The sequence below is a fragment of the Streptococcus sp. 5905 genome (assembly GCF_013276505.1).
Lineage (GTDB): Bacteria > Bacillota > Bacilli > Lactobacillales > Streptococcaceae > Streptococcus.
Genome location: NZ_VMLC01000003.1, coordinates 276,238 through 391,580 on the forward strand (window position 1 = coordinate 276,238; position 115,343 = coordinate 391,580).

The 115,343-nt window shown below is 40.5% G+C and carries 102 protein-coding genes, 3 tRNA genes and 1 riboswitch (1 of these 106 running past the window's edge); of the genes, 36 read left to right on the plus strand and 69 right to left on the minus strand.

All coding sequences use genetic code 11. The features are described from left to right. The 5 genes from HT680_RS06985 to HT680_RS07005 all read left to right on the plus strand — a co-directional run. On the plus strand, positions 1-2,390 hold a 2,390-nt coding region (locus tag HT680_RS06985), incomplete at its 5' end, for a DUF2971 domain-containing protein (protein ID WP_240146467.1). Between the two features lie 155 nt (positions 2,391-2,545). Next, a complete protein-coding gene (locus HT680_RS06990) occupies positions 2,546-2,872 on the plus strand; it encodes a PadR family transcriptional regulator (RefSeq protein WP_173259234.1) in 327 nt (108 codons plus the stop codon). Beyond that, on the plus strand, positions 2,859-3,452 hold the full coding sequence (locus HT680_RS06995; RefSeq protein WP_173259236.1) for a DUF1700 domain-containing protein: 594 nt from the start codon (positions 2,859-2,861) through the stop codon (positions 3,450-3,452). Before HT680_RS06990 ends, HT680_RS06995 begins: the two co-directional genes overlap by 14 nt. Further along, a complete protein-coding gene (locus HT680_RS07000; protein WP_173259238.1) occupies positions 3,445-4,374 on the plus strand; it encodes a DUF4097 family beta strand repeat-containing protein in 930 nt (309 codons plus the stop codon). The genes HT680_RS06995 and HT680_RS07000 overlap by 8 nt, the downstream gene beginning before the upstream one ends. Positions 4,375-4,436: 62 nt before the next feature. Next, positions 4,437-5,399 carry a stage II sporulation protein M gene (locus HT680_RS07005; RefSeq protein WP_173259241.1) on the plus strand — a complete coding sequence of 321 codons (963 nt, stop codon included), beginning with the start codon at positions 4,437-4,439 and terminating at the stop codon, positions 5,397-5,399. A gap of 62 nt (positions 5,400-5,461) precedes the next feature. Here the strand turns inward: HT680_RS07005 and HT680_RS07010 are convergent, their stop codons facing one another. From HT680_RS07010 to HT680_RS07065, 12 genes are all read right to left on the minus strand, one after another. Further along, positions 5,462-6,322, minus strand: coding sequence for a DUF4299 family protein (locus tag HT680_RS07010; protein ID WP_173259243.1), 861 nt, complete (start codon positions 6,320-6,322; stop codon positions 5,462-5,464). 120 nt (positions 6,323-6,442) lie between these two features. Continuing rightward, positions 6,443-7,429, minus strand: coding sequence for a rhodanese-related sulfurtransferase (locus tag HT680_RS07015; protein ID WP_038805892.1), 987 nt, complete (start codon positions 7,427-7,429; stop codon positions 6,443-6,445). Between the two features lie 131 nt (positions 7,430-7,560). Continuing rightward, positions 7,561-7,857 carry a bacteriocin immunity protein gene (locus HT680_RS07020; RefSeq protein WP_173259245.1) on the minus strand — a complete coding sequence of 99 codons (297 nt, stop codon included), beginning with the start codon at positions 7,855-7,857 and terminating at the stop codon, positions 7,561-7,563. A gap of 68 nt (positions 7,858-7,925) precedes the next feature. After that, entirely contained in the window at positions 7,926-8,615 is a 690-nt protein-coding gene (locus tag HT680_RS07025) for a CPBP family intramembrane glutamic endopeptidase (RefSeq protein ID WP_173259247.1), read from the minus strand. Between the two features lie 160 nt (positions 8,616-8,775). Beyond that, positions 8,776-10,260, minus strand: coding sequence for an ABC transporter substrate-binding protein (locus HT680_RS07030; protein ID WP_125416056.1), 1,485 nt, complete (start codon positions 10,258-10,260; stop codon positions 8,776-8,778). A gap of 109 nt (positions 10,261-10,369) precedes the next feature. Beyond that, the gene (locus HT680_RS07035; protein ID WP_000818344.1) at positions 10,370-11,293 is read right to left on the minus strand and encodes a carbohydrate ABC transporter permease; all 924 of its coding nucleotides are present in this window, start codon (positions 11,291-11,293) and stop codon (positions 10,370-10,372) included. Between the two features lie 13 nt (positions 11,294-11,306). Beyond that, positions 11,307-12,236 carry a sugar ABC transporter permease gene (locus tag HT680_RS07040; RefSeq protein ID WP_000714584.1) on the minus strand — a complete coding sequence of 310 codons (930 nt, stop codon included), beginning with the start codon at positions 12,234-12,236 and terminating at the stop codon, positions 11,307-11,309. A gap of 209 nt (positions 12,237-12,445) precedes the next feature. Further along, positions 12,446-13,561 (minus strand): DUF4767 domain-containing protein, encoded by a 1,116-nt coding sequence (locus HT680_RS07045; protein WP_173259249.1) that lies wholly within the window; start codon positions 13,559-13,561, stop codon positions 12,446-12,448. A 114-nt stretch (positions 13,562-13,675) separates the two neighbouring features. Beyond that, entirely contained in the window at positions 13,676-15,556 is a 1,881-nt protein-coding gene (locus tag HT680_RS07050; RefSeq protein ID WP_173259251.1) for a beta-N-acetylhexosaminidase, read from the minus strand. Further along, a complete protein-coding gene (locus HT680_RS07055; RefSeq protein WP_173259254.1) occupies positions 15,550-16,419 on the minus strand; it encodes an ROK family protein in 870 nt (289 codons plus the stop codon). The genes HT680_RS07050 and HT680_RS07055 overlap by 7 nt, the downstream gene beginning before the upstream one ends. A 98-nt stretch (positions 16,420-16,517) precedes the next feature. Further along, positions 16,518-19,163 carry an alpha-mannosidase gene (locus tag HT680_RS07060; RefSeq protein WP_173259257.1) on the minus strand — a complete coding sequence of 882 codons (2,646 nt, stop codon included), beginning with the start codon at positions 19,161-19,163 and terminating at the stop codon, positions 16,518-16,520. A 55-nt stretch (positions 19,164-19,218) separates the two neighbouring features. After that, positions 19,219-20,499: a glycoside hydrolase family 125 protein gene (locus HT680_RS07065; RefSeq protein WP_173259259.1), complete on the minus strand. Its 1,281-nt coding sequence runs from the start codon at positions 20,497-20,499 to the stop codon at positions 19,219-19,221. Between the two features lie 170 nt (positions 20,500-20,669). Here HT680_RS07065 and HT680_RS07070 point away from each other — a divergent pair, with 170 nt between their 5' ends. Continuing rightward, positions 20,670-22,757: a GH92 family glycosyl hydrolase gene (locus tag HT680_RS07070; protein ID WP_173259261.1), complete on the plus strand. Its 2,088-nt coding sequence runs from the start codon at positions 20,670-20,672 to the stop codon at positions 22,755-22,757. Positions 22,758-22,793: 36 nt separating this feature from the next. Here the strand turns inward: HT680_RS07070 and HT680_RS07075 are convergent, their stop codons facing one another. After that, entirely contained in the window at positions 22,794-24,473 is a 1,680-nt protein-coding gene (locus tag HT680_RS07075) for an alpha-L-fucosidase (protein ID WP_173259380.1), read from the minus strand. Between the two features lie 754 nt (positions 24,474-25,227). Between HT680_RS07075 and arcA the strand changes: the two genes are divergently transcribed. The 5 genes from arcA (at position 25,228) to HT680_RS07100 (ending at position 31,731) form a co-directional block, all read left to right on the plus strand. Next, positions 25,228-26,457 (plus strand): arginine deiminase, encoded by a 1,230-nt coding sequence (arcA, locus tag HT680_RS07080; protein ID WP_125416080.1) that lies wholly within the window; start codon positions 25,228-25,230, stop codon positions 26,455-26,457. Positions 26,458-26,513: 56 nt separating this feature from the next. Next, positions 26,514-27,530 carry an ornithine carbamoyltransferase gene (gene argF, locus HT680_RS07085; protein ID WP_000149840.1) on the plus strand — a complete coding sequence of 339 codons (1,017 nt, stop codon included), beginning with the start codon at positions 26,514-26,516 and terminating at the stop codon, positions 27,528-27,530. A 293-nt stretch (positions 27,531-27,823) separates the two neighbouring features. Then, positions 27,824-28,771: a carbamate kinase gene (gene arcC / locus HT680_RS07090; RefSeq protein ID WP_125399186.1), complete on the plus strand. Its 948-nt coding sequence runs from the start codon at positions 27,824-27,826 to the stop codon at positions 28,769-28,771. Positions 28,772-28,868: 97 nt separating this feature from the next. Further along, the gene (locus HT680_RS07095) at positions 28,869-30,380 is read left to right on the plus strand and encodes a YfcC family protein (RefSeq protein WP_125844617.1); all 1,512 of its coding nucleotides are present in this window, start codon (positions 28,869-28,871) and stop codon (positions 30,378-30,380) included. Positions 30,381-30,402: 22 nt separating this feature from the next. Then, entirely contained in the window at positions 30,403-31,731 is a 1,329-nt protein-coding gene (locus HT680_RS07100; protein ID WP_173259264.1) for a dipeptidase, read from the plus strand. 57 nt (positions 31,732-31,788) lie between these two features. Here HT680_RS07100 and HT680_RS07105 read toward each other — a convergent pair whose 3' ends face one another. The 13 genes from HT680_RS07105 to HT680_RS07165 all read right to left on the minus strand — a co-directional run bounded on the left by HT680_RS07105 (position 31,789) and on the right by HT680_RS07165 (position 45,835). Further along, positions 31,789-33,294, minus strand: coding sequence for a zinc ABC transporter substrate-binding protein AdcA (locus HT680_RS07105; RefSeq protein WP_173259266.1), 1,506 nt, complete (start codon positions 33,292-33,294; stop codon positions 31,789-31,791). A 9-nt stretch (positions 33,295-33,303) separates the two neighbouring features. Then, positions 33,304-34,110 carry a metal ABC transporter permease gene (locus HT680_RS07110; protein WP_000950023.1) on the minus strand — a complete coding sequence of 269 codons (807 nt, stop codon included), beginning with the start codon at positions 34,108-34,110 and terminating at the stop codon, positions 33,304-33,306. Further along, complete coding sequence (locus HT680_RS07115; protein WP_001269483.1) at positions 34,103-34,807, minus strand: metal ABC transporter ATP-binding protein; 705 nt, start codon at positions 34,805-34,807, stop codon at positions 34,103-34,105. Before HT680_RS07115 ends, HT680_RS07110 begins: the two co-directional genes overlap by 8 nt. Next, positions 34,807-35,247: a zinc-dependent transcriptional regulator AdcR gene (gene adcR, locus HT680_RS07120; protein ID WP_173259268.1), complete on the minus strand. Its 441-nt coding sequence runs from the start codon at positions 35,245-35,247 to the stop codon at positions 34,807-34,809. The genes HT680_RS07115 and adcR overlap by 1 nt, the downstream gene beginning before the upstream one ends. A gap of 140 nt (positions 35,248-35,387) precedes the next feature. Continuing rightward, on the minus strand, positions 35,388-36,656 hold the full coding sequence (gene dltD, locus HT680_RS07125) for a D-alanyl-lipoteichoic acid biosynthesis protein DltD (protein ID WP_173259270.1): 1,269 nt from the start codon (positions 36,654-36,656) through the stop codon (positions 35,388-35,390). After that, on the minus strand, positions 36,649-36,888 hold the full coding sequence (dltC, locus tag HT680_RS07130; protein WP_000351972.1) for a D-alanine--poly(phosphoribitol) ligase subunit DltC: 240 nt from the start codon (positions 36,886-36,888) through the stop codon (positions 36,649-36,651). Before dltC ends, dltD begins: the two co-directional genes overlap by 8 nt. 13 nt (positions 36,889-36,901) lie before the next feature. Further along, positions 36,902-38,146 (minus strand): D-alanyl-lipoteichoic acid biosynthesis protein DltB, encoded by a 1,245-nt coding sequence (dltB, locus tag HT680_RS07135; RefSeq protein WP_173259272.1) that lies wholly within the window; start codon positions 38,144-38,146, stop codon positions 36,902-36,904. Then, positions 38,143-39,693, minus strand: coding sequence for a D-alanine--poly(phosphoribitol) ligase subunit DltA (gene dltA, locus HT680_RS07140; RefSeq protein ID WP_173259274.1), 1,551 nt, complete (start codon positions 39,691-39,693; stop codon positions 38,143-38,145). The genes dltB and dltA overlap by 4 nt, the downstream gene beginning before the upstream one ends. A 20-nt stretch (positions 39,694-39,713) precedes the next feature. Then, complete coding sequence (locus HT680_RS07145) at positions 39,714-39,845, minus strand: teichoic acid D-Ala incorporation-associated protein DltX (RefSeq protein ID WP_025168981.1); 132 nt, start codon at positions 39,843-39,845, stop codon at positions 39,714-39,716. A gap of 231 nt (positions 39,846-40,076) precedes the next feature. Next, positions 40,077-40,781: an MIP/aquaporin family protein gene (locus HT680_RS07150; RefSeq protein WP_038804742.1), complete on the minus strand. Its 705-nt coding sequence runs from the start codon at positions 40,779-40,781 to the stop codon at positions 40,077-40,079. A 70-nt stretch (positions 40,782-40,851) separates the two neighbouring features. Beyond that, positions 40,852-42,678 carry a type 1 glycerol-3-phosphate oxidase gene (gene glpO / locus HT680_RS07155; RefSeq protein ID WP_173259276.1) on the minus strand — a complete coding sequence of 609 codons (1,827 nt, stop codon included), beginning with the start codon at positions 42,676-42,678 and terminating at the stop codon, positions 40,852-40,854. 63 nt (positions 42,679-42,741) lie between these two features. Further along, a complete protein-coding gene (gene glpK, locus HT680_RS07160; protein ID WP_173259278.1) occupies positions 42,742-44,250 on the minus strand; it encodes a glycerol kinase GlpK in 1,509 nt (502 codons plus the stop codon). A 157-nt stretch (positions 44,251-44,407) separates the two neighbouring features. Next, complete coding sequence (locus HT680_RS07165) at positions 44,408-45,835, minus strand: helix-turn-helix domain-containing protein (RefSeq protein WP_173259281.1); 1,428 nt, start codon at positions 45,833-45,835, stop codon at positions 44,408-44,410. 164 nt (positions 45,836-45,999) lie between these two features. Between HT680_RS07165 and hslO the strand changes: the two genes are divergently transcribed. Then, the gene (hslO, locus tag HT680_RS07170; RefSeq protein ID WP_173259283.1) at positions 46,000-46,872 is read left to right on the plus strand and encodes an Hsp33 family molecular chaperone HslO; all 873 of its coding nucleotides are present in this window, start codon (positions 46,000-46,002) and stop codon (positions 46,870-46,872) included. Then, on the plus strand, positions 46,859-47,839 hold the full coding sequence (gene dusB / locus HT680_RS07175; protein ID WP_038804747.1) for a tRNA dihydrouridine synthase DusB: 981 nt from the start codon (positions 46,859-46,861) through the stop codon (positions 47,837-47,839). Before hslO ends, dusB begins: the two co-directional genes overlap by 14 nt. 56 nt (positions 47,840-47,895) lie before the next feature. On the opposite strand, the gene HT680_RS07180 is transcribed toward dusB, so the two are convergent. Beyond that, positions 47,896-48,582 carry a YoaK family protein gene (locus tag HT680_RS07180; RefSeq protein ID WP_061418666.1) on the minus strand — a complete coding sequence of 229 codons (687 nt, stop codon included), beginning with the start codon at positions 48,580-48,582 and terminating at the stop codon, positions 47,896-47,898. Between the two features lie 126 nt (positions 48,583-48,708). After that, a complete protein-coding gene (locus tag HT680_RS07185) occupies positions 48,709-49,392 on the minus strand; it encodes a hypothetical protein (protein ID WP_173259285.1) in 684 nt (227 codons plus the stop codon). 256 nt (positions 49,393-49,648) lie between these two features. Between HT680_RS07185 and HT680_RS07190 the strand changes: the two genes are divergently transcribed. Continuing rightward, complete coding sequence (locus HT680_RS07190) at positions 49,649-49,879, plus strand: hypothetical protein (protein WP_173259287.1); 231 nt, start codon at positions 49,649-49,651, stop codon at positions 49,877-49,879. Between the two features lie 70 nt (positions 49,880-49,949). Here HT680_RS07190 and HT680_RS07195 read toward each other — a convergent pair whose 3' ends face one another. From HT680_RS07195 to HT680_RS07285, 19 genes are all read right to left on the minus strand, one after another. Then, entirely contained in the window at positions 49,950-50,723 is a 774-nt protein-coding gene (locus HT680_RS07195; protein ID WP_173259289.1) for an NUDIX hydrolase, read from the minus strand. Between the two features lies 1 nt (position 50,724). Continuing rightward, positions 50,725-51,504, minus strand: a complete 780-nt coding sequence (gene pnuC, locus HT680_RS07200; protein WP_173259292.1) for a nicotinamide riboside transporter PnuC — start codon at positions 51,502-51,504, stop codon at positions 50,725-50,727. Positions 51,505-51,513: 9 nt separating this feature from the next. Further along, a complete protein-coding gene (locus HT680_RS07205) occupies positions 51,514-52,572 on the minus strand; it encodes an AAA family ATPase (RefSeq protein WP_173259294.1) in 1,059 nt (352 codons plus the stop codon). 146 nt (positions 52,573-52,718) lie between these two features. Continuing rightward, positions 52,719-55,151 carry an ATP-dependent Clp protease ATP-binding subunit gene (locus tag HT680_RS07210; RefSeq protein WP_173259296.1) on the minus strand — a complete coding sequence of 811 codons (2,433 nt, stop codon included), beginning with the start codon at positions 55,149-55,151 and terminating at the stop codon, positions 52,719-52,721. Position 55,152: 1 nt separating this feature from the next. Next, positions 55,153-55,611, minus strand: a complete 459-nt coding sequence (locus HT680_RS07215; protein WP_173259298.1) for a CtsR family transcriptional regulator — start codon at positions 55,609-55,611, stop codon at positions 55,153-55,155. Between the two features lie 118 nt (positions 55,612-55,729). After that, a complete protein-coding gene (locus HT680_RS07220; protein WP_173259300.1) occupies positions 55,730-56,458 on the minus strand; it encodes an ABC transporter ATP-binding protein in 729 nt (242 codons plus the stop codon). Then, positions 56,458-57,465, minus strand: a complete 1,008-nt coding sequence (locus HT680_RS07225; protein ID WP_173259302.1) for an ABC transporter substrate-binding protein — start codon at positions 57,463-57,465, stop codon at positions 56,458-56,460. Before HT680_RS07225 ends, HT680_RS07220 begins: the two co-directional genes overlap by 1 nt. A 37-nt stretch (positions 57,466-57,502) precedes the next feature. Continuing rightward, positions 57,503-58,261 (minus strand): ABC transporter permease, encoded by a 759-nt coding sequence (locus tag HT680_RS07230; protein WP_173259304.1) that lies wholly within the window; start codon positions 58,259-58,261, stop codon positions 57,503-57,505. After that, on the minus strand, positions 58,224-58,514 hold the full coding sequence (locus tag HT680_RS07235; RefSeq protein ID WP_173259306.1) for a thiamine-binding protein: 291 nt from the start codon (positions 58,512-58,514) through the stop codon (positions 58,224-58,226). The genes HT680_RS07230 and HT680_RS07235 overlap by 38 nt, the downstream gene beginning before the upstream one ends. Before the next feature lie 73 nt (positions 58,515-58,587). Beyond that, a riboswitch (TPP riboswitch) is annotated at positions 58,588-58,690 on the minus strand. 103 nt (positions 58,691-58,793) lie between these two features. Then, positions 58,794-61,427, minus strand: a complete 2,634-nt coding sequence (gene polA / locus HT680_RS07240) for a DNA polymerase I (protein WP_173259308.1) — start codon at positions 61,425-61,427, stop codon at positions 58,794-58,796. An 84-nt stretch (positions 61,428-61,511) separates the two neighbouring features. Further along, positions 61,512-62,621 carry an SH3 domain-containing protein gene (locus tag HT680_RS07245; RefSeq protein WP_173259310.1) on the minus strand — a complete coding sequence of 370 codons (1,110 nt, stop codon included), beginning with the start codon at positions 62,619-62,621 and terminating at the stop codon, positions 61,512-61,514. A gap of 90 nt (positions 62,622-62,711) precedes the next feature. Continuing rightward, positions 62,712-62,987 carry a Veg family protein gene (locus tag HT680_RS07250; protein WP_001278166.1) on the minus strand — a complete coding sequence of 92 codons (276 nt, stop codon included), beginning with the start codon at positions 62,985-62,987 and terminating at the stop codon, positions 62,712-62,714. 1 nt (position 62,988) lies between these two features. Beyond that, positions 62,989-64,341 carry a replicative DNA helicase gene (dnaB, locus tag HT680_RS07255; protein ID WP_000852473.1) on the minus strand — a complete coding sequence of 451 codons (1,353 nt, stop codon included), beginning with the start codon at positions 64,339-64,341 and terminating at the stop codon, positions 62,989-62,991. 43 nt (positions 64,342-64,384) lie between these two features. Beyond that, a complete protein-coding gene (gene rplI, locus HT680_RS07260) occupies positions 64,385-64,837 on the minus strand; it encodes a 50S ribosomal protein L9 (protein ID WP_173259312.1) in 453 nt (150 codons plus the stop codon). Next, positions 64,834-66,807, minus strand: a complete 1,974-nt coding sequence (locus tag HT680_RS07265; protein WP_173259314.1) for a DHH family phosphoesterase — start codon at positions 66,805-66,807, stop codon at positions 64,834-64,836. The genes rplI and HT680_RS07265 overlap by 4 nt, the downstream gene beginning before the upstream one ends. A gap of 152 nt (positions 66,808-66,959) precedes the next feature. Next, positions 66,960-68,138: an acetyl-CoA C-acetyltransferase gene (locus tag HT680_RS07270; protein WP_173259382.1), complete on the minus strand. Its 1,179-nt coding sequence runs from the start codon at positions 68,136-68,138 to the stop codon at positions 66,960-66,962. 87 nt (positions 68,139-68,225) lie between these two features. Further along, positions 68,226-68,774, minus strand: a complete 549-nt coding sequence (raiA, locus tag HT680_RS07275) for a ribosome-associated translation inhibitor RaiA (protein ID WP_000599119.1) — start codon at positions 68,772-68,774, stop codon at positions 68,226-68,228. Between the two features lie 79 nt (positions 68,775-68,853). Continuing rightward, complete coding sequence (locus tag HT680_RS07280; protein ID WP_173259316.1) at positions 68,854-69,516, minus strand: ComF family protein; 663 nt, start codon at positions 69,514-69,516, stop codon at positions 68,854-68,856. Next, the gene (locus HT680_RS07285) at positions 69,513-70,811 is read right to left on the minus strand and encodes a DEAD/DEAH box helicase (RefSeq protein WP_173259318.1); all 1,299 of its coding nucleotides are present in this window, start codon (positions 70,809-70,811) and stop codon (positions 69,513-69,515) included. The genes HT680_RS07280 and HT680_RS07285 overlap by 4 nt, the downstream gene beginning before the upstream one ends. Positions 70,812-70,867: 56 nt before the next feature. Here HT680_RS07285 and HT680_RS07290 point away from each other — a divergent pair, with 56 nt between their 5' ends. Then, positions 70,868-71,503 (plus strand): YigZ family protein, encoded by a 636-nt coding sequence (locus tag HT680_RS07290; RefSeq protein WP_173259320.1) that lies wholly within the window; start codon positions 70,868-70,870, stop codon positions 71,501-71,503. 157 nt (positions 71,504-71,660) lie between these two features. Further along, on the plus strand, positions 71,661-72,587 hold the full coding sequence (cysK, locus tag HT680_RS07295; RefSeq protein WP_173259322.1) for a cysteine synthase A: 927 nt from the start codon (positions 71,661-71,663) through the stop codon (positions 72,585-72,587). A gap of 114 nt (positions 72,588-72,701) precedes the next feature. On the opposite strand, the gene tsf is transcribed toward cysK, so the two are convergent. The 12 genes from tsf to HT680_RS07355 form a co-directional block, all read right to left on the minus strand. Further along, positions 72,702-73,742: a translation elongation factor Ts gene (tsf, locus tag HT680_RS07300; protein WP_173259325.1), complete on the minus strand. Its 1,041-nt coding sequence runs from the start codon at positions 73,740-73,742 to the stop codon at positions 72,702-72,704. 78 nt (positions 73,743-73,820) lie between these two features. After that, positions 73,821-74,600, minus strand: a complete 780-nt coding sequence (gene rpsB / locus HT680_RS07305) for a 30S ribosomal protein S2 (RefSeq protein WP_000268475.1) — start codon at positions 74,598-74,600, stop codon at positions 73,821-73,823. A gap of 222 nt (positions 74,601-74,822) precedes the next feature. After that, entirely contained in the window at positions 74,823-76,028 is a 1,206-nt protein-coding gene (locus HT680_RS07310) for a CHAP domain-containing protein (RefSeq protein ID WP_173259327.1), read from the minus strand. 93 nt (positions 76,029-76,121) lie between these two features. Further along, on the minus strand, positions 76,122-76,616 hold the full coding sequence (gene mreD / locus HT680_RS07315; protein ID WP_001237918.1) for a rod shape-determining protein MreD: 495 nt from the start codon (positions 76,614-76,616) through the stop codon (positions 76,122-76,124). Between the two features lie 2 nt (positions 76,617-76,618). Next, on the minus strand, positions 76,619-77,434 hold the full coding sequence (mreC, locus tag HT680_RS07320) for a rod shape-determining protein MreC (RefSeq protein ID WP_001078966.1): 816 nt from the start codon (positions 77,432-77,434) through the stop codon (positions 76,619-76,621). Between the two features lie 59 nt (positions 77,435-77,493). Continuing rightward, positions 77,494-78,288, minus strand: a complete 795-nt coding sequence (locus tag HT680_RS07325; RefSeq protein ID WP_000377875.1) for an energy-coupling factor transporter transmembrane protein EcfT — start codon at positions 78,286-78,288, stop codon at positions 77,494-77,496. Beyond that, positions 78,281-79,120, minus strand: a complete 840-nt coding sequence (locus tag HT680_RS07330; RefSeq protein ID WP_000513214.1) for an energy-coupling factor transporter ATPase — start codon at positions 79,118-79,120, stop codon at positions 78,281-78,283. Before HT680_RS07330 ends, HT680_RS07325 begins: the two co-directional genes overlap by 8 nt. Then, positions 79,105-79,932, minus strand: coding sequence for an energy-coupling factor ABC transporter ATP-binding protein (locus tag HT680_RS07335; protein ID WP_000835734.1), 828 nt, complete (start codon positions 79,930-79,932; stop codon positions 79,105-79,107). Before HT680_RS07335 ends, HT680_RS07330 begins: the two co-directional genes overlap by 16 nt. Then, a complete protein-coding gene (pgsA, locus tag HT680_RS07340; protein ID WP_000712144.1) occupies positions 79,929-80,474 on the minus strand; it encodes a CDP-diacylglycerol--glycerol-3-phosphate 3-phosphatidyltransferase in 546 nt (181 codons plus the stop codon). The genes HT680_RS07335 and pgsA overlap by 4 nt, the downstream gene beginning before the upstream one ends. 10 nt (positions 80,475-80,484) lie before the next feature. Further along, positions 80,485-81,309, minus strand: a complete 825-nt coding sequence (rodZ, locus tag HT680_RS07345) for a cytoskeleton protein RodZ (RefSeq protein WP_173259329.1) — start codon at positions 81,307-81,309, stop codon at positions 80,485-80,487. A gap of 35 nt (positions 81,310-81,344) precedes the next feature. Then, entirely contained in the window at positions 81,345-82,628 is a 1,284-nt protein-coding gene (locus HT680_RS07350; RefSeq protein ID WP_173259331.1) for a pitrilysin family protein, read from the minus strand. Then, on the minus strand, positions 82,625-83,875 hold the full coding sequence (locus HT680_RS07355; protein WP_173259334.1) for a pitrilysin family protein: 1,251 nt from the start codon (positions 83,873-83,875) through the stop codon (positions 82,625-82,627). The genes HT680_RS07350 and HT680_RS07355 overlap by 4 nt, the downstream gene beginning before the upstream one ends. Positions 83,876-84,035: 160 nt before the next feature. Here HT680_RS07355 and yaaA point away from each other — a divergent pair, with 160 nt between their 5' ends. After that, positions 84,036-84,404: a S4 domain-containing protein YaaA gene (gene yaaA / locus HT680_RS07360; protein ID WP_000455878.1), complete on the plus strand. Its 369-nt coding sequence runs from the start codon at positions 84,036-84,038 to the stop codon at positions 84,402-84,404. 2 nt (positions 84,405-84,406) lie between these two features. Continuing rightward, positions 84,407-85,504, plus strand: coding sequence for a DNA replication/repair protein RecF (gene recF, locus HT680_RS07365; protein WP_173259336.1), 1,098 nt, complete (start codon positions 84,407-84,409; stop codon positions 85,502-85,504). A 49-nt stretch (positions 85,505-85,553) separates the two neighbouring features. On the opposite strand, the gene guaB is transcribed toward recF, so the two are convergent. Beyond that, positions 85,554-87,032: an IMP dehydrogenase gene (gene guaB / locus HT680_RS07370; protein ID WP_173259338.1), complete on the minus strand. Its 1,479-nt coding sequence runs from the start codon at positions 87,030-87,032 to the stop codon at positions 85,554-85,556. A 171-nt stretch (positions 87,033-87,203) separates the two neighbouring features. After that, on the minus strand, positions 87,204-88,229 hold the full coding sequence (gene trpS / locus HT680_RS07375) for a tryptophan--tRNA ligase (RefSeq protein ID WP_173259340.1): 1,026 nt from the start codon (positions 88,227-88,229) through the stop codon (positions 87,204-87,206). Between the two features lie 195 nt (positions 88,230-88,424). Between trpS and HT680_RS07380 the strand changes: the two genes are divergently transcribed. Both HT680_RS07380 and HT680_RS07385 read left to right on the plus strand, forming a co-directional pair. Continuing rightward, positions 88,425-90,047, plus strand: a complete 1,623-nt coding sequence (locus tag HT680_RS07380; protein WP_173259342.1) for an ATP-binding cassette domain-containing protein — start codon at positions 88,425-88,427, stop codon at positions 90,045-90,047. Positions 90,048-90,108: 61 nt separating this feature from the next. Next, positions 90,109-92,652 carry a YfhO family protein gene (locus tag HT680_RS07385; protein WP_173259344.1) on the plus strand — a complete coding sequence of 848 codons (2,544 nt, stop codon included), beginning with the start codon at positions 90,109-90,111 and terminating at the stop codon, positions 92,650-92,652. Positions 92,653-92,682: 30 nt separating this feature from the next. Here the strand turns inward: HT680_RS07385 and HT680_RS07390 are convergent, their stop codons facing one another. Continuing rightward, entirely contained in the window at positions 92,683-95,337 is a 2,655-nt protein-coding gene (locus HT680_RS07390; RefSeq protein WP_173259346.1) for a YhgE/Pip domain-containing protein, read from the minus strand. A gap of 128 nt (positions 95,338-95,465) precedes the next feature. Here HT680_RS07390 and HT680_RS07395 point away from each other — a divergent pair, with 128 nt between their 5' ends. Next, complete coding sequence (locus tag HT680_RS07395; protein ID WP_084974733.1) at positions 95,466-96,008, plus strand: TetR-like C-terminal domain-containing protein; 543 nt, start codon at positions 95,466-95,468, stop codon at positions 96,006-96,008. 38 nt (positions 96,009-96,046) lie between these two features. Here the strand turns inward: HT680_RS07395 and HT680_RS07400 are convergent. The 7 genes from HT680_RS07400 to rlmH form a co-directional block, all read right to left on the minus strand. Further along, positions 96,047-96,120: transfer RNA gene (locus tag HT680_RS07400), tRNA-Asn, on the minus strand. A 5-nt stretch (positions 96,121-96,125) separates the two neighbouring features. Further along, a tRNA-Glu gene (locus tag HT680_RS07405) sits at positions 96,126-96,197 on the minus strand. Positions 96,198-96,248: 51 nt separating this feature from the next. Continuing rightward, a complete protein-coding gene (gene comE, locus HT680_RS07410; protein WP_084974735.1) occupies positions 96,249-97,001 on the minus strand; it encodes a competence system response regulator transcription factor ComE in 753 nt (250 codons plus the stop codon). Next, the gene (gene comD / locus HT680_RS07415; RefSeq protein ID WP_173259348.1) at positions 96,998-98,335 is read right to left on the minus strand and encodes a competence system sensor histidine kinase ComD; all 1,338 of its coding nucleotides are present in this window, start codon (positions 98,333-98,335) and stop codon (positions 96,998-97,000) included. Before comD ends, comE begins: the two co-directional genes overlap by 4 nt. A gap of 11 nt (positions 98,336-98,346) precedes the next feature. Beyond that, complete coding sequence (gene comC / locus HT680_RS07420; RefSeq protein ID WP_173259350.1) at positions 98,347-98,475, minus strand: competence-stimulating peptide ComC; 129 nt, start codon at positions 98,473-98,475, stop codon at positions 98,347-98,349. Positions 98,476-98,641: 166 nt separating this feature from the next. After that, positions 98,642-98,715: transfer RNA gene (locus HT680_RS07425), tRNA-Arg, on the minus strand. 43 nt (positions 98,716-98,758) lie between these two features. Beyond that, positions 98,759-99,238, minus strand: a complete 480-nt coding sequence (gene rlmH, locus HT680_RS07430; protein WP_061453869.1) for a 23S rRNA (pseudouridine(1915)-N(3))-methyltransferase RlmH — start codon at positions 99,236-99,238, stop codon at positions 98,759-98,761. 183 nt (positions 99,239-99,421) lie between these two features. Between rlmH and HT680_RS07435 the strand changes: the two genes are divergently transcribed. The 15 genes from HT680_RS07435 to ftsH form a co-directional block, all read left to right on the plus strand. Beyond that, positions 99,422-100,612: a trypsin-like peptidase domain-containing protein gene (locus HT680_RS07435; RefSeq protein ID WP_125426168.1), complete on the plus strand. Its 1,191-nt coding sequence runs from the start codon at positions 99,422-99,424 to the stop codon at positions 100,610-100,612. Positions 100,613-100,669: 57 nt separating this feature from the next. Continuing rightward, a complete protein-coding gene (locus HT680_RS07440; protein ID WP_173259352.1) occupies positions 100,670-101,428 on the plus strand; it encodes a ParB/RepB/Spo0J family partition protein in 759 nt (252 codons plus the stop codon). A 222-nt stretch (positions 101,429-101,650) separates the two neighbouring features. Further along, positions 101,651-103,012 (plus strand): chromosomal replication initiator protein DnaA, encoded by a 1,362-nt coding sequence (gene dnaA, locus HT680_RS07445; protein WP_000660603.1) that lies wholly within the window; start codon positions 101,651-101,653, stop codon positions 103,010-103,012. 158 nt (positions 103,013-103,170) lie between these two features. Continuing rightward, positions 103,171-104,307: a DNA polymerase III subunit beta gene (gene dnaN / locus HT680_RS07450; protein WP_000581146.1), complete on the plus strand. Its 1,137-nt coding sequence runs from the start codon at positions 103,171-103,173 to the stop codon at positions 104,305-104,307. 64 nt (positions 104,308-104,371) lie between these two features. Then, the gene (locus HT680_RS07455; RefSeq protein ID WP_173259354.1) at positions 104,372-104,566 is read left to right on the plus strand and encodes a DUF951 family protein; all 195 of its coding nucleotides are present in this window, start codon (positions 104,372-104,374) and stop codon (positions 104,564-104,566) included. A gap of 84 nt (positions 104,567-104,650) precedes the next feature. Then, entirely contained in the window at positions 104,651-105,766 is a 1,116-nt protein-coding gene (gene ychF / locus HT680_RS07460) for a redox-regulated ATPase YchF (RefSeq protein WP_001218700.1), read from the plus strand. Positions 105,767-105,838: 72 nt separating this feature from the next. Beyond that, a complete protein-coding gene (pth, locus tag HT680_RS07465; protein ID WP_173259357.1) occupies positions 105,839-106,408 on the plus strand; it encodes an aminoacyl-tRNA hydrolase in 570 nt (189 codons plus the stop codon). After that, the gene (mfd, locus tag HT680_RS07470) at positions 106,409-109,912 is read left to right on the plus strand and encodes a transcription-repair coupling factor (protein ID WP_173259359.1); all 3,504 of its coding nucleotides are present in this window, start codon (positions 106,409-106,411) and stop codon (positions 109,910-109,912) included. A 57-nt stretch (positions 109,913-109,969) separates the two neighbouring features. Then, on the plus strand, positions 109,970-110,236 hold the full coding sequence (locus HT680_RS07475) for an RNA-binding S4 domain-containing protein (protein ID WP_001234975.1): 267 nt from the start codon (positions 109,970-109,972) through the stop codon (positions 110,234-110,236). Further along, a complete protein-coding gene (locus HT680_RS07480) occupies positions 110,229-110,597 on the plus strand; it encodes a septum formation initiator family protein (RefSeq protein ID WP_173259362.1) in 369 nt (122 codons plus the stop codon). The genes HT680_RS07475 and HT680_RS07480 overlap by 8 nt, the downstream gene beginning before the upstream one ends. 4 nt (positions 110,598-110,601) lie before the next feature. Then, complete coding sequence (locus tag HT680_RS09245) at positions 110,602-110,724, plus strand: SP_0009 family protein (RefSeq protein WP_275690366.1); 123 nt, start codon at positions 110,602-110,604, stop codon at positions 110,722-110,724. Then, a complete protein-coding gene (locus tag HT680_RS07485; RefSeq protein WP_173259364.1) occupies positions 110,717-111,988 on the plus strand; it encodes a serine hydrolase in 1,272 nt (423 codons plus the stop codon). The genes HT680_RS09245 and HT680_RS07485 overlap by 8 nt, the downstream gene beginning before the upstream one ends. Further along, positions 111,985-113,262, plus strand: a complete 1,278-nt coding sequence (gene tilS / locus HT680_RS07490; RefSeq protein WP_173259366.1) for a tRNA lysidine(34) synthetase TilS — start codon at positions 111,985-111,987, stop codon at positions 113,260-113,262. The genes HT680_RS07485 and tilS overlap by 4 nt, the downstream gene beginning before the upstream one ends. Positions 113,263-113,266: 4 nt before the next feature. Further along, positions 113,267-113,809, plus strand: coding sequence for a hypoxanthine phosphoribosyltransferase (gene hpt / locus HT680_RS07495; RefSeq protein ID WP_173259367.1), 543 nt, complete (start codon positions 113,267-113,269; stop codon positions 113,807-113,809). Between the two features lie 15 nt (positions 113,810-113,824). Further along, positions 113,825-115,343 carry the 5' portion of an ATP-dependent zinc metalloprotease FtsH gene (gene ftsH / locus HT680_RS07500; RefSeq protein ID WP_173259368.1) on the plus strand. 440 nt of this gene lie beyond the right edge of the window, so 1,519 of the gene's 1,959 nt are visible here — the first part of the coding sequence; the start codon lies at positions 113,825-113,827; its stop codon lies off the right edge, out of view.

Sequence of the window (115,343 nt, forward strand, 5' to 3'; positions counted from 1 at the left end):
CAGTTGAACAAGTAAATGTTGAAGAGAGGAAGAATACCGCTAATTTAGTCAAAAAAATTTTTGAGCAGTTTCAGCAGTCTGAAAACATTGTGTTACGATACGCTATGGCTTTAGTCAATTTATCAGCTAAACAAATAAATGTTGAAGAGAGAAAGAATACCTCTAATTTAGTCAAAGAAATTTTTGAGCAATTCAAGGATTCTGAAGACATTGCGTTACAATACGCTATGGTTTTATACAATCTTTCAAACAGGCAAACTGATAGCAAGGAACGTAAAGAAACCATATCAGAAATAGAAACTTTAACCCTAAAGTTTCAACATTCTGAAAACATTGCGTTACGATATGCTAGGGCTTTAGTCAATTTGTCAGCTGAACAAGGAAATGTAGAAGAACTAGGCGATACCGTTAATTCAGTCAAACAAATTTTTGAGCAGTTTCAGCAGTCTGAAGGCGTTGCGTTACAATATGCTAAAGCTTTAGTCAATTTGTCAGCTAAACAAGGAAATGTAGAAGAGAGAAAGAATACCGCTAATTTAGTCAAACAAATCTTTGGGCAGTTCAAGCAATCTGAAGACTTTGCGTTACAATACGCTATGGTTTTAGTGAATTTGTCAATCGAACAAGTAAATATAGAAGAACTAGGCGATACCGTTAATTCAGTCAAACAAATTTTTGAGCAGTTTAAACAGTCTGAAGACTTTGCGTTACGATATGCTAAGGCCTTAGTCAATTTGTCAGCTGAACAAGTAAATATAGAAGAACTAGGCGATACCGTTAATTCAGTCAAACAAATTTTTGAGCAGTTTAAACAGTCTGAAGGCGTTGCGTTACAATATGCTAAAGCTTTAGTCAATTTGTCAGCTAAACAAGGAAATGTAGAAGAGAGAAAGAATACCGCTAATTTAGTCAAACAAATCTTTGAGCAGTTCAAGCAATCTGAAGACATTGCATTACAATATGCTAAGGTTTTATTTAATCTAGCAAACCTTCAAAATGAAAGAGATAAAATAGACAATGCAGTTAAACAAACATTAGCTATCTTAACAAATCTCTCTAGCGTTGAAATATTTAAAATTGTAGTGGAAATATTAGAAAACAATCCTGATACTCCATTAGATACAAATGATACTCCATCCACTAGCATCACAAAGATTTTAGATAAACTATGTTTTTATTCCAATGATGATTTTGACAGAAAACTACTCATTCGGGCTTTAAATCTTGACCTTGTTATAAATACAAAATACGATATTTTAAAGGATTGGATAAAACACTATAAAGATGATGAAAATAAGCTCAATCAGTTAATAGATATCTATAGAATTGTTCAAGAAATCAAGTATCAACTTGGCTTGAAAGCAAAAGATAAAAATTCGAATCTTAAATTTGGTCATTATACCAAAGGAAAAACTCTCCAAAATTTATTAGATCAAGATACAGGAAAGACAGATGATACAAAGTTTTCCGTATCTGGAAAAACTCGTTTGTATAATGCCAATTATATGAACGACCCCGAAGAAGGTGTAGTTATCGAAGAAATATTGGAACCTAGCAAAGATGGGGAAAGAACATCCTACTTCGAAAAGCGAAATATTTTAGATCCTAGTCCATGGTTTTTAATGAGCTTCACCAGTAAAACAGATGACTTGACTATGTGGTCCCAATACGGCGATGATGCACAGGGTGTTTGTCTGGTACTTAAGGAAGATGATTTCTCAAGATTTACTTCTTTCAATGATGTTTCATGGCGTCGAGAAACTACATTCCTAGAGTTCATTAATAAGATTGATTTGTCTATGTCGGAATTAAGCAGTGATTTAAAAATCTCAGCAAACGAAGCCAAGAAAAAAGAGCAAACTTTTTCTGCTAGGATTGAAGAAATACAGCACCAACCTGAAAAAAAAGATAAGGTAGCTAAAGGGAATATTGATTATCTCTACCGAATAGCCTATGTCAATGATTCAGGTGGTGAGTTTAGCATAGAAAAAACGGAACTCTTCAACGACGATGAAATCAAAAAATTAGAAGAATTCTTGGAAGCTTTAAAGGAAAAAATAGATAAGGATTTGAACAAAGGAGATGATTTTTATAAAAAAGCAATTTCTGACTGTATAGAGGAGATTCGTTACTTGTTTAAATCTGTGGATTACAAGTATGAGGACGAACTTCGTATCTTACGCTATGCGAACCTAGATCCTAGCAATAAGGAAATCAAAATTGATAAAGAATCTGGAATTGGTAAACTTTATGTAGAACGGGAAAATCCAATTCAAATCGATGAAGTCATTTTCGGCCCTAAGTTTCCAAATCCTGAATACGTGACTCCTTTATTGAAACTTTTGGATAAGGAAATTAACTATAAGAAATCCACAATAAAATTTAGATAAAGACTGACAACATCCTCTAAACTTCTAGTTTTTACTAGGAGTTTTTTATATATAAAATTTTTACACATATTTCTTGACAGGGCTTTCAACTTGAGATACAATATATTTGAAAAGAGTATATATAAAATTTTTATATAATATAAAGGAGGTTTCCCATGTACTTCCCAACATCCTCTGCCTTGATCGAGTTTCTCATCTTGGCTGTACTGGAGCAGGGGGATTCTTATGGTTATGAGATTAGCCAAACCATTAAACTCATCGCCAATATCAAAGAATCTACGCTCTATCCCATTCTCAAAAAATTGGAAGCCAGTAGCTTTCTAACCACCTACTCTAGAGAGTTTCAGGGGCGTATGCGCAAATACTACTCCTTGACTAGTCGGGGCGTAGAGCAGCTCGTTACTCTAAAGGAAGAGTGGACGCTCTATACCGACACCGTCAACGGCATCATAGAAGGGAGTATCCGCCATGACAAGAACTGACTATCTGACTCAGTTAGAAACCTATCTCCATAAACTACCTGAAGCTGACCGCATCGAAGCTATGGACTACTTTAAGGAACTATTTGACGATGCAGGTCCAGAGGGCGAAGAAGAGCTCATCGCCAGTCTAGGAACTCCAAAAGAAGCAGCCCACGATGTCCTCTCTAACCTCCTCGACAAGAAAGTCAATGAAGCCCCTGCTCAAAAGAATGACCGTCAACTGCTACACATTGCCCTTCTTGCCTTACTAGCAGCCCCTATCGGCATTCCTGTTGGAATTGCAATTATCTTAACCATTATCGGGCTTTTTATCGCAGCTGCCTCCGTCATTCTAGCCTTCTTTACCGTCTCTGTGACGGGTATCCTGCTGGGCGGACTCTTTATCGTAGAAAGTTTTAGCATCCTAGTAGAAGCTAAATCTGCCTTTATCTTAATTTTCGGGGCTGGTTTGCTTGCTATCGGTGCTTCTTCTCTTGTTCTACTAGGCATCTCCTATGTAGCTCGTTTCTTTGGCCTCCTGATTGTCCGCTTGGTGCAATGGATTCTTAAAAAAGGAAAGAGAGGTGACAGACATGCGTAAATTGACGAAAGGATTTCTCATCTTTGGTGTGGTTTCCACTATCCTTGGTTTTATCATGATAGTTACAGGCGTTCAGTCCAATGGTATTCAAAGTTTGCTTGCCATGTCAAAAGACCCCGTCTATGACAATCGTGTCGAAGAAGTGACCTTTGGAAGTGAAGTGGAAAAACTTGATTTGACTCTTGAGGAGCACAGTCTGACTATCACAGAGTCTGTAGATGACAAGATCCATATCACCTATCATCCTTCGGTGTCTGGTCGTCACGATTTGACTACTGGTATGAGTGACAAAACACTGAGCGTCACTGACAAACAAGCCTCCCAACATCGTTTTCTCGGTTCAGGAATCGAAAGCCTACTTCGTATCGCCAGCAACTATTCTAATCGTTTTGACGAAGTCGTTCTCTCCCTACCCAAAGGAAGAAAGCTGCAAGCTATCACCGTCTCAGCCAATCGTGGACAAACTAATATTCGTCAAGCCAACCTTGAAAATGCAACCATCAAAACAAAAGGCTATCTCTTAAGACTAACAGAAAGTTCTATCAAGAACAGCACACTAACGGCACCTCATATCATCAATATCTTTGATACCGAATTGACAGATAGTCAGGTCAAGACGGAGGGAGCACACATCTATGCTGAAAATATCCAGGTTCGCGGCAAGGTTGCGCTAGAGGCCCATTCCACTCTACAACTCATTCTCTCCCAGAAAGAGACCGACCGTATCAATCTAGATATTTCTTCTCAGCATGGCGGTATCTATCGTAAACCCAAAGAAGAACATCGTGGACAAAAAGAGAATGAACTTGCCAACCCTTATAAAACGGAAAAAGCCGATGTCAAGGACCTACTCATTGCAAAAGCCAACCAAGATATCTACCTACCAAAAGAAGAGTACTCTTCTCCATCTAGAAACCATTGACAAAAACGCTTTCATCTGCTAGTCTAAAGATAGAAAACGACCATAAAAAAGGAGGTCCCACCATGACACAAGAATGGTTTGAAAGCGCCGATCTTGAAAAGAAATCAGCTCAGACGAAATCGGAAATCCAACCCGACCAACCAGAGACTTCGGAAACTGTGGAGACCGAACCACAAGCAAGTCAAGAAACACCTGTCTCACCTAAAGAGTCGGAAAGGCATGAGGAGGAAGATCCAGAAACGATAGAAGAAACCCAAAGCGAGGAACAGGGGGAAGGGAAAGCTGAAGAGGAACGCAACCAAGAAAACTCTGTAAAAGAGAAAAGCATCCTCAGCAAGGCTTTAGAGAGTCCCTATATCCCAGACATTGACCCCCGCAAAACTGCTCGATTCAAAGAAGAAATCGCACTATTTTGGACTTGGTTACTAGACGCTATCCAAGAACCAACCGCTAGCAAGACTAGGGACCAAAGGCATCGTTATAGTGTCTTTGCCCTACTCACCTTGCTGTCTTCGGTCAACCTTTTCTTTAGTATCTATCATGTCAAGCGCCTCTACTATGGCTATATGATTTCTATGGCTAATAGCTCTCCTAACCAGCTCCCACCTTTAGATCTCTTTGCTGGACTTTCTATCTTGGTCGCTAGCGCTTTATTTTACTTTTCCATCATTTTGGGAGGCTTTACTGTCCGACGTGTGCTGGATCAGGAGAGCGACTTTACATTCCAAGAAGCCTTTGATCGGTATAGCAGACTCTTTGCTATCCCGCTTGTCCTAACGGCTCTAGCAAGTTTCTTTGCACTCTTTGGCGGCTTGCGATTTGCTGGTATCCTCACTCTTCTAAGCATGGCCATCTTTGCCCTTGGCAATCTCTTTGTGATTAGCAAGCCAAGTAAGACCAGTAGCCTCGACCCATTTTATCGATTCCTGCTAGCTGTCTTACTTGATGGTGCCATTCTCTTGCCCTTCTTCATTGCAGAACTTGCGCTGACAGTGGACTACCTTCGCATCCTGACCTTCTTTTAACCAAAATCCCTGCCATTTGTTAATGACAGGGATTTTTATGCTTACTCTTTTTTGAACAATGGCTACTCGGTGCTTACCAATTCCTCAAAATCTTTTCCTAGAATGGGTTGAATTTCTAATTGATTAGCATCTAATTGCTGGTAAAATGCTTTTGGTAGTGACTCTAGGAATTTTTCATAATCCAAGCGAGCGATGGCTTCATAGTCTTCTGCTTTTGAACCATCGCCAGAAATCTTCACTAGGTCAATCTCCCAAACAAGCTCCTTGCCTGCCAGCTGCTCGGTATAAGGCACTGGTACAAAGGGTTCCTTTGGCAAAATCGTCTTGACTCCCTGAGCCAGGTGATAGATACCGTGCACCTTACCTTGAGCATCTGGGTAAAATTTCACACTGGCAAGGTAAGCATCAGAGCCTTGGACCTTCTTGACCAACTCTTCAAAACGTGCCAATCCATCCTCAGCCAAAAAGCTCTCGAGGTATTCCTTGTTGAGATAGATAGGGGCCAAGAGTCCTTGGCAATAGACTAGACGAGTCGCCTTATCAGCTAGATAATGCTTGACCGTTTGTCGGAAATAAGCTTCAAAGTCAAATCCTTCTAGCCCTTCTACCGCTTCCCCCAACTTGCCAGATAGGGCCTGGAGGAGAGTCTCTACAATCTCCCAGTCCGCTCTAGTAAGAAAATCTGGGATCACCACTTGATAACCTTTTCGACTATCCGCATAGTTGACCTTGAAGAGAAATTGCGACTGGCCTACAATCCCACACTCGATATACTCGAGACGGTTAAGAGGCTGACGGAGATAGACCGCATCATAACTGTGTGACTCCAAGTCCTCCACCAAGGACAAGATGGACTTGGCAGTCAAAATCTCCTGTTGTCCTAGAATGCTTTCTTTATTTGGGATAAAAAATGTTTTCGCCATAACTGGCCTCCTTTGAAATCGTTTACATATAGTATAACCTATTTTCCTGAAAGATACAGAAACAAACTTTAGATTTTTAGATAAAAAGCATAGAAAAACAGCCCCTGAAGGCTGTTTACTTTATACTGAGGCGACTTGATCCAAGCTTTCACCGATAGCTGCTAGGCGCTCAACAACTTCTGCTTGTGTCAATTCATTTTCTGAAACATAGCGGTTACGTGGGTGAACACGACACTCGTGTGAGCAGCCACGAAGGTACTTGTCTTCATTTTCTTCTGATGTTAGGATACGACGGTTACAGAAAGGATTTCCACAGTTGACATAGCGTTCACATGGTGTTCCATCAAACCAGTCTTTCCCTACGATGGTTGGGTTAACATGGTTGACATCGACTGCGATACGCTCGTCAAAGACGTACATTTTCCCATCCCAAAGCTCACCTTGAACTTCTGGATCTTTACCGTAAGTTGCGATACCGCCATGAAGCTGACCGACATCTTTGTAGCCTTCACGCACCATCCAGCCTGAGAATTTCTCACAGCGAACACCACCAGTACAGTAAACAACCACGCGCTTGTCCATGAATTTTTCCTTGTTGTCACGAACCCATTGTGGCAACTCACGGAAGTTGCGGATGTCTGGGCGAATAGCCCCACGGAAGTGCCCTAGGTCGTACTCATAATCATTACGTGTGTCAAGGACAACTGTATCTTCATCAAGAAGGGCTTCTTTGAACTCTTTTGGAGACAAGTAAGCACCTGTTGTTTCAAGTGGGTTAATGTCGTTATCAAAATCGTTGTCTTCCAAACCAAGGTGGACAATCTCTTTCTTGTAGCGAACAAACATCTTCTTAAAAGCTTGTTCACTTTCTTCGTCAATCTTGAACCAGAGGTCTTCCATGCCTGGAAGGCTGTGAACATAGTCCATGTATTTTTGAGTTGTTTCGTAATCACCTGAAACGGTTCCGTTGATTCCCTCGTCAGCGACTAGGATACGTCCTTTGAGGCCGATTGATTTACAGAAAGCCAAGTGATCCGCCGCAAATTGCTCTGCATTTTCAATTGGAGTATAGAGGTAGTAAAGTAAGACACGAATATCTTTTGCCATAAGATTTGTTCTCTTTTCTATTCTTAAATTTTCAGAATTTTTCATCTAACTATACTAGTATACCCACTTGGGAAAACGAATGCAATTTATTTGACTGGAAATTATATAGAGAGACCTGCCACTGCACTTCATCAGTACCCATACCGAATCGCAGATAATTCTCTCAATTTCTTGATTTGCTTAGCTTGACTTTCTGACAGAATCAGCTTATTGTCAATCAACACACGTGAGATGTCAACGTTCATTTGGCTCAGAATAAATGGAGTAGAGGTCCCATCATCCTCTAATCGTTTTTTATAAATCACTAACTGATTTTTCAAGGGAGTAAGTTGAGGCACATCCTTTATATCTTCCAATAGATAATCAATGATGGTCATCGCTTCACAACGCCTTTCTCTACCTCCAGCGAACCATTTTAATGGTGTCATTCTCATTTTCCTCCTGAAACTCGCTTATAAATTGAAAAACTATAATTCCTAACTCTCATGCTAATATTTTACCCAAACACCCTATGTAAAAAAGTCAGCAAAAATGGTAATGTCGCTACGATATTATTAATCACATGCACCGCATAGGAAGGATAAATGCTCTTAGTATAGCGGGTCAAACCAGCAAACATGATTCCAAATGTTGTAAAGACGAAGATATCTAACAGACTAGGCAGGCTTGAAAAATGAGGGAGAGCAAACAAAATGGACGGAAGAAGCAAATCAAGACCAAATCTCGAATCTTTAAAAAAGGCGTGTTGAAGTAATCCTCTATAGAGCAACTCTTCCATCAGTGGAACCAGAAAGAACAGGGTTATATAGATACCTAACTCGGCAAAGTTAGTCCCACTATAACCAATCAATACGGCCCAACCTTCAGCAGTTGACTGGACATGTTTAGCTGTTTGAATATTAAAAAATATATGAGCTACCGCTACTAGGGCTGTTAGGATTGAATACCAGAGCCATTTTTTTCTCGAAACGCGAAAGAGATAGCCATGGCCTGTCTTAACAAGAATCCCAATCATGACTCCACTAAATAGCAAGCTCAAGATATTTCGAATCCAGAAGAAATTTCCTATCTGAGAAGAAAATTGCCAATAGTTTTGGACGATAAGAGTCAGCTGAGAAAGACCAAATACGAAAAATAGGTAAGAGAAGACACCACTCATTTTAAAAAGAAGACGATACCTTTTCATGATAGACCTCCTGTAGATATATGTGTATCCCATCACCTAAACTCTCAGAATTGCTACTTTCATTTTTACATCCTAAAAATCACTACCTCCCCTAGAGAACTAAGGAAGGCAGTGATCACATTTTTAGGAATTAGGAATGAATACACGAAATCAATTGATCTTATGATTTTTTGTTTTTCAAGAATTCGTCGTATTGTTTTTGCATTTCGTTCAATACTTTTTCGTAGGCACCTTCAGATTTCAATTTTTCCATTAATTCTGGGATTGCTTTATCTGGGTCTACAGTACCAGTGTTGATAGCTGTATCGAATTGTTGCATTGTGTTAGAGATTGCTGAAATTTCAGATTTCACACTGTCAGTGTTAAAGATGAATCCAAGCGCTGGAGATTCTTTAGCTTCTGCCAATTGTTTCTTAGAATCTTCGATTTGTTGGTCTGTAACGTTTTCGTTGATGTAAAGGATCCAGTTGTTACCAGTGTTCCAACCTGACATGTGAGTGTTTCCTTTGTAAGCATCAAGGACGCGGACACGGTTTTCTTTACCTTCAACTTTTTCCCAGTTCTTGCCTTCTGGACCGTAAACAAGACCGTTCAAGAGTTCTGGGTTAGTGTTCAAGAGGTTCAACACTTCCATTGATTTTTCTTTGTTCTTAGAGTTGTTTGAGATGACAAAGTTAGCAACTTGTGTTGTTTGGTTTTTCTTGATAAAGTTAGTGATTGGTTTGATTTGGATATCTTTATTAGCAACACGTGAGAGCAAGCTGTTACCGTAGTCAGCTGGTCCTACTGTTTCTTCACGAACGAACCAAGTATCTTGTTGAAGGTCAAATGAAGTGTCGCTTGTTGCTACGTCTTTTGGAATGTATCCTGCTTCATAGAATTTGTGAAGAGTCTTCAAGTGTTCTTTGAAACGAGGTACTTCGTAACGGTTTACAATCTTAGTAGTGTCTCCTTCAAGGTCGATAACGAATGGAAGTCCGTTTGGTACTGGGTAGTCAAAGTTATCAGATGGGATGAAGTTCTTCGTAACCGCAAATGGTACTACGTCTGGAGCTTTTTCTTTGATTTGTTTCAAGACTGGTTCAAGTGTTTCGTATGAAGTGACACCTGAAATATCAATGCCATATTTGGCAAGAAGAGCGCCGTTAAAGGCAAAGTTTTGAGATGATGCAACGTTGGCTGCAACTGGAACAGCGTAAATCTTACCGTTTACAGTGTTCCCTTTGATGTAAGCTGGGTCAAGTGCTTTGTAAAGCTCTGCTCCTTCTTTCTTGTACAAATCAGTCAAGTCAGCGTAAGCACCTTTTTGAGCATTTACAACATAGTTATCTGCAAAAGCGATATCGTAGTTTTCACCTGATGATGTGATAACTGACATTTTCTTACCGTAGTCACCCCATCCAAGGTATTGGATATCCAATTTAGCACCAACTTTTTCTTCGATGATTTTGTTGGCATTTTCTAGCAATTCATCCAAGTTATCTGGTTTGTCACCAATTTGGTACATTTTAAGAACAGGTTTGTCACCTGAAGCTGAGTCAGCAGCTTTTTTGTTGTTACCTGAAAGGTTTCCACAAGCAGCAAGACTTGCAGCCAAAGCGACTACGCTAGCAGATGCAAAAGCATATTTTTTCCAGTTTTTCATGATAAAAACTCCTTTTTTTATTTTTAAAACTTATAAACGATTTAATGATTTGTAACTTCAGTCACTAAGATGAAGTTGGGAAGGGAGAAACGGTGTTTCTCAGCAAGTGCTATTCTTTCACACCACCGATAGTCAAACCTTTAACAAAGTAGCGTTGGAAGAATGGATACAAAATGGCAATCGGAAGGGTTGCAACCACAACCATGGCCATACGTCCTGTTTCTTTCGGTAGAGCAACCCCCAGTTGGCCAGATAGGCCGACTGCTTTTGCAATGTAGTCCATATTTTGCTGAATTTGCATGAGCAAATATTGCAATGGATACAAGTTATCACTCTTGATGTAAAGAAGGGCGTTGAACCAGTCGTTCCAGAAACCAAGAGCTGTCAAAAGCGTGATGGTTGCGATACCTGGAAGTGACAATGGTAAACAGATCTGGAAGAAGATCCGTGCTTCACTGGCACCATCGATACGAGCGGATTCGAGAATGGCTTCTGGAATGGTCTTCTTGAAGAAGGAACGCATCAAGATGATGTTGAATGGTGAGAGGAGCATTGGAACAATCAAGGCCCAAACCGTATCACCAAGTTGAAGCAAACGAGTCACCACGATATAGCCTGGTACCAAACCAGCATTGAACAACATACTAAGAAGGGCAAAGATTGTGAAGAATCTGCGGTACTTAAAGGTTGTACGTGAGATGGCGTAGGCATAGGTGGTTGTAATGAAGACGTTGGTCACTGTTCCGACTACGGTTACAAAAACTGAGATAAAGAGCGCTTGGAGGATCTTATCTTTAAACTGAGCTAGGAACTGGAATCCATCTACACCGAACTTCGAAGGGAAAAAGCTATATCCATACTGGAGGATGCTCTTTTCGTCTGTCACCGAAATGATGATAACGAAGATAAAGGGCAAGATACAAGAAAGAGCGATTAAACCAGAGATAATACTAAAGAAGATATCCGCTTTCTTGCTGAAGGAGTGAATGCCGACATTATCGATTTTTTCTTTTTTAATTTTCTTTTCTGCCATATTCTCCTCCTTTCTAGAACAAAGCTGAGTTTGGATCGACTCGTCTTGCAAGCAAGTTTGATAGGATAACCAGTATCAAACCGACTACGGATTGGTAGAGACCGGCTGCTGAAGCCATACCGATATCTGCTGTCTGAGTCAAACCATTAAAGACATATACGTCCAAAACGTTGGTTACATTGTAAAGCTGACCAGCATTGTGTGGGATTTGATAGAAGAGACCGAAGTCTGCACGGAAGATATTTCCGACTGCAAGGATAGTCAAAACTGTCACAAGTGGAGTCAACTGAGGAATGGTTACGTTGCGAATACGTTGCCACTTGCTAGCCCCGTCCACTGTTGCTGCTTCGTAGTAGGTTGGGTCAATTCCCATGATTGTCGCATAGTACATGACACTGCTATATCCAAAGCCTTTCCAAATTCCTAGGAAAAGGAGAAGATATGGCCAAATGCCTAAGTCAGCATAGAAGTTGACTTCCTTCATGCCAATGGATGTTAGGAAATGGTTGAAAACCCCTTTGTCAATGTTTAGGAAGGCATCTGTAAAGAAACTGATGATAACCCATGACAAGAAGTAAGGGAACAACATAGACGTTTGGAAAATCTTAACCATTCTCTTAGAGCGAAGCTCACTGAGGATAATGGCAATCCCTACTGATACAATCAAACCGATAAAGATGAAGCCGAGATTGTAAAGAACAGTATTTCGAGTGATGATAAAGGCATCTTTTGAACTAAACAAGAATCTGAAATTATCTAACCCGACCCATTTACTATTCACAATACTATCTATGAAACCATTACTGGTCATATGGTAGTCTTTAAAGGCGACCACATTCCCAAATACTGGAATGTAAAAGAATAGAATCAGCCAGAGAGCCCCTGGTAAAACCATCAAGAGAAAAATCCAGTTATCTCTCAAGGTCTTTGAAAACTTTTTCATAATTTCCTCCCTTTTTATTCCTAAAAACTGATTCTATCGAATTTTTAGGTTTGATAACGATTACATTATTAGTATACTCCTATTTGAAGGTCAGGTTAAACTACTAATTATAGAAAAAACTCCACAAATTATTTTATGTGGAGAAGTTTTTTATAAGAAATAGGTTTCACGAGAAACACTCTGCATATGATAAGTGTATTTCCGCTTTATTAATTGAAAACTTGTTCTAATATTGGGTGATGAAACTCGACAAAATGAACCTGGGCGTTTATGATAGCCCCTGATTCATTTTTATCAATCTCTGGTCTTCCTTCGGTGTGTAAAAGAGCAGGATTACCATCCTTGTAGCCAAAGAGAATCACCTCTGTCCCTGCTTCATTCACATAGCAAGCTAGGATATCGAACCGCCTAGAACCTGAACCTGCAATATAGCCATACCATTTAAAAGTATAATTCATCCCATCCACTTGCCCAAATTGCATTATCTGGTCTGGCACTGCAAGTCCATAGTAATTACCGTAGGTGGCCAAGTTAGTTGACTTAAATCTTTCACCTTTACTATCCGAATAGGATTCCATGGCTGTTTTTATCTTTTCTATTAAAGAACTATTATCTGTATCTGGCTCGCTCTCTGTAGTTACACTTGTTTTTAATAGAAATTCCTTAAAACGTTGCGCTAAATCTGTGTTTTCAGTCTCTTCAAAATTTGCAGTAGGGATAGTTTCCAGTGTCTTATCGGCATGCAAGACCTGTGCTTGCCCATCCTTCAGTGTAAATAGGTAGAAATGTTTGTCCTGATTGTCATAGTAGGCATCCAAAGCCAAGTAGTCATAAGCATTGTCACTCGATACTCCAAAAACATTCCATTTGACACTTTTCTGAGACACAGTTGTTGTTTCTAATTTTTTGATTAGTTCATTTTTTTCATCAAAGTTTCTATGCTCTAGTCTATGATAGGACTGCCCCATAGAAGAAGCCCAACTTGCAAACTCTTCCTCCCACTTTTCAGTATTGTATTGGATTAGCTTCTGAAAATCCAAGTAATTCTTCATAATCAAGGCTTGATCAGTCGGATTAGATAACTGGAGTTCTTCCATGGCTGCAACTGTGGCAGCCACAGGTGACTGAACACTTGTATCCTTGGATTCTTTTTCGTGCGAAAGAGCCTTTTGATAGGAATCTGCTAAATAGTGAAAATAGTTGGTTGTTTCCTTGGTTTGTTGCTCCCTTGGTATTGACGGACTAGTTGCTCCATCCTCTGTCATTTTATGGCAGGCAGATAAGACTAGCATGCTAGTAGCTAGGACTAGTAGTAGCTTTTTCATGGTCAGACCTCCAAACTATCTTTCTACCTTCATTATACTCCTTCCCTATCTCCAAATCAAAAAACATCTCCATGTATTTAAAAGGAGATGTTTAACTGTTTGTGATAAATGCCTTTAGGTCGTATAAATCGTCGATGCTGTCACAATGGTATGCCACTGGTTGGCTGTTGTGGCTGCAAAGTCCCTGTCTGCGTAGAAATCAGTAAATGGTAGAATTTCAACTTCTAGCTCGTCAATGCAGTCAATCTGACCTGCCAGATAAGCCTCAATGCGACTCTCTGCGCGCTTGATTCGTTGCAAGAGTCCGCCCATACGGATATCGACTGTATCCAAGCCAAAGACCTTGTTTTCTTTCAACCATTGACGGCTAAAGAGGGCATGGAAGTGTTCAATCTCGCTTCTGAGTTTTGGTAATTCTTGTCTGGCGATTTGCTGCAAGCTGACTTTGTTACCGACTTTATAAGTTTCACGAATGCGTCGTCCAACATCAACCTTACTACTTAAAATAGCATTCAACTGAGCCTGAGTTTCAAAGAGATAAGCGTAGATGCCTGCTTTGTCTTTAATTTCTGACAGAATCTCAGCAGCTTGGGCAAAGTGGGGCTTGTCCTGTTCAGGTGTCATGTGTCGATCAAGAATCGGACAGAGAACATCCTGATAAAAGACATAGCGGTTGGGATTGATCCCGCTGAGATTGCCTGGTAGGTCTGGCAAGAGGTTAGCTAGGTCAATCTGCATGAAGTCCTCAACTGATAGACCTGTATTGGTCTTGAAGTGAGCAGACAAACGGTCTAGGTTATCGCGGTAGCTAAGTTCTGCCCAGATTTGCAAGCTTGGCAGGATAGAAAATTGAGCTGTCTCACCACCATTGTCCCCCCAACCCGTCACGATGACTTCTTTTATCTGATTAACACGACAGGCTTTGTTGGCCTCGATAGCCACTAGACGGCTGAAATGGTTGTGAGGCGTAAAACCGATCCACTTCCAAGCTCCACCTGCAAAGGCAAGGTCATGGCTAATCTTGTGGTGGTTGCGGAAATTACGGTTGTATTTTTCCTCACTATCCTGATAATAATCCCAGTAAACCAAGGTTACACGGTCTTTGAGACGGTCTAGGTAGACACGAGTTTCCTCAGGAATTTCCACATCACGGTCGTACTGACCATCCGCTGACATGAGTTTGAAGAACATATCACTCCACATCTGGCAGTGGAAACCATACTTGTCAGCAATATCCAGCACGCGCTCCAAGTGTTGGCACATGAGGAGACTACGGTCCACAACACCGTTCAATATGAGGTAGCGTCCCAAACCAACCAAGTGGGCCTCGTCCATCCCGATATTGACCTTGCGAGTCTGCAGTTTTGACAGAGTGGCAAACATGCCATCAATCAAATCATAAACCTTTTCTTCGCCAATAAGGAGAATGTCCTCTACATCACGGAGTTCTTGCACTTCTTTGACACCCCATTTGACAAAAGCCGACAAGTGGGCCAAGGTCTGGATACAGGGCACAAAAGCCATGTCAAACTGCTGGGCGTAGGATTCGATTTCCTGCAACTCCTCAGCTGAATAGGCGCCACGGAAGTAACCAAAATATGGCTGCCCCTCAATCTGGTAGGTGTCTTCCATATAAAGCTCAAAGGTTGAGTAGCCCATGAGAGCCAAGACCTCAATCATCTGCTTGGCAGAAGCCACATTCAGCACCGCATTTCGAGAACAGTCTGCCATGTAGGCCAAATCTTCATAAGCCGCCTTCTCTTCAATCTCTACTTTGTCAGCTTCTGCTAGAGCTGTTGCTAGCACTGACAAGGCACGGTAAAGTTGGTGAGGTTTGCGATAGGTTAGTTGATAGTGTCCACCTTGACCTATAATCGAGATAGACGTTTGGTCAGACTGAGTGACAGCCACTTCCACATCTGGTAAAGAGATATGTTTTGTCAGCAAGTCGATTGCCTGAGTTTGTTTGGGACTAAGTCCTGTAAATCTTACCATTGGTTTTCCTCCTGTAGCCAGTTGACTAGGGCACCGTAAAGATTGGCATCTGCATGATAGGTGCAGGCCTGGATAACGGGTGCGACCGTGTATTCTTCGTAGGTCTCGACAAAGTTATCGACAGCCTTCTTGACACCTTGGATGAAGTCTGGATTTTGGCTGATAGAGCCCCCTAGACTAATGACATCTGGATCGATGAGATACTGGATATTGAGCAAGCCTTGCGCCAGATTACGATTCATGCGCTCAATCGCTTCTTGACAAAGAGCATTGCCTGCTGCGGCCTCTTGGTAAATCTTGCGACCGTCCCAGTCAGTCTGACCAGATTTTTCAATCACGTATCGCACCATATTGCCAGTTGACGCTAGTTGCGACCAGTTGTTAAGCTTTTCTGCTGGTTCAATGGTTGTCATGTAGCCAAATTCTCCTCCCAAGCCGTGGCGACCTCGGTGAAGCTTGCCATTGATAATCATGGCACCGCCGATTCCTGTCCCAATAACGACACAGGCTGCATTTTCAATCTCTGGGTGAGCCAGCAGTTCACTAAGTCCAACACAGTTGGCATCATTTTCTAGATGGATAGGTAGCTGATGATGAGCAAGGGCCTCATACCAAGAAAAGCCATGAATATAAGGTACGGCACTGATTCCCTCAATCACACCTGTTTCTTGATTGACCGCTCCTGGAACACTCATAGCGATCCCACTATAATCTTGCTCTGACAAGCGTTGGTCTAGCCAAGTTAGTAAATCTTCCAAACTTTCTGGTGTCGGAGTACTTGTCTTATCTAGTATTTTTCCATCAGGAGTTAGACTGGCAAACTTAATCCCTGTCCCTCCGATATCAATGGTTGCAATGGTCATTGTTCTTCCCATAAAAAGGGGCGAAGCAGTAGTTAGTACTTACTCTTTCGCCCCTCCTTTCTATCTCATAGTATTAGTTATCAAACACTTTAAAACTGTTAAATGTCTTCTTTTTTGATCAATTCTGTGCGAATTTCTTGTGGTGCTAAGAGTCCTGAATGAACTGAATATGGTCGTTCAAGCAAGTCCAAAATGGTTTGTTGGTGTTCTGATATACGCACATTTTCTTGACTCATATTGTAGTAACGGAGTACATATCCTTCTTCATTTTCAGCAACTTTAAAGGCTGTCGGGCAGACTTGTGGCAAGCTGAGCGCCGCATGGCTCAAGAGGCTGCCAGTCGCTGCCACACTTCCTTCTTGTTTAGCAACTTGAAGACCAGTGAATGGTGTTTGGAAGGCTTTGGCACGACGGAAGGCTGAGAAGCGTTCCCCTGCTTGGTGGCACTCAAGTGTAAACTCGACTTCAAACTCACGCAAGCACTGAGCCTCTGGTGTCGGGAAGTAACCCCAGTCACCTAACTCACCTGAGGCACGAAGAATGGTCACTGCAATGATGTCATCTCCAAGGATTTCATACTCATGCAATCCTTTATTTGCCACTGTCACTCCTTTTTCATCATCATAAAGGCTGACAAAGGCTTGTTGGTGTTGAGGGTTTTCAGGATTTTCCCATGAAGCTGCTGGTTTATTTGGTCTTGTCACCACCTCATAGATGCTTTCAGAGTCATTGCTTGGACGCGTGTTATGGGTCTTGACCAAGAGACGGATGCGGTGATCTTTGGCAGTGTTAGTAAAGCGAGTCTTAAAGCGAATTTGTGGATTGTCAACAAAGACGGTCATCTCTGTTTCAAGAAGAATGCTTGTCAATTCATCTGAGCGTCCAGCTTCACGCGTCATAAACTCGATGATGCCTCTTTGTTCCGCATCCAGTTTTTCGTCTGCACTTACTGGAATTGTCAATTCATGCTTGAGCAAAATCTTGGCAAAACGAGCTGTATTTTCCAAGACCTCATAGCCTTTCAGCTCGGCGTAGATAGGTTCTGTTCCTTTTGGTTGGAAATAGATGTACTCATTTCCGATGTCACCACGGTCTTCAAAGCGAACAACATCTTCATACGCTTCATGAGTTGTCTTGTCGTAGACTGTGATATTTTCATCCACACTGACCGTTACAAATGGTGTATCAATCACTCCATTTTGGTAAATACCGTCACGGTGTTCTTGTTCTCCTTCAAGCAATTGGAAGGTTGTCCAAGAAAGTGGTGCCAGATGAACAGGCACTGTCACGCGCACTTGTCGAGCGATACGAGCCTGACGGAACTTGTCTTTTGGCAAATCATACTCAAAATTAGCTCCCAGATCTTCGATTTTCGCTTCTACAGCATGCCCTTCCAAGTCTTCGACACGGTAGCTTGGCAAGGTCAAGGCTGCCATCTTCTTATAGCCTTCTGTTGGGTGCAATTCTTTGAAATCACAAGTCGCCACATCAATCACTGTGCTGACAGTGTCAACCTTGTCATGCAATCCTGTGTTGATGACGGTAAAGAGATGGTCGCTTTGCGCTTCGTGAGTTGCGATTTTGCCCTTCCACTCGTTGAGAAGGTTGGTCTTAACGAAATTTCCAACTTGGTTAACCTTGGCAAAACGTGTCTCCATCTCACGGTGAACCTCGTCCACGCTACAGCCACAGATACTGTCATGGGGCGCATTTTGTAGAAGGGCTTTCCAAGCATAGGTCAGCTGGTCCTTATGGTTGCGGCCGCCAGTGATGACAGTCAATGGTTCCACCACTTGTTCTAGCAGATTGCTATTTTCTTGGAAGGCTTGTTTGAGGTAAATCCGTGATGAAGAAGTGTTGGCAAGTGTGTACCAGCCATCTGTTTCCTGGCTCGTCAACTCACCCGTAACGGTAGATAGTTGCTCAGGTAGAGCACTTTCTACTGCATGGACATAGTCATCAAAGGAACTATGCACAAAGGTCACATCTGGGAAGAGTTCATTGGCCACACGAATGGCTTCACTCAGATTCCTCTGTACAGGCTGGTGGTCACATCCGTTCATCATCAACCACTGGTTGGTCGAAGCATAGTCACGCACGTCTGACAATTTTTGTTTCCAGAAGGCCAGGGCTTTATCCTTATCAACAGGGATTTCATTCCCGTTACTGTACCAGTTGGCAAAGAGGATACCGAGAACACGACTTCCGTCTGCACCCTGCCAGTACATTTCTGAAAACTGGGAAGTAAACTGCTCATCTTCGAGGACTTGGTTGTCAAATCCAATCGGCTTCACACCACGCCCAAAAGCTGCCACGTGAATACCTGATTTTTGAAGGATTTGGGGAGCTTGTCCCATATTTCCAAAGGTATCTGGGAAGTAACCAATCTGAGTTGATTTGCCCCATTTTGCGCATTCTGCTTGACCAATCAAGGTATTGCGGACGTTGGCTTCACTTGAAATCAAGTAATCATCCTGCAAGATGTAAAAGGGACCAATTTTGAGTTTGCCTTCGCCGATGTAACGTTGGACTTTGTCGCGATTTTCAGGGCGAATTTCCAAGTAGTCATCCAGGACAATGGTTTGGCCATCCAAGTGGAAACTCTTGAACTCAGGGTCATTTTCAAAGAGATCAAAAAGATTGTCAAACAATTCCACCAGCTGCATCCGGTGGCTTTCAAAAGGCAAGTACCACTCACGATCCCAGTGACTATGTGAGATAATATGTACAACAACATTTTCCATGAAGTAAAACCTCATTCTAACTTAAATTTTTATTTCTATCTAACTAAAGAACTGACTAGCGAATATCTAGATAATCCAAAACCAACTCACAAAACATCATATTGGCCCAAGAGAACCATTCACGTGAGTAGAGCGTTGGGTCATCCACGTGGAAGCTTTCGTGCATGACACCTGTACCACCATCGCAGGCAACCAGCTGATCGAGTAAGAATTTCTTCTCGGCCTTATCTCTTGTTGTCAATCCTTGGATAGACAGAGCAATGGGCCAGATATAGCGATAGAAGGTATGAGAACTTCCGAGACCACTAGCGTATTTCCCTTGATAGAAGTATGGATTTTCAGGGCTCAGAATGGTGCGACGAGTTGCTTGATACACTTCATCGTTGACATCGCAGTAACCCAGATAAGGCGCAGCCAACAAACTTGGTACATTTGGGTCATCCATGATGCTAGCATTTCCTAAACCATCCACTTCAAAGGCGTAAATCTTTTCACCCTTGCTGTTAGTGGTATAGGCGTAGTTTTCAATCCCTTCTTGGATTTCAGACTGGAGACGCTTAGCATCTGCGATAATACTCTCGCTATCAGCTATGTCTAGTTCTGCAAAGATTTCTTGGACATAACCCAAGACTACTACGGCAAACATATTGGACGGAATCAAATAGCTATACTGACAGCAGTCATCACTCGGACGAAAAGCTGACCAGGTCATACCTGTCACTGCAAAGTCAGGTCCAAAGCCATCATTTACCAGAGTATCTTCCTTGCGGTCTGTATCCCGAACAAAACGATAAGGTGAATTCTTGTGGTCTTGTTCTACCGTCCAAAGATGAAGAATTTCCTTAGTCGCTGCGACAAAAGTCTCATCAAACTGACTAGTCTCGCCAGTTTCTTTCCAAAGGAGATAAGCCAACTGCAAAGGATAGCAAAGCGAGTCCACCTCATACTTGCGTTCCCAAATCCAGCCGTTAAGGTCTGTGTGGTCAGTCTCATGGTGACCCTTCCAGTTCTCCTCAATGTTGAAGGAGTTGGCATAAGGATCCTTGAGCACCAAGGTCATCTGACGTTTAACCAAACCAGCAATGGTCTGACGCAAGAGAGGATCTCTTTTAGCCACATGAAGGTAAGGTCTGAGTTGGGCTGTCGAATCCCGAAGCCACATGGCAGGAATATCCCCAGTCAAGACAAAAGTTGAGCCATCTTCTAAGATTTCAACCGTATTGTCCAAGGTGTCTGTATAGCAACGCTCGAAGACATCCACCCACTCCGGATGGTCCTTGGCCCGCTCCGCTACTTCGTCTAGCCACTCTCTGACAATTTCTTTTGAATAAATCATCGTGCAGTTTCCTCTTTCAAACAAGTTTCATGTTCAGTATATAGTTTTTGAGACAGAAAATACATACACAAATGATAGTCATTTTTCTACAAAATTGCTTACTTTCGAACCCCGTATCTAAAGGCCTCATTTTTCTGATATAATGTAGAAAAACAGCTAAAGGAAAGACTATGAAACCACTACTTGAAACCATCGATACCCGCTTTGGTACTGCTAGCAAGCATGCCTTCTCTCGGGGAAATACTCTGCCTTACACAGGCGTTCCTTTTGGGATGAATTACTTTGTTCCCCAGACCAGTGACCAGGAGGGAGCTTGGTTTTTCGATCCGCATCTGCCCATCTTTCAGGGGATTCGATTAACCCACCAGCCCAGTCCTTGGATTGGGGACTACTCTTGGCTACTCCTGACACCTGTCACAGGCCAGCTTGGGGGAGACAGTCTCTTTCACCGCCAGTCTTCTTATGATATCGAAAAAGCCTCCTTCCAACCTCATTATCTGAAGATTTTCTCCCTGCGCTATCAGATTGAAACCCAACTGACACCGACTTGCTATGGCGCTTCTATTCGCTTAGAGCAAAAGCAAGGCAAAGCCCTCTCCCTCTATCTTCACGCAGCAGATGAACTGACAGTCAAGCAAGTAGATAAGCGAACTCTTTCCCTACGACAAGAAGGTAAAACAGAGACCAATAAAAGTCCGCTGATACTATTCACTGCCCTGCAAATGAACAAGGATATTCTTGCTGTCAGCCAAGAAGGTGGAGACTGGCGAATTGACTTAGCAAGCAGTCAGGCTGAAATCCAGCTAGCAACTTCTTTCATCTCTCCATCTCAAGCTCTGCTTAATCTACCTCAAAAGGACTTTGATAGCTGTAAAGCAAGTGCAAAAGCGGACTGGGAAAATCTCCTCCATCGTTTTGACGTTATCGAGACAGGAGAGGCTGACCGAACCTTCTTTGACCACTGCCTTTACAGACTCTTCCTCTTCCCGCAGACATTTTATGAGGTTGATGAATCAGGGCAAGCCATCCACATGGATCTGGCTACTGGTACTGTCAAGCCCGGTGTCCTCTTTAGCAACAATGGTTTCTGGGATACCTTCCGGACTACATTTCCCCTCTTTGCCCTTATCATACCGGAACACTATCGTCTCTTTTTAGAAGGCTTTCTCAATAGCTACCGCGATACTGGATTCCTTCCAAAATGGCTAGCTCCAGACGAACGGGGTATGATGCCTGGTACCCTTTTAGATGGCATTATCGCAGACAGCGCCTGCAAGGACATGGCCCCCGACCTAGAAAAAGAACTCCTTCAAGCCATGCTTGAAACAGCCACTAAGTCCGACCCTCTCGGCATCAATGGCCGCCACGGACTAGCCCAATACCAAGAGATTGGCTACCTCTCTACCGACTACCACGAAAGCGTCAGCCATACCCTAGACTATGCCTATAGTGATTTTTGTATCGCCAGCTGTGCCGAAAAGCTTGGTCAGAATGACATCGCGGAAACTTATAGAACTGCATCACAAAATTACCGCAATCTCTTTGACGCTGAGACAGGTTACATGCGAGCGCGAGACAGCCAAGGCAACTTCCGCCCCGACTTCTCTCCTTATAGTTGGGGACGCGACTACGCCGAATGCTCTGCCATTCAAGCGACTTTAGGCGTCCTCCACGACATCCCAGGCTTAATTCAGCTTATGGGCGGAAAAGAAGCATTTAGCAACTATCTTTTGAAAGCCTGTCAGGACGCTCCTCTCTTTGAAACCACCGGCTATGGTTACGAGATTCATGAAATGAGCGAGATGGCTACCGCTCCTTTTGGGCAAATCGCCATTTCCAACCAACCGAGCTTCCACATCCCTTATCTCTTCCGCTACAGTGACTACCCTGACTACACTGCTCTACTCATCAAGACCTTGCGTCAAAAAGCCTTTCACCCAAGCTGGGAAGCTTATCCTGGCGATGAGGACAATGGTAGTCTCTCTGCTTGGTACATCTGGTCAGCTCTTGGATTCTACCCGACCTGTCCGGGCAAACCAAGTTACGATCTCGGAATTCCTCTCTTTAACCATCTCCGTATCTACCTGGCTAAGGAAAATAAATGGCTGGATATCCATGCCGAGCAAAACTACAGCCATTTCAACTTTGTCAAAGAATGCCGATTGGACAAGACCATAGTATCTAGCATTCAACACCAAGACCTCTTGAAAGCTGAGCAACTGACCTTCACCCTCAGCTGGCTACCAAATCACTCATAACCAAAAGAACCTTTGCATCATGCAAAGGTTCTTCTTTTATGAAACTTGGACTTGAAGTTGATCAACAAGCTGACCCTCTACCGTCAAATTCAGATAAAAATCTAAGCTTTTATCTCCTGCAAAATACAAGGTTGGTATCGTTAGCTTTTTTTCAGTCTCGCCAACTTGAAACGCAAGGACTTGAGTCTCGTCCCGATAGGCGACACCATGCACACCCGTCCCTGGTTGAATCGAAATCTTAGCTTCCAAAGGACTGCTAGATTCTCTTCGCTTCACTGTGAAGTGGACATTTTCTCCCTTAGTCACAACTAGACTTTTTTCTGAGAACTCTAGTTGCTGAACAGCTTCTTTTCTCAATAAGGTAGGTGTTTTATAGAGTGAAATCTTAGTCAACAAAGGCAAAGCCTGTGCCTCTGTAATGGTCACACGTATCTTCTGCGCCTCAACGACTGATCCTCGTAAGAGACGTTTGTAGCCAACAGTATAACCAGATCCAAACTCCTGCCAGACACCATCCAACTCTACCTGAACATGGAAAGCAGCGATGCGTTGCCCCAGCTTCAAATCTTCCCTCAGCTCAATCACATCGAAAGTTTTAGGTGCCCCTAAATCGAGCTCTAATTGGATTGGCAACTCTGCACCACTTGCCCATAAACTAGTTTCCAGTCCATCTGTCAGATGATGACAGGCAAAGTCTGGTGATAGAGCTGGACCAGATACCTTGGCTCCCAAAGCCAAATCTTCTTTATAGAGCTCATCACGGTAGGCAGCAAATTCATAGAGACGCTGGATATCCTTTTCGTCAAAGAGGCCATCTTGGTTCGGTGGGATATTAAGCAAGAGTGGAGTTCCCCGCCCTACCGAGTGAATATAAATCTCGACCAACTCCTTGAGAGACTTGGAATCCTGATCCTCATGGTAAAACCAGCCTGACCGAAGGGAAACATCTGCCTCCCCGATTGAAAATAGCGTACCTGAGGGGTCTCCGTGCTGTAGATAATCTAATTCCGCCTCGGTCCCCAACTGGTCTGGCTTGACTTTTTGCCACAAGGGATCCCCTGCATAGCCTCGTTCATTTCCAATCCAGCGGATACTGGTCCCTTCAGTTGAGAAAATCAAACAATCGCCCTGCAAGTCACGAATGGTTTCAAACCAAGTTTCAAACTCATAGTTGACTTTCTGGGCCCCTTCGCCTCGAGCACCATCCATCCACACCTCAGCGAACTTCCCGGCATTACCATAGGCAGGATTTGACAAGATTTCCTTCAATTGAGCTAGATAGTAGGCATTGTAGTCCGCTTCTCGGTCCACATGATAGAGGGGACTATGGGCATCCCAAGGAGATAAATACACTCCCATATCCATGTCAAACTCTGTTGCAGCTTGAGAAACCTCGAGAAGCAAGTCCCCCTTTCCATCCCTCCAAGGGCTAGCCTTGACCGAATAATCTGTGTGGGCTGTCGGGTAGAGGACAAAGCCATCGTGATGCTTGATCACCAAAATCAGTTTTTTAAAACCTGTTTCTTTGAGTACCCGAACCCATTCACGCGCATCCAACTTGGTCGGGTTAAAACGCTTAGGATCCTCTTGCCCACTTCCCCATTCTTGGTCATAAAAGGTATTGGGGCCAAAATGGATAAAGGCAGCTAGTTCATCCTCTAAATAAGCTAGTTGGGCCTGACTTGGTAATGGCCCATGTGGTTTTATGTTCGTCATCATCTCGTATCTCTTTCTCTGATTATTTCTCTTGTTCACAAAGTTATCCACAGATTGTGGATAAGAAAACATGCCTAAAAACTAGCTTTTCTAGACTCCAGCTCTTTGACTTTGAACCTATCACCTTCAGCAAACTCTGCTCAAATCCCCACTGCACTAGGATTTCTACTAGAAAGCTGGCCAGTTACTAGTTGCCGGTACTATTATCAAGAACCCTCTAGGATATTAGCTGAATGTCCTGCTCTCCCTAGACTTATCCACAACTTGTGAATAAACCCTTCTTCCTAGTTGTTACCTCGTTGACTATAACAAAAAATCTAGGTACCGTCAATAATACAAGGCTGTCTTCCTAAATACTCGGAAAAGATTCTATAATTTGTACAATATACATTTTATGACATTCAAAAGAAAGGCTTTCAGATAGATTTCATATAATTTTCTAAACGACTTTCAATCACTGCTCCTCTCAATTCCTCGTCAGAACTGAATTAAAATCTGGACATTTCTTCTTAAAATGTGAAATTTAGCATAATTTTTTCAAAAAATATTATATTCTTTTTAGTAGAAGTTTATACATTTATTTCCTGTAATTCCTTTTGCCATCGTATAATAACATAAAATACTACTAAAACCTTGTTTTGTCCGAATTTTTAATCATTTTTTACTATTGACACGCCTCTGAGAATATGATATAACGTAAATGTAAGCGGTACCAAAAAGGTGCCATCGTAAAAATTTTTAAGGAGGAAAACACATGTCTTCACATCCAATTCAGGTATTCTCAGAAATTGGGAAACTGAAAAAAGTTATGTTGCACCGTCCAGGCAAAGAGTTGGAAAACTTGTTGCCGGACTATCTCGAAAGGCTTCTTTTTGATGACATTCCATTCTTGGAAGATGCTCAAAAAGAACATGACGCATTTGCTCAAGCTCTTCGTGATGAAGGAATTGAGGTCCTTTACCTAGAGCAATTGGCTGCTGAATCATTGACTTCTCCAGAAATCCGCGATCAATTTATCGAGGAATACTTAGACGAAGCCAACATCCGTGGTCGTCAAACCAAGGCGGCTATTCGTGAATTGCTTCACGGCATCAAGGACAACCAAGAATTGGTTGAAAAAACTATGGCAGGGGTTCAAAAAGTTGAATTGCCAGAAATTCCTGAAGAAGCAAAAGGCTTAACTGACTTGGTTGAGTCAGACTATCCATTTGCAATCGACCCAATGCCAAACCTCTACTTCACTCGCGACCCATTTGCAACCATTGGTAATGCCGTATCACTTAACCACATGTTTGCCGACACTCGTAACCGTGAAACACTTTACGGTAAGTACATCTTCAAATACCATCCAATCTATGGTGGAAAAGTCGAATTAGTCTACAACCGTGAAGAAGACACACGTATCGAAGGTGGAGATGAGCTCGTTCTTTCTAAAGACGTTCTCGCAGTGGGTATTTCTCAACGTACAGACGCAGCTTCGATTGAAAAACTCTTGGTGAACATCTTCAAGAAAAATGTTGGCTTCAAGAAAGTATTGGCATTTGAATTTGCTAACAACCGTAAATTCATGCACTTGGATACTGTCTTCACCATGGTTGACTATGACAAGTTCACAATTCACCCAGAAATCGAAGGCGATCTTCGTGTCTACTCTGTCACTTATGAAGATGAAAAACTCAAGATTGTTGAAGAAAAAGGTGACTTAGCTGAACTTCTTGCGAAGAACCTCGGCGTAGAAAAAGTTCATTTAATCCGTTGCGGTGGTGGCAATATCGTAGCAGCTGCGCGTGAACAATGGAATGATGGCTCCAACACTTTGACCATCGCACCTGGTGTAGTCGTCGTTTATGCCCGCAATACCATTACCAATAAGATCCTAGAAGAATACGGGCTTCGCTTAATTAAGATTCGCGGAAGCGAATTGGTTCGGGGACGTGGTGGACCTCGTTGTATGTCTATGCCATTTGAACGTGAAGAAGTATAGTCACTGTTCAACATTCGTCTATAAAAATGTAAAAAATAGAAAGAGGAAATAATAGAATGACACATTCAGTATTCCAAGGACGCAGCTTTTTAGCAGAAAAAGACTTTACTCGCGCAGAGTTAGAATACCTTATCGGTCTTTCCGCTCACTTGAAGGATTTGAAAAAACGCAATATCCAACACCACTACCTTGCTGGTAAAAATATCGCCCTCCTGTTTGAAAAAACTTCTACTCGTACACGTGCAGCCTTTACAACTGCAGCTATTGACCTTGGTGCTCATCCAGAATACCTCGGAGCAAATGACATTCAGTTAGGTAAAAAAGAATCTACTGAAGATACTGCAAAAGTTTTGGGTCGTATGTTTGACGGGATTGAATTCCGCGGCTTCAGCCAACGTATGGTTGAAGAATTGGCAGAATTCTCAGGTGTTCCAGTATGGAATGGTCTAACTGACGAATGGCACCCAACTCAAATGCTCGCTGACTACTTGACTGTTCAAGAAAACTTCGGCCGCTTGGAAGGCTTGACATTGGTATACTGTGGTGATGGACGTAACAACGTTGCCAACAGCTTGCTGGTAACAGGTGCTATCCTTGGTGTTAACGTTCACATCTTCTCACCAAAAGAACTCTTCCCAGAAAAAGAAATCGTTGAATTGGCTGAAGGATTTGCTAAAGAAAGTGGAGCACACATCCTCATCACTGAAGATGCAGACGAAGCTGTCAAAGGTGCAGATGTACTTTATACAGACGTTTGGGTATCTATGGGTGAAGAAGACAAATTCGCAGAACGCGTTGCACTTTTGAAACCTTACCAAGTCAATATGGACTTAGTGAAAAAAGCAAACAACGAAAACTTGATCTTCCTCCACTGTTTACCAGCATTCCACGACACTCACACTGTTTATGGTAAAGATGTTGCTGAGAAATTTGGCGTAGAAGAAATGGAAGTAACAGACGAAGTCTTCCGTAGCAAGTATGCTCGTCACTTTGACCAAGCAGAAAACCGTATGCACACTATCAAAGCTGTTATGGCTGCTACTCTTGGAAATCTCTACATTCCTAAAGTATAAAACTTACTCGTATACACAACACAGGGGTTGAGACGAAAGCTATGATAGCTTATCAGTTCTAGCGAAAGAAAGCAAGGATTCCGTTTGACAGATTTGCCACCTTACTCTTGTCATCTTCCTGCTTCCTAGTCTCATTCTGATAAACGTCGGCTGTGCGTTCAACCCCTTTTATTAGTAGTAATGACTAATTTGTCTTTCAAAAAGACGCTACCTCCACTTCATATTTTATCATCATACCTGCCTGTAGCTCTTGGAGTTCTGTCAGGTTTACCATATTAAAGGAAGGAGAGCTCATGTCTCATAGAAAAATCGTCGTTGCTTTAGGCGGAAATGCCATCCTCTCCACTGATCCATCTGCCCAAGCTCAACAAGCTGCTCTGGTAGAAACAGCTCGTCATCTGGTCAAGTTGATTCAAAACGGAGATGAACTGATCATCACTCACGGAAATGGTCCTCAGGTGGGTAATCTCTTGCTTCAACACTTGATGGCAGATTCGGAAAAAAACCCTGCCTTCCCCCTTGATTCTTTGGTTGCCATGACCGAGGGTAGTATCGGTTTTTGGCTACAATGTGCTCTTGATAACGCATTGCTCGATGTAGGGCTTGATAAAAATGTCGCTTCTGTTGTTACCCAAGTTATAGTAGACAAGGAAGACCCTGCCTTTATCAATCCAACCAAACCAATCGGTCCATTCTACTCAGAAGAGGATGCCAAAGCTGAGAGCGAAAAAACAGGAGCAACCTTCAAAGAAGATGCCGGTCGTGGCTGGCGTAAAGTGGTGGCTTCACCAAAACCAATCGACATTAAAGAAATCAACAGCATCCGCACCTTGCTCGATAATGGTCAAGTTGTCATCGCAGCAGGTGGAGGAGGTATCCCTGTTGTTAAAAATGAAAACGGTTACTTACGTGGGGTCGAAGCCGTTATCGACAAAGACTTTGCGTCTCAACGACTAGCAGAACTCGTCGAAGCTGACCTCTTTATCGTCCTTACTGGCGTAGACTATGTTTATGTCAACTACAATAAACCAGACCAAGAAAAACTTGAACACGTTACTGTCAGTCAACTAAAAGAATACATCAAACAAGGACAATTCGCACCGGGTAGCATGCTACCAAAAGTCGAAGCTGCTATCGATTTTGTAACCAACCGCCCAGAAGGCAAGGCTGTTATCACTTCCCTCAGCAATCTAGGCGCCTTGATCGAGTCCGAAAGCGGAACAATTATTGTTAAAGACTAGCCATTTTAACCCAAGTACAAGCTCTAACCAGGAGTACTCAGGTAAACCAACATCATTCGTTTTTATACTTTGTGGCATAGTTTAGGAGGAAAAACAAATGAGTGAAAAAACAAAAAAAAGGTTCCAAATGCCCTCATCTTACACTGTTTTGATCATTATTATTGCCATCATGGCAATCTTAACTTGGATCATTCCAGCAGGTAAGTATGACACGAACGAAGCAGGTGGCCTCATTGCAGGTACCTATCAAACTGTTGACTCTAATCCCCAAGGGATTTACGATATTCTAATGGCTCCGATTCGGGCGATGCTCGGTCACGAACCAACTAAAGCCGCTATTGACGTAGCCTTCTTCATCCTCATGGTTGGAGGATTTCTAGGTGTCGTCAATGCGACAGGCACATTAGATGTTGGTATTGCCTCTATTGTTAAGAAATACAAAGGACGCGAAAAAATGCTGATCCTCATCCTCATGCCCCTCTTTGCGCTTGGAGGTACAACTTATGGTATGGGTGAAGAAACCATGGCATTTTATCCACTCCTTGTTCCTGTTATGATGGCTGTTGGTTTTGATAGCATTACTGCCGTTGCCATCATTCTACTTGGTTCTCAAGTCGGCTGTCTTGCCTCTACTCTCAATCCTTTTGCTACTGTTATCGCTTCTGATACCGCAGGTGTATCATCTATGGACGGGGTTATCCTTCGTATCATCTTCTGGTTTGTTATGACAGGTATTAGTACTTACTTTGTCTACCGCTATGCAGAAAAGATTCAAAAGGATCCCACAAAATCACTTGTCTACTCTCAACGTGAAGAAGACCTTAAACACTTCAATGTCACTGATAACGAAAATGCTCCATCTGTCTTGAACAAGAAACAAAAACATGTTCTTGCCTTGTTCATCTTGACTTTCATCATCATGATCGCCAGCTTTATCCCTTGGGTAGACTTGCACATCACTCTATTTGAAGACTTCAAGAATTGGTTGATTGGTCTTCCTGTTATTGGTGGAGCTATCGGTTCATCTGCTCTACCATTCGGTAGCTGGTACTTCCCAGAAGGTGCGATGCTCTTTGCTGTGATGGGTATTCTTATTGGTGTTGTTTACGGTCTTAAGGAAAGCAAGATTATCTCTACCTTTATGGCTGGTGCAGCAGATCTTCTCACCGTAGCCTTGATTTGTGCAGTAGCTCGTGGTATCCAAGTTATCATGAACGACGGTATGATTACTGCAACTATTCTACACTGGGGTGAAGTCGGACTTCAAGGTCTCTCTTCTCAGGCCTTCATCGTTTTGACCTACCTCTTCTACCTTCCTATGTCATTCCTTATCCCATCTTCATCTGGACTTGCTAGTGCTACAATGGGAATCATGGCACCACTTGGTGAGTTCGTTAATGTAAAACCTAGTCTCATCATCACTGCCTATCAGTCTGCATCTGGTGTACTCAACCTTGTCGCTCCAACTTCTGGTATCGTTATGGGGGCTCTCGCGCTCGGCCGTATTAGTCTAGGAACTTGGTGGAAATTTGTTACTAAACTCATTGTCGTTATTGTCATTGTGAGCATACTTCTTCTTATCCTAGGTACCTTCCTACCATTCCTTTAGAACAAAGTGTGAGGTAAAACGAATGACCGTCTACATCACTGACTCCATTAAACGGAGCTTTATACAGAGTCTAAAGACCCTCATCTCCTACCCATCTGTCCTCCAAGAAGGGGAAAATGGGACACCTTTTGGACAAGCTATTCAAGACGTTCTAGAAAAGACGCTGGAAATCTGCCGTGAGCTTGGCTTTAAAACTTATATTGATCCCAAGGGCTATTATGGTTATGCAGAGGTTGGTGAGGGAGAACTCCTTGCCATCCTCTGCCACTTGGATGTTGTGCCTGCAGGAGATTTGTTAGATTGGCAATCTCCTCCATTTGAAGCAACTATCAGAGAAGGCAAACTCTATGGACGAGGGGCACAAGACGACAAAGGTCCTTCACTCGCAGCTCTCTACGCAGTGAAAAGCTTGCTTGACCAAGGCATCCAATTTAAGAAGCGCGTGCGTTTTATCTTTGGTACGGATGAAGAAACTCTTTGGAGATGTATGGCACGCTACAACGCCCTCGAAGAACAAGCCAGCATGGGATTTGCACCGGATTCGTCATTTCCTTTGACATACGCTGAAAAGGGGCTCCTTCAAGTCAAGCTTCATGGCCCCGGCTCTGATCTTCTCAAGCTCGATGTCGGAGGTGCCTTTAATGTCGTACCAGACAAGGCAAGTTACCAAGGTCCTCTTTATGAAGCGGTTTGTATAGGTTTGAAGGAAGCAAATTTTGATCACCAAACCACAGACCAAACCGTGACCGTACTTGGAGTACCTAAACACGCCAAAGATGCTAGTCAAGGTGTCAATGCAGTCATTCGACTTGCTAGTGTGCTCGCACCTCTCCAACCCCACCCTGCCCTCCATTTTCTAGCCGACAAAGCAGGGCAAGATGGTAGAGGGCTTGGAATCTTTGGAGAAGTTGCTGATGAACCGTCTGGTTCCCTTTCCTTTAATGTTGCAGGGTTGACCATCAATCCCGATCGCTCCGAAATTCGGATCGACATACGTATACCTGTGCTAGCAGATAAGGAGAAACTGGTGGCACAGCTCACTCAGTGCGCCAAAGACTACCAACTTGACTACCAAGAATTTGACTATCTAGCCCCCCTCTATGTTGCAAGAGATAGCCAACTTGTTACTACCCTTATGCAAGTCTACCAAGAAAAAACCGGAGATAAAACTCCTCCTCTCTCATCAGGTGGTGCTACCTTTGCCCGCACCATGCCAAACTGTGTAGCCTTTGGCGCTCTTTTCCCAGGAGCACAACAAACTGAACATCAGGCAAATGAAGCAGCTGTCCTAGACGATCTTTATCGCGCTATGGACATCTACGCAGAGGCGGTTTGCCGTCTCGCAACCTAACTGGATGATCGTTTCTACCCAAAAAATCCCGCAGATTTGCGGGATTTTTCTCTTGCATCAATGCGCCAACATTTCTTGGGCGATTTCTTGACCAGATAGGTTATCTGGGTAATAGGTTGGCCAGTTGTCCATCTCTTCAAAGAGAGCTTCTTGGCTGGTGCCTCCAAAGAAGATATGGAAATGTTCTGCCTTGACTGGGGCGATATTGTGGTCGCTAAACTGAACATACTTGAACTGTCCAGCATTCGCATCGGTCGCTTCAAAGAGGAAGCGCACGCCACGATTGCCTTTCTTATAAGTCAAGATTTTCTTGCCGACATACTTGTAGGTGAATTTCTTGCTTTGACCACCTTGAACAAATTCCATAGTGTTGTCCGTGATGTTGATCTTAGTCACATCTGTCTGATAGCCTTTTCTATAGTAGGCCTTGTACTCATCCTTGGTCATCTTACCAGTCAACTTAGCCTTGTAATCAAAGACTTGATCAAAAGTTCCATCTTCAAGGAAAGGATAAACTGACTGCCAGTTACCTGCATAGTCACTCAAGGTACGGTCTTTGACATCTGCATTCTCAAAGTAACCATTGTGAACTGTCTTGGTGTTTTCTTCCTTCTCTGGCTCGATTTCCGGTCCTTCTTGATCTGTTGTCTGCTTGAGAGCCTTGAGGTTTTTCTCCATGATAGAGATATAGTCCTCACCAGCCTTGGTTGCTTCTTCTGTCAGACTTTCTAGCGGATTGAGCACATCTAGTTTGACACCCGTTTCTTTGGAAAGGGTATTGGCAAGGGCTTGGGAGGCATTTTCTTCAAAGTAGATATAAGAAATCTTGTTTTTCTTGATATACTCTGTCAACTCTGCCAAACGTGCTGCTGATGGCTCTGCATCTGGTGAGAGACCTGAGATGGATACTTGCTTGAGACCGTAGTCCAAGGCAAGATAGTTAAAGGCTGCGTGTTGCGTTACGAAGCTCTTTTGTTTAGCTTGAGACAAGCCTTCTGTGTAGGCCTTGTCCAAGGCTTGCAATTTTTCAATATAGGCAGACGCATTCTTTTCAAAAGCCTCTTTTTTATCAGGATAATCTGCTGACAAACTATCACGGATATGCTCTACCAGTTTGATGGCGCGTGCTGGTGAGAGCCATACATGGGGATCGTAGTCATGATGGTGACCTTCACCCCCGTGATCATGACCTTCCTCTTCTTCCTCAGCTCCTGGTAAGAGCAGCATATTGCCTGTCGCCTTGATAGTCTTGACTTTTTTCTTATCCAAGGATTCTAGCAATTTGGGAACCCAAGTTTCCATATTTTCATTTTCATAGACAAAGGTATCTGCATCTTGGATTTTGGCAACTGCCTTGGCAGACGGTTCATACTCATGGGGTTCTGTACCAGCACCGATCAGAAGTTCTACATTAGCAGTATCTCCTGCGACTTGCTTGGTAAATTCGTAGACAGGGTAAAAGGTTGTCACGATATTTAGCTTCCCATCTGCCTGTTTTTGATTGGAACAAGCCACTAAAAACAGGGCACATAGACTAGCCAGTAGTAAGCTAATTTTTTTCATTTCATTCTCCTATTTGATAAAACGTTTCAGTAGACTGACTAACAAAAAGACAGCTACAAAGATAATGGTGATACTAGCGCTGGCAGGGGTTTCCGCGTAGTAGGAAATATAAAGTCCTGCCACCATTCCCAAAAAGCCAATCGCACTGGCTAGCAACATAACGGATTTAAAGTTTTTCCCCAGACGAAGGGCAATACTAGCTGGTAAGACCATAATGGTCGACACCAAAAGAGCTCCTGCTGCTGGAATCATAAGGGCAATAGCTACCCCTGTCACCATGTTAAAGAGGATAGACATAGTACGAACTGGCAAGCCATCCACAAAGGCCGTGTCCTCATCAAAAGTCAGGATATACATTGGTCGCAAGAATAAGAAAGTCAAGAGTAAAACGACCGCCGCAATGGCAAAGAGGAAAATCACCTGCTCCTGGCTAATGGTTACAATCGAACCAAAGAGATATTGGTCCAAACTCATGGAACTCGAACTTTTCCCCTTACTCATCACGATAAGAGACACTGCAAGCCCTGTAGACATGAGGATGGCAGTCCCGATTTCCATAAAGTTCTTATAGACTGTCCGGAGATACTCTAGAAAGACCGCAGCGATCAAGACAATAGCAATGGTTGAAATGGTTGGAGAAATCCCCAAAACCAGACCAAAGGCTACCCCTGATAGAGAAACGTGACTGAGTGTATCACTCATCAAACTCTGACGACGTAAGATAAGGAAGGTCCCAAGGACTGGAGAAAAGAGACTCATGGCAATGACAGCCAAGAAGGCTCGCTGCATGAAGTCATAAGATAACAAACTAAGCATGTTCCACCTCCTGGTCGCTTTCGTGAACGTTGAAACAACGCCATGGCGAGTCTTGATTGCGCACTAGATGGATATTGCGATCTGCGTAGTCCTTGACTTCCTCAGGGTCATGGGTAATCATCAAAACAGCCTTGCCATGATGATGAGCACTGTGGTGCATGAGTTCGTAAAATTCATTTTTGCTTCCAGCATCCATCCCTGTCGTCGGCTCATCCAAGACAAAGATATCTGGGTCAGAAGCAAACATCCGAGCAATCACTGCTCGTTGCTTTTGGCCTCCAGAGAGGGAGCCAATTCGTTTGTCACGGTGTTCCCACATACCAACTGAGTCTAGACTGGCCTTGATATGCTCCTCATCATGGGCATTCAAGCGACGGAACCAGCCCTTCCGTGGATAACGACCCGACTTGACAAATTCATAAACCGTACTCGGAAAACCAGCATTAAAACTGGCAATCTGCTGGGGAAGATAGGCTATCCTAAGTTTTTTCCCATGAGTATTTGTCTTTGAGATGGTTACCTTGCCAAATCTTGGCTGCAAGATGCCTAGACTCGCCTTGATGAGCGTTGTCTTGGCAGCCCCATTTTCACCAGTCAGGGTGACAAACTCCCCACTATCAACACTGTAGTTGATATGCTCGAGGACAGGTTCCTTGTCATAATAGAAAGACAAGTCCTCTACTGTAATATACCGCATTATTTGATTTCTCCTACTAAAGCAGTTAAAAACCGCTGGATGACTTCTTGTTCATTTGGAGTAAACTGATTTACTACTTGTTCATAGGCTGAGAGCGTGTGCTCATGGTGGTGGTGGTGTTCCGCCGCTACTGGTTGAGCCAAATCAGTCAACTGATAAAAAATCACGCGTGCATCCTTTGGATCTCTGGATGTCTCTAACATCCCCTCTTTTACCAAAGACTTGATAGCCTTGGTCACTGCCGCCTGACTGACATTGAGGCGACGGGCCAACTCCGAGTTGGTTAGGGATTCTTCTGATAAGAGCATGAGGATGTGTTCCTGAGTATTAGTTAAGGCAACGTCACTTGTGCAATGCCCGATCAGAATTTCATGCTGGTTCTCAGATCTCAAGATCACCTCGTTTAAAAAGTTATCGATTTCCTGTGCAACCTGTCTCATGTGTTACTCCTTCCCTAGCTATCTTTTTTGTAAAAAGCATAGATAGCCACCGATTCTTTACTGGTTAATTATATCACAAATCAAAAAAGAGTCAAGGGAGAACATGAGAGCACATTTCACACTTGAACTCTTTTGATTTGTTATTGAAAATCTTTGATATTTCCATCATAGGTCGCCCAGTCCTTACTAAAGAAACGGTCATTCATCTTATAGTCTGGAGCTGGTTTCGGATCCGTCAAGAAGGGATTCACAACCTTATCAAAAGCCAACCAGCCCAACCAACCTAAGTGGATAGTATCCTTGATAAAGTAAGGTTCTCCTCCGTTTTTTGAAAAGTCAGCAATGTTGGTAAAGCCTTGACTTTCTAGCTGGTAACGAATTTTCTCCACTGCATGTTGATACATTTCTTCACTGAGTTCTGTGTATTCCATCCATTTCTTGTTGACGGGCTGGATAACAAAGAGTACATTGACTTTTGATTTGGCAAATTGATTGAGAACCAGCTGCAAATCATTGTATTCAGAGGACTTTAGGAAGTTATAATTTTTTTGATACCCTTCCCATTTTTTTAAGTCTTTTTTGACTTCATACGTGTAGAAATGATTCTCCATCCCCATATCGTTATTGGTCGTATTTGCCTCTGCATCCTTACGGGCAATTTCTTCTAAAGTGTCATAGGAAAACTGATCAGGAAGATCTTTTAAATAGTTTTCTACATGTTCTTTGTACTTGAGTTTCCCCTGAATGGAAAATTGACCAAAAAGAGAGGACTGCTTTTCATTGAATCGTGCAAAGACGTTGATGATAAGTCGATCAGCATCTGACAAGTCCTCTCCTTTTGAAAGCTTTTGAAGGATGCCTTTCAATGCCACACTCGGGTTCTGCTTCAACAAACGCGTCGCAGCATGCTTAGCCGAGATGTCCCCAGATTGATTTTCCAAAAAAGCTGTCAACTGGTCGCTATTAAAGAATCTCTGAAACGCCGCTGGCTCGTAATCCGTCTCTGTAAACCACTGAGGAGAGATGACAAACACCGCCTGCTTTTCCTCGATTTCTGGCAGAATCTGCTGCAAACCGAAATATTGATTAAGCGAGGCCGCTCCTGCCTGACCCATAAAGTACGGGCGATAGGGACGATTGTATTTTTCTGCTAAAACAGCTGGATGGACACTATCAAATCGAATCCATTCACTTGACCCTAGAAAAGGGACAAAACGCATATTGGGATCCGTTAGCGCCCTCACTTTTTGACTTCTCTCTTTAAAACTTTCTCTACTGATGGAAGCTGCAGAGTACTTCTCCTCCGTCAGATTATGGCTTGTTGTACTTGGATAAAAAAAGATGAGTAGAAGAACCAAAAATCCAGCGATGAAGATGGGCCCAAAGATCAGCCACAAGCGTTTAAGCATTCTTTAACTCCGTGATACCTTCCACGATTTTATTAGCCGTATTCCAGTCATCACGACCGAACTCCGTCACTGGAACACGAATGTCAAAACGGTTTTCAATCTCAACAATCAATTCAACAGTTCCCATGCTATCCAAGACACCAGCATCAAAAAGATCTTCATCCATCATGTCAGAAACATCTTCCATAAACAACTCATCAATAATTTCAATAACTTCTGATTTGATATCCATTTTTTATATCCTTTTATTTTTTAAACCATAAATCATTCAAAAATCCAGAAAAGATTAAGAATGAAACCATCACGACATGGAAGGTGACAACCATGCCAAGCAACTGAATCCAGCGATTCTCAGGTAAGGAACCCTTTCCAGCTTTTTTCCGTTCTTTATTGAGTGCTTTTTTCTTACGAACCCAAGCGTCATTGATGACCAGCCCAATCCCATGAAAAAGTCCATAGGCGATGTAGTACCAGGTCACACCATGCCAAAATCCCATAATCAGCATATTGAGAATATAGGCTACACTTGAGGTCACATTGCGATTTTTAAAGACCTTCTTTCTGGTCAACACCATGACCATCCGCATAAAGACAAAGTCACGGAACCAGAAAGACAGACTCATGTGCCAGCGATTCCAAAACTCTTTTAAATCCCTTGATAAAAAGGGTTTGTTAAAGTTGATGGGACTATGAATCCCCATCAAGTTTGAAATTGCTAAGGCAAACATAGAATATCCCGCAAAGTCAAAGAAGAGCTCCAGACCAAAGGTGTACATGACCGCTAAAGCATAGAGGTTAAAGAAACCACCTGTCTGCAAGGCCAAATTTTTCAGCGGAGGCAATAATGTCTCTCCTAAAATATGAGCCAAGATAAACTTGTAAAGGAAGCCAAGCATAATATACTTGACAGCCTCTTCTAGCATATCCATCAGCTCACTCCTCTCAGGAATGGTTTCATAATTTTCATTGAAGCGTTTAAAACGATCAATGGGACCACTTGAGAAGGTCGGCATAAAGAGAAGAAAACGCAAGAATTGCCAGACCGTTACATCCTTGATGACACCATCTCTCAACTCAACGATGACCCCAACTGAACGAAAGGTCAAGTAAGAAATCCCTAAAAAGCCAAATAAAGATTGAGGTCCATGAATAGCGGGAGATACTTTCACAAAGACTATTGGCAATAGAGATAAAAAGCTAACTAGGTAAAATATCCACTTACTATCCCGTCGTTTCCTGTACCCTTTGTAGAAAAATACAAGCAGTACTTGCCAGATAACATAAAGGATAAGAGCGCTTATTTGATTCGTCTTTCCACCGACCAACATGGTGACGATAAAGAAAAGACTAACGAGCACCTCATACCAGGCAAAGCGTTTCTTGAAAAAGAGCCCGATAAATATCGGTAGGGTCGCAGCAATCACGTACAAAAAATAATAAAGATTGCCATAAGGTTCCAAATGAGGTAGCTGTTTGTAAAGCTCCATCATCTATTGTTTACCTCATTGATCAAGCCCTTGATGTCAATTTTACCATTAGGCGTTAGTGGCAAACTGTCTCGATAGAGAAACTTAGACGGCATCATATAGGACATCATGATATCTGCTAAATCTTCCTTGATAGCCTTGGTAATATCGATATCACGTTCAAACTGCTGACGGACACCGTCCTTTAGGATGACATAGGCCAGCAGATTTTGCACCTTATGGTCCTTGTTATAACGTGGAACAGCAACAGCCGACTCGATATAGCGAGACTTGTTGAGGTTTTGAGAAACATCTTCAAGCTCAATACGATAGCCATTAAACTTAATCTGGAAGTCCATCCGTCCACCATAGAGAAGCAAGCCCTCATCTGTCATGGTTCCCACATCTCCTGTGTGGTAGGCTGGAAGGCCTTCAAACTCAAAGAAGGCTTCTGCCGTTTTTTCAGGATTGTTCATATAGCCTTTTGAAACAGCTGGTCCAGAAACGATGATTTCTCCCTGCTCACCATTTGGCAGTTTCTTACCTTCCTCATCAATGATAAAGGTTGGAGAATCAGCCTTGGTATAGCCGATTGGCAGGCGTTTGAGAGTCGCCAACATCTCATCAGTGACGGCAACTGCTGACAAAGCCACTGTCGCTTCTGTTGGGCCGTAAGCATTGATGATACGGGCATTTGGGAAACGTTCGCGCAGTTTTTGAGCTGTTTTGACCGTTAATTCTTCACCATCAAAGTAGAAATGCGTGATTCCAGGCATTTTCTCGCTATTAAAGTCTTCTGACAACATGGCCATATCTGCAAAGGAAGGTGTTGAAGTCCAGATAGCGATGGGTAATGAAAAGATAGTTGCAAAGAGTTGCTTGAAGTCCTGTGTGATAGCAGACGGAAGCGCAAAAAGTGTACCACCTAGTGCCAATGTTGGTGCCCAGTACATGACAGATAGGTCAAAAGAATAAGGCGGTTGAGCCAGCATTTGTGGACGACTTGGCGTCGCAAATTCCTTGTCCGTAATCATCCAGTTGGTAAAGCTGAGAAGATTATCATGGGAAATCTGCACTCCCTTTGGCTTACCAGTCGTACCAGAAGTAAAGATGATGTAATAGTTATCATCGCCCTTGACTGGATGCGTGATCTCATAGCTAGTCCCTTGAGCAAAGGCTTCTTGAACCTGAGCTAGATTCAAAATCGGTGTAGAAACCTGCTCTAATGGAAAGTCTGAAATGGCAATAATCAAGCTTGGCTCTGCAACTTCTACAATAGCAGAAACTCGTTCCAAGGCCGAATGGCTGTCAATGGGAATATAGGCATGCCCCGACTTAGTCAGCGCTACAAAAGTAGCCAACATCTCATATTCCTGGCCACCATAGACGACAACAGGAGATTTTTCTGGCAAATTCAACTGATCAATGGCTGCAGCCAAACTATCCGAATCAGCCTTTAAATCGCCATAAGTGTGCTCTTGACCTAAAACATTGTAGACGGGATATGTTGGCTGTGTTTGAGCAAAGTGCTCAATCGTTTCGATCATATCTTTTATCGGTTTATTAGACACGGTTCATTTTCTCCTTCAAACTAGAACTCATTATAAATAAAGGTTCCTTGACTCTGACCAAGGTAACTAAAAAAATAAAGCAAACCAAGTAAGATTACAAAATATAGGACGGTCTGTCCCAAAAACATATACAATTTTCTGTGTTTTCCCATAGTTAGTGTGTTCAATTTTCTATGATTTTTCAAAAAAGCTATGCAACTATGCATTTACTATCTTATCTTCCTAACATTTTACCATTTTATCAACCTTTTTTTCAACTGTTTACCATAATTCAAAAGTTCGTTTTAGCTTATTTTAAGGCAAGTTAAAATATTAACGTCTTAGCTATCAAAAAAGAGCCTGAGACTTCCATCTCAAACTCTATTGCAAATAGCTCATTTATCTTAGAAAAGTGAAAATACGAGGACTGCTAGGGCCGCACCAATTATAGGTCCTACTACAGGGATCCAAGCATAAGACCAGTCCCCATCTCCCTTGTTTGGAATTGGAAGAAGGCTGTGCATGATGCGAGGACCAAGGTCACGCGCAGGGTTCAAGGCATAACCTGTTGTCCCACCTAGTGAAAGACCGATACCGACAATCAATGTTCCCACTGCAAAGGTCCCCAATCCTGCCTGAAGGTCATAGAGCCCCAAGGCAAAGATTGTCAAGAGCAAAACAAAGGTTCCAAGGATTTCGCTAACCAAGTTGGATACTGTGTTCTTGATTGCTGGTCCAGTACTAAAGGTCGCTAGGATATTCCCTGCATTTTCTTCCGCTTCATAGTGGGGTTTGAATTGCAACCAAACCAAAATTTGAGCCACCATCGCCCCTGCGAACTGGGCTAGGATATAAGGGAAAACAGAACCCCAAGAGAGCGTCCCTTTTAAGGCCATCGCAAACGTCACAGCTGGATTTAGGTGGGCTGGGCTGAGCGTACCAGATACAAAGGCCGCAACGGCTACAGCAATTCCCCATCCCATAGTGATGACAATCCATCCTGAATTGTTACTCTTGGTTTTGGGAAGAACCACACCTGCTACAACACCATTTCCTAGGAGGATAAGGATTAAAGTCCCCAAAAATTCTCCAAATAATTCTTTCATCATATCGTTGTCTCCATTTAAAAGAAGGAGAGAGGAAGCAAGGAATGCTTGCCTCCCTCTTTTCTAGTTTTTCTTAATTTTTCAATGCTGCTAGATCATTTTGAGCAAGAGCTGCTTCGACATCCGCACGGTAAGTTGCTTTTTCTTCATCAGACCAGTCATAGAATCGTCCCATTTCATCCAGAACTGGCTCCACAATGCTATCCAAACTATCACGCATAAAGAGCATGTGGTTGGTACGGCGAAGGAGGAAGTCAACTGGGCTCAGAGCCAACTCATTGCGCATTGCATAGTGAAGGGACAAGGTATCTGCCAAGCTGAGTCCTGGCGCTTGTTCCAAGCTGTGAGCAAGGGCAAAGACCTTCGGTGCATTGGAGCCGTAAAGATTTGCGAGATAGTGGGCTTCCTTGCTATCCAATCCACGTGACACTCCAAGTTGAGCAAAGGCTTCAATTTCAGAGTCCACATTTGCTGGATTCAATTCTCCACCTGAAACAGGGTATGTCTTAGAGTTGATCAGTTTAAAGCTACGGTCAAATTCTGCTTTAAGGATATCAACCACGCGCTCCATAGCTCCTTCAGCCATTTTACGGTAGTCTGTGATTTTACCACCAGCAAGGGTCAAAAGACCATTGTCATCACGATCCAAGCTCGAACCACGAGAAACTGCAGATGGGTCCAAATGTTTCTCAGAGGTGCTGCTTTCAAGCTTGCTGACAGCAGACTCAACATCTTCACGCGATTTTTCTTTAGAGAGATAAGCCTCGACAGTCGCAATCAAACTATTAAAGCTCTCATCGCTAATGGTTCCGTTATTTCCACCATTGTAGTCCGAAGCGCTATTGCCTGCTATCAATGGACGAAGACCTGCCCAGCTGCTTTCGATATCGTCAATCGTGATGTTGGCTTCTGGGAAGCGGTTGTTGACAATGCCAAGTAGATAATCTACATCTTCCTGCGTCACTTTTGGATGTTCCAAATCACCTGTGTAGTCTGTATCGGTTGTACCAAAGTAAGTCTTGTTTTCACGTGGGAGAACAAAGACCATACGGCCATCTCCCAAGCCTGTGTCAAAGTAAACTGGCTGTGAAACCTTGATCTTACTAGAGTCAACCACCAAGTGAACTCCCTTAGTTGGACGCATTTGTGAGAATTGCGTTCCCTTATTAGACAAATTACGTACCTTGTCACTCCAAGGACCTGTCGTGTTGATAACCAAACGAGCCTTGATTTCAAAGACTTGGTCTGTCAACAAATCACGAGCTACAACACCTGTAATCTTGCCACTTTCGTCAAAGAGGAAACCTTCTGCCTTAACGTGGTTGGCAATGAGGGCACCGTCTTGGTTGGCACGTTTGATATTTTCAATCACGAGACGCGCATCGTTATTACGGAAGTCAAGGTAAACTCCACCTCCTACCAAGCCTTCTTTCTTCAAGTTTGGCTGGCGTTCCAAGACTTCTTCTTTGCTCAAGACCTTGTTAGCAGCTGGCGTGTTGCTAACACCTGCCAAAAGGTCGTACAAGTCCATGGCTACTTTGAGACGGAAGAGGCTAAAGGTCGCTCCATCTTCATCGTAAACTGGCAAGAGCATTGGATCTGGTTTTGGAATATGTGGAGCGATTTGTTGAACCACCGCACGTTCAGAAACTGTATCTGATACCACTTCTACGTCGAATTGTTTGAGGTAACGCAGACCTCCGTGAACCAATTTTGTTGAACGGCTGGATGTTCCTTCTGCGAAGTCTTGCATTTCAATCAAACCTGTGTCAAGACCGCTGGCTGCAGCCTGCAAGGCTACACCAGCCCCTGTAATCCCTCCACCAATAATCAAGAGATCCAAGGTGCGTTCCTGCATTTTTTTAATTGACAATTCACGTGTTTTCTTTGAAAATTCCATATTTACACACTTTCTAACTGAGTCGTTTCATTCTTAAACTGATAATTGCATCAAGAAACCGTATTAGTCGTCGATTTCCGCAAAGACTTGCGTTGCTTTCACAGCCTTCTTCCAACCCTTGTAGAGTTGTTCCTTGCGAGATTCGTTCATAGATGGCTCAAAGAGTTCTCCTGTCTCATTCAAGAGTTTCAACTCATCCAAGTCCTTCCAGTAACCCACTGCCAAACCAGCTAGGAAGGCTGCCCCTAGAGCTGTTGTTTCCAAATTTTTGGCGCGTGCGATATCGATTCCCAAGATGTCAGCTTGGAACTGCATGAGGAAGTTGTTCATGGCTGCACCACCATCCACCTTCAAGACTTGGATAGCTGTCTGAGCATCCACTTGCATGGTGTCGATGATGTCACGCACTTGATAAGCGATAGATTGAAGAGTTGCCTTGATAAAGTCTTCTTTAGTTGTTCCACGAGTCAAGCCAAAGACAGAGCCTCGAGCGTTTTGGTTCCAGTAAGGTGCCCCTAGACCTGTAAAGGCTGGTACGACATAGACCTCGTCATTGTTGTGAGAATTGAGAGCATATTTTTCAGACTCTGGTGAGTTTTCTACCATGCGAAGACCATCACGAAGCCATTGAATGGCACTTCCAGCGATGAAGATAGAACCTTCCAAAGCATAGTAAACCTTGCCGTTAATACCATAACCAATCGTTGTCAAAAGGTTGTTTTCAGACAACTGCATCTCTTCACCAGTGTTCATGATGATGAAAGAACCAGTTCCATAGGTATTTTTAACCATACCAGGATCAAAAGCCAACTGACCAAAGAGGGCTGCTTGTTGGTCACCAGCCATACCAGAGATTGGTACTTCTCCACCGTAGAAATGGAATGGAGCAGTCTTGCCATAGATTTCAGAGTTAGAACGGACTTCTGGAAGCATGGCCTTAGGAATATTAAGGATTTCTAAAATCTCATCATCCCATTTAAGATCCTTGATGTTATAGAGCATGGTACGAGCTGCGTTTGAATAGTCGGTCACGTGAGCTGCGCCGTCAGTCAATTTCCAAACCAACCAAGTATCAATGGTACCAAAGAGCAATTCACCCTTTTCAGCTCGCTCTTGAGCGCCTTCTACATGGTCCAAAATCCAACGAACCTTGGTAGCAGAGAAGTAAGCATCGATGATCAAACCAGTCTTTTCATGGAATTTTTCCACATAGCCTTGACTTTTCAGTTGTTCAGCCAGAGGAGCAGTTTGGCGTGATTGCCAAACGATAGCATTATAGATAGGGAGCCCTGTTTTCTTATCCCAGACGACAGTTGTTTCACGTTGGTTGGTAATTCCGATTGCCTCGATTTGACTTGGTTTCACACCACTTTCGATGAAAGCACCCGCAATAACTGACTGAACAGAGTTCCAAATTTCATTTGCATTGTGCTCTACCCAACCTGCTTGAGGGAAAATCTGAGTGAACTCTTTTTGACTAGAGCTGACCTTTTCTCCTTTTTTGTTAAAAATGATGGCACGAGAACTAGTAGTTCCTTGGTCAATAGCCATGATGTATTTTTCTTGTGACATGTGCTGTCCTCCTGATAAAATCTTGAGGGGGGTTCCTCTTTACAGTAACTAGTATACAAAATAAAGCGCTTTCTTGTTTATCAATTTTTTTAAAATTTTAAAAAAAAGTGAGGAGATTGTGCGAATTTCACAAAAAAGACCTGAAAATTCAGGTCTTTTAGGCAAATAGCATCTGACGAATTGCTACCAAATCTTCCATATCCAAATCATTTTTCAAGTAGTAGATAGGTGTTTGTTCTTTCTTGGAAATTGGATTGTTTGTAATCAACAAATCATAATGACTAGAAGAGTCAAATGCTTCAATAGTAATGAAGCGATTGTACTCCAAATATCGTTTTAAAAGGGCCGACATTCTCGAAAAAACAAGGAAGCCTGCTGTTAGATCTAACCCTATTCTCAGATGTTGGCCACCATTTTCTGCCATATACTCGATCAACTGGAGCCATTCCCAGAGGATTTTTTTATCCAAATCGGTCCCCTGCTGAAAGGCTGGCAAGATATAAAAAATTCTCTCTGCAGTCCCTTTAAAATCATGTTCCATCAGCAAATAAGGATGGCGATTCTCTGTCTGGTATCTGTACTGATCTTGTAAAATATAGCCCTTATAGAGATAAACTTGACTACAAAGCTGGCTGAGTTCATAGGTGACATGGTCCTCTGTGTAGTCCCCCAGCAGCTCCTCCTTCTTCATTTCCTGGATCATTTGTGTCAGTAAAGCCACAAGTTCTCCCCCAAATCCAAGAATGTACTCCATGGTATGAAGGGGCAAAATGCGATGAGACAAGAGGAAAGAGAAGAAAATCATCATCTCCCCATCCTCAGTTCCTAGAGGAATGTGCTGCCCACCAAAAAAAGAAGAAGCCTTGCCAAGTAGACGAAGGTAGAAAATATTGTCAAAATAGCCCCGCATTTTTTCTTCTATAACCTGAAATTGACAAGCGTTAGCTCGAAGGCGTTGTTGACTGATGTGAGTCCAGAGAACCAAGTCTAATTTCTGACCCGAAGACAAGCTGGCACCGCAGATTTCTTCTAGGGTAGCAATATCCTGCTTTCTCTCAGCTTTCTGCATATGACTTTCCCACTTCTGACTGGACCAGACCTTGCGGAAAAGGCAGAAATAAAAGTAACGAATCTGATGCTCTGGACCTCGCCAACGACCATTTTGGATGGATAAGTCAAACTCTGACAAAATCTGATTTAGACTAGCTAAGTGACGACCAAGCGTGGCCTCGCTAATCATCAATTCTTGAGCCAACTGATGAGCTAGAAACTGTTGGTGATAAAGAAGGTAAACCAAAATTTGGTACTTAATGGCATTGTCTAGAAACAAGCTCCGAATCTCTCTCCCCTTGGTAGCTGTACCAATCGACAAACGCAGATTTTCATCTTCCAAGTGGATGGTCAGCTCCAACCCTCTTTCCAAGGCATTTTCGTTAATCAGAGAGATGTACTTGATTAGAGTCGCCTTTGAAAAACCTGTTTCTTCCATGGTTTCCTTGACTGTTGTCTGCGAATCTTGTAATAGAAAGGAAAGGACTAAAAATTGACCAGATTCGGCTTTTTCCATCAAATCACCTAAATACATTTGTTACCCCTTTCATTTTCTCCTTCAAGAATAGCATAAATCTTAGAAATGCGGAAATAATCTGTTTCTCATTTTATTTTAAAGCCGATTTCCTCGTCCTTATTCCACAGAAACAGCAAACACACGACTCCCCCTTTGGGCATTTTTATGCTAAAATAGTAGCTATGGATAAAATTATTAAAACAATATCAGAAAGCGGAGCCTTTCGTGCTTTCGTCCTTGATAGCACAGAAACCGTCCGCACTGCTCAGGAAAAACATCAAACTCAAGCCAGTTCAACTGTCGCACTTGGTCGTACCCTTATCGCTAGCCAAATTCTCGCAGCCAATGAAAAAGGAAATACCAAGCTAACGGTTAAAGTTCTTGGAACGAGCTCTTTCGGCGCTATCATCACGGTCGCAGATACCAAGGGCAACGTCAAAGGCTACGTGCAAAATCCAGGTGTTGACATCAGAAAGACTGCAACTGGTGAAGTCCTTGTCGGACCTTTTGTCGGAAATGGTCAATTTCTCGTTATCACTGACTACGGTACTGGAAATCCCTACAACTCCATGACTCCTCTCATCTCTGGGGAGATCGGTGAAGACTTGGCCTATTACCTGACTGAAAGCCAACAAACACCTTCAGCAGTCGGCCTCAATGTCCTTTTGGACGAGGAAGACAAGGTCAAGGTTGCAGGTGGTTTCCTAGTCCAAGTATTGCCAGGAGCCAAGGAAGAAGAGATTGCTCGCTTTGAGAAACGCATCCAAGAAATGCCAGCTATCTCGACACTTCTAGAAAGCGACGACCATATCGAAGCCCTTCTCAAGGCTATCTACGGCGACGAATCCTACAAACGCCTATCTGAAGAAGAAATCCGTTTCCAATGTGACTGCAGCAAAGATCGCTTTTTGAACACTCTTGCTAGCCTTCCAAATTCAGACCTGGAGGAAATGAAAGAGGAAGACCACGGGGCAGAAATCACTTGTCAATTCTGCCAAACAACTTATAACTTTGATGAAAATGACCTGGAGGAACTCATTCGTGACAAATCTTAATACACCTTTTATGATTGGCAATGTTGAGATTCCCAATCGTACTGTTTTAGCACCCATGGCTGGTGTCACCAACTCAGCCTTTCGTACCATCGCAAAAGAGCTCGGAGCTGGACTCGTTGTAATGGAAATGGTCTCTGACAAGGGAATCCAATACAACAACGAAAAAACCCTGCACATGCTTCATATCGATGAAGGCGAAAACCCTGTTTCTATCCAACTTTTTGGTAGCGATGAAGACAGTCTCGCACGCGCAGCAGAATTCATCCAAGAAAACACCAAGACCGATATCGTCGATATCAACATGGGCTGCCCAGTTAACAAAATCGTGAAGAACGAAGCTGGTGCTATGTGGCTCAAGGATCCAGATAAGATCTACTCTATTATCAACAAGGTCCAATCTGTCCTTGATATCCCCCTCACCGTCAAAATGCGCACAGGCTGGTCTGATTCATCCTTAGCCGTGGAGAATGCTCTCGCCGCTGAGGCTGCTGGTGTCTCTGCCCTCGCTATGCATGGACGTACTCGCGAACAAATGTACACTGGCCATGCTGACCTTGAGACCTTGCACGACGTAGCTCAAGCTTTGACCAAGATTCCATTTATCGCCAACGGTGACATCCGTACGGTTCAAGACGCTAAACAACGCATCGAAGAAGTCGGGGCTGATGCCGTTATGATTGGTCGCGCAGCCATGGGAAATCCCTACCTCTTCAACCAGATCAATCACTATTTTGAAACGGGAGAAATCCTTCCTGATTTGACCTTTGAGGATAAGATGAAAATCGCCTACGAACACTTAAAACGCTTGATTAGCCTCAAAGGAGAAAAAATTGCAGTCCGTGAATTCCGTGGCCTCGCTCCTCACTATCTTCGTGGTACATCTGGTGCAGCCAAACTTCGTGGAGCCATCTCCCAAGCTAGCACCCTGGCAGAGATTGAAGCCCTCTTACAACTAGACAAAGCATAGTCTCACATCTACAACTTACAAAAACGGCAAAGCTCAAAAATGAGTCTTGCCGTTTTTTATATGTTTTCATCTTGTAAATCTAATTGCTTCACTCTAGCTATATAGTAGGACATGATCAAAAACAAATTGAGACTGATAATCCAAACAGACCATTCATGAAGAAAATGCATCAATACAGCCAAGCTGATTGCCCCCACTATGAAACTTCCCACAACAATCCCATAATTTAAGGCTTGACGACGGTATTCTTGGATATTTCCTTCTCTTCTAGCAATGCGATACAAAGCGGTCAACATCTTTCGGTAATTTCCAGACGTCATAAAAATGACATAGGGATGATCTTCAATCAAACTACCCGTAAATGTTAGCATCATCATTCCTGTTCCAAAAGCAATGAAAGGGACTTCTAATAGAGGAAATCGTGAAAAGAAAGGCAAAATAAGGGTCCCGATAAATAAGGGGAGCAGCATCTTAACCCGCCAGTAGGCCGTTTTGCGGTATTCTTTCATGTGCAATGCAAACAGAAATCCTAGAGAAAAGAAAATAATTGAGCAGAATCGTAGCATCGTATTGATGACATTTGAGTCGTGCCAATCAGATATAAGTAGGAGAATATTCCCTGTCTGTGTCGCTACCAAACTATGGTATTGAATATGGCAAAACACATCCAAAGAACCACCTACAAACCCAAGAAATACTCCCATCAATCGTGTGTTTTGAGGTAAGATTAATTTATCCGCCATGTACTATCACTCGTTTTCCTTTGGTTTTTTTATTATACCACTTTCTCTTGGAGAAACTAAGTGAAAAACAGTTGGCTCACTCTTTTACAGCACGATTTCTAGTAAAAGTTAAAACACCAAATTTTATTATTGAATCACGGCAACGCTCGAAACTTTACCATCCGCACCTGTTGTAATTTGGATGATTTTTCCCCCACCGATTTTGGCATTATACTTACCATCATCAAGAGTGTAAGAGTAACCTCTGATAGAATAGTTTTCTTTCTTTCCATCTGCAGTTTCTACTGTGAATTGCCCCCCTGATGAAACCGTAATGGCTTCGCCATTCGCTCCCTTCCAGTTGCCCGCTGCAGCTGAGAAGTCACCATCCACCATGGTTAAAACTCCCTTGTAGCGTTTGTTGTGTTCTGCTTGCTTGTCTTGAAGTTTGCGGTCAGTTGTCGGATCATAGCTTGACTGGTTAGACTGGGCTTGAGAACCTTGTTGAGTTGACGGAGCCTGAGAAGGGGCTGGTTGACTAGGAGTTGCTTGTTCTTGTCTTGATTCAGGGGCTGGTTTCGCTTGTGATTGATCTGCTGTTGTAGAAGACTGGTCAGAAGATGCTTGAGCTTTTTCAGATGAAGCTGAGCTTGAAGATTTTTGAGTCTTGCTTTCTTTGCTAGAAGAAGCCGCCTTAGAACTTGATGATTGGCTTGTCTTGGCAGAGCTGCTGGTTTGAGTAGTTTCGTTTTTATTTCCACAAGCTCCCAGTAGCAAGGTAGAAGCCAATACAGTCGCTGCCATCAATTTGATATAGGTTTTCTTTTTCATTCTTCTACTCCTTTGTAACATTTTTGAAATATTAAGAAATCTTTTTGTAACATAATTGTAACATTAGACCTTGAATCTGTCAACTATTTAGAGAAACTATTTTAAAAATTGTTTTCTCTACTATTTCTATTCGTAATCGAAACGAAAAAATAGAAAAATTTCCTAGATTAGAGTCATTTTTTACATCTTACTTTTATAATCGCTTGCATTGTTCTAAAAAGGTCTACAATACTATTGAAATAGGAGGTAGATTCTTGTGACAAACAAGTATTTCAAGTATCTTCCTTGGTTGATTTTGGGAGCTATTGGTTCTTATCAAACAGCCACTTACTATTCGCGAACCGCATTTGATGTGTTTTATCTGACGATGATCTTTATGATTGTCTATATCGCCTTGTTATTTTTTCATGAGAATTATCTCAAGTATCGATACAAAGACTTCTTTACTCACATGTTGAGCAATTCTAAGAAAGATAGCCATTCATAAAAACAGTCGCAACAGAAAAGCAATCTAATTAAGGACAAACAAAGAGGTCGGGATTTTGGTCCCAACCTCTTTATTTCAATCGATAGGTTTTTCTTGGTTTCTTTTTAGGAACTCGTTTGAGTCCGACTTCTTCTACATATTCGCCATATTTTACGAGAAAGTTATTGCTGACGATTGGGCGACCTGGGTTGATGAGATTGACCAGTTCAGTTCCTTCGTAGACAGTGAACTCCTCCTCCAGCAGATAGAGAAAGGTTGGGTTCCAGTCGAGACGGCCTTGGATTCGTTTGATAGACTCTTGGATAATAGCATAATGGTCAAAGGCGAAGGCACTTTCCTCCAACTCTACTCCCTCTAAGAAGCACTTGCCTGTCTGAAAATCGACATCTACAAAAACCACATCCTTGGCATCGTCTCCTGCTTGAACAAGGTCTAATGCGCGACTAGGCAGATAAACCAAGTGGGCAATGGTCACCGTCCAGCCACGTGGATCACGACCGGGAGTCGAAACTGTCATCAATTGCTCGATTTTTTCTAAAGGAAGATCGAGATTGACTTCTTCTCTCACCTCGCGTTGACAGGCATGCGCAGCATCCTCTCCCTTATCCATAAAGCCTCCAACCAGAGCTAAACAGTTTTGATAAGGGTGGGCCTTGCGACGAATCAGCAGGAGCTTGATCTTTCCTTCGACAAAGCAGTAAGCCACCATATCTACTGTCACACTTGGTTTTTCATATTGAGGGAGTTCCTGTTTGTAGTACCAGTCTAAAAACTCCGCCTGACTGGCATGGATTTCATAATATTCTTTTTCCGTCATCTCTGCTGAAATCTTCGTGTCTACCATTTTAAGCCTCCTTTCGAACTGCCTTGGTCCATTGGTACCATCCCACTAGACTATTGAGTGTGTAAACCCAGTACATACCTTGGATGTGAATATTTTCACCCCACCAGAGGTAGATACTAAAGAGATTGGTGGCAATCCAGAAAATCCATTGCTCACGATAGAGACGTGTCATCAAAAGCTGACCAACACCATTGGTCGCATCGGTTACGCTATCACGGAAAGGGCGAGCACTATTGATACTTTGATAAGCCAAGCCCATGCCAATCCAGATAATAGCAGTCAAGACCAAGTACTTGAGCCAGTCAAGAACAGATAATTTCTTAGCTTCAAAGTGGGATTCTTCTGGTTTTCCTTGGTCATTGATACGATTGGACAACCAAGCATAGAGACCAATCGGCTGCATGACAAAGAAATAAACGGTCGTCAAGACTTCGCCATAAAAAGTCGCATTCATGGCCAAAATCAAATAGATAGCAGAGTTAATGGCCCCAAAGAGATAATTGCTTGCACGCCCTTCTGCTACCAAGATAACACAGACAATCCCAGTCCAAGATGCAAACAAGCTCAGCCAGTCATGACTTTCTGTATTTTGCGTGAATTCCAAGATCAGGGGAACACTTGACAAGGCGATAAGATATAACCACTGGAAAAGGCTACGACCGACAAAGAGATCTTTCCAGATCAGGCGCATGATTCCTACAAAACCGATCTTGCGAGCTTCGGCATGGACATTTTCAAAGTTTTCGATAAATTGTGTGATTTTTTCAGTTAGCTTTTTCATAATTTTCTCCTAATCTGCTTGGTAAATGGCATCGATAGCCACTTTTGCTGCTTCATAATTGCCTAGATAATCCTCCGTTAGATAAACTAGTGGAATGGTGGTTAAGTATCGCTCCCTCATCTGGTCCAAATGCTGGGAAAAACTGTAGCGAATGTGGTCTTCTGCCATGGTCATATCTCTAAATCCGTCATTGACATAGGAGCCAACAGGCTGCACAAAGAGAATCAAGTCCCATTTTTCCTTGGCCAAGATAGAGGCAAAGAGATTGTCAAAGGTTTCTCCTGATAAGTCCCCTTGGTCCTCTGTCTCCATGTAATAGTCATAGTAACCCTTGGTTACTAATGAATTGGTATCGGCTATCACTAGACCTCGATTGGCATTGCTGTCGATTAACTTTGAGGTCTGGTCATACTGCCCTAAAAGGAGATAGTAGTAATCCTTTGGAGTCAATTCATCGTCGCGGACATTGTTTTTGATCTGGTACTCACGCGCGTATTCCAGACTAACAGGCGCATCGTAATACCTTGCCAAATCCTTTGCTAGAGTGGTCTTCCCATTACTAGCACTTCCCATAATCAAGACTTTCTTTGTAAACTGACGTCGGAAGGGTTGAGCGATGTATTTCCAATATTTGCTTGGATTTTCTCGAATCATAGTCGCTGAGATACCAAACTTTCTTTCTTGCAAGACAGTGCCAAATCCACGTTTAGCTAGTTCTTGCTGGTATTCTTCTTCTCCCACAAAGAAAGTCAGTTCTTGCTGGGTTTCATCATAGGAAATCTCCGCTAACATCTGGTCCAACCACTCCTGCCAGCCCATAGGGTAACGGGGAAGATTGGTCTCATCCAGCTTGCAGACAGAGGTCAACTCGTCATCACGAAAAGCCTCTCGGATATAGCGAAATCGTTTTTGAAGACTTAAGCCTACCTGCTCCCCTCGGTCTCCCTCGTAGCCTGAAACGACTACCCAGACCTGGTCACACTGACGCTTCGCTCGCTGAATCAGATCGATATGCCCTTGATGGAGAGGGGCAAAGGTTCCAAATACCACTGCTGTTTTCTTTTTCATAAACGTTTTACCTTTTTATAGTTTTTAATATTTTTATTTTCTATGTTTTTATTATATACTATATTTTTGTTTTGTCAATAGTTTTTTATCATTTTTTATAAAAAGGCATCAAAAAAAGAATCAGGACTTCTCCTGATTCTCCATTTTTAAGCAATATCAAATTTTAACTGGCCTGCTTTGACACCAATCTTAAGTGTCTTGCCTGCTACTAGTTCTCCCTTGAGAAGGAGTTCTGCTAGCTTGTCTTCCACCTCTGTTTGCAGGGTTCTGCGAAGTGGGCGAGCTCCCATTTCTGGATTGTAACCGTGACTAGCTAGCAACTTCAGTGCCGAAGCTTGCAGTTTCAAGTCGATACCCTTCTCTGCTAGGCTAGCAATCAATGGTTTGACCATGATCTTGACAATTTCCTGCATGTGTTCGCTATCCAAGCTATGGAAGACCACCTTTTCATCAATACGGTTGATAAACTCTGGTCGATAAGTTTTTTTCAACTCTTCAAAGATGCGTTTTTCCATATTTTCCTGGTCAAAACGAATATCTTTGGCTCCAAAGCCGACCGTCTTGTCATCACGAAGGGCTGTCGCACCAAGGTTTGACGTCATGATGATAATGGTATTTGAAAAGTCAACCTTGCGTCCCTTACTATCTGTCAAGACACCGTCGTCCAGAACCTGCAAGAGGACATTAAAGATATCTGGGTGAGCTTTCTCTACCTCATCAAAGAGGAGAACGGAGTATGGTTTGTTGCGAACCTTCTCCGTCAACTCCCCACCTTCTTCGTAGCCCACATAGCCTGGAGGAGCTCCATTGAGACGACTAGCTGCGAATTTCTCCATATACTCACTCATATCAAAGCGGATAAGGGCTGATTCGTCGTCAAAGAGGACTTCTGCCAGAGCCTTTGCCAATTCGGTCTTACCAACTCCCGTCGGTCCTAGGAACATAAAGGAACCAATCGGACGCTTGTGACTGCGAATTCCTGACTGATTGCGGCGAATCGCACGGCTAATGCTTGAAACAGCTTGATCTTGGCCGATGACACGTTTGTGCAATTCAGCTTCCAAGTTCAGATATTTCTTGGCATCAGTCTGAGTCAGTTTTTGGACTGGAATCCCTGACAAGCGACTCAAGGTAGTCAAAATTTCAGATTCTGTTACCAAGTCTTTATAGACAGGGACTTCCTCTTCTTTTGCGATTAGCTGGGCAGCTTGTTTCCACTTGCCATCCATCAAAGCCTTGTCAGCTGGACTCAAACCGGATTCGTCTGTTTTCACATGCTTGGATTTGTTTTGCACTGTTGCTGCCGCTTCATCCAAAAGGTCGATAGCAGAGTCTGGTAAGTGACGACTAGTCAAGTAACGATGCGCCATCTTGACAGCTGTTTCAACGGCTTCATCTGTGATTTGCACACGGTGATGTTTCTCATAGGTCGCCTTCAAACCTTGCAAAATGGTCATGCTGTCAGCTAGACTTGGCTCTTCAATCGTCACTTTGGCAAAACGACGAGAAAGGGCAGCATCTTTTTCGATGTGTTTTTGATATTCTTCCTGAGTGGTGGCCCCAACTGTTCTCAAAGTTCCGCGAGCCAAGGCTGGTTTCAAGATATTAGCCGCATCTAGAGTCGAATCAATACCGCTACCAGAACCCATGATGGTGTGAAGTTCATCAATAAAGAGGATTACTTTGCCATCTTCCTCGATATCCTTGATGATATTGTTCATGCGCTCTTCAAAATCACCACGAAAACGTGTCCCTGCAACGACATTCATCAAATCAAGCTCTAACACGCGCATCTTGGCCATTTCCGCAGGTACATCCCCACTAGCAATACGCTGGGCAAGTCCAAGTGCCAAAGCTGTTTTTCCGACACCAGCATCTCCAACCAAGACCGGATTGTTCTTGGTCTTCCGACTCAAAATCTGAATCATACGTGAAATTTCCTTGTCTCGACCGATAACTGGCTCTAACTTGCCAGAGCGCGCTTGCTCCGTCAGGTCATGCGTGTAGTCCTCTAGGCCTCCACTTTGAGCTTGAGGCATACCCATCATATTGGCCATGGAATTTTGCTTGTCAGTTACTGTGCGATGGCGTTGACGTAAAGCCTTGAGGTCTTCTCTTGTCCATCCTGCACGTTCCTCTAAATTGCGACGAAGAGCAGCAATTCTGACCTGATCTTTCTGGTCTTCATAAGAAAAGCCTGCTCTCTCCAAGATGCGAGTCGCCAAGGCATTGCCATCATGCAAGATTGCATATAATACATGCTCTGTCCCTAGCACCTTTGCATGGACCACTGAGGCCACATACTCTGCTTCTGCAAAAAGAACCTCCAAACGATGGGAAAAGGGCAATTCCGTAAAGGTTTCATCTTGGCTATAGTCCGTTTCAGTCAGTTCCAAAGCGACCTCTTCTAAACGGTCCATTTCATAAGGATAATCATTTAGAGTGGCACCTGCTACACTGTAACTGTGATTGGACATGGCAATCAATAAATGCCAAGACTCTAGATATCGAGCTCCAAAATGGCCCGCAACCATGTAGGCACTTTCGATACATTCATTCAATGCTTTTGAATAGTTCATCTTACTTCTCTTTTCTATCTACCTCTTGTAATAGTTGTCGGAGCATATTGGCACGGACAACTGAGGATTCTTCCCCTAGGACACGATCTGTTGCTACTGAAGTCAGCAAGGTCATCTCCTGCTTGGTCAGCAAGTCCTGCTCCACCAAAAGCTGGAGAATATCCTCATAGATCTCCTGACTAACTCGCTCACCAATCGAGTAAAGCAAATCGCGGAGCATCTCATGATGATTTGAAAACTCAATCCGCCCGATGCGAATGTAGCCTCCACCACCACGCTTGCTCTCAACCAAGTAACCTCTGCTTTCAGTAAAACGTGTCTTGATGACATAGTTGATCTGACTAGGCACAACCTGAAAGGTATCCGCCAGCTGACTCCGCTGCAATTCCACGATACCAGACTGGTCTAAAATTGCCTTGATATAGGCTTCGATATGATCTGATGTATTTTTAAATCTCATAGTAAATCAAACTCCTTCTTTGAACCTTGACTATCTTTGACTATTATACCGAAATTTTTGATTTTTTTAAAGGAAAAGGGAGCAAGTAAAGAATAATCTTCACCGACTCCCTATTTTTCTACTTATCTAATCCTAATTCTGCTAATATTTTTCGTTTGTAGGCAATCTTTTGAACTTCCTTGTCCTCAGTCTGAGACCAATCTAGTTTGACTTCAGAGACGATCTGTCCAGGCCGATTTTTTAGGATATAGATGCGATCACTGAGATTGAGGGCCTCCTCGATACTGTGGGTAATAATCAATGTCGTCAGCTGCAACTGTTTGTGAATCTCCAGATACCAAGCGTGAAGTTCCATCTTGGTCATCTCATCCAAGGCACTAAAGGCCTCGTCCAAGAGAAAGAGCTTGTGCCCGAAGAGGTAGGTGCGGAGCAAGGCCACACGCTGACGCATCCCTCCGCTGAGTTCATGAGGATACTTATCCCGTACAGCTGTCAGCTGGAAGGTCGCAAGGATTTCATCCGCTCGAGCAATAGCTTCTGCCTTATCGACCTTTTGGATCAAGAGGGGCAGGATGATATTGCCAAGCACCGTCTTGTGCTCCAAGAGCAGATCCTTTTGCAACATATAACTCACGCGCCCCTTGGGATTTTCCTCGCCATCAAGGACAATTCTTCCCGACTGGACCTCTAAAATTCCAGCGATTAGATTAAAGAGGGTAGTCTTTCCAACACCACTGGGACCTAGGATAGAGACCACTTCACCTGAAGTCACCTGCAGGTTGATATCCTCTAAAATCTTTTCATCATCGTAGGCATAGCTTACATGTTCTAGTCTAATTTCTGTCATTATTTTACAAATTCGTTAGTGAAGCCTTTGTCAGTCAAGTCTTCTTTTAGGATGCCATTTTCTTTATCCCATTTGTAGAAAGCATTCCAGCGTTCTGCATCAAATTGTCCCCATTTTCCCTTATCACTTGCGTATTCTTTTGACAAGTATTTTTGCGATTCGATGACAAAGTCACGTTTTTCCTTGAGTTCAGGGGCATTTTTGATGAGGATATCTGCAGCTTCTTCTGGGTGTTCCATAGCGTATTGGTAGCCTTTTTTGATAGCTTGGATGACTTTACGAGCTTCTTCTTTGTTGTTTTTGAGGTAGTCGTTGTTAGCGATGATGACTGGTGAGTAGTAGTCAAACTCTTTTACGTAGTTTTTCAAGTACATGAAGTTAGCATCTACGCCTTGAGATTTAGCAAGGATACCGTCCCAACCGTAGTAGATCCAAGCAGTGTCAAAGACACCATTGGCAATCGGTGTAATCGAGTTTGAGTCGTTGTTTGGTACTTTTTCGACCTTCTCAAAGTCCCCACCTTGTGATTCTACCAAGGTTTTCAACATAGCAAGTTCCGTTGGGTCATTCCAAGTTCCGTATTTCTTCCCGACCAAGTCTTTTGGACTGGTGACATTGTCAGATTTACGTGAGATGATTCCTGATGTATTGTGTTCAACGATAGCGGCAACGGCAGTAATTCCTGCTCCTTTTTCCAACTTCTTAGCCATGTAGTCTTGGAAATAGATAGCAAATGGTGCCTTACCATTGATCACCAAATCAGAAGAACTTTCTTCTGGTGGCAATTTCAAATCAACATCCACTCCAGCTTCTTTGAAATAACCTTTTTCCTTTGCTACATAAAGCCCTGTGTGGTTGGTATTTGGCGTCCAGTCTAGGATAAAGTCAATTTTCTTGAGTTCTGCTTCTTTGTTGTTCTTAGAAGCAGTTCCTTGACCACAAGCTACAAGCACAACAGCTACAAGAGCTGTTACAATCGTTAAAAACACTTTCCATGTTTTCTTCATTTTCATTTCCTCTTTTCTTTTTCAAAAACGCTCTATTTTAAGTACGTTTCCATTTAATCACATATTTTTCACTAATATCGACCAGCTTCATACCCAGAAGACTGATAAGCGACACCAGAATAATAATGGCAAACATGGTATCATACTGAAACAGTTTTTTAGACTGAATCATGTAGACACCAAGACCTTCAAAACCTCCCAACCACTCAGATACCACAGTTGTGATAAAGGCGTAGGAGACACTGACCCTCAGACCTGCATAAAAGTAGGGCAGGCTGACCGGGATTTTAAAATGCCATAGGATTTGCCAAGGCTTGGCCCGCATCAGACTAAACAAGGTCAGCATATCCTTGTCACAATGTCTAAAACCGTCCAAAATACTGACAATGATCGGGAAGGTTGTCGTCAGGATAATCAAGACAATCTTGGGCAAAATCCCATAGCCCAGCCACAAGACCAAGATAGGGGCTATCGCAATGGTCGGAATGGTCTGGACGACCACCATCATAGGATAGATGAGGTCATTGAGCCAAGCTAGACTATCCATGAGCACAGCCATGAGACAGGCAATCAGGACACCCAGAACTAGACCTAGTAAAGCCACTCTCAAGGTCGCCCAGCTATGGTGCCAGAGAAACTCTCTGTCACGAACAAAGGACTGGAGAATCTCAAGAGGAGTTGGCAGGATAAACTTGGGTAAAAGTTTGAATATTCCCGCTAACTGCCAGACCGACAAGACTCCGAGAAATCCCAAAAGACTAATCTGTCGTCTCATCATACTTTTCAAGTTTCTCATCAATACTTAAAATCTCTCCTACATTTATTTTGACATTGGCAAAGACATTATCTGCCTCCTGCCCGGCCACTTCAAGCGCTTCTTTGAGAATGCGCATGAGCTCATCAAACTCTCCTTCCAAAACCGTTTCAAAGGGTGTCACCACCATGGTCACGGACTTAGCTTGCAGATAAGCAATCACTTGATCGATAATAGCGATTCGATCAATCCCCTGTGATAGGGGCAAGACTTGCAAGGCAATGCTTGCTTTCATAAAAACCTCCTCTTCTCAGGTTTCCTTTTGACAAAAAGAAAAACCTTTACCATATATACGGAAAAGGTGCAGAATTCGACTAAGTATCCTTCCCTACGCTGGCATTACCCAGATCAGGTGCGGTCGAAGTTTAACACTTCCTCTCAGACTGTACACAGACTCCCGTATCTTATATGGAGATATAGTAACGCAAATACAAGGAAAAGTCAAGGAAACTGTTTACAGAAAACCATGAAAAAGAATTTGAAGCCAATTGCTCCAAACTCTTTCTTAACTTTCTTATTTAGCCTCGTACCAGGTTGCTCCTTCATTTTCATCTGCAATGAGGGGAACACTGAGCTGGATGGCTTCTTCCATGGTTTGTTTCACTAGAGCTTTAACGGCTGCTAGTTCTGATTTCGGAACCTCAAGGACGATTTCATCGTGCACTTGCAAGAGCATCTTGGTCTGATAGCCACCTTCAACTAGAGCTTTGTCTAGCTGAATCATAGCAATTTTGAGAATATCCGCCGCCGATCCCTGGATAGGGGAGTTAATGGCTGTCCGCTCCGCAAAACCACGAATGTTAAAGTTGCGCGAATTGATATCTGGTAGCTCTCGACGACGCTTGAAGAGGGTCTCTACATATCCCTTATCACGTGCCTCACGTACCACTTCTTCCATATAGTTTTTAATCCCAGGAAAACGTTCAAAATAGGTATCAATGTAGGCTTTGGCCTTCTTACGACTAATACCAAGATTGTTTGCCAAGCCAAAATCTGAAATCCCGTAAACCACTCCAAAGTTGACAGCCTTGGCATTGCGACGGTCGTTTGGAGTCACATCCTCAGGACGTTCAATTCCAAAGACACGCATGGCTGTCGAGGTATGGATATCAGCTCCCTCTTGGAAGGCTTTGATTAAGTGCTCATCCTTAGAGATATGCGCCAAAACTCGCAACTCAATCTGTGAATAGTCCGAACTGAGTAGTACACTATCCTCCCACTCTGGCACAAAAGCCTTACGAATGAGGCGGCCTTGTTCCAAACGCACAGGGATATTTTGGAGGTTTGGATCCACACTAGACAAACGCCCGGTCTGGGTCAAATCCTGCACATAGCGCGTGTGAATCTTGCCATCATCTAAAATCCAGTCCTGTAAACCGACCACATAGGTAGATTGAATCTTAGCAATCTGACGGTAGTCTAGGATTTTCTTCACGATCGGCGCAATAGGAGCTAGACGCTCTAGCACATCCACGGCTGTTGAGTAACCTGTCTTGGTTTTCTTGGTGTATTCTAGAGGAAGACCGAGCTTTTCAAAGAGAAGCGCGCCCAACTGTTTAGGCGAGTTGATATTAAACTCCTCACCAGCCAGTTCATAAATCTCCTGAGTTAGCTTTTCAATGACAAGTTCATTTTCAGCCTGCATCTCAAGCAAGGTCTCTTTCTTGACCGTAATTCCAGCGATTTCCATCTTGGCAAGGACAAAGGCCAGAGGCTGCTCCATGTCATAGAGGAGATCTAACTGTCCATGTTCACTGAGTTTTTCAAATAAAATAGGTTCGGTCTCAACCAATACAGCAACCTTGCGAGCCAAATGCTCCAAGAATCTCTCTCTCTCAGGGATGGTTTTCTTGACCCCCTTACCGTAGAAGGTCTCATCATCGATCATGTAAGTTTGACCATAAAGACTCGCAATGGTTGAAATTTCATTATTCTCGACAGTAGAGAGAAGGTACTTGGCCAAACGGCTGTCAAAAGCAGGGGCCTGCAAATCCACACCAAAACGATGCAAGAGAACTTTAGCCTTCTTAAAGTCATAAACTCTCAGAGGTGTTTTTTCTAGAAATTCCTTGAGAATCGGCTCCTGCAAGAGCTCAAGTTTATCTGTAGCATAAAGTTTATCCCCACAAGACCATGCAAAACCAACCAAGTCATCTGTATGGTAATTCTCACCAAAAAGCTCAAAGTGGAAGATAGAGTCAGCACTCAGCATGTCTTGGCTGACGTGGTCAACGATAGTGAAATCCAAACTTTCAGGCGCATCCGTTGATGAAACATTTAAAGCTTGCTTGAGCTGTTTGAAGCCCATCTCATCGTAGAATTTTCCGAGATTTTCCACATCTGGACCACTATAGCGCAAATCATCAAGGCCAATCTCAATTGGTGCCTGAGTCTCAATAGTCGCCAAGGTTTTAGACAGGAAGGCTTGTTCCTTATCGTTGATGAGATTTTCCTTCATCTTAGATGCCTTCATCCCATCGATATTTTCATAAATTCCCTCAAGCGAACCGTGTTCTAGCAAGAGCTTGATACCCGTCTTTTCACCAATCTTAGTAACACCAGGGATATTATCAGACTTATCCCCCATAAGAGCCTTAAGATCAATAAACTGAGCTGGGGTAATGCCCATCTTTTCCATAAGGTAATCTGGTGTAAAGGCCTCAAACTCAGCCACACCTTTCTTGGAAATCTCGACCACCGTATGCTCGTCCGTCAACTGGATCAAATCCTTATCTCCGCTAACGATTGTCACATCAAAAAAATCCTTCTCAGCCAAACGACCTAAGGTCCCGATGATATCATCCGCTTCATACTGGGGCAACTCATAATGGCGAATCCCAAGATGGTCTAACAACTCACGAATGAAGGGAAATTGCTCACGAAACTCATCTGGAGTTTTAGCACGGCCACCCTTGTAGTCTGCATACATCTCTGTTCGAAAAGTCGTCTTACCTGCATCAAAGGCTACCAAAACATGACTGGGCTCAACCCGCTCTAAGACATGATTCAACATGAGTTGAAAGCCATAGATTGCATTGGTATGAAGACCATTAGCATTTTTAAACCTATCCAGCTGCTGATAGAGCGCGAAAAAAGCTCGAAAGGCAACAGAAGATCCATCAATTAATAATAATTTTTTCTTGTCCATACACCCATTATAAAGGAAAGAGGGGAAAAATACCATAGGAAAGAATAGGCAAATGGTAGTGAAGTCCTCTTTTTTATATTCTTTCTAGATTCTAGCTCCATTACTATCCACTCGATAGCCATCCACAGTGGTATTCACTGCTAAAGCCCCTGAAGCATTGACGTAGTAATACTTTCCTCCTACTTGGAACCACTGACTAGACTTCATAGCCCCTGAACTCTCCAAATAATACCATGTTCCATTTTCCTTGAGCCATCCTGTCTGCATCTCCCCTGATGTCTTTAGATAGTACCAATGCGAGCCATCCTTTACCCAACCTGTTGACATAGTCCCGTTTTCTTTGAAGTGATACCAACTGCCATTTATTTTCTTCCAACCAGTTGCGAGTTTCCCATTCTCACGGTAATTCCAAATACCGTTTTGCTTCTTCCAACCATTCTCCACCGGTTCTGTTTCCATATACTGGACGTATCTCCTCATTCCACTATAGGACAGGTAACTAAGCCACTTATAACCGTCCTTTTCTACGATTTGATCGTAGCTAACATTTTCACCAGGATAGTAGTAGTCGATAACTTGCGCTGTACTTGACGGCTGGTTTCGAATGGCAGACTTTTGAGTAAACGTGTGAGTCCCACTAGACGCCAACCCTGACCTGATAGGATTTCCAGTTCTACCACCATTCCCTACCAAGTCCTTAAAATGGATAAAGCCTGTCATAGAGCTAGCTTTTACGCTGCGACGATTGTATTTCTCCCTAACTCCATAGTTATACTCTTCAATCTCAATCGTATCCCCTGATACATTTGATACCCAGGCCACATGCCCATAATAACCTTCTGTCGACCAAGAAATTGAACCAATTTCAGGTTTGCTATCCACACGGTAGCCTTCTCGCCTTGCACGATGTCCCCATTCATTTGCATTTCCATAAGCAGGCGGGATCTCAAAGCCATTCACACTACTCAAACGAAAGGCCGCAAAAGACGTACACTGGCGAGAATACATCCGCCACTGATCGATTTCAACACTACCATTTTTGTAGTGAAGCGGGTAGTCATCTCCACGCGCTACACTATCGGCCTGAACCGATTCCCCACCAAACAAAAAAGCACTCGTAACCAACAATGTAGCCAATCCTACACCCAACTGCGTATATCTACTCTTCTTAACTCCTGATTTTAAAAACGTCATTCATTCTCCTTATATAATATAAATTTCCGAGGTTACCCTCCTTTATACTATTCGGGAAAAAAGAAAAAAGTGAGCAAAACCCACTTCATTTTAGGATTCTTGGTCTAGATAGCGAATCAAATTCTTCTCTGTCAAGATATCTGAGTAGGTAAAGGATTCAACATAGACATTGGCTTGTTTGTCTCCTTCAACATCCCCAAATTCAACGATAAATAGAGATGGATAAACCTCAATTAGTTTACCCAATCTATTTTTTTGGCGCTTACGGCCATTCTCCAAAGTCATTTCAACGACTTGTCCCTCATGCGCCTTGATTTCTTCTTTGATTTTTTTCATCTTGGCTACATCTGTAAATGCATCTGACATCTTATGCCTCCCTCTTTGAGATACTTGAAAATTTATTGTATTCTTTTTGGAAAATCAATTCCACCGTTCCACGAGCTCCACTACGGTTTTTCTCGATGATAACCTCTACCTTGTTATTTGGAATTCCTTCCTCTTCTTCACCCGCACGATCGTAGTAGTCGTCACGGTATAGAAAGGCTACGATATCTGCATCCTGCTCGATAGAACCCGATTCACGAATATCAGACAAGACTGGTCTCTTATCCTGACGCTGTTCCACTCCACGAGATAACTGACTAAGAGCAATGACTGGAACTTTCAATTCCTTAGCTAGAATTTTCAACTGACGAGAAATTTCAGAAACTTCTTGTTGGCGGTTCTCACGACCAGTCCCTGTAATAAGCTGTAGGTAGTCGATCAAAATCAAGCCTAGATTGCCTGTTTCTTGAGCCAGTTTGCGTGAGCGCGAACGAATTTCCGTGATTCGAATCCCTGGTGTATCATCGATATAGATACTCGCGTTGGCCAGATTCCCTTGGGCAATGGTATACTTTTGCCATTCCTCATCAGTCAATTGACCCGTACGGATAGAATGGGACTCCACCAAGCCTTCGGCCGCCAACATACGATCTACTAGACTTTCCGCACCCATTTCCAGTGAAAAGATAGCTACAGTCTTGTCCAACTTAGTCCCGATGTTCTGAGCAATGTTCAAGGCAAAGGCTGTTTTACCGACCGCAGGACGAGCTGCGATAATAATCAGTTCCTCCTCATGGAGACCTGTCGTCATATGGTCCAAATCACGGTAGCCCGTTGCAATACCAGTGATATCCGTTGTTTGTTGTGACCGAACTTCTAGGTTCCCAAAGTTGATATTTAGAATATCACGGATGTTCTTGAAACCACTACGATTGGCATTTTCGCTAACATCAATGAGTCCCTTTTCAGCTTGAGCAATGATTTCATCTACAGGCTTAGAAGCCTCATAGGCTTGGTTGACAGAGTCTGTCAACTTGGAAATCAAGCGACGTAGCATAGCCTTTTCTGCAACGATTTTAGCATAATACTCCGCGTTAGCTGAAGTTGGTACAGAGTTGACAATTTCAACAAGATAGGACAAGCCACCAATATTTTGGAGATCCCCTTGGCTATCCAAAATCGTTCGAACTGTCGTCGCATCAATCGCCTCTCCACGATCCGACAAGTCTACCATCGCTTGGAAAATCAACCGATGAGCATACTTAAAGAAGTCTCGAGAATCAATGTATTCTCGGACAAAAACGAGCTTGCTCTCATCTATAAAAATAGCCCCCAAAACAGATTGTTCGGCCAAAATATCCTGAGGTTGAACTCGCAGTTCCTCTACTTCTGCCATCCGACTTTCCTTCCTTTTACAATCTTGTCAATAAGTTGTAAACTTAACCTTCTTTTACACGAAGATTGATGACGCTTGTAACATCTTGGTAGATTTTCACTGGTACATCAATCAAACCTACTGCTCGAATTGGTGCCTTTACTTGAATATGACGCTTGTCAATATTAATTCCAAATTGCTTTTGCAGTTCTTCTGCAATCTTCTTATTGGTGATTGAGCCAAAGGTACGGCCATCTGGTCCAACCTTTTCAACAAACTCTACAACCGTTTCTTCTGCTTCAAGCTTGGCTTTGATTTCTCTTGCCTCTGCTAACATCTCTGCATGAGCCTTTTCCTCTGATTTTTGTTTTCCACGCAATTCACCGATTGCCTGAGCAGTCGCTTCCTTGGCCAAATTCTTTTTAATCAGGAAGTTTTGAGCATAGCCAGTTGGCACTTCCTTGATTTCGCCTTTTTTCCCTTTTCCTTTGACATCTGCTAAAAAGATTACTTTCATTCTTCTTTCTCCTTTTCCTTTAGTTCATCCAAAATAAGTTGAGTCAATTTTTCTCCAACTTCTGATAGACTCATATCCTTAATCTGCGCAGCAGCTAGGTTAAAGTGACCACCACCGCCCAGTTCTTCCATAATCCGTTGCACATTGATTTTACTACGGCTTCGAGCCGAGATAGAGATGAATCCTTGTGTATTTTTTGCCAGAACGAAACTAGCCTCAATGCCAGACATGGCCAACATAGCATCGGCAGCCTTACTGATAACAACTGTGTCATAAGTGGTTGTGTCCTTAGCTTGGGCGATCAAGATATCTGAACCTAGCTTACGACCTTGTAAAATGAGTTCATTTACCTCACGGTACTCTTCAAAATCTGTCGCAGCAATTTCCTGGATAGCAATACTATCACTTCCACGTGTTCGGAGGTAGCTAGCCACATCAAAAGTTCGACTCGTCACTCGAGATGTAAAATTCTTGGTGTCCAGCATCATACCAGCCATCAAAACACTGGCCTGCATACGACTCAAACGATTCTTCTTAGAATTTTGGAACTGAATCAATTCTGTGACCAACTCACTGGCACTACTTGCCCCACTTTCGATATAGGTGATGACTGCATTCTCTGGAAAATCCTGATCACGTCTATGATGGTCAATGACAATGGTTTGAGTGAACAGTTCGTAAAAATCTTTCGACAAGGTCAAAGCCGTCTTGGAATGATCCACTAAAATCAGCAAAGAGCGCTTGGTGACCAATCTCATCGCATCAGCCAGAGGCAAGAGCTTAGTGACACCCTCTTTTTCCAAGAAGTTGACGGCGCGCTCAATGTCTGGCGACATTTGTTCTGCATCGTAGACTGCATAACTGTCTTCTGTAATATTGCTTGCAAACAACTGCATGCCAACTGCAGAACCTAAAGCGTCCATATCCAGATTCTTGTGCCCGACTACAAAGACTTGGTCTACACTTCTAATTTTATCTGAAATAGCTGTCATCATTGCTCTGGTACGTGTTCTTGTTCTCTTAACAGAGGCTGCGGAACCACCACCAAAGTAGACTGGGTTCTTGGTTTCATCATTTTCCTTGACAACCACCTGGTCCCCACCACGAACCTCAGCTAAGTTCAAGTTTCTTAAAGCAACTTTCCCTATCTCATCATGATTTCCATCACCATAAGAAAAGCCCATGCTCAAGGTCAATGGCAGCTGTCTCTGTTTTGCCTCTTCACGAAAGGCATCAATCACAGAGAATTTATCATTCATCAAGCCCTCAAGAACTGTGTAATCAGTAAATAAATAAAAGCGGTCCATCCCCACACGCCGAGAAAACATAGCATACTTACTAGCAAATTCTGAAACAAAATTTGCCACAAAGCTATTGATATGACTAATATCGGAGTCGGAGGTTGCATCTTCTAGATCATCGTAGTTGTCTACCGAGATAACCCCAATCACTGGTCGACTGGTGACCAATTCGACAGTTGCTTCGTATTCCCCTGAAACGTCAAAGAAATACAGGACACCTGAGGCCTTATCCATATGAACAGCATATCGTGTTTCGCCCAAGGTAGCATAAGAACCAGGGTTCCCCACAGAAGCCTTGATAATGGTTTGAATCAAGTCAACATCAATTTCGCCTTCTTCAGTCGTCAAAATCAACTCAGCATAAGGATTAAACCATTCGACTTCGCCACTAGATAAGTCTAATTTCAGAACACCAACTGGCATTTGATCGAGCAACGTGTTCAAGCTATCTTCCGCTTGGTGATTTACATATTGGATTTGTTCAATTTCGCTCTTTTCATACTGTTTTTTTTGCCAAACGAATAAAAGCAGATAAAGAAGTACAAATAAAAACAAGGCACTGATTGTTACAACATTATTTTGTGAAAAAATAATCAGCATTGTTAAGGTTCCGAAAGTTGCAATCCCTAGTAGAACCGCAGAAATCGGGGTTAAATTATTTTTTTTCATTCTAAACCTCTTGCGCATTATTATATCACAAATGCCCTTAAAAAGCGACCTTTAAAAAGTGGTAAGCCTCCTTTTCCTTATTGATTTTTTTATGGTTTTAATGCAAAAAGGAGAATAAGCTCATTATCCTCCTGCACTAAGATTACTACCATCTAACGTTCAACGATGAGGGCTGTTCCCATCCCTCCCCCGATACAGAGAGTTGCTAAACCAGTTTTAGCATCACGTTTCATCATCTCATGTACCAGAGTCACTAAGATACGACAGCCTGAAGCTCCAATTGGGTGACCGAGAGCAATCGCGCCACCATTGACATTGACAATATCTGTGTTGAAGCCTAGAGTTTTACCGACTGCACAAGTCTGGGCAGCAAAAGCTTCATTTGACTCGATCAAGTCGAGATCATCAACTGTCAAATTACCTTTTTCAAGAGCCTTGCGAGTTGCATAAATCGGCCCACATCCCATCATCTTAGGATCCAAACCTGCACTTGCATACGAACGAATGCGGACAATCACTGGCAATCCTAATTCTTCAGCTTTTTCAGCACTCATGATTAGGACTGCTGCTGCCCCATCATTGATGCCTGAGGCATTTCCCGCTGTAACAGAACCGTCTTTTTTGAAAACAGGACCTAGCTTAGACAAGCTCTCCAAGCTGGCATCTTTTCTAGGAAATTCATCTGTATCAAAGACAATAGGATCACCTTTGCGTTGAGGAATGACCACTGGAACAATCTCTTTCTTAAAGCGTCCAGATTCTATAGCCGCCACTGCTCGTTTTTGTGATTCCAAAGCAAGAGCATCTTGTTCATCTCGGCTAATACCATATTCTTCAGCCACATTCTCAGCTGTAATCCCCATATGGTATTCGTTAAAAGCATCAGACAAACCGTCCTTAATCATGGTGTCTACCACTTTCGAATCGCCCATACGGCCACCCCAACGGAAACTTGGCAAAACATATGGTGCCTGACTCATGTTTTCTGCGCCACCAGCTACGATAATATCTGCATCGCCACATCGAATCGCTTGAGCAGCCAACTGCACTGCCTTCAACCCAGAACCACAAACCTTATTGATGGTAAAGGCTGGTGTAAACTCAGAAAGTCCCGCATGAATGCTCATTTGGCGAGCCACATTTTGTCCTAAACCAGCGCCAAGGACATTCCCCATAATCACTTCGTCTACTTGCTCTGGTTTAATATTGGCTTTTTCCAAAGCACTCTTAATTACCAAAGATCCCAAATCAACAGCTGAAACATTCTTCAAGCTTCCTCCAAAGGAGCCTATAGGAGTCCGCACTGCCGAAACAATCACCACGTCTCTCATAACTACCTCCATTTATACCTCTTATAATGGTGCAATACAAAAGTGGTTTACAATTGTGTAAACCACTTTTACATAGTTGTCAAGATCTTATGATTCCTTAACTTCTAGCAAACCAACTTCACCATCTTCGCGGCGATACAAAACATTTGTTGTTTGATCTTCTACATCTACATAGATAAAGAAATCATGTCCCAACAAGTCCATTTGAAGAAGAGCTTCTTCCAAATCCATTGGTTTTAAATCAATTTGTTTTGAACGAACCACTTTTGGCTGCACAACATTTGCATCTTCAACTAGAGCATCTGTAAAGAGTTGGCTTGTTGCAACCTTATTTTTATTCTTGCGTTCGATTTTTGTTTTATTTTTTCGAATCTGGCGTTCAATTTTATCTGTTACAAGATCGATAGAACCATACATATCTTGAGAAATATCTTCTGCACGAAGGGTAATTGATCCAAGTGGAATTGTTACTTCAACTTTTGCTGTTTTTTCACGGTAAACTTTCAAGTTGACACGTGCATCCAACTCTTGTTCAGGTTGAAAATATTTTTCGATCTTTTCGAGTTTAGAAACTACATAATTGCGAATTGCTTCTGTTACTTCTAGGTTTTCACCACGGATACTATATTTAATCATATAAGTACCTTCTTTCTAAACATTTTTATTTTTCTAACTATATTATAACGCTTTCATTTTCATTTTGCAAATTTTTTCCTTATCTTACAAGAGAAAAAGTTTTGACTTCCAAAACACCTGCCTCTTCAAAAAGTCGCTTCACACGATTGATAGTCGCCCCTGTCGTATAGATGTCATCAATAACCAAAATCTTCTTAGGAAGAGGGGCTTCCGTTTTAATATAAAAGGGAATTTCAGTAGCTAATCGTTCTGAGCGATTCTTAGAAGAACTAGCCTTCTCTTCTCTTTTCCCTAGTAAATCTTGAAAGGAAAATCCTGCTGCCTCAACCAAACCTTCAACCTGATTAAATCCCCTCTCAAGCAATCTTTCAGGACTTAGGGGAATTACCACAAATTCATAGTCTCTATACTTTTTCAACTCATCCGCAAGTACAGGAGTAAAAACCTTTCTAAGCAGAAAATCCCCATCAAACTTATATCGACTAAAGAAGTCTTTCATAGCTTGATTATAGGTGAAGATTGCTTTATGATCAACTTGAATCCCATCTTCACACCAAAGTTTACAATCTTGACACGTGGTTGACAACCCTCTTTTCATGCAGTTTGGACAATGATCCTCACATATCTTCTCAAAAGTAGAATCACAAGCTGAGCAAAGATAGTTGTGCTCATTCTTAAACAGTAAGAGGTGACTAAATGTCAAGTCACTCTTTATTGACTTGCCACATAATAAACAATTCATAATCCCGCCTCCTTGTTCATCTGCTTGATTTCCTTGATTGCCTTTTTGATCGAAGTATTTAATCCATCATGAAAGAAGAGCAACTCACCAGTTGGTCTGTCCATACTACGCCCAACTCGCCCTCCAATCTGAATCAAGCTAGACTTGGTAAAGAGACGATGATTAGCTTCTACAACGAAAACATCCACACAAGGGAAGGTAACTCCACGCTCTAAAATTGTCGTACTGATAAGTATCGTCAACTCTCCATCTCGAAAAGCTTGCACCTGCTCTAATCGATTTTCTGTGACAGAGGAAACAAAGCCGATATTTTCATTTGGAAACTGTTCCTGCAATATTTCTTTTAGTTTCTCGCCTTTTTTAATTTCTGATGCAAAGATTAACAATGGATAACCTGTTCTTCTCTGCTTCTCAATGGAGCTCTTTAACTTAGGTGACAACTGACTCTTATCTAAATAACGATTAAAATCCGATAACCAAACTGGCTTTGGAATAATCAATGGATTTCCATGAAATCGTCTTGGCAAGCTTAATCGTTTTAATTCTCCAGTGCGAACCTTCTTATCTAACTCATCTGTAGATGTCGCTGTTAAAAAGATTCTCAGACCATCCTCCTTTACACATTGGTTTACAGCGTAGTAAAGCATAGAGTTGTCAACATAAGGAAAGGCATCTACTTCATCTACTATCAACAAATCAAAGGCATGATAGAATTTTAATAACTGATGCGTCGTTGCAACCACTAAGGGAGTCCGAAAATAGGGCTCTGATTCGCCATGAAGTAGTGCTATCTCACAAGCAAAGTCATTCTGCAGGCGCCTATACAGTTCCAAACAAACGTCTATGCGAGGGCTGGCCAAACATACTGCACCACCACCATCAATCACTTTGGCCACAACTTGATAAATCATTTCTGTCTTTCCAGCACCTGTCACAGCATGAACTAAGGTAGGTTCTCTCCTTTCAACTGCTCGAATCAATCCCTCTGACACCTTCTCCTGAAAAGGGGTTAACTGGCCACGCCATTTGAGAACATCTTGTTTCGGAAAATCCTCCTGTGGAAAATAGTATAAAGCTTGATCACTCCTAACTCGCTTCATCAGCAAGCACTCCCTACAATAGTAAGCGTCAATAGGCAAATACCATTCTTCTAGAATGCTACTATTACACCGTTGACAGAAAAGTTTTCCCTTCTCTTTTCTCATTGCTGGCAGTTTCACGGCCATCTGACATTCTTCTTTAGTTAATTCTTTCTCAGTAAACAAGCGACCGAGATAATTTGGATTTACTTTCATACTTCTTTATTCGTAAAAATCTAGCGCTTTAGGTGTTTTTTTAGTACAATTAAATCATGGAATTTAGAACAATTAAAGAGGACGGGCAAGTCCAAGAAGAAATCAAAAAATCCCGCTTTATCTGTCATGCAAAGCGTATCTATAGTGAAGAAGAGGCGCGTGATTTCATCACTGCCATCAAAAAAGAACACTACAAAGCTACCCATAACTGCTCAGCTTTTATTGTAGGGGAACGAAGTGAAATCAAGCGTACGAGTGATGATGGTGAGCCTAGTGGTACTGCTGGAGTCCCTATGCTCGGTGTCTTAGAAAATCATAATCTTACTAATGTCTGCGTAGTGGTTACTCGCTACTTTGGGGGAATTAAGTTAGGCGCTGGCGGTTTGATTCGCGCTTATGCAGGTAGTGTGGCCTTGGCTGTCAAAGAAATTGGCATTATTGAAATCAAAGAGCAGGCTGGTATAGCCATTCAGATGTCCTACGCTCAATACCAAGAGTACAGTAACTTCCTTAAAGAACATAATCTCATGGAGCTGGATACAAACTTTACAGATCAAGTTGATACAATGATTTATGTTGATAAGGAAGAGAAAGAAAATATCAAAGCTGCTCTTGTGGAGTTTTTTAATGGAAAAATCACTTTAACTGATCAAGGTTTACGAGAAGTTGAAGTTCCTGTAAACTTAGTGTAAATAAAAAAATATAGATCGTACCTACTAAATTTATTCGCAGATTCACAGCTTAGATGCTTGATATAAAAAAATCCTATCACTTCGATAGGATTTCTATATTTTACAAATAGCTTAGGGCGCGTTATACTAGTATCATCTTATACAAAGAGGTATATCTATGACTATTTATAATAATATCACTGAACTTATTGGACAAACACCGATTGTTAAACTCAACAACATTGTTCCAGAGGGTGTTGCAGACGTCTATGTTAAACTAGAAGCCTTTAACCCAGGATCCTCAGTCAAAGACCGTATTGCTCTTAGCATGATTGAAAAAGCGGAACAAGATGGTATTCTAAAACCGGGTGCTACCATTATTGAAGCAACGAGTGGAAACACTGGTATCGGTCTTTCATGGGTTGGTGCCGCTAAAGGATATAAAGTTGTTATCGTCATGCCTGAAACGATGAGCGTGGAACGACGCAAGATTATCCAAGCCTATGGTGCTGAACTCGTCCTCACTCCTGGTAGCGAAGGAATGAAAGGGGCTATTGCCAAAGCTCAGGAAATCGCTGCTGAACGTGACGGCTTCCTTCCACTCCAATTTAATAATCCAGCTAATCCAGAAGTACACGAAAGAACAACAGGAGCTGAAATACTGGCTGCTTTTGGTTCTGATGGACTAGATGCTTTTGTGGGTGGTGTTGGTACTGGTGGAACGATTTCAGGTGTTTCTCATGCACTAAAAGCTGTCAATCCAAACATTCAAGTTTTTGCGGTTGAAGCTGATGAGTCTGCTATCTTATCTGGTGAAAAACCTGGACCTCACAAAATTCAAGGTATCTCAGCTGGATTTATTCCTGATACACTTGATACAAAGTCCTATGATGGTATCGTCCGCGTAACGTCAGATGATGCACTCACACTTGGCCGTGAGATTGGTGGAAAAGAAGGCTTCCTTGTTGGGATTTCCTCAGCTGCAGCAATTTATGGAGCAATTGAAGTTGCCAAAAAATTAGGTACAGGTAAGAAAGTCCTTGCTTTAGCACCAGATAACGGCGAACGTTATTTGTCTACAGCACTCTATGAATTTGAAGTGTAGTCTCCTAAATGCACTTAGCCCTTATTATAGGGCTTTTTCTTTGTTCAATTTAAAGAAACCCCTAAGTCCTCGACAACAACAGAAAAAGGAAGCAAATTGCTTCCTCTTTTATCATTAGTTATTCAAGGCTGCTGCCATTGTAGCTGCAACTTCAGCTTCGAAGTCGTTCGCAGCTTTCTCAATACCTTCACCAACTTCAAAGCGAGCGAACTCAACTACTGAAGCGTTAACTGAAGCAAGGTATGCTTCAACTGTCTTGCTGTCGTCCATGATGTAAACTTGCGCAAGAAGTGTGTAAGCTTGGTCAACTTTAGTGTTGTCAAGCATGAAGCGATCCATTTTACCTGGAATGATTTTGTCCCAGATTTTTTCTGGTTTGCCTTCTGCAGCCAATTCAGCTTTGATATCAGCTTCAGCTTGAGCAATTACTTCATCAGTCAATTGAGCTTTTGATCCATACTTCAAGTGTGGAAGAGCTGGTTTACCAACCATTGCACGGCTTTCGTTATCTTGGTCGATTACGTGGTTCAATTGTGCCAACTCATCTTTAACGAATTGAGCGTCCAATTCTTTGTATGAAAGAACTGTTGGTTTCATCGCTGCGATGTGCATTGAGATTTGTTTAGCAAGAGCTTCGTCTCCACCTTCGATAACTGAGATAACACCGATACGGCCACCGTTGTGTTGGTAAGCTCCAAAGTGTTGTGCATCTGTTTTTTCAATCAAAGCAAAACGACGGAATGAGATTTTTTCTCCGATAGTTGCTGTTGCAGATACATATGCAGCTTCAAGAGTTTCACCTGAAGGCATTGTCAAAGCAAGAGCTTCTTCGTTGTTAGCTGGTTTTCCTTCAGCGATTACTTTCGCAGTAGCATTTACCAAGTCAACAAATTGAGCATTTTTCGCAACGAAGTCAGTTTCAGCATTTACTTCAACTACGGCTGCAACGTTACCGTTAACAAATACGCCAGTCAAACCTTCTGCTGCAACGCGGTCAGCTTTCTTAGCTGCTTTCGCCATACCTTTTTCACGAAGCAATTCAATCGCTTTTTCGATGTCGCCTTCTGTTTCTACAAGCGCTTTTTTAGCGTCCATAACACCGGCACCAGATTTTTCACGCAACTCTTTTACAAGTTTAGCTGTAATTTCTGCCATTTTGATTCTCCTATATTTTTTAAAAATAGGAGAGCCGGGCTACGCCCCGCCCTCCTAGGTAATTACTATTTATATGAATTAAGCGTTGTCGCCTTCTACAACTTCAACGATTTCTTCGATTGAGTCTGCTTGAGCTTCTGAAGCTGCAAATTCTGCTTCAACTGCTGCTGCGTCCTCTCCTTGACGTCCTTCGATGATAGCGTCAGCCAATTTAGCTGTGATCAATTTAACAGCGCGGATAGCGTCATCGTTAGCTGGGATGATTACATCGATATCGTCTGGATCGGTGTTTGTGTCAACCATCGCTACAACTGGGATACCCAATTTTTTAGCTTCTTTAACAGCGATTTGCTCTTTATGTGGGTCAACTACGTACATTACATCTGGGATACGAGGCATGTCTTCGATACCACCCAAGAATTTTTCAAGACGTGCACGTTGTTTGTTGAGAAGTGCAACTTCTTTCTTAGGAAGAACATCAAAGATTCCTTCTTCTTCCATACGTTTAATTTCTTTCAAACGAGCGATACGTTTTTGGATTGTTCCCCAGTTAGTAAGAGTTCCACCCAACCAACGGTGGTTGATGTAGTATTGACCTGAACGTTCTGCTTCTTCTTTAACAGCGTCAGCAGCTTGTTTCTTAGTACCAACGAACAATACAACTGCATCGTTTGCAGCTGCATCACGCATGAAGTCGTATGCTTGGTCAGCGTATTTTACAGTTTGTTGCAAGTCGATAACGTGGATTCCGTTACGCTCAGTGAAGATGTACTTAGCCATCTTAGGGTTCCAGCGACGAGTTTGGTGACCAAAGTGTACACCAGCCTCAAGAAGTTGTTTCATTGAAATTACTGCCATGAGTATTTCTCCTTTTTGTTTTTTCCTCTTCTCGATTTCAACTTGCAAAACGACCCGAGAGCAACAGTTTCACAATTCATCAAGAATGAGTATTATCGTTTACACGACAAGTTTCATTCTACCATATTTTATCAACATTTTCAAGTGATTTTGCTAGTTTTTAGTCTAACTTAAAACTAAAAAATGAAAAGAGACTCAAATCGAGCCTCTTTATTTGGTTCATTAGTTTGGATAGATGTATGTTACGTAACCTTCAGAAGTTGTAGTTGGGTTGAACCATCCACGTTTGTTTCCGATTGTACGATCTCCACCGTAGTTTGATTCTGATACTTGAATACGAGTTGATGATGAAACTGCTGTAACAACCGCTACGTGTCCATAACCACCATCATTCCAACATGCAATCGCACCAACTTGTGGAGTCGAACCTGTACGGAATCCTGCTGCAGCTGCACTTGTTGCCCACTGAGCTCCGTTGCCCCAGTAATCTCCAGCCCAAGGTGCCAATGTTTTAGCTCCCCAAGTACATTCACCAGTTGGATAACTTGAAGCATTTGAGCTGTAAGTTGGACGTTGTCTAGCAGGCGCTGGCGCAGGTGCTGGAGTGTAGCTTGAATCCTCATCATCAGATGTTGATGTCGCTTGTACTTGAGCTGAGAAGCTTGTATTTCCTGAAGCAACTACTGATTGTTGTTGGCTTGTTTGACGAGCTTTGTAAGCTGCTTCTGCTTCAGCTGCTGCTTTCGCTTCTGCTTCTGCAGTTGCTTTTTGTTCTAGCAAACTAGCTTTTTCACCTTCTGCAGTAGCTTTCTCAGCAGCAAGGTTCAACTCTGCAACCTTCAGCTCAGCTTGCTTAGTTGTCAATGCCTGCGCATCATCAGCCAGTTTTTGTTGGTTAGCAATAACTGTATTGATTGCTTCATTATTGGCTACTTGTTTATCAGAAATTGCTTTTTTATCAGCCTTTTGTTGCTCCAACATTTTGTTGTTAGCTGATACAATCTCGCTCATTGCAGCAACACGCGAAATGGCTTCTGTGATTGATTTTGAGTTTACAATTGTATTAATGTAGCTAGTCGCAGCTCCATTTGTTTGTGCGCTACGTGCTTGTTTTTCTAAAGAAGCATTACGAGCCACGATATTTTTAGAAAGCTCTGTAATTTCTCCTTCAAGTTTTTTAGATTCAGCTTGTAATTTTTCGTTTTCGGCTTGCAAGCTTGCTTGCTCTGCTTGAATTGTTGAAACTTGACCTTGGATTTGATCCACTTGCTTTTGAGCTTCTTGCTGTTGCGCTGTCAAATCACTAATCTTACTATCTTGAGCAGCAATTTTTTCATCAGTTGTTTCTGCACGAACAGTTGTCAATACTGCCGTTTGTGAGACCAATACTGTACTTAACAAAAGTGACGCTAAGATTTTTTTCTTCATATTCTGTCGATACTCCTTCTATTTGAGACATTACTAGTATACCAAAAAAAGACATAATAAATATTACGCCTTTGTTACATTTATATTTCTTTCTTATAGATAAATCTTTTCAAAAATAAATTGAAAAATGACAATCCATAAGAAGTTCAGAATCATTGATGGGACAAGGCTATAGACGATGAATACCGGCATGGAATCTACAGTCAGTCCTACGGCAAGAGCCAAAAGATAGCTCCCCATATCAAACAGAAAACTGATCACAATAATGGTCAACATCCTTGTCCAACGATTTGTCAAAATCACGCTGTTAAACTTGTGGAGCGAAGCACCTATCAAGATAAACAAAAGCGTGGCAATTCCAATCAAGTGGAAAAAATAGATATCATAAACCAAACCCACTATAAAACAATAGGCTAGGTAGAGATATTCCGATACTTCGATTGTCTCAAATAAGAGAAACAAAAACAGAAAATGACTGGCTAAATGAAAGTGGGGGAAAAAGGATCCCACCAGTTGTCCAATATGAGCATCAATTAGCACAACAAAAGGGAGTAAAAAGAAAATACCAATTTGTTTTAACAATCTCATTGCTAATTCCCCACTAACTCTACCACATGAAGATCTTTGATATCAGCACTTAACTTTACAGTTACCTCTCGTGTTAGATAGTCACTGCTGTGCGTTGTACCAACAATTTCTCCAACAGGAATATCTTTGACATTAAAGTTTCCTAGCCCACCTGTAGTCACCTTGTCTCCAGCACTGATGTCACTATTACTATTTAATTGACTGATTTTAAGCAGTTCAGATTCCTTGTCATAACCAACGATAATTCCGTAAATTTCAGTAGAACCATGTTGGATTTTAACAGAGATCTTATCCGTGTTTTCAGCGTTGGTTAAAAGATTGACAGTTGTTGAATGATCTTCCACCTTTGAAACACTACCAACCAAGCCCCCGTTTGCAATGGCCAACATATTTTCAGAAGCTCCTTTTAAACTTCCTACATCAATTGTTAACTCTTGCTTCCAAGATACTGGAGCACGCATAATCACATCTGCTGCTAGGGTTTTTGTAGCCTGTAATTTTGACTTCATCTCTAGCAACTGACGTAGTTGTTCATTTTCTGTTTTTAAACGTTCTGATTGATTAGACTCCACCTCTAATTGATAGAGTTGTTTTTTTAGACTCTCGTTTTCATTGTAAGTCTGCGTCAAATGGCCCAAATCCGATTTGAAAGCATCAAACCACTGAAAAGGTTTTTGAACAATTCTATCTACTAAGGAAATCCCATCTCCTAGTTTCGTCACAATAGCGCTTGAATAGGTTGTTACCAATAGTACAGAAACTGCCAGAACTGTGACAAAAACGATGATTAGATATTTTGATTTTTTAAAACGGTTCATATTCCTACCTTTTTACTAAAGATCTACTACTGTGATTTTTTATCAATCTTACGAATCCACTAAGATTTTAAGAAAAATAAGAGACATCCCAGCACCAGAATCACAAGAATCGCCAGTGTATCCTTTTGACTCCATCTCAATTGTCTATACTGACTTCTACCCTTTCCTCCCTGATAACCACGCGCTTCCATGGCTATTGCCAATGAATCTGCACGCTTTAAGCTCGTAGCAAAAAGAGGAATTAAAATCGGAATCATAGCCTTTACTTTTTGAACGATGCTACCTTCGCCAAAGTCAACTCCACGGGCTTTTTGAGCATTCATAATCCTCGTTGTGTCATCCATCAAGGTTGGAACAAAACGCAAACTCATTGATAACATGAGACCAATTTCATGAACGGGAACTTTCACGCGTTTCAGCGGTGCTAAAAGAGCTTCAACTGCAGCTGCCAGACTCAAAGGCATGGTCGTTAAGGTTAGCAAAGTTGAAAAGAAAATAATCAACACAAAACGACAGAAAATGATTCCAGCTTGTTGCAACGCATAATCCGTTATTCTTATAAAAGAAAACTCAAATAGGACATTTCCACTTGAAATGAAAAAGAGCTGAAAAAGAGTTGTAAAAGCAATCAGGAAGAACATGGATTTTAATCCCTGAATGAAAAATGAGAGGGAGACGCCCGACAAAGCGATAAATATACCTGTCGCTACAAACAGAATGAGATTAGCGAGGGGATTATTGGCCCAAAATACAATCAAAATCAGCAGGATCATGGCAAGCAATTTACTACGTGGATCCAAGCGATGAATGATGGAATCCCCTGGTATATAACGTCCTAAAATCATACTATCCATTTAGCGACTCCTTAAACTCCTCTATCTTGATTGGCAGTTTTTTAAAAGCTATACCTCTATCTGCCAAACGTTTGCAAAAGGCTGTGATTTTAGGCACACCTAACTGCACATTTTCCATAAAGGCTACATCTTGGAAAACTTCGCTCGGTTTACCACTTTTGACTAAGCTCCCCTTTTCCATAACGTAAACCTGATCAGCATACTCAGCTACATCATCCATCAAATGCGTTACCAGAACAATTGTCATTCCAGAAAGGTGAAGTTTTTTAAACAGGGTCATCAATTCTTTTCTGCCCAGAGGATCTAGCCCTGCTGTCGGCTCATCCAAAACCAAGACAGTTGGCTCCATGGCTAGCATACCCGCTATAGCCACACGTCTCATCTGGCCACCCGAAAGTTCAAAAGGACTGCGCTCAAAGAGTGACTCATCGATGCCTACCAAGGCTAACTTTTCACGCGCAATTTTCTTGGCCTCTTCCTCAGAAACTCCAAAATTTTGCGGTCCAAATGCAACATCTTTCAAAACAGTCTCTTCAAAAATCTGATTTTCAGCAAATTGAAACACTAGACCAACCTGCTTTCGAATCTGGCGAATTTCTTTATTTGTTGATGTAGGGGTAATGACGGTATCGAGAACTCGAACAGAACCCTTACTTGGTAGCAATAGGCCATTTAAAAGCTGTAAAATCGTTGACTTCCCACTACCCGTGTGTCCTACTAAAGCTGTATAGGAATTATCCTCAATCGTCAAAGAAACATCAGTCAAGGCTGATGAAGATAGGGGTGTCCCCTCTTGATAGGTAAAGCTCACATTTTCTAGAGTAATTCCCATAACTTGTCCTCTAGCTCTCCTTCTGTCAAATATCCATCCGGCAACTGATAACCAGTCTCTCTCAAAGATTCTCTCAATTGATTAGTAAAAGGCTCATCTAACCCTATCTGGTCAAGGTCATCCCGAGAAAAAAGTTCTCTTGGGTTGCTGGTTGACTCCACTTGGCCTTTTTTCATGACCAAGACACGATCACTCATCGCAACTTCTTCCAAATCGTGCGTAATGGAGACGACTGTCATCTGGTGGTATTTTCGAATCTCTTGAACTGTCTGAATCAGTTCTCTGCGTCCCTCAGGATCCAACATACTTGTAGCCTCGTCCAGAATCAAAATAGCTGGTCTCAAGGCAACAACTCCTGCAATAGCCACCCGTTGTTTTTGTCCACCAGACAAACGAGCTGGTTCTCTCTTCTTAAAGTCCAGCATACCTACCAACTCCAAAGATTCAGCCACTCTCTTTTTCATTTCTTCACGAGGAAGTCCCTGATTTTCTAGGCCAAAGGCAACATCATCTTCAACAGTCGCCCCTACAAATTGGTTATCTGGATTTTGAAAAACCATACCAATTTGACGACGCAAGTCCCAAACATTCTCAGAGGACAGCAATTGGCCATCTATCCAGATTTCCCCAGACTCTGCTTCAAGCAAGCCATCAATCAAACGGATAGTTGTCGATTTCCCACTCCCATTATGGCCTACAATCGAAAGCCATTCTCCCCGTTTCACGTGAAACGAGACATTATTAACATCATAATAATCTTGGTCTTCCTTATAACGAAAAGACAGATCTTTTACTTCAATAATTGATTTCATTTCGAACCAAATGTCCCTTTGAATACATGAGCGCTACCCTTGAAATAATCATAACCAGAGTAGATAGTGAAAAACAAAGCGATATAAAGCAACAGTTGCCCAATTAAATTCCAATGTAAGAGCAAAAAGATAATGGCAAACATTTGACTAAAGGTCTTAATTTTCCCTGGCATCGCTGCTGCTAGAACTGTCCCTCCCGTCTCAACAAGCAACAAACGCAAGCCTGTCACCGCAAGTTCACGACAGATGATAATAGCAACAACCCAAGCTGGAGCCATACCTAACTCAATCAACATGATAAAAGCTGACATAACCAACAGCTTATCGGCCATCGGATCTGCAAACTTTCCAAAGTTGCTGACTACATTCCATTTTCGAGCAAGATAGCCATCGAGATAATCCGTTATACTAGCAACTGCAAAGATGATTGCTGCCAGCAGGTGACTGCCTTGTGAATGGCCAAAAGTCAAAATAAGAATAAAGAGAGGTATAAAGAGAATTCTACCAATTGTTAATACATTAGGGATTTGTTCTTTTTTCATTGTTTCTTCCTTAGTCTGTAGTGAATGTAAGTGTTACAGTTCCAGTCTGAGTTGTCAGCTTCGAGGTGTCGATCGTTTGATTGTCCACAGTTAAAGTAACTCCCTTCACTACACCCAAAGTAATAGTCACAGGTTCTTTCGTCGAAACTGTTGTTTTTGCGTTTCTATTGTCTGATGACAAGGTCACACCACCTTCCAGCTCGCTTCCTGAAACACTAACCCAGCTAGTTACATCCGAAACTGCCAGCTGAACCGTAGCTGTTTCCTTACTCGTTTTATAGCGAGCTTCAATGCGGTTTCCTTCGCCTGACACTGTAATAGTTGATTCCGTAGTAGAAGATGGGCTAGACGTCTGACTACTAGAAGATGAACTAGATGAGGTTGTGGAACTAGTTGAGCTAACGACACTATAATTAGGCGAAGAAGGACGCGTTGGTTGAGTCTGGATATAATTCCAAACATAATAAGTCACAAAAATTAAAATCGACAAAGCAAATAGAACGAAATAAAACAAGGGGAGATAAGACGTTTTTTTCTTATTTGATCGTCTGCGACCAGACAAGTCTTCTTCATCGACATCTACCTCTTCATAAGTGATCATACTACCTGAATCATAGGCATCCAAAATAATTCGTTCATCCAATTCAACTGCCCAAGCATATTTTCTCAAAAAAGAACGAGCGTAGAAGGTACTAGGGAGTTGATCAAAATCATCTGCCTCCATAGCTTCTAATAAATTCATCTGAATATCAGTTTTTGTCTGCAGTTCTTCTATACTCAATCCCTGATTAATTCTGGCTAAACGCAGAACCTCACCAATTGTTTTTTTTCTCATACTTAGCATTCCTTCTTTCTAGGGTTACTTATCTTTTAAGCTGGAAAAATTGTAAAATCAACTAGATCACCATCATCTATCAAACGATGACCTGCTTCAAGAACATCGTCTAAAGTAATTTCTTGTAAAATTTTTGGTAAATCCAAAATAGTTTCTCCTCTGTCGACTGGTTCATACTGTGTCGCAATAAACTCCAAGGAGTTCATACTACTGAAAAATTCCCCAAACATCTCACTCTTGACAAGATCGAGATGTTCCTCTGTAAGATCTGAATCTTTCGTAAAGTTGCGAATAGCCTTTCGAAATTGATGCGACAACGAAACAGGTTCTTTCGTTTCCATCGTCAACATCACAAAATGAAAGTGGCTATTCACTTCTACCTCTAAGGACAGCGAGGCATCCAACTTCCCTGTCTCATATAACTTTTGAAATCGCTCAGAAGTCCAACCAAACATCATCGTAAACAATAATTTTAGCAAAACATTATAACGATAGCAATCTTCTTCTGCCACCTCACCTGCTCCCCTAATTCCAACAGCAAGTTTTGGTGAAGAGACTTCCATCCGAAGGCTATCTGTTTCTTTGACAGCTTGTAAAGTAAGCTTCTCCTTCCTTACTACCATGTCTTCCAAGTTTCTAAGTTTCTTTTGTGAAAAATACTTCTCAACCGTATCTACATCAAAATTGCCAACTAAAAACAAAGACATATTGACAGGTTTGTAAAAGGCTGTAAAGTTATCTTTTAAGTCATTTAGCTGGATATTGTTAATTGACTTTTCACTTCCAACAATATCTGCTGCCAGAGGAGTATTGGGATAAAGATTTGCTAATGTTGCAAAAAACAGACGCGAATCTGGATCGTCTTGGTACATCTCACGTTCTTGTTGAATGATTTCCCGCTCTCGATCAACTGACTGTTCTGTAAAATGAGCAACTGTTACCAACTCCTCAAGCAAATCCAAATTTTCTGATAAATGATCTATTGTTGAAAACAAATAGCTCGTCTTTGTAAAACTTGTAAAAGCATTGCTATCAGCTCCCAAGCGTGTAAAAGACTCCATAATATCTTCAGCATTTTCTCTCTCAAACAGTTTGTGTTCAAGAAAATGTGCAATTCCAGCTGGATAACACTGTAAACCTTTTTTAGATAGTGTAAAGCTTGTGTCTACTGATCCAAATCGAACTGTTATAACTCCGTAAACTTCATTAAATTGTTTCTTAGGAAGGAGAGAAACTATCAATCCATTTGATAGACGAGTCTGATAGACCGTCTCCTTTACAGCAGGATAGTATTTTTCTTCAAAGATAACTGATGTCATTCTATTCCTTCCATAAAGTATATTGCTTGTAACCGAACACTATTTGCTGCTTTGCAGATAGCTTCTTTATCAACTTGATTTAATTTTTCAATCCAATTGTCAAAATCTGATGTAGATTTCCCCAACAAACTATTCAAGTAAACTCGCTCGATTAGTGAGCTCTGACTATCTTGCGCAAGCAACAAGGTTCTGCGAATCATCTCCTTGGTCTGTTCAATCTCCAAATCTGTAAAATTACCTTTTTTTAGTTCAAGTAATTGATGATTCATCAATTTTCTGGCTTGATTGCGCTTTTCCCGATCAATGCCAGCATACATCCTCAATTGACCACTAAATAAATCCAATTGACTGGAGATAGTGTAGGCTAGACCAGTATTTTCCCGAACATTTGTAAAAAGCTTAGAATGAGCAAAACCACCTAATAGACCATTCATTACTACCATGGCCAAATGATGCTTGTCTCCATAGCTCGTAGAACAATGGTAAGCCAATTCCAAAACGGATTGGCCCACATTCTTACGAACCATTCCTTCCCGAAGGACATTTGAATATGGTTGTTGGTACTGAGGCGTGACATCGATTTGACGCCCTGTAAAGGAGAATGATCTCAACCACTCCTCCACTTCAACTTCATTAAAATCACCCAAGAAAAAGAAATCAATCCGATCTTTGTTGAGAGCATCTTGAAAGCAAGTGTAGCTACTTCCCGGAGACTCATTTGAAATGCGATTTCGTAAATCACTATATCTCAATTGAAGACGTTCATCATGAAAGAACAAGTTATCCAATTCCTTATGAGCAAAATAAAATGAATCATCCATATCAGTAGCTAAACTAGCCAATAACTGTTTTCTTTCAATTTCAAATAAGGCTGGCTCAAAAGCACCATCTTGAGCTAAGGGGGCAAATAAAGTCTGTCTCACCAGTTCAAAAATTTGAGAAGTCAAGACATTCTTTTTACTTAAAAAATCATCCCTCACATAGGTAAATGTTAGGTCAAGAATATGTACCTGTCCCCTACGATAAGCACTCGTAGAAATATCTGTTCCATATAAACTTGCCAAGTATCTGCGAAAAGCTTGAGATGTTGGGTGAGCTTTATTGGCAGTTTCCAACATACTTGCACTTAACATGCGTCCTGCTATTGTCTCAAGAGATAAGGGAGCAGTAAAACGAATAGTGATTTTATTTGTTTTAAACTTTTTGGATTGAACAAAATGTGCTGAAATTCCAGACACCAACTCCATACCTTACCTCCTTACATATAGAGTTCTATTATATCACGAAAATCAAAATTTTTCTTGTTCTCTTTATAGCTTTCAAAAGTAAAATCGTTTTCATTTTGAGTGACTTTCCTTCAGTTATTTCAGGGAAAATATGGTATAATACCTTAGATTGAGGTGAATTATGGAATACAAATTATTTGAAGAATTTATTACGCTCCAAGCTCTCCTAAAAGAGCTTGGAATTATACAAAGCGGCGGTGCTATCAAATCCTTTCTAATAGAGCATCAAGTTTACTTTAATGGTGAATTAGAAAGTAGACGTGGGAAAAAAATCCGTATTGGAGATACGATTGACATCCCTGATTTAAAAATTGACATCACCTTGACACAACCAAGTTTAAAAGAGCAAGAAGAATACCAAGCAGATAAGATTGAAAAAGAGCGGATTGCTAAACTTGTCAAAGAGATGAACAAGGGTGTAAAGAAAGAAAAACAAAAAACTACTTCATCACCTAAAGCCAAACAAGCTCCACGTTTTCCAGGAAGATAACTATGTGGCTTCAACATTTAACAATTAAGACCTTTCGAAATTACAAAGAGGCAAAAATTGATTTTAATCCAAAATTAAACGTCTTTTTAGGCCAAAATGCGCAAGGAAAGACCAATATTCTAGAAGCAATCTATTTCTTAGCTTTGACACGTAGTCATCGTACTCGGACAGATAAAAATCTCATTCATTTTGATGAAGAGCAACTTCATCTTTCTGGCTTGCTACAGAAAAAAACAGGTTCTATACCTCTAGAAATTGATTTAACACCAAAAGGGCGTGTGACTAAAGTCAATCACTTAAAACAAGCTCGCCTCTCAGACTATATCGGACATATGAATGTGGTTCTCTTCGCACCTGAAGATCTCCAGTTAATTAAAGGAGCGCCCTCCGTTCGTCGAAAGTTTATAGATATAGAACTGGGACAAATTAAACTAATCTACTTGTCAGACTTGTCAAACTACAATCATATACTAAAGCAGAGAAATACCTACCTAAAATCCAGCCAAAAGATTGATGAAACATTTCTGTCAGTCTTAGATGATCAGTTAGTAGAGTATGGTTGTCGCGTTATAAAGCATCGGATAAAATTCATTAAAGACTTAGAGAAATTTGGTCAAAAAAAACACTTAGAAATTTCAAATCAATTAGAAGAGTTGTCAATATCTTATCAATCATCTATCAACTTCAATGATGAAGAACAGCTAACAAGTTCTTTTAAAATTGCTTTGGAGAAAAGCAGATCAAGAGATTTGTTCAAAAAGAATACTGGTGTCGGCCCTCATCGAGATGACATTACTTTCTATATCAATGGTATAGATGCTAGTTTTGGAAGTCAAGGTCAACATCGTAGTCTTGTACTCTCTATAAAATTAGCAGAAATAGAGTTAATGGAAAGTATTACTAAAGAATCTCCAATATTACTACTTGACGATGTTATGAGCGAACTTGACAACACTAGACAACTAAAATTATTAGAAACGATTTCACAATCTATCCAAACCTTTATCACAACAACAAGTTTAGACCACTTGCAAAATTTGCCAGAAAATCTTAGTATCTTCAATATCCAAAATGGTAAAGTATCTGTAAACCCATATTGACAACTTTGTAAACAAAAAGAACTCCTGAAATTCAGGAGTTCTTTTCTTCTTACATAGAGTAGTTTGGCGCCTCATTAGTGATTTGTACATCATGAGGATGGCTTTCTTTCAAACCTGCACCCGACATTTCAATAAATTGAGCGTTGTCATGCAATTCTTTAAGGTTAGCTGCACCACAGTAACCCATACCAGAGCGAATACCACCAATCATTTGGAAGACAATATCAGCTGCTGCGCCTTTATAGGCTACGCGACCTTCAATTCCTTCTGGAACAAGTTTGTTCGCTTCATTGACAGAACCTTGGAAGTAACGATCACTTGAACCTTTCTTCATTGCAGCGATTGATCCCATACCACGGTAAGTCTTAAACTTACGTCCTTGGAAGATTTCAGTTTCACCTGGTGCTTCGTCTGTTCCAGCAAACATTGATCCAAGCATAACTGCATTTCCACCTGCAGCAAGGGCTTTTACAATATCTCCAGAATACTTGATTCCACCATCAGCAATAATCGTTTTTCCATATTCGCGCGCAACTGCTGCTGCATCATAGATTGCTGTCACTTGTGGGACACCCACTCCTGCAATCACACGAGTGGTACAGATAGAACCTGGTCCGATACCGACTTTAACAACATCTACACCTGCATCATAAAGAGCACGCGCACCTTCTGCAGTGGCAATATTACCCGCAATCAAAGTGCGGTCTGGGAAGTGAGCACGAATTTCAGCAATTTTACGTAGAACACCAGCAGAGTGACCATGGGCAGTATCAATAACAATTGCATCAGCTCCTGCTTCAAAAAGAGCCTCTGCACGTTCAAATGTATCTGAAGTAACACCTACAGCACCTGCAACTAAGAGACGACCAAACTCATCTTTAGCAGCATTTGGAAACTCAATCACTTTTTCAATATCTTTGATAGTAATCAAGCCAGAAAGACGACCTTCTTCGTCTACCAAAGGAAGTTTTTCAATACGGTGTTCTTGAAGAATGCTTTCAGCTGTTGCAAGATCTGTACCCACAGGAGCAGTAACAAGATTTTCACTGGTCATGTGGTTTGAGATTGGCTGATTGTAATCTGAAATAAAGCGAAGATCTCGGTTTGTCAAAATACCAACCAATTTACGATTTTCAAGTGTTTCCACAACTGGAATACCACTGATACGGTAGCGTCCCATCAGTTCGTCCGCTTCAGCAATAGTGTGTTCTGGAGTCAAGAAGAATGGATCAATAATAACACCATTTTCAGAACGTTTTACCTTGCGAACTTCATCTGCCTGTTGCGCAATAGACATATTTTTATGGATTACTCCAAGACCACCTGCACGAGCAATAGCAATGGCCATTTGACTTTCTGTGACTGTATCCATCGCGGCTGTTATAATTGGGATATTTAAAGTCAGATTATCTGCCAATTTTGTTGTTAAATCTGCATCATTAGGCAACACATGACTTTCTGCTGGAATGAGCAATACATCATCAAAGGTAAAACCTTTTTTCAAAAATTTAGTATCCCAATTAGACATTGAAGTTTCCTCTTTTCTTTCTTTTCTTTCTTTTTGAGCTTGACTCTTTTTGTATTGTATCTATCATACCATTCTATGAAAATTTGTCAATTATATTTATAACAGAAAACATAAAAAAACTATCCCTGTGATTCTATGGAAGAGATAGTTTTACGATTCATATTTTATCTATTATTTAAAATAATTTAGTCCCATTGCTCCCTTAACTTCAGATAGAGTTTGCCCTGCAACCTCACGAGCTTTTTCACTACCTTTTTGAAGCATATTGTACACTTCACCCATATCCTTAGCAAATTCGATACGGCGCTCACGAATAGGACCAAGTTCGCGTTCGAGTATTTCAAGTAGATAACGTTTCGTCTTCACATCACCAAGACCACCACGTTGATAATGTTCTTTCATATCCGCAATGTCTTGAGCATCTTCAGGACGACCAAAAACATCTAGATAATGGAAAACCATATTTCCTTCAATCTTACCTGGATCCTCGACTCGAATATGGTCTGGATCAGTATACATGCTCATGACTTTTTTACGCAAGGTATCCGCATCATCGGCTAGATAAATACCATTATTAAGGGATTTAGACATCTTGGCATTTCCATCTAAACCAGGCAAACGTCCTGCTCTCTCATTTTCTGGATAAATACCTTCCGGTTCCACCAAGACATCACAGTTATATGCGTTGTTAAAAGAACGAACAATCTCACGAGTCTGTTCAATCATTGGTTTTTGGTCTGTTCCTACAGGAACATAATTGGCCTTGAAAGCTGTGATATCAGCTGCTTGCGCAATTGGATAAACCAAAAATCCTGTCGGAATACTTTCTCCAAATCCTTTCTGAGCAATCTCTGTTTTCACTGTAGGATTGCGCTCTAAACGTGCTAGTGACACCAAATTCATATAGTACATAGACAGTTCAGCTAACTCTGGAATCTGACTTTGAATAAAAATGGTTGATTTACTTGGATCCAATCCAACTGCTAGATAATCTAAGGCAACATTCCCAATCGATTCTACAATCGTTTGAAGGTCTTTGGCGTGATCTGTCAAGGCTTGTTGGTCCGCCAAAAAAACAAACATGTCATACTTGTCTTCTTCCTGCAGCAATACTCTATTTTTAAGACTCCCAACATAATGTCCAATATGCAGTTTTCCTGTTGGGCGATCTCCTGTTAAAATAATGGGTTTCGTCATTCTTTTCTCCTTCGAAATGGTCTCTTCAATTATAGCATTTTTTTGTTAAAATAACAGAAAATTATTTAAATCAAATAACTAACTCGTTGTAAATAAACCTGTAAAATTAATTGACACAAAATTGACAGATAAAAATTTGAATATTTCTCTCTTTTCTAGTAGAATAAATGTATTACATATTATAGGAGAAAAACATTGCTTACAGTATCTGATGTTTCACTACGTTTTAGTGATCGCAAACTTTTTGATGATGTCAATATCAAATTTACAGAAGGAAATACATACGGATTAATTGGTGCTAATGGTGCTGGGAAGTCTACATTCTTAAAAATCTTAGCTGGTGATATCGAGCCTACAACTGGTCACATCTCTCTTGGTCCAGATGAACGTCTCTCTGTTCTCCGTCAAAATCATTTTGACTATGAAGATGAGCGAGTTATTGATGTCGTCATTATGGGAAATGAAAAACTTTACAACATCATGAAAGAAAAAGACGCCATTTACATGAAGGAAGATTTTTCAGATGAAGATGGTGTTCGTGCAGCCGAACTTGAAGGTGAATTTGCTGAACTTGGAGGTTGGGAAGCAGAAAGTGAAGCATCTCAATTACTTCAAAACCTAAATATTCCAGAAGAATTGCACTACCAAAACATGAGCGAATTGGCCAATGGTGAAAAAGTGAAGGTTCTCCTTGCCAAAGCACTTTTTGGCAAACCAGATGTTCTTCTCTTGGACGAGCCGACCAACGGGTTGGACATCCAATCTATTACTTGGCTAGAAGACTTCTTGATTGACTTTGATAACACCGTTATCGTTGTATCCCATGACCGTCACTTCTTAAACAAAGTATGTACTCACATGGCCGACCTTGACTTTGGAAAAATCAAACTCTATGTCGGAAACTATGACTTCTGGAAGGAATCTTCTGAGCTTGCGGCTAAATTGCTAGCAGACCGTAATGCCAAGGCAGAAGAAAAAATTAAGCAATTGCAAGAATTCGTTGCTCGATTCTCTGCCAACGCTTCTAAGTCAAGACAGGCAACGTCTCGTAAAAAAATGCTTGACAAGATTGAATTAGAAGAGATTGTTCCATCTAGTCGTAAATATCCATTTATCAACTTTAAAGCAGAACGTGAGATTGGTAATGATCTCTTGACAGTTGAAAATCTTTCTGTCAAGATTGACGGTGAAACTATTCTTGACAACATCAGCTTTATCTTACGTCCAGGTGATAAGACTGCTCTTATCGGACAAAATGATATCCAAACTACTGCATTAATTCGTGCAATCATGGGTGACATCGACTATGAAGGAACTGTCAAGTGGGGAGTTACTACTAGCCGTTCTTACTTGCCAAAAGATAACTCGGCTGATTTTGCAGGAGGAGAGTCAATCCTTGACTGGTTGCGTCAATTTGCAAGTAAAGAAGAAGATGACAATACTTTCCTACGTGGTTTCCTTGGTCGTATGCTCTTCTCTGGAGATGAGGTTAACAAACCTGTAAACGTCTTGTCAGGGGGAGAAAAAGTGCGTGTCATGCTTTCAAAACTCATGCTCTTGAAATCAAATGTCCTTGTACTTGATGATCCAACAAATCACTTGGATTTGGAATCTATCTCAAGCTTGAACGATGGATTGAAAAACTTTAAAGAATCAATCATCTTTGCCAGTCATGACCACGAGTTTATCCAAACTTTGGCAAACCATATTATTGTTTTGTCTAAGAATGGCGTCATTGATCGTATCGATGAAACCTACGATGAATTCCTAGAAAATGCAGAAGTACAAGCAAAAGTCAAAGACCTTTGGAAAGACTAAATAAGACTTCAAAACTCAGTTGGGGTAACCAACTGAGTTTTCTATCATTCTACGAGGTAACATGAAATCATTTTTTAAAACATATTGGACCTATTTTATTTCTTTCATCATTCCTGTAGTGATTATGTCTGGAGTATACCTATCTCAAGGTATCTACTGGAATAGCGATACATCCCCACTATTAGGAGACGGTTTCCATCAATACGTTATTTTTGATGTAGCTTTACGAAATATTCTACATGGAAATGGCAGTTTGTTTTACACCTTTACAAGTGGCCTCGGATTGAATTTCTATGCTCTATCTAGTTATTACTTAGGTAGCTTTCTCTCACCCCTGGTTTACTTTTTTAATCTGTCGAATATGCCAGATGCTGTCTATTTCACAACTCTTTTAAAATTTGGATTGATTGGTCTGTCAACCTTCTTTAGTTTAAATAAATTATTTCAATCTATCCCTCAGCCTTTAAAACTGGCCTTATCAACTTCCTATGCTTTAATGAGCTTCACTGTCAGTCAGTTAGAGATTAAAACCTGGCTGGATGTTTTCATCTTGATTCCTTTAATTATAACTGGTTTACACCTACTTATAACACAAAAGAAGCGCCTACTATACTTTACAAGCTTGTCAATCTTATTTATTCAAAACTATTATTTTGGATATATGACAGCATTGTTTCTTATTTTCTGGTATCTCTGCCAAATTTCATGGGACTTTAAAACTCGAAAATCATCTTTTCTTGATTTTGTTGTTACCTCCTTTTTAGCAGGAATGGCTAGTTTGATTATGACTCTTCCCACTCTGTTTGACTTACAGACACATGGGGAAAAATTAACTGAAGTTACAAAGTTTCAAACTGAAAGTAGCTGGTATCTTGATCTCTTTGCTAAACAATTCATTGGATCTTTTGATACAACTAAGTATGGAGCTATACCAATGATTTTTGTTGGATTGCTTCCCTTTATTTTAACCATTCTATTTTTCACAATAAAATCCATAAGGTTTCACGTGAAACTTACCTATGCAATTTTCTTTACTTTTTTAATAACAAGTTTTTACATAGAAGCACTTGATTTGTTTTGGCAAGGGATGCATACCCCAAATATGTTTTTGCATCGCTATGCTTGGATTTTTTCCACTCTGTTAATTTATACTGCAGCAGAAGTACTAAATCGCTTGAAAGAACTGAAGCTCTGGAATCTATTTGTCTCACTTTTTCTTGTACTAACAGGATTTCTGGCTACTGTCTATTTTAAATCACATTATTCTTTTTTAACTGATTTGAATATCCTACTCACTCTTGAATTTCTTCTAGTTTATGCTCTTTTACTTCTTGCAGTCATTAGAAAATTTATCTCTGTAAATCTATTTGCAATTCTTTTGTCTTTATTTATAACAGCTGAGATAAGCTTAAATGCTTCCTCTCAAATGGAAGGAATAGCTAAAGAATGGGCCTTTGCTTCTCGTAGCGCCTATAATAGAGATATCACTGCTATGGAATCCATTCTAAACCAAATTGACAATCCATTTACACGTACTGAAAAACTGCAAATTCAGACTGGGAATGACAGTATGAAATTTAACTACAATGGAATCTCTCAATTTTCGTCTGTACGAAATCGTTCAGCTAGCACTAGTTTGGACAAACTGGGATTCAAATCCTCTGGAACCAACCTCAATCTCCGTTATGCAAATAATAGTCTTTTAGCAGATAGTTTATTTGGAATCCAGTACAATATTTCTGAAAATTCACTTGATAAGTATGGCTTTCAAGAGATTTATCAAAAGGACCATTTAACCTTATATAAAAATCAACTCTCTTTACCCATTGCCTTTGCCACTCAATCTATTTACACAGATGTAAATTTTAACAATCACACTCTAGACAATCAGGCTCTATTTATAAACCAGCTTGCTAATCTCAACTTAAATTACTTCTCTCAAATAGCATATGATAAAACAGATACTTCAGATGGTTTAACGAGCATCACAGGTTCTGCGAATGAAGATGCAAAGATTGATTATCAAATTGAGGTTCCTCAAAATAGTCAAGTCTATCTCTCTTTTTCAAATCTTCATTTTACAAACGATAAGCAAAAGAAAGTTGACATCATTGTCAACGGTGAAAAAAAGACTTTTACAACTGACAATGCTTTTAATTTCTTTAATTTAGGTTATACTGAAGAACAAAAAACTTTCGATATCAGTGTTAGTTTCCCTGGAAATTCTCAGGTATCATTTGAATCTCCAACCTTCTATCGTTTAGATACTCAGGCTCTTACTGAAGCAATCCAAAAAATTAAAGAACAACCTGTAGAAGTATCCACCTCTAAAAATAAAGTCTTTGCTACATATGAAGTCAAACAGGATGCCTCTATTTTCTTCACCATTCCTTATGACAAAGGTTGGTCTGCATACCAGGATGGGAAAAAACTTGAAATCAAGCAGGCTCAAACTGGTTTTATGAAAGTTGATGTTCCAAAAGGAAAAGGTACCATTACACTTTCCTTTATCCCCAATGGTTTTGTTATTGGAGCAGTCTGCTCAGTAACTGCCCTTCTTCTTTTTGGGATCTATAATCACAGACGAAATTTATCTAAGACATAAAAAGATTGACCAATTCCTTGGTCAATCTTTTTAATTTTCTTCCATTTTCTTAGGTTGATAAGCTAGCATACCCAAAGCAGTAAAGAAAGCTAGTGTTATAATAAGGAAAATCACTTGGTGATGAATATTTCCTGTCATAGAGATTGTTTGTCGTAAACCTGATACAGAGTAACTCATTGGTAACCAAGGATTGACACCCTTAAAGAAATCATTTGTCAAAGCAAGTGGATAGGTCCCTGCACTTGATGCTAACTGTAATAAAAGTAAAATAAGAGAGAAGAAAGCTCCTATAGGGCTATTCCAAGTTGTTAAAGCTGTCACCATAGACATGAAAGCTAAACTTGTGATGATAATTAGAATCAAGGTCCTCATCTCATGGTTCGCAGTCAATCCAATAAGATGGACACCTCCATAAACTAAAATACCTGCTAAGACAGCTATAATCCCATTTATTTCAGAGCGAGATTTCAACCAAGCCCAACGACTCTCTGGATGACGTCCAGAAGGCAACTTAGCAAAAATCATATTGGTAGATATAGCAGCAACAAAAAGAGCAACTGATATCATATAAGGAGCCATGGCAATCCCATTTACAGGAACTTGGTCATTATCTGTTTTTGAGAGAAGTAGAGGTTCAGATAATGTTTCTGCATTTTTAGATTCTGTTGAAGCTGATTTGAGTTGATTATTAGCATTGCCTAATCCTTGTCCTAATGAATCAACTCCTGCCTGTAAATCTTCAAGACTAGAGGTTAAGGTTGTTCCACCATCTGCTAGTTTTCCAGCACCATCTGCAATCTTCATAGCACCACTTCCTAGTTGAGATGCTGCAGAAAGTAACTGTGTTGATTTTTCTGTTAATTGACCAGAGCCAAATTGTAATGTAGTAATACCTGCTATCAGCTCTGGACTCTTATTATTCAATTGAGCAGAACCAGATGACAAACTTTCTATACCTGATACTAATTCTGGAGCTTTTCCAGCTAACGCATCTACTCCATCTGTCAAGGTTGATGTGTTTTCTGTCAACTTACTTGATCCAGAAACTAATTGATCTAAACTAGTTATTAAACTTGCATTCTTTTCACTTAGTTTATTAGCACCTATAGAAATAGTATCCAGTCCCTTAGTGTAGTTTAAAACTCCTTTTTCAATTGACTGACTTCCAGGAACTAACTGATTGTCTACAGTAGTTTGTAATTTTGTAAATCCATTTGACAATGTTGTCAAGGAGCTAGATGCTGAAGGTAAGAGTTGATTTGCTTTCGTCTGCACATCAGATAGATTAGATACTTGTTGTTCTGAATTCTCTATACTTTCTTTCAATCCTCCTACTGTCGTTAAAATTGTTTTTGCTGACTCAATAGTAGAATTAGAATTTTTAGAAATAGCTTCTGTCAGTTCTTTCTTTTGTTCCTCTGTAAGAGATTGATAAGTAGCTGTTGATTGGAGGTTAGCAATAGTTTTCTCTTGTTCTGTCTGACTTTTGGTCACAATATCCTGAGCAAGAGTTGTTAGATTTGGCAAAGCTTCTGACAATGTACTTTTCAGCTGAGTATTATCTGATATTGTAAGAGCTTGTAGTGTTTTATTTAGTTCTCCTAGACTAGTTGCCAATTGATTTATTTCTTCATTTTGTTGAGATGAGGACTCTAATTGACTTGAAATTTCTTTAATACCAGTATTTAATTGCTCCATTCCATCTCTTAGTGTATCTGATTGATTGGATAATTGACTTGTTCCGTTAGAAAGTTCTTTCACACTACTTGTATAAGCATTTAAACCAACTGAAAATTGATTGAGACCTGTATCCAGTTGTGAAACGCCACCTGTATAGGACTTTATACCTGTATTTAGCTGATTTACACCTGTCACCAACTCAGGAGTTTTTGAAGCTAATTGACCAAGTCCAGTGTCAACTTGTGAGACAGCATTTGTATAACTTTGTAAACCACTATTAAAAGTTCCTAAACCAAGATGTAATTGCTCTATAGCAGACACATAGCTAGATAAGCCTTTTGTAAATTGATCCGCTCCATTTGAAAAAGTTACAGTTGAATTAGCTAGAGTATTAAGATTTGTCGTCAACGTTTGACTTCCCGTCACCAACTGATCGGCTCCATTAGCCAATTGTTCACTTCCTTCAGCTGCCTTATTTATTCCAGACTTCAAATCATTCATTTTTTGAAATAGTGCCTTGGTATATGTTTCAGTTACATTCGTAGAGACGGTTTGTTTTAATTGTGTCATTGCAGAATCACTCATCTTACTTGCAATAAAGCTATGCCCACTTGACGTCTGATAATTAATCTGCATCTGTTCAGGATGATTCGTTAGGATTGAGGTAGCTTTTTCAGATAAGTCACTTGGTAAAGTCACTACCATATAGTAGTCACCATCTTCTAGCCCTTTTTCCCCTTCCTCTTCATTAATAAAATGGAAATCTAAAGCCTTATTTTCTTTTAAATTGGACACCATGTCTTCACCTATTGTCATTGTCTGTCCATTATAAGAAGCTTCCTTATCTTTATTGACAACTGCCACAGGTAACTCGGATAATTGGCCATAAGGATCCCACATGGATGATAAAAATATAATGTTGTATAAAGCTGGAATGAGAGAAATCCCTATCATTACAATGATAAAGGTCGGTTTTTTAAATATTGCTTTCCATTCTTTAAACATATTTCCTCCTTTTTTAAACATATTGTCTAAAATTTTGATATAATAGATTATACATCAAAAAATCAAAATTACAAGGTGGAAAATCATTTTTTAGACATATCGTCTATTTTTGTATACAAGGAGGAATTATGAAAGAAAGTAATAAACGTTTAAAAACAAAGCGAATTATCGAAAATGCCATGGTTCAATTATTGATGGACCACCCCTTTGATCAAATTTCTACTGTCAAGCTAGCAGAAAAAGCCGAAATCAGTCGTTCCAGCTTTTACACTCACTACAAGGATAAGTATGATATGATTGAGCATTACCAAAGTAAGCTCTTTCATACCTTTGAGTATATTTTCCAAAAACATGCTCATCATAAAAGAGATGCTATTTTAGAAGTATTTGAATATTTAGAGTCTGAGCCACTTTTGGCTGCTCTTTTATCTGAGAATGGAACCAAAGAAATCCAAAATTTCTTGAGAAATAAACTGCATATTATGCTTAGCACTGATCTTCAGAAACGTTTTATGCAACTACAACTAAATCCAATTGAACTCGAATATAGTAGCATTTATCTAACAAATGCCCTATTTGGTGTTTGCCAGACTTGGATTGCTCACGGAAAAAAAGAAAGCCCGCAAGAAATGACAGACTTCCTTATGAAAATGTTAGGCGATACAAACTAAGAATAAAAAGAACACCGGGTGGTGTTCTTTTTATCTGACTCCGCCAGTAGGACTCGAACCTACGACATCATGATTAACAGTCATGCGCTACTACCAACTGAGCTATGGCGGATAAAATAGTCCGTACGGGATTCGAACCCGTGTTACCGCCGTGAAAAGGCGGTGTCTTAACCCCTTGACCAACGGACCATCTATCTGTAGCAGATATAACCATTATATCAATTTCTTACTAATTGTCAATTACTTTTTAGATTTTTTCTCCAGAATATCTCTCAGTTTGCGAACTTTCAAACGAGTGATGGGGCAGCGATGATCTTCATAAAAGACAACTTCTAGATTCTTTCGATCAATTTCTCTAACATTTCCAATATTGATTAGGAAAGATTTATGAGGAGAATAAAATCGCTGGGTATATTTGTCCTTTTCTTGAATATCTGTCATTGTTCCATAGAACTCTTTGGCAAAATTCTTACCAATAATCCGCAACTTATGAGAAACACCTGTTGTTTCGATATACAAAATATCATGGTAAGGGATTTTCAAATCATTTCCCTTATAGTTGTAATCAAAATAGTCTACAACATCTTCGTTTTCAAGCAGCATGCTCTTAGTGTAAAAAATACTCTGCTCGATACGTTTTTTGAACAATTCATCATTGATGTCTTTGTCTACAAAATCTAGAGCTGATACCTGGTATTTATAAGTTAAAGTAGCAAATTCAGATCGACTGGTAATAAAGACAATAATAGCATAAGGATTGTGGTGACGGATAAACTGAGCTACTTCAAAGCCCTTTTTCTCAATTCCATGAATATCGATATCTAAGAAATAAAGCTGGTTTACTTCATCATTTTCAATATATTCCTTAAACTCACGAACTTTTCCTGTTGTCTTATAAGAAATAGGAATATTTGATTCCTCAGAGATTTCATTCAATATTCTCTCAAGTCTCACTTGATGCTCAATAACATCTTCTAAAATTAATACTTTCATTCAAATTCCCTCTTAAATCTAATAATTTGTCTAAATGTGTTGTCTTCCATCTCTGTTTCTAAAATAATATTGTCATACTTATCTAAGATCTCTTTGACATTATTAAGCCCTAGACCTCTATTTCTTCCCTTTGTAGAGAAACCTAAGGCAAATAAGTTTTCTGAAGGCGTCATATTAATTTTACATGAATTCTGGATGACTATAACTGTTTCAAAATCCATTTTAATAACTGCAACTTCCATTTGTTTCAAGTAACTATCTGCGGCACCTTCAACAGCATTGTTTAATAAAATACTCATGATGCGAACAAGATCAAGTAAATCCATTGACAATCTAGTAATGACATCTTTTACTTCCAATGTAAACTCTACATCATTATTTCGTGCATATACAATTGATTGAGCAATCACACTTCGTAAAGCTGAGTCCTCTATACTGTTTAGATCAAAGTAAGTATACTTTTCTGACCTCAATTTTTGATTTGCTTTTACTAAGACTTCCTTGTAAATTCTGTCAATTTCTTGTAAATCTCCACTGTCAATTGCCATTTGCATGCTGACAAGCATCCCAGCATAGTCATGACGAAAACCTCGAATTTCATTATACAAACCCACAATTTCATCTGTATAAGTCTGTAAATGTTTCTGTTCAAATTTCTTTTGTTTTAGAGCAATCTCTTTTTCAACTTGAACCTTGTAAGAGTTCATTGCAAAGAAGCACAATAACATACATATAAAAATAATTGCTGCTAAAATACTCCCAAAGCTATTTAAATGAGGAAAAGTACTAACAATATCTGAAATAAACAGTACAATATGTAAAGTGAAGAAAGCAACTATAACTTTTTTAAAAAAAGGATAGAGATAATCTTTGTCAAAATATTTAAGTTCTAGATTAAAATAGGTAATAATTTTGTCTATTACAAGATAGGAAATTAAATTAATTATGAAAAAGAATAATCTTTCATGTTGTTCTACAAGTAAGTCACCTGTAATAGATGATATAGTAACGGAAAAAAAAGTATGAGCACTTTGATACAATAGTGAAAATATTAAACTTAAAAATATATTTTTTGAGGAATCATACTTTTTAATAAATTTAAAATAGCAATAGAATAGAATTGGATAAAAATTCTTTAAAGTATAATGTAAAATCAGTATTAATTTATCAGAATCTATAAAAGAGAATATAAAGGCATAAATTAATTGAAATATAAAGAATATAAAACCAAAAATATATCTTTCTTTTTTAGAAATTTCACAAATTCGACTATAAATTTTACTGATTATAACACAAGTTAAGAATGCATCTAATATTCCTACCATAATATCCATTTTCTACTCCTTTATTTTCTCCTAAAAATAGGAATTTGCTTAAAAAGATCCATTAATCCTCTTTTATCTCCACCTTGAATCTCCTGCAATTCTTTCTCTGTAAGCTTTTTGAACTGTTCCAACTTTACTGTATTTTTCATAATGAAATCTCCTGTATTGTTTTTCTTGTAAGTTATCTTACAAATCTATTATACAAAATGAAGATCACTTAAGAAAAATTTCTTCTCAACTGTACTTTTTTACACCTGAAATGCACCTTTTGAAGAAAAAAGCTGGGAAATAATCCCAGCTTTTTCTTTAATGTACTGATCCCAGCAGGATTCGAACCTGCGACCGTTCGCTTAGAAGGCGAATGCTCTATCCAGCTGAGCTATGAGACCTAACATGACCATTCTATCAAAAAACAAGAAGTAAGTCAATCTTCTATTTATGATAAGGGGATCCCTGCTGAATGGTAAAAGCACGATAAATTTGTTCAACAAGAACTAATCTCATTAACTGATGTGGCAAGGTCAAACGTCCAAAACTAACAGAAAGATTCGCTCGATACTTCACAGCAGGGGATAGTCCCAGACTTCCACCAATAATAAATGTAAGGGTAGAAAATCCCTTTATAGAAGCCTGTTCCAGCTGTCTACTGAATTCTTCTGAAGAGAGAGTTTTTCCTTCAATTGCCAACACAACAACAAAATCTCTTTCTCCAACTTTAGAAAGAATTCGATTTCCCTCTATTTCTAATATTTTATGATTTTCTGACTCACTTGCCTTATCTGGAGTTTTTTCATCAGCTAACTCAATGATTTCTACAGTGGCAAAACGAGAAATTCGTTTAGTATATTCAGCAATGCCATCTTTAAGGTATTTTTCCTTCAGTTTTCCAACTGTTACAATTTTTATTTTCATTCTTCTATTCTAACATATTCACACTTCATTTCACATCTTATTCACAAAGAATCATCTAGAAAAACTAGCAAATTCACAGAAAAAAGCGAGTTATCCACAACTTGTGTAAAACTTCTACCTTTAAGCTTGAATTAAGTTAATAGATTTATACTTTAATCAAATAAAAAACAAACGGAGGCGTTTATGAAACACTTACAAAAATTTTACAAAAAAGGAGTTACCTTTCTTATCATCATTCTGATAGGATTTTTGAGTGGTGCCCTAGGAAGTTTTGTGACACTGCAACTTTATCAAAAACAAGTAAGTCAAGCCACAAATAACACTACAAACACTGTTACTCAGACTTCCTACAAAAATGAAAATGCAACAACTCAGGCCGTTAACAAGGTAAAAGATGCCGTTGTGTCGGTCATCACTTATTCATCAAATCGGCAAAATAGTGTTTTTGGAAATGACGAGACAGATACGGATACCGACTCTCAACAGGTAGCAAGTGAAGGTTCTGGTGTTATTTACAAAAAGAATGGGAAAGATGCCTACCTTGTGACAAATACCCACGTTATTCAAGGAGCTTCAAAAGTTGATATCCGTTTAGCAGATGGTACAAAAGTTCCTGGTGAAATTGTCGGTTCTGATACGTTCTCTGATATTGCTGTCGTAAAAATTTCTTCAGAAAAAGTCACAACCGTAGCAGAATTTGGAGATTCTAGCAAACTAAATGTTGGTGAGACTGCAATCGCAATTGGTAGTCCTCTAGGATCCGAATATGCCAATACAGTTACCCAAGGAATCATTTCAAGTCTCAATCGAAATGTCTCTCTAAAATCTCAAGATGGTCAAGCCATTTCTACAAAAGCTATTCAGACAGATACTGCCATTAACCCTGGTAACTCTGGTGGTCCACTTGTAAACATTCAGGGCCAAGTTATCGGGATTACATCAAGTAAAATTGCAAGTAATGGTGGAACCTCTGTCGAAGGTCTTGGTTTTGCAATCCCATCAAATGATGCTCAAAATATTATTAAACAGCTTGAAAGTGATGGTAAAGTGACTCGCCCTGCTCTTGGAATTCAAATGGTTAATTTGGCTAATATCGGAGCTAGTGATCTTAGAAAACTCAATATTCCAAGTAGCGTAACTTCTGGTGTAGTGGTAAAATCTGTTCAAAGTAATATGCCTGCATCTGGTCACCTTGAAAAATACGACGTTATTACCAAAGTTGACGACAAGGAGATTTCTTCGTCAACAGATTTACAGAGTGCTCTTTACAACCATTCTATCGGAGACACCATTAAAATCACCTACTATCGGAATGGGAAAGAGGAGACTACAACTGTTAAACTAGATAAAAGTACAAGTGATTTAGAATCTTAATTGACATCAGTGTAAAGAAAACTTTACAGAAAGTAAAATATATGTTAGTGTAGAATCATGGAAAAACTTAAACTGATTTCTATCGCGGACATACAAAAAAATCCTTACCAACCTCGGAAAGAATTTGATGTAGAAAAATTAAAAGAATTAGCTCAGTCTATCAAAGAAAATGGGCTAATCCAACCAATCATCGTTCGTCAATCTCCTGTAATTGGTTATGAAATCCTTGCAGGAGAAAGACGATATCGAGCTTCTCTCTTGGCTGGTCTGACCTCTATTCCAGCCGTTGTGAAACACCTCTCAGATCAGGAAATGATGATTCAGTCTATCATTGAGAATTTACAAAGAGAAAACTTGAATCCAGTTGAAGAGGCACGCGCCTATGACTCTTTAGTTGAAAAAGGATATACTCATACCGAAATAGCAGATAAAATGGGGAAATCTCGTCCTTATATCACTAATTTTATTCGTTTGCTTTCCCTACCAGAGTATATCTTATCTGAAGTAGAAAATGGTAGACTTTCTCAAGCTCATGCACGCTCACTAGTTGGTTTGGATAAAGAGCGACAGGAATATTTCTTTCAACTAATCAAAAATGAAGATATCTCTGTGAGAAAGTTAGAAGCACTTCTTACAGAGAAAAAACAAAAGAAGCAGAAAAAAAGTGATTCTTTCATCAAAGATGAGGAAGATAAATTAAAAAAACTACTTGGATTAAATGTAGAAATTAAACTTTCTAAAAAAGATACTGGAAAGATTGTTATTTCTTTTTCAAGTCAAGAAGAATATGACAGAATTATCAACAGCCTGAAATAAGGCTGTTCTTTTATTTTCTTAATCAACAATTTTATCCACTAATTTTTTTAACAAAAGACTTACTAAATCAAGGTTTTTGCTATTTATCCCCAATCTGTGGATAAAAAATATAAACATTGTGGATTCTTTTCCACAGATTGTGGAAAAATGGTAGCATCTATGGTAAAATAAGTCTAACAGTAAACCTTTTTACATCAAATATAGCAAAGGAGGGGATAATCGGTGAAAGAAAAACAATTTTGGAATCAAATCTTGGAATTAGCTCAAGAAAGATTGACACGTTCTATGTACGATTTCTACGCCACACCTGCTGAACTCATAAAAGTGGAGGGAAATGTAGCTACTATCTTTTTACCTAGACCTGAAATGGAAATGGTTTGGAAAAAACAACTCAAAGATATCATTGTGGCTGCTGGTTTTGAAGTTTATGATACTGAAATAAAAACTCAATTTGTCTTAACAAAGCCTGAGGAAGAATCTTCAACCTATGTCATGGATTCTGAAAATAGCAATCATTATGTTGCTTCACAGGCCAATCTTGCTATTCCATATTCTGAAACAGGATTGAAGGAAAAATATACCTTTGATAACTTTATTCAAGGAGATGGGAATATCTGGGCTAAGTCTGCTGCTCTGGCTGTTTCCGAAGATCTCGCCTTGACTTATAATCCCCTTTTCATTTATGGTGGTCCTGGACTAGGGAAAACCCACTTACTGAATGCTATCGGAAATGAAATTCTAAAAAATATTCCTGAAGCTCGGGTTAAGTATATTCCTGCTGAAAGTTTTATCAACGACTTTCTTGAGCATCTGAGGCTTGGGGAAATGGAAAAATTTAAAAAAACTTACCGAAGTCTTGATCTCTTGCTGATTGATGATATCCAATCTCTCAGTGGCAAAAAAGTTGCAACTCAAGAAGAATTTTTCAATACCTTCAATGCTCTTCATAGCAATCAAAAACAAATCGTTCTGACTAGTGACCGAAGTCCTAAACATTTAGAGGGCCTTGAGGAAAGACTTGTCACGCGCTTTAGCTGGGGCTTGACTCAAAATATCACACCACCTGACTTTGAGACACGTATCGCCATTCTTCAGAGTAAAACGGAACATTTGGACTATAATTTTCAAAGCGATACACTAGAATACCTAGCAGGTCAATTCGATTCAAATGTTCGAGAACTTGAAGGAGCGATCAACGATATCACTTTAATTGCCAGAGTAAAGAAGATTAAAGACATCACTATTGATATCGCTGCTGAAGCTATCAGAGCTCGCAAACAAGATGTTAGCCAACTGCTAGTCATTCCAATTGACAAAATCCAAACTGAAGTTGGTAATTTTTATGGAGTGAGTGTCAAAGAAATGAAGGGGACGAGACGAGTTCAAAATATCGTTTTGGCGCGTCAAGTGGCCATGTATCTAGCTAGAGAACTGACAGATAATAGTCTTCCAAAAATCGGAAAAGAATTCGGAGGAAAGGATCACACCACCGTTATTCATGCCCATGCTAAAATTAAATCCTTGATTGACGAAGACGATAATTTACGCTTAGAAATCGAAGCAATCAAAAAGAAAATTAAATAGTTTGTGGATAACTTTTCCTTTCTTATCTTTTTTATCCACATTTTTTAAACAAGCTAAAAAGCTTGAAGTCATTAAATAGAAATCAGTTTTCCACAGAATTCACACACTCTATTATTTCTATTATCCTTCTAATACTAAAAATAAATAAAGGAGAATCCATGATTCATTTTTCAATTAATAAAAATTTATTTCTACAAGCCCTAAATACCACAAAACGAGCAATTAGCTCCAAAAATGCTATTCCAATTTTATCAACCATCAAAATTGATGTTACCAATGAAGGAATTACTTTAATTGGATCAAATGGTCAAATTTCCATTGAAAATTTCATTTCTCAAAAGAATGAAGATGCAGGTCTTTTGATTACTTCCTTAGGTTCGATTCTTCTTGAAGCTTCTTTCTTTATCAATGTTGTATCTAGTCTTCCAGATGTAACGCTAGATTTCAAAGAAATTGAACAAAAACAAATTGTCTTAACAAGTGGAAAATCAGAAATCACCCTAAAAGGAAAAGATAGCGAACAATATCCACGAATCCAAGAAATTTCAGCAAGCACTCCTTTGGTTCTTGAAACCAAACTACTCAAGAAAATTATCAATGAAACAGCTTTTGCTGCAAGTACGCAAGAAAGTCGTCCAATTTTAACAGGTGTTCACTTCGTATTGAGCCAACACAAGGAACTAAAAACAGTTGCAACAGACTCTCATCGCCTTAGCCAGAAAAAATTGACTCTTGAAAAAAATGGAGATGATTTCGATGTGGTGATTCCTAGTCGCTCTCTACGCGAATTTTCAGCGGTATTTACAGATGATATTGAAACTGTGGAGATTTTCTTTGCCAATAATCAAATCCTCTTTAGAAGCGAAAATATTAGCTTCTACACTCGTCTCTTAGAAGGAAACTATCCTGATACAGATCGTTTGATTCCAACAGACTTTAACACTACAATTACTTTTGATGTGGTAAATTTGCGTCAATCAATGGAGCGTGCTCGCCTCTTATCAAGTGCGACTCAAAATGGTACCGTGAAGCTTGAAATTAAAGGTGGGGTTGTTAGCGCCCATGTTCACTCTCCAGAAGTTGGTAAAGTAAACGAAGAAATCGATACTGAGCAGGTGACTGGTGATGATTTGACTATTAGTTTTAACCCAACTTACTTGATTGATTCACTTAAGGCTTTAAATAGCGAAAAGGTGACCATTAGCTTTATCTCAGCTGTTCGTCCATTTACTCTTGTGCCAGCAGATACTGACGAAGATTTCATGCAGCTTATCACACCAGTTCGTACAAATTAAGTGAAAGAGGTTGAGCCTAGCTCGCCTCTTTTATGATATAATCAAAAAAGAAAAGGAGAGTAGTATGTATCAAGTTGGAAATTTTGTTGAGATGAAAAAACCACATGCTTGTACAATCAAGCCAACAGGAAAAAAAGCCAATCGTTGGGAAATTACACGTGTAGGGGCAGATATCAAAATCAAATGCAGTAATTGCGATCACATTGTCATGATGAGTCGCTATGATTTTGAACGAAAAATGAATAAGATTATTGACTAAGAATCCTTAGTTAGAGAGTTAGCAAGTTTTCCCTTTTTGTGTTATAATGTTAGGGATTGAAATGAGAACGGAGAATGAGAAAATATGGCTTTAACAGCAGGTATCGTTGGTTTGCCAAACGTTGGTAAATCAACCCTTTTTAATGCAATTACAAAAGCAGGAGCAGAGGCGGCAAACTACCCATTTGCGACTATCGATCCAAATGTTGGGATGGTGGAAGTTCCAGATGAACGCCTACAAAAACTAACGGAAATGATTACACCTAAAAAGACAGTCCCAACAACATTTGAATTTACAGATATTGCAGGGATTGTAAAAGGAGCATCAAAAGGAGAAGGGCTAGGAAATAAATTCTTGGCTAACATCCGTGAAGTAGATGCGATTGTTCATGTTGTGCGTGCATTTGATGATGAAAATGTTATGCGTGAGCAAGGACGTGAAGACGCCTTTGTGGATCCACTTGCAGATATTGATACCATTAACTTGGAGTTGATTCTTGCTGACCTAGAGTCAGTAAATAAACGCTATGCGCGTGTAGAAAAGATGGCACGTACGCAAAAAGATAAGGAATCTGTGGCAGAGTTTAACGTCCTTCAAAAAATTAAACCAGTCCTTGAAGATGGAAAATCAGCACGTACCATTGAATTCACAGATGAAGAACAAAAGGTTGTCAAAGGTCTCTTCCTTTTGACGACTAAGCCAGTTCTTTATGTTGCCAATGTGGACGAGGATGTGGTTTCAGATCCAGATTCTATCGACTATGTGAAGCAAATTCGTGAATTTGCAGCGACAGAAAATGCTGAAGTAGTAGTTATTTCTGCGCGTGCTGAGGAAGAAATTTCCGAGTTAGATGATGAAGATAAGCAAGAGTTTCTTGAAGCACTTGGCTTGACAGAATCAGGCGTTGATAAATTGACTCGAGCTGCTTACCACTTGCTTGGACTTGGAACTTACTTTACAGCTGGTGAAAAAGAAGTCCGTGCTTGGACCTTTAAGCGTGGTATGAAAGCTCCTCAAGCAGCTGGTATTATCCATTCAGATTTTGAAAAAGGTTTTATTCGTGCAGTAACTATGTCATATGAAGATCTAGTGAAATACGGATCTGAAAAGGCTGTAAAAGAAGCTGGGCGCTTGCGTGAAGAAGGAAAAGAATATATCGTTCAAGATGGCGATATCATGGAATTCCGCTTTAATGTCTAATAACATTTAACAAATAGTGTCAATTAGGTTGGAAAAAAATTCCAACCCTTTTGGCTTTTGAAAGGAAAATAAATGACTAAATTACTTGTAGGATTGGGAAATCCAGGGGATAAATATTTTGAAACCAAGCACAATGTTGGATTTATGCTGATTGACCAATTGGCCAAAAAACAAAATGTCACCTTTACACATGAAAAGATATTTCAAGCTGACCTAGCATCTTTTTTCTTCAATGGAGAAAAAATTTATCTCGTCAAACCAACAACATTTATGAATGAAAGTGGAAAAGCAGTTCATGCTTTATTGACTTACTATGGTTTGGATATTGAAGATTTACTCGTTATTTACGACGACCTTGACATGGAAGTCGGAAAAATTCGTTTAAGAGCAAAGGGCTCAGCAGGTGGGCATAATGGTATCAAGTCTATTATTCAACATATAGGGACTAAGGTATTTAACCGTGTTAAAATAGGTATTGGAAGACCTAAAAAAGGCATGTCGGTTGTTCATCATGTTTTAAGTAAGTTTGATCAGGATGACTATGTGGGTATTTTACAGTCTATTGACAAGGTTGACGATGCTGTAAACTACTATTTACAAGAGAAAAACTTTGAGAAAACAATGCAGAGGTATAACGGCTAAATGGTGACTTTATTAGATTTATTCTCAGAAAATGACCAGATAAAAAAATGGCATCAAAATCTGACAGATAAAAAAAGACAACTAATACTAGGTTTATCAACGTCTACCAAGGCTATTGCAATTGCAAGCAGTCTAGAAAAAGAAAATAAGATTGTGTTACTGACTTCAACTTATGGAGAAGCAGAACGAATTATCAGTGATCTTCTTTCTCTCTTAGGAGAGGAAGTTGTCTATCCTTTTTTGGTAGATGACTCTCCTATGGTAGAGTTTTTGATGTCTTCGCAAGAAAAAATCATTTCGCGGGTTGAGGCCTTGCGTTTTTTGAATGATCCATCTAAGAAAGGGATTTTAGTTTGTAATATCGCAGCAAGTCGATTGATTTTACCTTCGCCAACTGGATTTAAAGAAAGTATTATAAGGATTGCAGTCGGTAAAGAATATGACCAACATGACCTTCTTCACAAATTAAAGGAAATCGGTTATCGAAAAGTTACTCAAGTACAGACTCAAGGGGAGTTTAGTATTCGAGGAGATATTTTAGATATTTTTGAAATGTCTCAGTTAGAACCTTTCCGAATCGAGTTTTTTGGTGATGAAGTTGATGGCATTCGTACTTTTGAAGTCGAGACACAATTATCGAAGGAAAATCAAACAGAACTTGCCATCTTTCCAGCTAGTGATATGCTTTTGAGAGAAAAGGATTATCAACGAGGTCAGTCAGCTTTAGAAAAGCAAATTTCGAAGACCTTATCACCAATTTTAAAATCATATTTGGAAGAGATTTTGTCAAGTTTTCATCAAAAACAAGTACATTCAGATAGTCGAAAGTTTTTGTCCTTATGTTACGATAAAACATGGACTGTATTTGATTATATTGAAAAAGATACACCAGTATTCTTTGATGATTACCAAAAATTGATGAATCAGTATGAAACCTTTGAAAGAGAATTAGCACAATACTTTACAGAAGATTTACAGAATGGTAAATCATTTTCTGAGATGCAGTATTTTGCAGATACAGAGCAAACCTATAAAAAACAAAGTCCAGTTACCTTTTTCTCTAATCTTCAAAAGGGTTTAGGAAATCTCAAGTTTGATCACATTTATCAATTTAATCAATATCCTATGCAGGAGTTTTTCAATCAATTTTCTTTTCTTAAAGAAGAAATTGAGCGATATAAAAAAATGGACTACACCATTATTCTGCAGTCTAGCAATTCAATGGGAAGTAAAACATTGGAGGATGTTTTAGAGGAATACAAGATTAAATTGGATTCTAAAGATAAGTCAATTATCTGTAAAGAATCTGTAAACTTGATTGAGGGTAATCTGAGACATGGTTTTCATTTTGTAGATGAAAAAATTCTCTTCATTACTGAACATGAGATTTTTCAAAAGAAATTAAAACGTCGTTTTAGAAGACAACATGCTTCAAATGCAGAGCGATTAAAAGATTATAATGAACTTGAAAAAGGGGACTACGTTGTTCACCATATCCATGGAATTGGTCAATATCTAGGGATTGAAACAATTGAAATCAAAGGGATCCACCGTGATTATGTCAGTGTTCAATACCAAAATGGTGACCAAATCTCCATCCCAGTAGAGCAGATTCAGTTACTGTCTAAATATGTTTCAAGTGATGGTAAAGCGCCAAAACTTAATAAATTAAATGATGGTCATTTCAAAAAGGCCAAGCAAAAAGTTAAGAACCAGGTCGAGGATATAGCTGACGATTTAATCAAACTGTATTCTGAGCGTAGTCAGTTGAAGGGGTTTGCTTTCTCAGCTGATGATGAAGATCAACAGGCTTTTGATGATGCCTTCCCTTATGTTGAAACGGATGATCAACTTCGTAGTATTGAGGAAATTAAGGCAGATATGCAGGATTCTCATCCCATGGATCGACTTCTGGTTGGAGATGTTGGTTTTGGGAAGACTGAGGTTGCAATGCGTGCTGCCTTTAAGGCGGTCAATGATCACAAACAGGTAGTCGTTCTAGTTCCAACGACGGTTTTAGCGCAACAGCACTATACGAATTTTAAGGAACGATTCCAAAATTTAGCAGTTAATATTGATGTGTTGAGTCGCTTTAGAAGTAAAAAAGAGCAGGCAGATACACTTGAAAAACTTAAAAATGGTCAAGTTGATATTTTGATTGGAACGCATCGTGTTTTATCAAAAGATGTTGTATTTTCTGATTTGGGCTTGATGATTATTGATGAAGAACAACGATTTGGTGTCAAGCATAAGGAAACTTTGAAAGAACTGAAAAAACAAGTAGATGTTCTAACCTTGACAGCAACACCAATCCCTCGTACTCTTCATATGTCTATGCTGGGAATCCGAGATTTGTCTGTTATTGAAACTCCTCCAACCAATCGCTATCCTGTTCAAACCTATGTTTTGGAAAAGAATGATAGTGTGATTCGTGATGCTGTCTTGCGTGAAATGGAGCGTGGAGGTCAAGTTTACTATCTTTACAATAAAGTTGACACGATTGACCAGAAGGTTTCAGAATTACAGGAGTTGATTCCAGAGGCTTCGATTGGGTATGTTCATGGACAAATGAGTGAAATTCAGTTGGAAAACACTTTATTGGACTTCATTGAAGGACAATATGATATTTTGGTGACAACTACTATTATTGAAACAGGAGTTGACATTCCGAACGCCAATACCTTATTTATTGAAAATGCAGACCATATGGGCTTGTCAACCTTGTATCAATTAAGAGGAAGAGTTGGTCGTAGTAATCGTATTGCTTATGCTTATCTTATGTATCGCCCAGAAAAATCAATCAGTGAAGTCTCTGAAAAGAGATTAGAAGCAATCAAAGGATTTACAGAATTGGGCTCAGGATTTAAGATTGCTATGCGAGATCTTTCGATTCGTGGAGCAGGAAATCTATTAGGGAAATCCCAGTCTGGTTTCATTGATTCTGTTGGTTTTGAATTGTATTCTCAGTTACTAGAGGAAGCTATCGCTAAACGTAATGGTAATGGAAATACAAGAAGCAAAGGGAATGCTGAGTTGATTTTACAAATCGATGCCTATCTTCCTGACACTTATATTTCTGATCAACGACATAAAATTGAGATTTACAAGAAAATTCGTCAAATTGACAACCGTGTCAACTATGAAGAATTACAAGAAGAATTGATGGACCGCTTTGGAGAATATCCAGACGTAGTGGCCTATCTTTTAGAGATTGGTTTGGTCAAATCATACTTGGATAAGGTCTTTGTAGAACGTGTGGAAAGAAAAGAAAATAAGATTACAGTTCAATTTGAAAAAGTCACTCAACGACTGTTCTTGGCTCAAGATTATTTTAAAGCCTTATCTGCAACGAATTTAAAAGCAGCTATAGCGGAGAATAGAGGATTAATGGAAGTCATATTCGATGTCCGAAACAAGAAGGATTATGAAATTTTAGAAGGTCTGCTGATTTTTGGAGAAAGTTTATTAGAGATAAAAGAATCAAAGGAAGCTAATTCTCTTTGACGTTTTTCTTCTATAAAAGGGATAAAAATGGTACAATAATAATTTGAGGTAATAAAAATGAGATTAGACAAGTATTTAAAAGTATCACGAATTATTAAGCGTCGCACGGTCGCAAAAGAAGTAGCAGATAAAGGTAGAATCAAGGTGAACGGAATCTTGGCCAAAAGTTCAACGGATTTAAAAGTTGATGACCAAGTTGAAATTCGCTTTGGAAATAAGTTGTTGCTTGTTAAAGTACTAGAGATGAAAGATAGTACAAAAAAAGAAGATGCAGCAGGCATGTATGAAATTCTCAGTGAAACACGGGTAGAAGAAAATGTCTAAAAATATTGTACAGATGAATAATTCTTTTATTCAAAATGAACATCAACGTCGTCGTTACCTGATGAAGGAGAGACAAAAACGAAATCGTTTTATGGGTTGGGTCCTTATTTTGATGATTTTGTTGTTTATTTTACCAACTTATAACTTGGGCCAAAGCTATAATCAGTTACTGCAACGTCGTCAGCAATTGACAGAGTTGAAAGAACAATACCAAACTCTTAGTGATGAAAAGGATAAGGAATCTGCTTTTGCTGCAAAGTTGAAAGATGAAGACTATGTAGCGAAATATGCACGCGCCAAGTACTATTACTCAAAGAAACGAGAAGCAATTTACACGATTCCTGATTTGCTTCCGAGGTAAAGTCATGGAGAATATATTAGAAGTTGTTGAGCAATTTTTAAGTTTATCAGATGAAAAATTAGAGGAATTGGCAGCTAAAAACCATTTATTACGATTACAAGAAGAAAGGGAAGAGAAGAATGCGTAAGTTCTTAGTAGTGTTATCACTACTATCTGTTTTTATCATAACTTCAAGAGTAGTTAGCACGGAAAAACAGCTTCCTTACTCTTCACAAGAAATTTATTATCTAACTGAGTCTGATCATGGATTTTACTATAAAGAAGTTCTTGAATCGCCAATGGTTTACGGAGAAACGGCTATCTATGCAAATGAGGATTTGATTAAGGAGTCTGGAAAATTGACTCCTGGAACCACCTTTAAAATCGTAGAATGGCGTTTGAATAGACAAGGTGTTCCTGTTTTTAAATTAGATAATCACCAGTTTATCCTTGCTGATAAGCGCTTGGTCTATGATCAAAGTCAAGTTCAAACTCAAAATAGACAAGTATGGTTGGACCCGGGTTTTGTCATCTATAACAGTCCTTATGGTGCTAAAGAAATTTCTTCATCCCTCTCTCCCTATCAACGCGTAACAGTGGATAGAACCATCTTTGCTGAGGGACAAGAATTTCTTCATATTGATCAAGTTGGGTGGGTATCAAAAGAGTTCGTCTCAGAAGAGGACAATCGTATCCAGAAGGTTCAAGAAGTTTTATCAAAGAATTATCAGAATGAAAATTACTCTATTTATGTTAAACAGCTGAGTACAGGTAAAGAGGCTGGGGTGAATGAAGACAGCAAACTCTATGCGGCAAGCATCTTGAAACTGACTTACCTTTATTATGCTCAAGATAAGATAAATCAAGGTGACTATACGCTGGACAGTAGCTTCAAGTATGTCTCAGAAGTCAATAATTTCCCTGGATCCTATAAACCAGAAGGTAGTGGTAGTTTACCTAAAACAGGAGACAACAAAGACTACAGTCTCCAACAATTAATTACCAAGGTAACAAAGGAGTCTGATAATGTTGCTCATAATATTTTAGGTTATTATGTGACCAATCAATCTGACGGGGCTTTTAAAGAAAAAATGTCTACCATTATGGGTGAAGATTGGGATGTGAATGATAAATTAACTTCTTCAAAAATGGCTGGAAAAGTCATGGAAGCTATTTATAATCAGAATGGCTTTGTACTAGAGTCTCTAAGCAAGACGAATTTTGATAACCAACGAATTGCGAAAGGTGTTTCGGTTAAGGTAGCTCACAAAATCGGAGATGCTGACGAGTTTAAACACGACACCGCGATTGTTTATACTGATTCTCCTTTCATTCTCTCTATTTTTACCAAAAATTCTGATTATGACACCATTGCTAAGATAGCCAAGGATGTCTATGAGGTTCTAAAATGAGAGAGCAGGATTTTTTAAATCATTTTCTCCAAAAAGAGTATTTCAAAAAACATTCTAAAGTTATGTTAGCTCTATCTGGTGGACTGGATTCAATGTTTTTATTCCAGCTATTGTCTACTTACCAAAAAGAGTTGGGAATTGAGTTGATTTTAGCACATGTCAATCACAAGCAGAGAAGGGAGTCTGACTGGGAGGAAAATGAACTAAGGAAGTTAGCTGATGTAGCTAAACTTCCTATTTATATCACAAGCTTTTCAGGAGACTTTTCAGAAGCGCGTGCTCGAGAGTTTCGTTATGATTTTTTTAGAAAAATCATGAAAGAGGTTGGAGCGACTGCCTTGGTCACTGCCCACCATGCAGATGATCAGGTTGAGACGATTTTGATGCGCTTGATTCGAGGTAGTAGACTAGGTCATTTAACAGGAATAAAAGAAAGCCAAGTAGTTGATGATATTGAAATCATCCGTCCCTTATTGCATTTTCATAAAAAGGATTTTCCACTAATTTTTCATTTCGAAGATCAAACAAATCAGGAAAATACCTATTTTCGCAATCGCATTCGGAATAGGTATTTACCAGAACTTGAAAAAGAAAATCCTCGTCTTAAATCCGCCCTTTTAGATTTAGGAAGGGAAATTTCAGATTACCAAGCAACAATAACGGAACTTTCGAAACAAATTGATGTGGAAGATTTGAATGAGCTCTTTTCATTCTCACAACAAACTCAAGGAGTCTTGCTCCAGAACTATCTCAATCAATTTCCTGACTTAAATCTTACGAAAGCTCAGTTTGCTGAAGTTCGACAGATTTTAGCAACGAAAAGTCAGTATCGTCATTCTCTTAAAAATGGCTATGAATTGATAAAAGAGTATCAAAATTTTCGAGTTTGCAAAATCAGTCCACAGGCCGATGAAAAGGAAGATGAACTTGTGTTACACTATCAAAATCAAGTTCGATATATGGGCTATTTATTTTCCTTTGGCATTCCTATTGAAGGGGATTTTGTTCAAAAAGTAACGGTTTCACGGGAAACATCTGTACATATTAGATGTCGAAGACCTGGCGATGTTCTTATCCTGAATGGTCACCGAAAGAAACTGAGACGTTTGTTTATAGATTTGAAAATCCCTATTGAAAAACGAAAAACAACCCCTATTATTGAGCAATTTGGAGAAATTGTCTCAATTTTGGGAATTGCTATCAGTGATTTGAGTAAAAACACGAAAAATGATATAATGAACACTGTACTTTATATAGAAAAAATAGATAGGTAAAAAGATGTTAGGACACGATATTAAAAAAATCCTCGTTTCACATGATGAAATTACAGAAGCAGCTAAAAAGCTAGGTGCGCAACTAACAAAAGAATATGAGGGGAAAAATCCAATTCTTGTTGGAATTTTGAAAGGATCGATTCCTTTTATGGCTGAATTGGTCAAACATATTGATACGCATATTGAGATGGACTTCATGATGGTATCTAGTTACCATGGTGGAACAGCAAGTAGTGGTGTGATCAATATCAAGCAAGACGTGACGCAAGATATCAAAGGGAGACATGTTTTATTTGTAGAGGATATCATCGATACAGGTCAAACTTTGAAGAATTTGAAAGATATGTTTATTGCAAGAGAAGCAGCTTCTGTTAAAATCGCGACTTTGTTAGACAAACCAGAAGGACGCATTGTTGAAATTGAAGCGGATTATACTTGCTTTACTATTCCAAATGAGTTTGTTGTAGGATATGGTTTGGACTACAAAGAAAACTATCGTAATCTTCCTTATGTTGGAGTGTTGAAAGAGGAAGTTTATTCAAATTAGAAAGAGCATTCTTTAATGAAAAAACAAAATAATGGTTTAGTTAGAAATCCATTTCTATATTTGTTAATTATCTTCTTCCTTGTGACAGGGTTCCAGTATTTTTACTCTGGAAATGCTGCTGGAAAAAGTGAAAAAATTAACTATACAGAATTGGTAAAAGAAATTACAGCAGACAATGTAAAAGAATTAACCTATCAGCCAAATGATAGCATCATTGAAGTGTCTGGTGTTTATAAAAATCCTAAGACTAGTAAAGAAGAAACAGGAATTCAATTTTTCACTCCTACTGCCACAAAAGTAGAAAGATTCTCAAGTACCATTCTTCCGTCGGATTCAACAGTTTCAGAATTGCAAAAACTTGCTTCTGAACACCAGACTGAGGTAACAGTCAAACATGAGAGTTCAAGCGGTATGTGGATCAATATCCTTGTCTCTGTTGTGCCATTTGCTATTCTCTTCTTCTTCCTGTTCTCTATGATGGGAAATATGGGAGGAAATAATAGTAGAAATCCAATGAGTTTTGGACGTAGCAAGGCCAAAGCTGCAAACAAAGAAGATATCAAGGTACGATTTTCAGATGTTGCAGGTGCCGAGGAAGAAAAACAAGAATTAGTCGAAGTTGTTGAATTCCTAAAAGATCCGAAACGATTTACAAAACTTGGTGCGCGTATTCCTGCGGGTGTTCTTTTAGAGGGGCCTCCAGGGACAGGTAAGACTTTACTTGCTAAGGCAGTTGCTGGGGAAGCAGGAGTCCCATTCTTTAGTATCTCAGGATCAGACTTTGTAGAAATGTTTGTCGGAGTTGGTGCAAGCCGCGTTCGTTCTCTTTTTGAGGATGCAAAAAAAGCAGCGCCAGCCATCATCTTTATCGATGAAATTGATGCTGTTGGTCGTCAACGTGGTGTCGGTCTCGGTGGAGGAAATGATGAACGTGAACAAACCCTGAACCAGCTCTTAATTGAAATGGATGGTTTTGAGGGTAATGAAGGAATTATTGTTATCGCTGCGACGAACCGTTCAGATGTTCTAGATCCAGCTCTTCTCCGTCCAGGACGTTTCGATAGAAAAGTCTTGGTTGGTCGTCCTGATGTTAAAGGTCGTGAAGCAATTTTGAAAGTTCACGCTAAAAACAAACCTCTAGCAGACGATGTTGATTTGAAACTAGTTGCCCAACAAACCCCAGGTTTTGTGGGAGCTGACTTAGAAAATGTTCTAAATGAGGCAGCCTTGGTTGCAGCCCGTCGCAACAAGTCAGTCATTGATGCTTCAGATATTGATGAGGCAGAGGACAGAGTGATTGCTGGTCCATCTAAGAAAGATAAAACAGTATCACAAAGAGAACGTGAATTGGTTGCATATCACGAGGCTGGACATACAATTGTTGGTTTAGTCTTGTCAAATGCCCGTGTTGTTCATAAAGTGACCATCGTGCCACGTGGACGTGCAGGCGGATACATGATTGCACTTCCTAAAGAAGACCAAATGCTTCTTTCTAAAGAAGACATGAAAGAGCAATTAGCAGGTTTGATGGGTG

What these genes read in the sequence shown, in the direction of transcription:
- HT680_RS06990 (WP_173259234.1), top strand. Translation starts at nt 2,546, where the DNA reads ATGTACTTCCCAACATCCTCTGCCTTGATCGAGTTTCTCATCTTGGCT.
- HT680_RS06995 (WP_173259236.1), top strand. Translation starts at nt 2,859, where the DNA reads ATGACAAGAACTGACTATCTGACTCAGTTAGAAACCTATCTCCATAAA.
- HT680_RS07000 (WP_173259238.1), top strand. Translation starts at nt 3,445, where the DNA reads ATGCGTAAATTGACGAAAGGATTTCTCATCTTTGGTGTGGTTTCCACT.
- HT680_RS07005 (WP_173259241.1), top strand. Translation starts at nt 4,437, where the DNA reads ATGACACAAGAATGGTTTGAAAGCGCCGATCTTGAAAAGAAATCAGCT.
- HT680_RS07010 (WP_173259243.1), bottom strand. Translation starts at nt 6,322, where the DNA reads ATGGCGAAAACATTTTTTATCCCAAATAAAGAAAGCATTCTAGGACAA.
- HT680_RS07015 (WP_038805892.1), bottom strand. Translation starts at nt 7,429, where the DNA reads ATGGCAAAAGATATTCGTGTCTTACTTTACTACCTCTATACTCCAATT.
- HT680_RS07020 (WP_173259245.1), bottom strand. Translation starts at nt 7,857, where the DNA reads ATGACACCATTAAAATGGTTCGCTGGAGGTAGAGAAAGGCGTTGTGAA.
- HT680_RS07025 (WP_173259247.1), bottom strand. Translation starts at nt 8,615, where the DNA reads ATGAAAAGGTATCGTCTTCTTTTTAAAATGAGTGGTGTCTTCTCTTAC.
- HT680_RS07030 (WP_125416056.1), bottom strand. Translation starts at nt 10,260, where the DNA reads ATGAAAAACTGGAAAAAATATGCTTTTGCATCTGCTAGCGTAGTCGCT.
- HT680_RS07035 (WP_000818344.1), bottom strand. Translation starts at nt 11,293, where the DNA reads ATGGCAGAAAAGAAAATTAAAAAAGAAAAAATCGATAATGTCGGCATT.
- HT680_RS07040 (WP_000714584.1), bottom strand. Translation starts at nt 12,236, where the DNA reads ATGAAAAAGTTTTCAAAGACCTTGAGAGATAACTGGATTTTTCTCTTG.
- HT680_RS07045 (WP_173259249.1), bottom strand. Translation starts at nt 13,561, where the DNA reads ATGAAAAAGCTACTACTAGTCCTAGCTACTAGCATGCTAGTCTTATCT.
- HT680_RS07050 (WP_173259251.1), bottom strand. Translation starts at nt 15,556, where the DNA reads ATGGTAAGATTTACAGGACTTAGTCCCAAACAAACTCAGGCAATCGAC.
- HT680_RS07055 (WP_173259254.1), bottom strand. Translation starts at nt 16,419, where the DNA reads ATGACCATTGCAACCATTGATATCGGAGGGACAGGGATTAAGTTTGCC.
- HT680_RS07060 (WP_173259257.1), bottom strand. Translation starts at nt 19,163, where the DNA reads ATGGAAAATGTTGTTGTACATATTATCTCACATAGTCACTGGGATCGT.
- HT680_RS07065 (WP_173259259.1), bottom strand. Translation starts at nt 20,499, where the DNA reads ATGATTTATTCAAAAGAAATTGTCAGAGAGTGGCTAGACGAAGTAGCG.
- HT680_RS07070 (WP_173259261.1), top strand. Translation starts at nt 20,670, where the DNA reads ATGAAACCACTACTTGAAACCATCGATACCCGCTTTGGTACTGCTAGC.
- HT680_RS07075 (WP_173259380.1), bottom strand. Translation starts at nt 24,473, where the DNA reads ATGACGAACATAAAACCACATGGGCCATTACCAAGTCAGGCCCAACTA.
- arcA (WP_125416080.1), top strand. Translation starts at nt 25,228, where the DNA reads ATGTCTTCACATCCAATTCAGGTATTCTCAGAAATTGGGAAACTGAAA.
- argF (WP_000149840.1), top strand. Translation starts at nt 26,514, where the DNA reads ATGACACATTCAGTATTCCAAGGACGCAGCTTTTTAGCAGAAAAAGAC.
- arcC (WP_125399186.1), top strand. Translation starts at nt 27,824, where the DNA reads ATGTCTCATAGAAAAATCGTCGTTGCTTTAGGCGGAAATGCCATCCTC.
- HT680_RS07095 (WP_125844617.1), top strand. Translation starts at nt 28,869, where the DNA reads ATGAGTGAAAAAACAAAAAAAAGGTTCCAAATGCCCTCATCTTACACT.
- HT680_RS07100 (WP_173259264.1), top strand. Translation starts at nt 30,403, where the DNA reads ATGACCGTCTACATCACTGACTCCATTAAACGGAGCTTTATACAGAGT.
- HT680_RS07105 (WP_173259266.1), bottom strand. Translation starts at nt 33,294, where the DNA reads ATGAAAAAAATTAGCTTACTACTGGCTAGTCTATGTGCCCTGTTTTTA.
- HT680_RS07110 (WP_000950023.1), bottom strand. Translation starts at nt 34,110, where the DNA reads ATGCTTAGTTTGTTATCTTATGACTTCATGCAGCGAGCCTTCTTGGCT.
- HT680_RS07115 (WP_001269483.1), bottom strand. Translation starts at nt 34,807, where the DNA reads ATGCGGTATATTACAGTAGAGGACTTGTCTTTCTATTATGACAAGGAA.
- adcR (WP_173259268.1), bottom strand. Translation starts at nt 35,247, where the DNA reads ATGAGACAGGTTGCACAGGAAATCGATAACTTTTTAAACGAGGTGATC.
- dltD (WP_173259270.1), bottom strand. Translation starts at nt 36,656, where the DNA reads ATGCTTAAACGCTTGTGGCTGATCTTTGGGCCCATCTTCATCGCTGGA.
- dltC (WP_000351972.1), bottom strand. Translation starts at nt 36,888, where the DNA reads ATGGATATCAAATCAGAAGTTATTGAAATTATTGATGAGTTGTTTATG.
- dltB (WP_173259272.1), bottom strand. Translation starts at nt 38,146, where the DNA reads ATGATGGAGCTTTACAAACAGCTACCTCATTTGGAACCTTATGGCAAT.
- HT680_RS07145 (WP_025168981.1), bottom strand. Translation starts at nt 39,845, where the DNA reads ATGGGAAAACACAGAAAATTGTATATGTTTTTGGGACAGACCGTCCTA.
- HT680_RS07150 (WP_038804742.1), bottom strand. Translation starts at nt 40,781, where the DNA reads ATGATGAAAGAATTATTTGGAGAATTTTTGGGGACTTTAATCCTTATC.
- glpO (WP_173259276.1), bottom strand. Translation starts at nt 42,678, where the DNA reads ATGGAATTTTCAAAGAAAACACGTGAATTGTCAATTAAAAAAATGCAG.
- glpK (WP_173259278.1), bottom strand. Translation starts at nt 44,250, where the DNA reads ATGTCACAAGAAAAATACATCATGGCTATTGACCAAGGAACTACTAGT.
- HT680_RS07165 (WP_173259281.1), bottom strand. Translation starts at nt 45,835, where the DNA reads ATGTATTTAGGTGATTTGATGGAAAAAGCCGAATCTGGTCAATTTTTA.
- hslO (WP_173259283.1), top strand. Translation starts at nt 46,000, where the DNA reads ATGGATAAAATTATTAAAACAATATCAGAAAGCGGAGCCTTTCGTGCT.
- HT680_RS07180 (WP_061418666.1), bottom strand. Translation starts at nt 48,582, where the DNA reads ATGGCGGATAAATTAATCTTACCTCAAAACACACGATTGATGGGAGTA.
- HT680_RS07185 (WP_173259285.1), bottom strand. Translation starts at nt 49,392, where the DNA reads ATGAAAAAGAAAACCTATATCAAATTGATGGCAGCGACTGTATTGGCT.
- HT680_RS07195 (WP_173259289.1), bottom strand. Translation starts at nt 50,723, where the DNA reads ATGGTAGACACGAAGATTTCAGCAGAGATGACGGAAAAAGAATATTAT.
- pnuC (WP_173259292.1), bottom strand. Translation starts at nt 51,504, where the DNA reads ATGAAAAAGCTAACTGAAAAAATCACACAATTTATCGAAAACTTTGAA.
- HT680_RS07205 (WP_173259294.1), bottom strand. Translation starts at nt 52,572, where the DNA reads ATGAAAAAGAAAACAGCAGTGGTATTTGGAACCTTTGCCCCTCTCCAT.
- HT680_RS07210 (WP_173259296.1), bottom strand. Translation starts at nt 55,151, where the DNA reads ATGAACTATTCAAAAGCATTGAATGAATGTATCGAAAGTGCCTACATG.
- HT680_RS07215 (WP_173259298.1), bottom strand. Translation starts at nt 55,611, where the DNA reads ATGAGATTTAAAAATACATCAGATCATATCGAAGCCTATATCAAGGCA.
- HT680_RS07220 (WP_173259300.1), bottom strand. Translation starts at nt 56,458, where the DNA reads ATGACAGAAATTAGACTAGAACATGTAAGCTATGCCTACGATGATGAA.
- HT680_RS07225 (WP_173259302.1), bottom strand. Translation starts at nt 57,465, where the DNA reads ATGAAGAAAACATGGAAAGTGTTTTTAACGATTGTAACAGCTCTTGTA.
- HT680_RS07230 (WP_173259304.1), bottom strand. Translation starts at nt 58,261, where the DNA reads ATGAGAAACTTGAAAAGTATGATGAGACGACAGATTAGTCTTTTGGGA.
- HT680_RS07235 (WP_173259306.1), bottom strand. Translation starts at nt 58,514, where the DNA reads ATGAAAGCAAGCATTGCCTTGCAAGTCTTGCCCCTATCACAGGGGATT.
- polA (WP_173259308.1), bottom strand. Translation starts at nt 61,427, where the DNA reads ATGGACAAGAAAAAATTATTATTAATTGATGGATCTTCTGTTGCCTTT.
- HT680_RS07245 (WP_173259310.1), bottom strand. Translation starts at nt 62,621, where the DNA reads ATGACGTTTTTAAAATCAGGAGTTAAGAAGAGTAGATATACGCAGTTG.
- HT680_RS07250 (WP_001278166.1), bottom strand. Translation starts at nt 62,987, where the DNA reads ATGTCAGATGCATTTACAGATGTAGCCAAGATGAAAAAAATCAAAGAA.
- dnaB (WP_000852473.1), bottom strand. Translation starts at nt 64,341, where the DNA reads ATGGCAGAAGTAGAGGAACTGCGAGTTCAACCTCAGGATATTTTGGCC.
- rplI (WP_173259312.1), bottom strand. Translation starts at nt 64,837, where the DNA reads ATGAAAGTAATCTTTTTAGCAGATGTCAAAGGAAAAGGGAAAAAAGGC.
- HT680_RS07265 (WP_173259314.1), bottom strand. Translation starts at nt 66,807, where the DNA reads ATGAAAAAAAATAATTTAACCCCGATTTCTGCGGTTCTACTAGGGATT.
- HT680_RS07270 (WP_173259382.1), bottom strand. Translation starts at nt 68,138, where the DNA reads ATGAGAGACGTGGTGATTGTTTCGGCAGTGCGGACTCCTATAGGCTCC.
- raiA (WP_000599119.1), bottom strand. Translation starts at nt 68,774, where the DNA reads ATGATTAAATATAGTATCCGTGGTGAAAACCTAGAAGTAACAGAAGCA.
- HT680_RS07280 (WP_173259316.1), bottom strand. Translation starts at nt 69,516, where the DNA reads ATGAATTGTTTATTATGTGGCAAGTCAATAAAGAGTGACTTGACATTT.
- HT680_RS07285 (WP_173259318.1), bottom strand. Translation starts at nt 70,811, where the DNA reads ATGAAAGTAAATCCAAATTATCTCGGTCGCTTGTTTACTGAGAAAGAA.
- HT680_RS07290 (WP_173259320.1), top strand. Translation starts at nt 70,868, where the DNA reads ATGGAATTTAGAACAATTAAAGAGGACGGGCAAGTCCAAGAAGAAATC.
- cysK (WP_173259322.1), top strand. Translation starts at nt 71,661, where the DNA reads ATGACTATTTATAATAATATCACTGAACTTATTGGACAAACACCGATT.
- tsf (WP_173259325.1), bottom strand. Translation starts at nt 73,742, where the DNA reads ATGGCAGAAATTACAGCTAAACTTGTAAAAGAGTTGCGTGAAAAATCT.
- rpsB (WP_000268475.1), bottom strand. Translation starts at nt 74,600, where the DNA reads ATGGCAGTAATTTCAATGAAACAACTTCTTGAGGCTGGTGTACACTTT.
- HT680_RS07310 (WP_173259327.1), bottom strand. Translation starts at nt 76,028, where the DNA reads ATGAAGAAAAAAATCTTAGCGTCACTTTTGTTAAGTACAGTATTGGTC.
- mreD (WP_001237918.1), bottom strand. Translation starts at nt 76,616, where the DNA reads ATGAGATTGTTAAAACAAATTGGTATTTTCTTTTTACTCCCTTTTGTT.
- mreC (WP_001078966.1), bottom strand. Translation starts at nt 77,434, where the DNA reads ATGAACCGTTTTAAAAAATCAAAATATCTAATCATCGTTTTTGTCACA.
- HT680_RS07325 (WP_000377875.1), bottom strand. Translation starts at nt 78,288, where the DNA reads ATGGATAGTATGATTTTAGGACGTTATATACCAGGGGATTCCATCATT.
- HT680_RS07330 (WP_000513214.1), bottom strand. Translation starts at nt 79,120, where the DNA reads ATGGGAATTACTCTAGAAAATGTGAGCTTTACCTATCAAGAGGGGACA.
- HT680_RS07335 (WP_000835734.1), bottom strand. Translation starts at nt 79,932, where the DNA reads ATGAAATCAATTATTGAAGTAAAAGATCTGTCTTTTCGTTATAAGGAA.
- pgsA (WP_000712144.1), bottom strand. Translation starts at nt 80,474, where the DNA reads ATGAAAAAAGAACAAATCCCTAATGTATTAACAATTGGTAGAATTCTC.
- rodZ (WP_173259329.1), bottom strand. Translation starts at nt 81,309, where the DNA reads ATGAGAAAAAAAACAATTGGTGAGGTTCTGCGTTTAGCCAGAATTAAT.
- HT680_RS07350 (WP_173259331.1), bottom strand. Translation starts at nt 82,628, where the DNA reads ATGACATCAGTTATCTTTGAAGAAAAATACTATCCTGCTGTAAAGGAG.
- HT680_RS07355 (WP_173259334.1), bottom strand. Translation starts at nt 83,875, where the DNA reads ATGGAGTTGGTGTCTGGAATTTCAGCACATTTTGTTCAATCCAAAAAG.
- yaaA (WP_000455878.1), top strand. Translation starts at nt 84,036, where the DNA reads ATGGAATACAAATTATTTGAAGAATTTATTACGCTCCAAGCTCTCCTA.
- recF (WP_173259336.1), top strand. Translation starts at nt 84,407, where the DNA reads ATGTGGCTTCAACATTTAACAATTAAGACCTTTCGAAATTACAAAGAG.
- guaB (WP_173259338.1), bottom strand. Translation starts at nt 87,032, where the DNA reads ATGTCTAATTGGGATACTAAATTTTTGAAAAAAGGTTTTACCTTTGAT.
- trpS (WP_173259340.1), bottom strand. Translation starts at nt 88,229, where the DNA reads ATGACGAAACCCATTATTTTAACAGGAGATCGCCCAACAGGAAAACTG.
- HT680_RS07385 (WP_173259344.1), top strand. Translation starts at nt 90,109, where the DNA reads ATGAAATCATTTTTTAAAACATATTGGACCTATTTTATTTCTTTCATC.
- HT680_RS07390 (WP_173259346.1), bottom strand. Translation starts at nt 95,337, where the DNA reads ATGTTTAAAGAATGGAAAGCAATATTTAAAAAACCGACCTTTATCATT.
- HT680_RS07395 (WP_084974733.1), top strand. Translation starts at nt 95,466, where the DNA reads ATGAAAGAAAGTAATAAACGTTTAAAAACAAAGCGAATTATCGAAAAT.
- comE (WP_084974735.1), bottom strand. Translation starts at nt 97,001, where the DNA reads ATGAAAGTATTAATTTTAGAAGATGTTATTGAGCATCAAGTGAGACTT.
- comD (WP_173259348.1), bottom strand. Translation starts at nt 98,335, where the DNA reads ATGGATATTATGGTAGGAATATTAGATGCATTCTTAACTTGTGTTATA.
- comC (WP_173259350.1), bottom strand. Translation starts at nt 98,475, where the DNA reads ATGAAAAATACAGTAAAGTTGGAACAGTTCAAAAAGCTTACAGAGAAA.
- rlmH (WP_061453869.1), bottom strand. Translation starts at nt 99,238, where the DNA reads ATGAAAATAAAAATTGTAACAGTTGGAAAACTGAAGGAAAAATACCTT.
- HT680_RS07435 (WP_125426168.1), top strand. Translation starts at nt 99,422, where the DNA reads ATGAAACACTTACAAAAATTTTACAAAAAAGGAGTTACCTTTCTTATC.
- HT680_RS07440 (WP_173259352.1), top strand. Translation starts at nt 100,670, where the DNA reads ATGGAAAAACTTAAACTGATTTCTATCGCGGACATACAAAAAAATCCT.
- dnaN (WP_000581146.1), top strand. Translation starts at nt 103,171, where the DNA reads ATGATTCATTTTTCAATTAATAAAAATTTATTTCTACAAGCCCTAAAT.
- HT680_RS07455 (WP_173259354.1), top strand. Translation starts at nt 104,372, where the DNA reads ATGTATCAAGTTGGAAATTTTGTTGAGATGAAAAAACCACATGCTTGT.
- ychF (WP_001218700.1), top strand. Translation starts at nt 104,651, where the DNA reads ATGGCTTTAACAGCAGGTATCGTTGGTTTGCCAAACGTTGGTAAATCA.
- pth (WP_173259357.1), top strand. Translation starts at nt 105,839, where the DNA reads ATGACTAAATTACTTGTAGGATTGGGAAATCCAGGGGATAAATATTTT.
- mfd (WP_173259359.1), top strand. Translation starts at nt 106,409, where the DNA reads ATGGTGACTTTATTAGATTTATTCTCAGAAAATGACCAGATAAAAAAA.
- HT680_RS07475 (WP_001234975.1), top strand. Translation starts at nt 109,970, where the DNA reads ATGAGATTAGACAAGTATTTAAAAGTATCACGAATTATTAAGCGTCGC.
- HT680_RS07480 (WP_173259362.1), top strand. Translation starts at nt 110,229, where the DNA reads ATGTCTAAAAATATTGTACAGATGAATAATTCTTTTATTCAAAATGAA.
- HT680_RS09245 (WP_275690366.1), top strand. Translation starts at nt 110,602, where the DNA reads ATGGAGAATATATTAGAAGTTGTTGAGCAATTTTTAAGTTTATCAGAT.
- HT680_RS07485 (WP_173259364.1), top strand. Translation starts at nt 110,717, where the DNA reads ATGCGTAAGTTCTTAGTAGTGTTATCACTACTATCTGTTTTTATCATA.
- tilS (WP_173259366.1), top strand. Translation starts at nt 111,985, where the DNA reads ATGAGAGAGCAGGATTTTTTAAATCATTTTCTCCAAAAAGAGTATTTC.
- hpt (WP_173259367.1), top strand. Translation starts at nt 113,267, where the DNA reads ATGTTAGGACACGATATTAAAAAAATCCTCGTTTCACATGATGAAATT.